Source organism: Bradyrhizobium sp. CCGUVB1N3 (assembly GCF_024199925.1).
Classification (GTDB): domain Bacteria; phylum Pseudomonadota; class Alphaproteobacteria; order Rhizobiales; family Xanthobacteraceae; genus Bradyrhizobium.
Genome location: NZ_JANADR010000001.1, coordinates 6697374 through 6810273 on the forward strand (window position 1 = coordinate 6697374; position 112900 = coordinate 6810273).

The window sequence follows — 112900 nt, forward strand, 5'->3', positions numbered from 1 at the left end:
CGCTTGGCGGCTTCCTTGGAATAGCCGAGAAAATAGACGATGCGGCCGATGATCCAGACCGCGCCGATTGCGGCCGCGATGGCGTCACTGATGTAGATCGCGAACAGCCAGAGCGACGGCAGGAAGATCGGCATCCATTCCAGCGTGTTCATCTGGATGCGGAAGGCGCGCTCGAAGTCGGGATGGCCCGACATCGCCGGCACCTTGACGCCGGTCTTCGCGCGTGACTTCGCGACGTTGATGCCTGTGAAGAAGCAGAACGCTACGGCCAGCAGCGTGACGAGCGCGGTGAGATGATACATCGCTGGGGTCCCCTTGAAGTCGACGGACGCTCAATAGCCCGTCAGCTCGAGATAGCCAACGCCGTCATGGCTGCCGGAGAAGCTGATCGGGCCTTCCCAATAGGAAAAGCCGGTGCCCATCCAGGCAGCGGGGTTCAGCGGCTTGCAGGTGATCGCCAGCGAACGCGAGGGGATCGCGATCTGCCATTCCACCGGCAGCTTGCGCCCCGCGACCACGGCCCATCCCTTCGGCATCATCTGGATGTCGGCGGCAAAGATCTGCTGCGTGCGGCCGTCGGGCGAGATCCAGTTGCCGAACGGATCATCCTTGCCGTCCTTCTGCCGCAGCCGGTACAGCATCAGCTTGTCGCCCGATGAGAGATGCAGCGACAGCCAGTCCCAGCCGGTCTGGTCGGGGCTGAGCGGCTGGCTGCTCCATTCACGGTCCATCCACGCCTGGCCCGACACGTCGATCGGCTTGTCGTCGATGATGAGGCTGCCGCGCGCGCGAAAAAACGGCTGGCTGTAATAATACGACGCCTGGCCGCGCTCGGACTTGCGGCTGAAGCCGTCGTCGCCTTGCAGCACCACCGGACGATCGGCCTGAAGCGTCAGCGCATAACTGAAATCGGGGCCCGACGCCTTCAGCGTCAGCGGCGACAGCATGCGATCATCGGTGCCCTCAACGCTCTTCATCTCCCAGTCGTTGATCCAGGCCGCGAACGGCTTTGCGTCCACGCCTGCCTGCCCGACGCCGCCGCGGGCGAACATCTCGTTGAAGCGGTGGGTGTCAGCGCGGGTCACCGCGGCATGTCCCATCCAGAGCTGCTGATTGGCCCAGCCCTCGCGCTGCGGGCCGGCCTCAGCGGCTTGGCGAAACAGCGTCCATTGCAGGCCGCAAGCCGCGCCGCTGGCATCGATCAGATTGGCCGTGAGGTACCACCACTCGATGCGGAAGTCCGGATGCGGGCCGTGGTCGGCGGGGAACGAAAACACTTTTCCGGGCGCAACCGGCGCAAAGCCGTCCGCGGTCTCACCGAGGCCCGCGTAACCTTGCGCCGCCGCGCGGCGCGACAGCGTCAGCGCGGCAAGGCCAGCGGCAAATGCGCGGCGCGATAGTCTGTCAGCGCTCATTGGCGAACACCTTCACCAAAGTCGCCGGCTGCATCCGCGCGAGCCGCGCCATCGGCAGCAATGCCGCCAGCAGCGAGGCGAGCAGCGCCACCGCCACGAGTTCCACCAATTGCAGCGGAAATACGTGGAACGGCAAGCGCCAGCCGAACGCCTTCACGTTGACGATCGCGACCAGGCACCAGGCCACGGTGAGTCCCAGCGGCAACGCGAGCAGCGCCGTGAATAGCGCAACCGCCAGCGTCTTGGTCAGTTCGATCGCCGCAAGGCGGGACCGTGTGAGGCCGATCGCCCAGAGCGGCGCGAGCTGAGGCAGACGGGAATTCGCGAGCGTCAGCAGGCTGGTCAGCAGCGCGATCCCGGCGACGCCGAGAGTGAAGGCGTTCAGCGCGCCGGTCACCGCAAAGGTGCGGTTGAAGATGCGGATCGATTCGGCCTTCACCGTTGCCTGGTCGGCGACACTGCGGTCGTCGAGGGCAAATTGCTTCTGCAACGCCGTGATCAGGCCGGGAATCTTGTCTCGGGAAACGATGAGTCCGATTCGCGTCTGCGGCGTCTGCGGAAAGCGCCGGATCAGCGCCGCAACGTTCACGGCGAGCTGTCCCTTGGGATTGCCGTAATCGGCATAGATGCCGGCGATGTCGAGCACCCAGCTGCCACCCGGCGCGGGGATCTCGATGACGTCGCCGACGCGCAGGTTCAACCGCCGGCTCAATTGCTCGCTGACGAAGGCGGCATTTCCAGGCACGAGCTGCGCCCAGGCGCGCGGCGCGGCTTCCAGAAGCGGCCAGCGCTCGCGATAGAGCGCGTGATCGGGCAGGCCGAACAGCTCCACCGGCTGTCCTTCGAGTTGCGTCTCCGCGCGCCCGCCGCTCAGGATCGCCTGCACCTCGCCGCGCTCGCGCAGCCAGGTCCGGATCGCAACCGCCTTCGCATTGTCGGGTGCGCTGATATAGACGTCGGCGGCGAGCCGTCCGTTCAGCCAGCCGACGAATGTGCGGCTGAAGGTTTCCACCATGGTGGAGACGCCGACATTGACGGCGAGTGCGAGCAGCAGCGCCATCAGCGCCAGCGAGAGCCCGGAGAGCTGCTGCCGGCTGTCGGCCCAGAACCACAGCGCGAGCGGCCCGCGCGCCCGGCGCTGGCCCATCAGGAGGATGACCTCGAGCAGCGCTGGGAGGATCAGCGCCGCGCCCAGCATCAGCGCGGCGAGCACGCCAAAACCTGCGATCAGCGAATCGCCATAGCGCAACAGCAGCAGCGCGACCGCGAACACGGCGAGCGCCGCCGCGCCTTGCAGGATCAGCCAGCGCCGCTGCGCTTGTTGCCAGGCCTGCGGCTGCGCGGTGGCCAGCAGTGGCAGCCGCATCGCCTTGACCAGACTGGTCGCGGCCGCGATCAGCGCGCCGATGATGCTGATGCCGATGCCGGCGAGCCACCATTCGCCGCGCAGCGTAAGCTGCCCCGGAATCTGCGCGCCATAGAGCCCGCGCAGCGAGGCCGCGACATCCGGCAGCAGCGCCGCCGCGATGACATAGCCGCAGACGAGCCCGACGAGCCCCGCGGCGAGCGCCAGCACCACCAGCTCGATCACCAGCACGCTGTTGAGCATCCGCGCCGAGGCGCCGCAGGCCCGCAGCGTGCGCAGCATCGGCAGCCGCTGCTCGAAGGCAAGGCCGACGGCCGAATTGACGATGAAGAGCCCGACGAAGAACGACAGCAGGCCAAAGGCGGTGAGGTTGAGATGAAAGCTGTCGGTGAGGCGTTCGAGCTCGGTCTCCGCGCTCGGCTCTATCAGCTGCAAGCGGTCGCCGACGACGCTCGCCAGCGGCGCAGGTTTGCCCTTGGCCTTGCCGATCAGGAGCCGCGAGAGCTGGCCCTGCTTGCCAAGCAGCCGCTGCGCGACGCCGATATCGACCACCAGCACGTCGGGCACGAGCTGCGGCTGCGCATGCAGCGGCGGCAGCTTTGCGCCGCTGCTGATCAGCGGTGCCGCGCCCTCCGTCGCGTCGAGATCGGCGAGCGTCTCCGGCGCGACCAGCGTCTGGCCGGGTGGAGCGACGAAGGCGCGCAAGTCCGACGCACCGAGCCGCGGCGCGTTGCCGACCTCGGCCGGCAGCGTCACCGGCTCGATGCCGAGCAGGCGGAACGAGCGCCCGTTGATCTGGACGCGGCCCTCCACGACGGGCGAGACCGGCCAGCCGGCGCGGCTGAGCGCGACGAACAGGTCCTGCGAGAACGTCGCGGCATCGGGCGCAACCAGCATCGCCGTGCGCACGCCGCCGAACGTCGCCGCTGCGCGGTCATAGGCGTTGCGCGCCTGCTGGTTGATCGCCTGCACGCCGCTCCACAGCGCCGTCGCCGCGATCAGGCCGATCAGGAGCGTCGCGAGCTGCATCGGATGCCGCCGCCAATGGCTGAGCAGCACGGCCAGGATCCACAGCGCGCGCCTCATGTGATCCGCCCTGCATGCAGCGTGACGTGGCGGTCGAGCGTGCCGGCCAGATGCAGGCTGTGCGTCACCATCAGAAAGCCGCAGCCGGTGCGCGCCACGAGATCGCGCGTCAGGGCCAGCACGTCGTCGGCGGTCGCCTCGTCGAGATTGCCGGTCGGCTCGTCCGCGAGCAGAAGTGACGGCTTGATCGCGAGCGCCCGGCCAATCGCGACCCGCTGCTGCTGGCCGCCCGAGAGTTGCTCGGGGTAACGCCTCAACAGCTTGCCGAGCCCGAGGCGCTCGACCAGCTCGGCATGCCAGGCGGCATCGTGCCGGCCGGCGATCCGCGCCTGAAACGAAAGGTTGTCCTCGACCGACAGGCTCGGGATCAGGTTGAACTGCTGGAAGACCAGCCCCAGCCGGTCGCGCCGCAGCGCCGCCCGTCCTGCATCCGGCAGCGCCGTCACATCGGTGCTTTCGAGCATGATCGTGCCGCCGTCGGCGCCATCCAGCCCTGCGATCAGGTGCAGCAGTGTGCTCTTGCCGCTGCCGGATTCGCCGGTCAGCGCGACGCGCTCGCCGGGGCGCACGTCGAGATCGACGCCGCGCAACACATGGACCGGCTCGCCGGCCGAGAAGAAGCTTTTGGAGAGGTTTTTGATGTTCAGCACGATGAATGGCGCCGCACGGAATTAACTGGGATGTTGCGTAGCACAGTTGATGCGGAAATGCCGGGGTTGCGTTGCCGTTCAAGCCGTTGTTAGCTCGTAAGATGGCCGATTCAAAAGTGCCGAAAAGCGACAAGGCGGGGAGAGATATGAGCGCTCAGGGAACGCCCAAAGCGGCGGGCAAGACGACAGCTACGGAAACGCCGAAGGGCGCCTGGACCGTCACCTTTCTCCTGTTTCTCTTCATGGTGGTGAACTTCGCCGACAAGATCGTCGTGGGTCTCGCCGGCGTGCCGATCATGACCGACCTGAAGCTCGAGCCGGAGCAGTTCGGCCTGCTCGGCTCATCCTTCTTCTTCCTGTTCTCGATCTCGGCCATCGTGGTCGGCTTCATCGTCAACAAGGTGGCGACGCGCTGGGTGCTGCTGACGCTCGGTGTGATCTGGGCGCTGGCGCAGTTTCCGATGGTCGGCACCGTCAGCTTCACCACGCTCCTGATCTGCCGCATCGTGCTCGGCGCGGGCGAAGGACCTGCGGCTTCGGTGGCGATGCACTCCCTCTACAAATGGTTCCCTGACGCGAAGCGCACGCTGCCGACCGCGGTCCTGACGCAGGGGTCGGCCTTCGGGGTGATCCTCGCAGTGCCGGCGCTGAATTGGGTGATCGTCAATCATTCCTGGCACTACGCCTTCGGCGCGCTCGGCGTCGTCGGCCTGATCTGGGTCGCGGCCTGGCTCGCGCTCGGCAAGGAGGGACCGCTGGAGGACACGCAGCTCCTGGCCGCCACCGAGCCGAAGATACCCTATCTCCGGCTTCTCACCTCACGCACCTTCATCGGCTGCGTCACCGCGACCTTCGGCGCCTATTGGGCGCTGTCGCTCGGGCTCACCTGGTTCACGTCCTTCATCATCAAGGGGCTTGGCTTCTCGCAAACAGATGCGGGCTTCATTTCGATCTTGCCCTGGGTGTTCGGCGCCACCATCGTGATTCTCACCGGCTGGATCTCGCAGGTGATGATGGCGCGCGGCGCGACCACGCGCGTCGCGCGCGGTGTTCTCGGCTCGGTGCCGCTGGTGCTCGGCGGTCTGATCCTGGCAGCGATGTCGCATGTGCAGGGTGCGGGCTTGCAGATCGCGCTGCTGGTGGTCGGCTCGGGCCTGTGCGGGGCGATCTACGTCGTCTGCCCGCCGATGCTCAGCGAGTTCACTCCTGCTTCGCAGCGCGGTGCCGTCATCGCGATCTACGGCGCGCTCTACACGCTCGCCGGCATCATCGCCCCGGCCGTGATGGGCAGCGTGATCCAGCGCGCCGGCTCAATGGTCGACGGCTACTTGACCGGCTTCACCATCAACGCGGTGATCATGGTCGGCTCCGGCGTGCTCGGCCTGCTGCTGCTCTGGCCGAACACGGAAAAGGCGCGGTTGACGCGTGGCGCCGCCGCGAAGGCTGGCGCGCTCAAGGGCGTGGTGTCGCCGACATAGTTGGTCGAAGCCAAGATCTAAGCTGTCGTCCCGGCGAAGGCCGGGACCCATAACCCCGAATGTGAGTTGTTGAGGCGCGCTGGGACTACCAGCGTGCCCATTGGTTTGTCTTATGGTTATGGGTCCTGGCTTTCGCCAGGACGACGTTGAGGATGTAGGAGCAGTTACTTGCTGCTTTCTGGCCGCCGCTCCGTCAGCAGCGACAAGAACACCGTAGCCACCATGAACACGACGGAGGCGCCGAACACCCAGTGCGGCGCGTTCTGGTCCATGATCCAGCCGAACAGCAGCGGGCTGATGATGCCACCGATATTGAAGCCGGTGGAGACGATGCCGAAGGCGCGCCCTGCAGCGCCCGCAGGTGCCGCATTGCGCACCAGCATGTCGCGTGAAGGTGCGATGACGCCGGAGAGGAAGCCCGCAACGGTCATCGCAACCGTCAGCAGCAAGCCGGGCAGTGCGACGAGCGCAATCAGCAGCACGATCGCGGCGTTCGCGGCAAAGCAGGCGGCGGCGAGCTGACCGTGGCGTTCGGTGCGGTCCGCGAGGAAGCCGCCCGCGAGCACGCCGACGGCGCCTGCCCCCAAAAATGCCGTCAGCGCGACATTGGCGGTGGAGTAGGAGGCGGCATAGCCGCTCATCAGCGCGACCACGCCGAAATTGTTGATGCCGGCAACCGACAGGTTGAGCAGCATGAACAGCACGGTCAGCATGATCAGCGCCGGCGTGATGACCGCCTGCTTTGGCGCGGCTTCGTTTCCCGGCTTCTTCCTGTGCGCGCCGGCGTCCGGAATGTTCATCACGACCAGCAGCAGCGCGCAGAGCACGCCGATCGCGCCTGATGCGATCAGCGCGCCGAAACCGCCCGAGACCGTGACGAGCGCGGCAACGATCGCCGGTGCCACTGCCCCGCCGAAATAGCCGGCAAAGGTGTGGACCGAGAAGGCGCGGCCCATCCGCGCCTCGTCCATGTGTTCGGCGAGGATCGCATAGTTGGCCGGGTGATAGACGCTGTTGGCAAGCCCGAGCAGCACCGCGCAAGTAATCAGCGCGGCGTAGCTCAAGTGCAGGCCGAGCAGCACCAGCGACAGCCCGCCGATCACGAGTCCGATCAGCAGAATCTTTCGCGCCCCAAAATGATCGACGAGATAGCCGGTCGGCGCCTGGGTCAGGCCGGACACGACCGCAGACACGGTCAGCGCAAAGCCGAGCTCGACATAGCCGACGCCGAGCTGGCTTTTGAGGAACGGAAACAGCATCGGCAGGACCAGCAGATGGAAATGGCTGACCCAATGCGCGATCGAGATCCCCGTCAGCGTACGCAGCGCGCTGTCGGTCTTTCCCTGTTGCGGTGCGGCGAGAACGTCGGCCATCGCAGTTCCGTTTCACTCCCTCAGTGGGAGCGCAAACTATCGGCGTGAGCGGTTATTTGTCCATGAATGCCGGCGCATGGCAGGTAGTGCGGGCACAATGCATCCCACAGTCGTCCTGGCGAAGGCCAGTGCCCATTACCACAGGGCGTAGTTTGATGGGGATCGTTGCTCGGTACTGCGACCAATCACAATTGAGGGATCACGCGGTATGGGTCCTGGCTTTCGCCAGGACGACATTGGCGAGCGTTGCGCTAGCGTGCCGTCAAACGCGAGCAGCCCACCGCCTCCTCACAGTGGCTCGTCATCCGTGCCGTCGCGGTCGCGTTTGGGGGTGGCGATGTCGCCGTCTTCGTCATCGTCGTCGGTGTCGCGCGGTGGCTGCGGCTTTTTTGGGGTGTCCTCCGCCTTCTTCGGCGGCGGGGTCTTGTTGCCGGCCTTGGCCATGACCTTCTCCGAATAGTGATGCGCCATACATGTTAGCCGGATCGGGACCGATTTTCTTGACCTCTCTCAAACGCGAGGCGCAAGCATCACGGCCCGAATGCGGTCACACCCGTACCACCGGCCCACCCGCCTTCTTCCAGGCGTCGATGCCGCCGGCGATATGCGCGGTGTTGGCGAGCCCGGCCTGTTTCGCGGCGGCAACCGCCATCGCCGAGCGCTCGCCGAAGGCGCAGAAGAACAGCACGCGGCGGCCGGTGGCAGCGGCCACCTCGCGCAACATGCCGCCGGGCTTCAGGCTCTCCTCGATCGACGGATAGGGCGCATGCAGCGCGCCCTCGAGCATGCCGTGCTTGGCGCGCTCATTGCTCTCGCGCAGATCGACCAGGAGGATATCGGGCCGGCCGAGCGCGCGGATCGCGTCGACAGCGCTCAGCGCGCGGCCTTCCTTCTCTAGTTCCTCCTGATGCAGGCCGACATGCATGTTGGCCGGCACCGCCACATCCATCATCTTCGGATTGGGCAGCTTCAGGTTGGCCATCAGCTCGATATATTCGTCGACCGAGCGCACCTGAAGGCGGGGATTGTAGCGCTTCTCCTCGCCGATGGTGGAGACGGTGTCGCCCTTGTAGTCATGCGCGGGGAACACCAGCGTCTCCTCCGGCAGCTTGAGCAGGCGATTGAAGATCGAGTCGTATTGGGCGCGCGAAGAGCCGTTCTGGAAGTCGGTGCGGCCGGTGCCGCGGATCAGCAGCGTGTCGCCGGTGAAGACGCGGTCGCCCATGAGATAAGAGTAGGAATCGTCGGTGTGGCCAGGCGTGTACATCACGTCGAGCGACATGCCCTCGATCGTCACCTTGTCGCCGTCGGAGACCCGCATTGCCACGACGTCGGCTTTGCTCTGGTCGCCCATGATGGTCATGCAGTGGGTGCGGTCGCGCAGCTCGCCGAGCCCGGTGACGTGGTCGGCATGCAGGTGAGTGTCGACCGCCTTGACCAGCTTGAGGTCGAGCTCGCGCAGCAATTGACAGTAGCGGTCGACCTTCTCCAGCACGGGATCGAGGATCAGCGCCTCGCCGCCGGCGCGGCTGGCCAACAGGTAGCTGTAGGTCCCGGAAACGCTGTCGAACAATTGGCGAAAGATCATGGCAGACCCCGGCGTAGCTGATTTCAAATCATACTACGTCGGCGCCACAAAAGAGAAGTAATTCACTGCGTTGTGAGGTAAATTTAGAAGATTATTGCTGCGACTGATGTGGTGAAGGCGACGGATCTCTCTGCTGTCATTCCGGGCTCGGCCCGGCGGACCGCCCCGGAGTGACGAGAGCGCCGTTACGGCCGCACCAGCGTGTAGCCATTCTCGGTCAGGAACAGGATCTGCCCGACCCCGACCTGCACGGGCGTTGCGGAAGGGATGAAATCCGGCCGCCGGCCGCTCTCCCGCTCGATCGTGTCGACGGTGTTGAGGCAGATATCGAAGCGAACGCCCTGTGCGATCAGGCTCTCGACCTGCTTACGATGGTCGTTGGCGCTGAGCAGGAGGTCGATGCCCGGACCGAACGCCACCACCTCGATCGCGACCTTGTCGGGGTCATAGGCTTTCAGGAGATTGTTGGCGACGCTGAGCACCAGCGCCTGCTTCTTGGTATCGCCGTCGGAGAGCTGGAGCACGATCTTGTGCTCGGCAAACGGCTTGTCCTGCAGGGGCACCTGCTGCGCAAAGGCGGGCAGCACCAAAGCCCAAGCGACCAGCGCCAACAGCATCGCGCGAAGATTTGGCGAACCCGTCATCCCTGTCCTGCAATTCCCGGATTGTCCTCGACGCCCCTGAGCGCGACGCTGGAGCTTTTGTTCTCCGGCATCCGGCCCGAGCGCAGGTATTTGGCGACCACGTCCCAGACAGGCGCGCCTTGCTGTGGGTTGACCGACGCCCAGCCCGCGACCTTGTAACGCCTGTCAGCCTCAACCGGCTTGCCGCTGTCGAGCGTGAGCGCGGAGATGCGGCTGCCGATCGCGGCTGTCGGCGTGCAGGTGTAATTGAGCCCGCCGGCGCGTACCATATCGCCGCCCTGCTGGTGGTAGGGATCGGCGTTGAAGAGGTTGTCGCAGATGTCCTCCAGCACGTCCCTGATCTGGGCCCCCAGCATCTCCTGCACATAGGTCTCGGGATAGGAGATCGCGGTCTCCGCCAGCACATCCTCGAGCGTGAGCGGCTGGCCGGCGAGCGCAGTGACGCCCCAGCGGAAGCCCGGCGACAGCGCGATCTCGGCATCGAGCTCGTGGCGCAGCGCCGCGCAGATGAGCTCATCCATGGGGCCGGAAAAATTGCCGCGGCGATAGAGCAGGCGATCGGGCGTTGCGATCTTCTCCGACCAGTCGGCCACGTGCGGCGCGCGCACCTTGCCGATCAGCTCGGCCATCGCGGGATCCGGCTTCAACAGCTCGGAATAGACCGGCAGCAGATGGTAGCGGACATCGCTCACCTTGCCCTTCGCGAGCTGGAGATCGAGCACGGCGAGAAATTTTCCGTTCGAGCCGGCATTGCTGACGAGCGTCGTGCCGCTTGCATTCTTCACGGCGATCGGTTGCGGGACGGCGTCATGGGTGTGGCCGCCGAGGATGACGTCGATGCCGGTGACGCGGCTCGCAAGCTTCAGATCGACGTCCATGCCGTTGTGCGACAGCAGGATCACCGCATCGACCTTGTCGTTGCCGCGCAAGCCGTCGACGAGCTTCTGCAGCTCCTCCTCGCGGATGCCAAAGGTCCAATCCGGCGTGAAACGCTTGGGATGCGCGATCGGCACATAGGGAAAGGCCTGGCCGATGATCGCGATGCGATGGCCGCCGAGCTCCCTGATGGTCGATGGCTTGAACACGCGCCCCGTCGCCTTGTCGAAGGCGCGCGCGTCGTTGAACGCGGCCTCCTCGGTCAGGAAGACATTCTGCGCCAGAAACTCGCCCTTGAAGCGCTCGAGATTGTCGCGCAGCGCCTGCTCGCCATAGGTGAATTCCCAATGGCCGGTCATGGCCTCGATGCCGAGCAGGTTCGCCACCTCGACCATGTCGCGGCCCTGCATGGTGTTGGCAAGCCCCGTGCCCTGCCAGAGGTCGCCGCCGTCGAGCAGCAGCGAATGCTGCTCGCCGACGTCGTTGCGTAAGCGCTCAATCAGCGTCTTCAGATGCGCAAAGCCGCCGAGCCTGCCGAAGCGGGCCGCGGACTTCTCGAACTCGAAGCAGGTGAAGGCATAGGCGTCCGCGCTGTCGGGCCGGATGCCGAAACGCTCGAGGAAGGCGCGGCCGACCAGATGCGGCGGCCGTCCCGCCATTTCCCCGATGCCAATATTGACGCTGGGCTCGCGGAAATAGACCGGGTTGAGCTGCGCATGCGTATCGGTGATGTGCAGGATGCGCGCATTGCCGAAGCGTTCGAGGTCGTAGATGCTGGTGGTGTCGGCGCCGCGCGCAAGCCGCGGCAGCCCGGCCGTGACGGCGGCAGCGCCTGCGGCTCTCAGGAAATCGCGGCGGCGGATGGTCATCCCAAATTCTCCGCCCCTTAAAGAAGAAGATCGTCCAACAGTTCCACGAGAGCCAGTCTAGCGGATTTCCATCGCCTTCCAGGCTTCTTTTTCCGACGTCGCCTGGAAGATCGAGGCCTTCGCCAGCGCTTCGGCCTCCTTGGCGGCGGCGACCGCACGGTCGAAATCGCCGCCATCGCCGGCCTTCTTCGCCGCGGCGAGAGTCGACACGGTCGGGGTCCACTGGTTGCGCAAGCCGGCCGCTTCCTTGCTGGCAGCTTCCGCCGCAGCATAGGCCGCCTTGTAATCGGCTTCGCTCGCCGCGCGCGCCGGCACTGCCGCAACCGTCAGCAGCAACACGAGTGCCAGTGATCGCATTCCGATCATCGTCGTGCTCATCGTCATGCTCATGGCCGCGCTCCCGGGCCGGAAATCGGCAAGCCGTTGGCGACGTAGGACAGGAAATATTCGACGTCGCGGTACTCGTCGGACTGCGGTTCCAGTGGAACCGCGCGGGTCTGGCTGTTGCAGGTGATGAAGCGGCGGCTGGTCGTGCCCATGCCGCTCCATTCCGAGCGGTAGATCGGCATCGCGTTCAGAATGCCGAGCGCCGGCGCCAGCACTTCCGCGCGGATGCGCTCGCCCGGGCTCTGCACATGGCAGCTCGCGCAGGAGAAGTTCATCTGCCCGCGCCGCGTGTAGAAATAGCGCTTGCCGTTCTCGTAAGCCTCGAGCGCGCGCGGATCGTCGGGGATCTTGATGTCCATCAGCTTGCCGCGCGAGGTAAACGCCATGTAGGCGGTCAGCGAGGCCATCTCGTCCTTGACGTAGGAGTAGGGCGCTTCCCCATTGGCCTCGCGGCAGCGGTTGAGCGCGAGCTCGAGCGTGACGACCTTGCCTTCCTTCTCGTCGAAATAAGGATAGTTCTGGCGGATGCCGACGCCGCCGTTCGGGAAGCAGTCGGCGTAAGTCCTGCCGTTCTTGAACGGGGTCGCAAACATCTCCTTGCCGGCGTCAAGCGCGAACTCGTAAGGTGGAAACTCCTCCTTCTCCTGCCACTGCCGCTTCATGTCCTCGTTCATGGAATAAGGACCGTTGACGAAATCCTCGTGCTTCACGTTCGGGAATTTCTGGAAGAAGAAGTTCTGGAACGCCTTGGCCTCAGCCGCGGGATCGATCTTGTCGGCAGCGATCACGCGCTGCGCGGTGAAGCCGAGCGCCGCAAGCGCGACGAGCGCAGAGCCGAGCCAGATTGCGGAGCGCGCCTTCATCACGAGATCTTCGCGGTGGTCGTGTCCGACGCACCTTTGTTGTCGGTCCATGAGATCTTGAGGTCGTCGCCCTTCTTGGCCCCCTTGAAGCTGAACTTGACGTACGGGTCTTTCGAGACCGCGGGGCCCCAATCGGCGACGAAAACGTCCTTGCCGTTACATTCGAACTTCAGCTCCTGGATGAAATGCGCCGGAATCAATTCGCCCTTGGCGTCCTTGACGAAACCGGAATCCATCGGGTGCTGGATCAGCGCCTGCACCTCGGTGATGTCTCCGTTGGAGGTTGCGCGCACGCGAATGCTTGATGCCATCGGACTTTTCTCCTAGCCGCCGCAACCGCCGACGGTGACCTTGACCTCTTTGGTCGCGCTGAAGAGCTTGCCGTCGGACTCCACGATCGCAACCACGTTGGTGGTCTTTGCCATCTTCAAACGGTTGGCGACGCTCGGGACCGTGCCGTCCGGAATCTTGTAGCTTGCGGCGAGCGCGTTCGGGTTCTCGGCGACGAAGAACGAGATCGAGGTCACCTTGTCGAGCGTCGTCGTCACCGAGATCGGCACCACGCCGCCGTTCTCGGCGATCTCGGGCGCGTCCAGCTTGATCTTGTCCGACGGCTCGGCGGTCTTGCCATAGAGCGCCTTGATCGCGTCGGCTTCGCTCTTCTGCTTGAATGCCTCTTCCGGATATTTGTCGTTGGCCGCGGCGTGCGCGGGCGCGCTCGCGAACGGCAGATTGCCGAGGCCGATCAGCGCAACGGAGGCCGCGCCTTGCAGGATCAGGCGCCGCGTCGTGAGAAGGCCGGTCGTTGCACTCATCGTGGTCTCCTGGTCGATCGCCTCAGCGATCCCTTAAGGTATCGGCGCCGTTACAGGGTCTGGAGGAAATCAACGATCGCGTTGATCTCCTGTTCGGTCAGCAACCGGTTGCGTCCGAACGGCGGCATCATGGTCTGCGGGTTGCGCTTGGTCTCGTCGAAGAGGATCGCGACAAGCTCGTTGCGGTCGGGGTATTTCGCCTTGATGTCCTTCAGCTCGGGCCCGATCGTGCCGGGCAGGTCGCCGCCCCTGATGACGTGGCAGGTCAGGCAATTGCCCTTGCCGCGGTCGAAGGCGAGCTTCTGCCCTTCGGCTGCGGATTGGGCGCGCGCCGGCGCAGCAGCCATCGCGGCGAGAGCGGCCAGGATGAAGAGCAGGGCGGGCTTCCGGGGAAAGGCGGTCAAGGCGTCGGTCCGAGGCGTTATGTCGATGTTTGCATTCGCGAAATATAGTGCTCAAAGCACAAAGGGCACCGCCTGACAATCGCGACTATGCTGGTCGCAAATCGGAGTTAAGATCTTCCGCGTTGCAACCAAAGAGACTATTTGTTCGGCAGTTTCGGCCCTGACGGGCCAGTGATTTTGGGGCCAGTGGCGTTTTTATCTCGTTCTCGTTTTCCCGGGAGCCTCAATTGGCTGAATATGTCGTCGAATTTGGCAGGGACGGCGGGCGGGTCGAGCCCGATGGGCGGCTCGATGCACCGGCGTTCCATCGCAATCACGAGGCGATCTGGGCAGCGCTGGAGAAGCACCTGGCCGGCCGCCTCGGCGATGTGGTCGAGGTCGGCAGTGGAACCGGCCAGCATGTGGTCCACTTCGCCCGCCATACGCCTGATCTCGTCTGGTGGCCGAGCGACCTCAACCAGCGGCATCTGAAGAGCATCGAGGCCTGGCGCGTCCATTCCGGTCTGCCAAACGTCCGCCCGCCGCTGCGGGTCGATCTGTCCAATCCCGACTGGTGCCCGGAGATGAAGAGCGGCGAGGGGCCGCAAGATCTCGCGGCGGTGTTTTGCGCCAACGTCATCCACATCGCACCGTGGAACGTCGCCGAGGGGCTGTTCGCCGGCGCCGGCCGTTATTTGCGGCCCGGCGGAACGCTGTTCCTCTACGGTCCCTTCAAGCGCGAGGGCAAGCACACCGCGCTCAGCAACGCCGTATTCGACACCACCTTGCGCGAAGGCAACGCGGAATGGGGCGTGCGCGATCTCGCCGACGTCGAGAAGCTCGCACAATATGCGGGCCTGCGCCTCATCGATCTCATCGACATGCCCGCGAACAATCTGACGCTGGTGTTTGCGAAGGCCTGAGGCGCTGCGTCGCTACCCCTCGCCGTCGTGCCAGCCGATCCTGCTTTTCAGGAATTCAAAGCCCAGCACCTGGAAGCCGGCGCGCTCCTTGTTGTCCTTGCCGTAGCCATGGCCACCCGCGGCCGGCTCGTAGAAATAAGCCTCATAGCCCATGGCCTGAAGCTTTGCGGCCATCTTGCGCGCGTGTCCGGGATGGACGCGATCGTCCCGCCGCGTCGTCGCGATCAGGATCGGCGGATAGGGCTGGCCGGGCTTTGCGGCGTGATAGGCCGAATAGGTCTTCAGCCACTCCCACTCCTCAGGCTCGTCGGGGTCGCCATATTCCGCGATCCAGCTCGCGCCCGCGAGCAGCTTTGTGTAGCGGCGCATGTCGATCAGCGGGATCGTGCAGAACAGCGCGCCGAATCGTTCGGGGTAGCGCGTCAGCATGTTGGTGATGAGGATGCCCCCGTTCGATCCACCTTGCGCGGCGATGCGCTTCGCCTGCGTCACGCCACGCCGCACGAGATCGGCGGCGACCGCCGCGAAATCATCATGCGACAGCCGCTTGCCGGCGTACCGGCCGGCATCGTGCCAGCGCGTGCCGAACTCGCCGCCGCCGCGCAAATTCGCCTGCACGGTGGTGCCGCCGCGCTCCAGCCACAGCTTGCCGAGCGACGGATTGTAGTAAGGCTTCACCGCATGGCCGAAGCCGCCATAGGCGCTCATATAGACCGGCGCATCGCCGGTCGCGCGCGCCGGCCCGGTCTGCACATAGGGAATGCGCTCGCCGTCGATCGAGATCGCCTCGTGCTGAGTCACGACGAGCCCGTCCGCGGTGAAGGTTTTGGGCGCCTGCTTGAGCACGGTCGGACTGGCGACGCCAGACTCGATCAGCATCAGCGATGGCGGCGTGAGCGGATCCTGGACATTGGCGAGCAGGTCGCCATTGCTTTCAGATTCATGATGATCGAAGCGCCAGACGTCGACCACGCCGATGTCGGGCAGCCCGCGCAGCGTCTCACGGCTCCAGCCCGCGGCTGATGGCGTGCAGATTTCGAAGACCGGCCGCAGCTCGTCGAGGATGCTGAGGAGGAGCTTGCCGGCGGCCCATGAAAATCCCTGCAATGCGCGGCGCGGGCTAGGCGCGAACACGACGGTGAAATTGCGATCGCCGGCGAGGAAGGCCGATAGCGAAATGCCGAGCACGGTGTCCGGAGCCTGGGTTACTCCGCCGACTGTCCAGGCCGTGCGCAGCTTGATCGCGAACCAGTCCTGATGGATTTGTAGCCAGATGTCGGAGGGAAGATCGAGCTTCACGGTCGCACCACGCTCGGTGCCGAGCCAGATGTCGAAGTTGAAGAAGTCCAGCCGGTCGATGAACCAGACGCGCGGCGTCTCGCCGGTCCGGTCGACGTCGCAATAGGCGCTCATCCGATCGGGTGTGGTCTCGAACACCACGGCCGCCTGCTCAACAGGCTCGCCACGCCGCCACAGCCGTACCGTCCTCGCATAGCCCGAGCTTGTCGCCATACTCTCGCCGAGTGCACTGGATAGCAGCACCGTATCGGCATCGACCCACGCGGCGCCGCCCTTGGCTTCCGGCAGCGCGAAGCCGCCTGCGACAAAGCTCTTCGTGCTCAGATCGAATTCGCGCAAGGTTACGGCATCGCTGCCGCCGCGCGACAGACTCAGGATCGTCTGCGGGGCATCGCCGGGCAGCGAGCTCGACCAGTTCAGCAGCCAGTCCTCGCCTTCATCAGCCGCGAGCGCGTCGATGTCGAGCAGGGTCTCCCAGGATGGATCGGGCTTGCGAAACTCATCCATCGTGGTCCGCCGCCACAGGCCGCGCGGATGGTTCACGTCCTTCCAGAGATTGTAGAGGAGGCCGTCGCTGCGCCCGACATAGGGAATGTTATCCGGCCGGTCGTAGATCGCCGCGAGCGTATCGCTGTCGCGCGCGAATGCCGGGCCGCCGAAAGTCTCCAGCGTCAGGCGATTCTGCCGCTCGACGAAATCGAGCGCGCGCTCGCCTTCGACGTCTTCCAGCCAGAGATACGGATCGTCGTCGGGAGCGGTCAGCGTGGGCCTGTCGTCAACGGGCATGAATCCGAACTCCAGAGCGAACTTGCAAGGTGAACTTGCAGGTCTGACTTGATCGAGCGCAAGGCTTTGATAGCGCGGCCTGCTAGTTGCTGTCCAATTGCGCCCTCGGCATGGCTTGCGCTCGTTTGCGCCGGTTGTCCGCCCCGGCGCACCCCTCCATAGTGCCGCAGAATCAACAAGCGCCGCCGGGCGGACATGCCGATGATCGATGTGACTTTAGCCGATGAGACAGCCGACGACGCTCGCGTGCGTGCCAATGTGGTGCGTCTTGCGGCGGCGCAGGCGCTGACCGGCGCCAATTCGGCCGTGATCTTCGCCACCGGCTCGATCGTCGGCGCGACGCTCGCGCCCGACATGTCGCTCGCGACCGTGCCGCTGTCGATGTATGTGCTCGGCCTTGCCGCCGGCACGCTGCCGACCGGTGCGATTTCGCGCCGCTTCGGTCGCCGCATGGCCTTCATCGTCGGCACCGCCTGCGGCACGCTCACGGGCCTCGTCGGCTCGCTCGCGATCCTCAACGGCTCGTTCGCGCTGTTTTGCGTCGCGACCTTCCTCGGCGGTCTCTATGGCTCCGTTGCGCAATCCTATCGCTTCGCGGCCGCCGACGGCGCCAGCGCGGCGTTCCGGCCCAAGGCGGTGTCCTGGGTGATGGCGGGCGGCGTGTTCGCCGGCGTGCTCGGTCCGCAGCTCGTGCAATGGACCATGGACGTCTGGCCGCCCTATCTGTTCGCCTTCAGCTTCGTGGTGCAGGCGGCGGTGGCGCTGATCGCGATGGGCATCGTTGCCGGCGTCGACATGCCGAAGCCGGCGGCTGCCGATCTACACGGCGGACGGCCGCTGCTGCGCATCGTGCGGCAGCCGCGCTTCATTGCAGCGGCACTGTGCGGCGTCATCGCCTATCCCATGATGAACCTGGTGATGACCTCGGCGCCGCTTGCCATGAAGCTCTGCGGCCTCAGTGTCAGCGATTCCAATTTCGGCATTCAATGGCACATCGTCGCCATGTACGGCCCGAGCTTCTTCACGGGCGCCTTGATCGCGCGCTTCGGCGCGCCGAAAATCGTCGCCACCGGCCTTTTGCTGGAGGCGGGCGCCGCAGCGATCGGCCTCTCCGGCATCACCGCGATGCATTTCTGGGCGACGCTGATCGTGCTTGGCGTGGGCTGGAATTTCTCCTTCATCGGCGCCTCTGCGCTGGTGCTGGAGACGCACCGCCCGAACGAACGCAACAAGGTGCAGGCGTTCAACGATTTCCTGGTGTTCGGCATGATGGCGATCGGCTCGTTCTCATCGGGCCAGTTGCTCGCGAATTACGGCTGGTCGGCGGTGAACATGGTGGTGTTCCCGCCGGTGCTGCTGGGCCTCGCCGTCCTCTCGTTCGCCTCCTGGGCGCGCCGCCGCAAGGCGCGGCTGGAAGCCGCAATGGGCGAGTTTCCCGACGCGATTTGACGGAGCGCTGCTGAGTTCTTCCCGCAGGGGCAGAATCGTAGGGTGGGCAAAGGCGCAGAGCGCCGTGCCCACCATCTCTCAACCATTCCGACAGAAGTGGTGGGCACGCTTCGCTTTGCCCACGCTACGAAATCACGCCTCGCGCTGCTTCAGCAAGTCCTCGAGATCCAGCCGCCGCGTAAACATCGCAAGCTTGCCGTCCGGCGTGAGCGGCCATTGCTCTTTCGGCCGGTCCCAATAGAGTTCGACGCCGTTCTCGTCGGGATCGCGCAGATAGAGCGCCTCGGACACGCCGTGGTCGCTCGCACCGTCCAGCGCGATGCCGGCCGAGAGCACGCGATACAGCGCATCGGCCAGTGCCGGCCGCGTCGGATAGAGGATCGCGGTGTGATAGAGCCCAGTCGTGCCCTGCGGCGGCGGCGAGCCGCCTTTGCTCTCCCAGGTATTGAGGCCGATGTGATGGTGATAGCCTCCGGCGGAGATGAAGGCCGCGCCAGAGCCCATGCGCTGCATCAGCTCAAAGCCGAGCACACCGCAATAGAAGCCGAGCGCACGGTCGAGATCGGCGACCTTGAGGTGAACGTGGCCGATGCGGGTGCCGGGATTGACGGCTGGATTTGGCGACATGCTGCTGCTCCGTTTCTCCGCCCCACATAGGGACTGCTGCGAGACAGTGGAACTGGCCTATCCCGAAACTCAGCGTTTCCGGATCGGCAATTAGCTCAGCTCCGACACCTCGCCCTCCGGCAGGCCGAACTCAAAGCTGTTCAGGGTCATCGACACCAGCGTGTAGTAGCCGCACAGGCCGATCACCTCGACGAGCCCGCGCTCGCCGAGCAGCGCGACGGCCTCGTCGTAGAGGCCCTTCGCCAGCCCATGGGCCTCATGCAGCGATTTTGCGACGTCGTAGATCATCTTGCCCCTGGGATCGTCGAACTCCGGCGTGCGGCGGTCGCGGATCGCGTCGATAATCTCTGGCTTCATGCCGCCCTGAAGGGCCAGGCGCTTATGCGCGTACCATTCGTAATGCGAGGTCCAGTGCCGCGCCGTCACGAGAATTGCGATCTCCGAGAGCTTTGCGGGAAATACGGTGTTGAAGCGCATGACCTCGCCGAGCCGCGTCGCGTGGCGCGCCATCTCCGGGCTGTTGAGCCAGGCCATCATCGGCGCCGGCGGCTTGCCGCGTTTTCCGGCAATCGCCTCGTCATAGGTCTGCCGCTGGTCGTCGCTCATTTCGCCAGGCGAAAGTAGTTTTAGGCGCATCGTCGTTTCCTCTGTCTTTTCAAGCTTCGCCGTGACGGCAAGTATGCCCGATGACGAACAGTGTGAGTAGCCGGAGCGTGCGGAATAGGTTGAATTCCGCGGTGCGATGGCCCAGAGTCATCAGCAACAAGCTGACCTTGATGGACGGAAGCGACTTATGACTGACTCCAAAGCGCCGGATTTTGAATCAACCGAGCTCGAAACATTCCGCAACGAGACCCGTGCCTGGCTGGAAGCCAACTGCCCGCCGGAGATGCGCAAGCCCGCGGCCTCCGATGCCGACGTGTTCTGGGGTGGGCGTAACACGAAATTCTCGTCCGAACCGCAGCGGGTCTGGTTCGAGCGCATGCGCGACAAGGGCTGGACCGTGCCGGACTGGCCGAAGGAATATGGCGGTGGCGGCCTAAGCGCCGCCGAGCACAAGGTGCTGCGTAGCGAGATGGCAAAGATCGGCGCGCGGCCGCCACTGTCGAGCTTTGGCATCTGGATGCTCGGGCCCGCACTGCTGAAATACGGCAACGAGGCGCAGAAGAAGGAGCACCTGCCGAAGATCGCGGCGGGCCTGATCCGCTGGTGCCAGGGTTATTCCGAGCCCAATGCCGGGTCCGATCTCGCTTCGCTCCAGACCCGCGCGGAGAGCGACGGCGACGATTTCGTCATCACCGGCCAGAAGATCTGGACGTCTTACGCCAACTATGCCGACTGGATCTTCTGCCTGGTGCGCACCGATCCCGCGGCGAAGAAGCACGATGGCATCAGCTTCATTCTGTTCGACATGACCTCGAAGGGGGTCTCGACCAAGCCGATTTTGCTGATCTCCGGCTACTCGCCGTTCTGCGAGACCTTCTTCGACAATGTCCGCGTGCCGAAATCGCACGTCGTCGGCACGGTCAACCGCGGCTGGGACGTCGCAAAATATCTGTTGCAGCACGAGCGCGCGATGATCTCGGGCATGGGCGAGCGCGGCGTCGGCCGTCCGCTCGGCCAGATCGCCGCTGATGCGGTCGGCACCGATGCGCAGGGCAAGCTCGACGATGCGATGCTGCGCGGCCAGATCGCGAGCTTCGATGTCGACGAAGCGGCGCTTGCAGCCTGCGCCGAGCGCGCGGTCGATCTCGCCAAGGCCGGGCAGGCGCATCCGGCGTTCTCCTCCGCGATGAAATATTACGGCACCGAGCTCAACAAGCGCCGCTACGAGATCCTGATGTCGGCCGGCGGCGTCGACGCGCTGGAATGGGAGAGCGAGCGTTCCAAACAAGGCGCCCGCCCGCGCGCCTGGCTGCGCACCAAGGCCAACTCGATCGAGGGCGGTACCACCGAAGTGATGCTCGGCATCGTCGCCAAGCGCATCCTCGATCTGCCGGGGGCTTAAGAGAAGTCCTCGTCCTGAGGAGCGGCCGCAAGGCCGCGTCTCGAAGGACGGCCTCATGGTTCGAGACGGCGCTGACGCGCCTCCTCACCATGAGGGTCATCACCGAATCCAGTCGAACAGCACTTTGTTGGAGCCCACCATGGCCCTCGTCCTCACCGAAGAACAATCGATGCTCCGCGACTCCGCGCGCGGGCTGATCAGCGACAAGGCGCCGGTGTCGCATCTGCGGCATTTGCGCGACGCCAAGGATCCGACCGGCTTCTCCAAGGAGCTCTGGCAATCCTTCGCCGAGATGGGCTTTGCCGGCCTCTTGGTGCCGGAAGAGTTCGGCGGCAGCGGTCTCGGCTGCATCGAAGCCGGAATCGTCATGGAGGAGATCGGCCGCACGCTGATGCCGTCGCCGTTCCTGGCGACCAGCGTGGTCGCAGCGTCCGCGCTCACGCGGGGCGGCAATGCGGCGCAGAAGGCGGAATTCTTGCCGAAAGTATCCAACGGCTCGCTGCTCGCGACGCTTGCGGTCGATGAGGGCGCCAAGCACCGGCCGCTCCAGACCAATCTGCAAGCCGTCCGCGCCGGCAACGGCTTCAAGCTCTCCGGCGCCAAGGCGCTGGTCGTCGACGGCCATGTCGCCGACTTGTTCATCGTCGCGGCGCGCACGGCAGGCTCCGCCGGCGAGCGCGAGGGGCTGACGCTGTTCCTGGTCAATCCTGCGGCCAAGGGCGTTGCCGTCGAGCGCACCATCATGGTCGACGCGCATAATGCGGCGCGCATCGAGTTCAACAATGTCGAGGTCAATGCCGACAGCGTGCTCGGCGAGGTCGATCAGGGCGCAGGCCTGCTCGACGGCGTGCTCGATATCGGCCGCGGCGCGGTCGCCTCCGAAATGGTGGGCCTGAGCGAAGAGGTGTTCGGCCGCACCGTCGAGTATCTGAAGCAGCGCAAGCAGTTCGGCAAGCTGATCGGCGAATTCCAGGCGCTGCAGCACCGCGCAGCCGAGCTCTATGTTGACATCGAGATCACCCGCGCCGCGGTCATGAAGGCGATGCAGGCGCTCGATGCCGACGTCGCCAAGGCCGCATCAGCGGTCGCGGTCGCCAAGGCGCGCGCCGGCACCACCGCGACGCGCGCTGTGCAGGAAGGCGTGCAGATGCATGGCGGCATGGGCATGACCGACCAGTTCGACATCGGCTTCTTCATGAAGCGCGCCCGGGTCTGCCAGGAATTGTTCGGCGACGCGAACTACCATGCCGAGCAGCTCGCGCGGGCGAGGGGGTATTGAGCTCCATCCCCTCATGGTGAGGAGGCGCGAAGCGCCGTCTCGAACCATGAAGGCCCGGCTCTCGCATCTCGGCCTCCATCCTTCGAGACGCGCGTTCCGCGCTCCTCAGGATGAGGGGAGGGAGCGGCACTTGTGTGTGAGGGGTCACGCCCTCAACCCCGTCATTCCGGGGCGACGCGAAGCGTCGAACCCGGAATCCGGAGATTGTTGAGCGAGATTCCGGGTTCGCGCTCGCGCGCGCCCCGGAATGACGTCGCTACCGCATCGGCGGCGCGTATTGCACGCCACCCGCGTTCCAGAGCTGGTTCATGCCGCGCGGGATCTTCAGCTTGGATTTCTCGCCGATATTGCGCTCATACATCTCGCCGTAATTGCCGACGTGGCGGATGATGCGCACGGCCCAGTCCTTGGTCAGCCCAAGCTGCTCGCCGTAATTGCCCTCGGTGCCGACCAGGCGCATTACTTCGGGCTTCTTCGATTTCAAGGCTTCGTCGATGTTCTCCGAGGTGATGCCGAGCTCCTCGGCGTTGATCATGGCGTAGAGCGTCCACTTCACGATCATCATCCAGTCGTCGTCGCGCTGGCGCACGACGGGCGCGAGCGGCTCCTTGGAGATCATGTCCGGCAGGATCATGTGGTCGCCGGGCTTGGAAAGGTTGAGCCGCAGCGCGTAGAGCTGGGAGACGTCCGCGGTCAGCGTGTCGCACTTGCCGCTGTCATAGGCTTTGACGACGTCCTCGAGCTTGTCGAACTTCACCTCTTCATACTTCATGTTGTTGGCGCGGAAGTAGTCGGTGAGGTTGAGCAGCGTCGTGGTGCCGGACTGCACGCAGACCTTGCTGCCGTTCAGGTCCAGCGCGGTCTCCTTGTTGCGCGAGCGGGGCAGCATGAACCCTTCGCCGTCGTAATAGGCGACCGCCGGGAAATAGAGGTCATAGTCGAGCTCGCGCGCCATGCTCCAGGTCGAGTTGCGCGAGAGGATGTCGACCTTCCGGCTCTGCAATTCCTTGAAGCGCTCGCTGGCGTCGAGCGGAATGAACTTGGCCTTGCTCGGATCGTTGAAGATGGCCGCCGCCACCGCGCGGCAGAAATCGACGTCGAATCCGGTCCAGTTGCCCTTGTCGTCGGGGATCGAGAAGCCCGGCAGGCCCTTGTTGACGCCGCAGAAGACCTCGCCGCGCCGGACCGTGCGCTTCAGCGTGCGGGTGTCGTACATCTCATAGACAACGGCCAAGGCGCCGACCAGGACGGCGACTGCGAGCCCGATCAGCAGGCCGCCTCGAAAAGTGCGCATGATTTGTCTCTCTCGAAATAATCGGGACGAAAAGGAAGTGTCGCGAAGGCGGGAAGCATGATCCGGACCCGGAGGGCCGCGCTAGCGCAAAGTGCGAAGCGGTTTTCCGAGAAGATCATGCTCAAACGATAGACTCTAGAGTTCGGGCTTCTGCCGGATGACCACCTTGGTGCCGACCGGGACGCGATCGTAGAGATCGGCGACGTCATTGTTGACGAGGCGGAAGCAACCCGACGACACCTTGGTGCCGATCGTGTCGGGACGGTTGGTGCCATGGATGCGGTAGACGGTGGTGCCGAGATACATGGCGCGGGCGCCGAGCGGATTGCCGGGGCCGCCGGCCATGAAGCGCGGCAGATAGGGTTGGCGCTGGATCATCTCAGGCGGCGGCGTCCAGTCCGGCCACTCCTTCTTGTTGGTGATGTTCACGAGCCCCTGCCACTGGAAACCGTCGCGGCCGACGCCGATGCCGTAGCGGATCGCGCGCCCGCCGGGCTGCACCAGATAAAGGTGCCGCTCGTTGGTCGAGATGATGATGGTGCCCGGCGCTTCGGTCGTGCGGTAGTAGACGACCTGCTTCTGCCATTCCGGATCGAGCTGGTAGGAATCGTCCGCGATCAGGCCCGGCTCGTCGCCGCGGTCGGGCTGCTGGGCGGAGGCGTAGGAGGTGGAGACGATCAGGCCGAGCGTGGCGATCAACATCCCGGTCAGGCGACGAAAATCCGTCATTTCAAGCTCTCCCCGCTGCCACAGCGCAAATCATTCCGAACCATCAAAACTCAGGGGCAGCTTCATGGCAAGTTAATGGCACGCCCGGCTGGTATGTCACTAGGATGCTTCGGTTTTTTGACATGCCTCAACGCCACGAACAGGGGGCATGGCGCGAAAAGCCCAGATTGCCGCCGCGGCGGCGGTCCGCTCCCTCTCCCGCTTGCGGGAGAGGGGTGGGGAGAGGGTGTCTCCGCAATGGGACACCCCCGATGTGGCGAGAGCCCTCACCCGCGCCTTCGGCGCGACCTCTCCCGCAAGCGGGAGAGGTTAAGCGAGCCCGCGGCCAAATCACCCGACCCAACAGGCATCGAGTCAGATCCGGTTGTTCTCAGGCCCTATTCCGAGCCGCCGGACGATCTCAGTGCCCACGGCGCGCGCCTCTTGCCGCGAGCCGATGCGGGGGCTGCGAAACTTCTGTCCGGATCGCAATCTGATCGCGACGATGCAGTGCTCGTCCTCGGATCGACCGCGGCGCTCGACCGTGATCGCCTCGACGTCGCGGCCCTCGATATGGTCGGCGCGCAAGCTGCCGTCGCCCGACAGGCGTTCAACGCGCACGTCGCCTTGCCGGATGATCCAGAAGGCGCCGGTCACGAGATTGGCATATCTGTGGACGGCGAACGCGGCGATCGCGCCAAGCGGCAGCAGCATGATGTCGACCAGGCCGGGCGACAGACCTCGCCAGAGCTTGTAGGCGTAGGGAACAGCGGACAGTCCGGCGACGATCAATGCGACGATCCTGATGTCCCGGCTGGAGAACGGCTCGACGGGCTCGCCGAGATGCATCTCGGGATTGGCGGCATCGAGCGGATTGACCGGGGCCTCGACGTTGGGAACGCCGAACTGCGCGGCGATCCGCGCAACGGTGTCGCGGACATGCGTGACGTCGGAGATGGGCGGGGACGTCAGGCGCTCCCCCGACACAAGCGTGAAGGCGAGCTGAAAGCGCGTCGCGGACGCCTTGCGTCCTTGAACCTGTCCCTGGACCTGAAGTTGCGAGATGTCATCTTTCGCGACGATCCGGGTGCGGAGCCGGCCGAACGGGCGCTGCCTGCCGATCAGGATTTCATTCGGCGTGATGATCCACACCACCGCCGGTGCGAGCATGATTCCGCCGATGAACGCCGCTCCGAGGAGCAGCGCGACCACGGAGATGATCACTTCCAGGGTATCGTGCGTGAACAGGCCCGGCGTGAAGCAGAGGGCTACAGCGGCCGCGAAGCCGGCGATCACCAGCCGCTGCGCAATCGAGGAGCCTTCACGAAGGCGGATGTCGTTATTGGTGGTCGCGTCGTCCATTTCGGGCGGTCGATTCCGTCGGCACGAAACTCCACGGACGCATCCGTGGAGTCAAGCAACAACGGCGGCATTCCAAAACCAGCCTCGTAATGTCCGCGCGGGATCAGCTACTGGCATTGAGCAGGCGAGCGACCGTGCGGTCGATCTCGTCATAGCGGCCCTCGCCGGCATGCTCGAACACGATGCGGCCGGACTGGTCGATGATGTATTGCGCCGGCCAATACTGGTTGCGGTAGGCATTCCAGGTCCGGGAGTCGTTGTCCTGCGCCACCGGATAAGTGATGCCGTGACGCTTCAGCGCGGCCTGGACGTTGGCGGCCGAGCGCTCGAACGGAAATTCCGGCGTGTGGACGCCGACCACGACCAGGCCCTTGTCCCTGTACTTGGCGTAGAGCTCGGTGACATGCGGCAGCGTGTTGACGCAGTTGACGCAGCCATAGGTCCAGAAATCCACCAGCACGACCTTGCCACGGAGATCGGCGAGGCTCAGCGGCTTCGAGTTGAACCAGTTGCTGATGCCGGTGAAGTCCGGCGCGGTCTCCTGGCTTGCGGCGGCAGTGACCATCGGCACGGGGCGCGTAGCCTCATCGCAGATGCCGGGGATGACGGCGCCGGTCAGGACGAAGCCGATCAGCGCGGCGGATACGGCGAGCAGTCTTGGGGTCATGAGCTTCCTCCGATGGGACGCAGGCAATTACAGGCCGATCTGCCCGGTGGGATAGAATCCGGTGAGCCACGCCACGATCAGCGTGTCGTATTGGAAGTAGGCGGCCAGCGCGAAAGCGATCACGACGATGCCAAAGGCCTGCTGCAGGCGCGGCGAGATGCGCGCGATGCTGGTTACGCGCGTGGTCACGGCCTGTCCGCCATAGGCAATCGCGAGCATCGGCAGCGCCGCGCCGATCGCGTAGGCGATCAGCAGCGTGCCGGCCCAGGCGAGGTTCTTCGAGGTCGCAACGAGGGTGAGGATCGAGCCGAGCACGGGCCCAGCACAAGGCGTCCAGACCAGGCCAAGCGTGGTGCCGAGCACCAGCCCGCCAAGCGCGCCCTCGCGCTGCGCGTGTTGCGAACCGCCCAAATCAAGCCAGCCATGAAGCCGGATCGACAGCCACTCGAACGGCGTCGGCCATAGCATCAAGAGGCCGAAGCCGAGCAGGAGAACGGCGGCCGCCGAACGCAGCACGTTCGGGTCGAAATCAAATAACCGCGTGATCGCGCCGAGCAGTAGCGCGGTTGCGGAAAACGAGATGACGAAACCCAGCGCGATCATCGCGGGCCGCAAGCGCCCGGGGCGGCCGATCGATGCGCCGAGCAGGATCGGCAACACCGGCAGCGTACAGGGCGCGGCGATGGTGAGGACGCCGGCAAGGACAGCAAAGATCAGGTCGAGCATCGCGGCACTCGTGAATGGGGGTCTCACGAGGCAGTTCGGGTCGGATGCTTCGATCGTTACGCAGCGTCACGCGTTCGTGACGGAGCGGTGCTGGCCGGGACGACGGTGCGCTCCCTCTCCCGCTTGCGGGGGAGGGCTGGGGTGGGGGTGTGTCTCCGCGGTGGATCCTCCCAAGAGGAATCGGCACTCCCCCAAGAGGAGAGAGCCCTCACCCGCCGCGCTCTGCGAGCGCGTCGGCCTCTCCCGCAAGCGGGAGAGGCGGAAGCGCGGCGAGAGCCCATCCTCCCAAATAAAAAACGACCCGGAGGCGGGCACACCGTCCGGGTCGTTGGAGGTCCTTGGGAGGTTTAAGCAAACCGTATGGAGCTTTATAGGGAGGAAGTTTTTCCGCCTGATGTTGTGGTTCGTTTCAATTGTTTCGTCGGCGGTAACGCTTTCGTGTCCCGGGAAAGGGCCATTTTACCGGTCCTATCCCTTTGAAATCACAAATCTTTAGGCGGCGAAGCGGTCGACGCCGGCACCCTTAAGCAAATCGGCGAGTTGCTTGCGGGCGTAGAACATCCGGGTCTTCACCGTGCTCTGGGGGATGCCGATGATCTGGCCGACCTCCTCCACCGATTTCTCGTGGTAGTAGACGAGGTTGATGATCTCGCGGTGCGCCGGCGACAGCTTTGCCACGCAGGCGCGCAGGATCGCGCTGGTGTCGTTGCGGTCGAGCGCGGTTTCCGGCGTGTCGTGCTCGTCCGGGATCTGGCGCACGTCTTCCTGGTCGATGTCCTCGAAGCGGCGCTGGCGCATCGCGGTCAGCGCCTTGAAGCGGGCGATCGAGAGCAGCCAGGTCGAGACCTGCGAGCGGCCCTGGAATTGGCTGGCGGTCCGCCACACGTCCAGGAAGACCTGGCTCACGAGGTCTTCGGCCGTGGTGGCGTCGCGCACGATGCGCAGGATGAAGCGGTACACCCGCACATTGTGACGGCAGTACAGCATGTGCATGGCCGTCCGGTTGCCGTCGGCAATGCTCTCCAGAAGCATTTCGTCCGATGTCGCCTGAGCGGCAATGATGCCCTGGCTGCCTTGGGCGTTGATGGCGACGACGTTCTGCATGACTGGCTCCCCGTAGCGCCGCAACCGAGCGGCGTTTCCTTGGATCAAAGTGTTAAAGAGCCAGCGTTTCGGGACGTCTGCGCGACAAGCGGAAAATGGTTTCGTGCGCCGCCAAATTGTTTCGTCGCGAGGCCAGCGACGAAACATTCGGAGCAAAAAAGCCAATTATTTCAACATACGGGATTTACGGGCGTGCGGACTTTGCGGGGATAGGAACGAATCTTTGGCTTCCGCGTTCGCCACCGCTCTAATCTCAATGTCGTCCTGGCGAAAGCCAGGACCCATCACCACAGGATTGGGTTTGGCGAAGACTCGGGATTACTCAGCCTCGCGCCGCAACTTCTCCCTGGGGTAATGGGTCCCGGCCCTTCGCCGGGACATCATAGCGATCTTTGATTGAAGCCTACGCCTTCTCGCCCGACGGCGAGAACAAATAGCCGCCGCCCCTGATGGTGCGGATCACGGCGGGCTTGGTCGGGTCGGGCTCGATCTTGCGGCGGATGCGCATGATGCGCAGATCGACCGCACGGTCGAACGCCTCGGCGTCGCGCGCATTGGCGAGCTCCAGGAGACGCTCGCGCGACAGCACGCGCTTCGGATTGGCCGCGAATACTTTCAGCAGCCCGAACTCGGATGCGGTCAGCGGATGCTCGTTGCCTTCGTCGTCGCGCAGCGCCTGCGCTTCGAGGTCGAGCCATTTGGTGCCGAAGCGCACGAGCTGATCCTTGTCGGATTTCGCCGCCGCCGTTTCCGCCGCCACCGCCTTCACCGGCGTGCTCCGCCGCAGCACCGATCGGATGCGCGCCATCAATTCCCTGAGCTCGCAGGGTTTGGCGACATAATCGTCGGCGCCGAGCTCGAGGCCCACGACACGGTCGATCGGGCTCGCGGTCGCCGTGAGCATGATCACCGGCACGTTGATGCGGCTCTTGAGGTCGCGGATGATCGACAGGCCGTCTTCCTCGGGCATGTTGAGATCGAGCACGACGAGATCGGGCATGCTGCCCTGGATCGCGGTGCGCAAGGACTTGCCGCCGTCGCACAGCGTCACGGTGAAGCCGTGCATCTTGAGGTAATCGCCGACCATTTCCCGGGCCGGGGCCTCGTCGTCGACGATCATGATGTGCTGGCTCTGGGTCATGTCATTCAGATCCTGGCACTCAAACTATGGCGTTTCGGTCGCGGGTAGCGTGATGGTGAAGGTCGCGCCCTTGCCGGGGCCGTCGCTCGCGGCGGTCACCTCGCCGCCATGCATGTCGATAATACGCTTGACGATGGAAAGCCCAAGTCCCGTCGAGCTTTCCCCGGCGGTCGGCTTGGCGGAAAGGCGCTGGAACCGGCCGAACAGGCGGCCCAAATCCTCCGGCGACAGGCCCGCGCCCTCGTCGTTGACGCGAATGACGGTGTCGTGGCCCTCATGCGTGACGGTCACGCTGATCTTGCCGCCGATCGGACTGTATTTGATGGCATTGCTGATCAAATTGTCGATCGCCTCGCGAATGCGGTCGGTGTCGCACATGGTGACGATGTTGGTCGGCGCATTGACGCTGATCGTCTGCTGCTTGTTGACGGCGAGCGGCTGGTTGGCCTCGGCGACCTCCTGCACCAGGGAAGCGACGTCGACCGGCTCGCGGCGGATCGTGATGTCGAAAGCGTCTGCCATCGCGTCCGAGATCAGGTGATCGACCATCGTGGTCAGGCGCTTGGTGGCGTCGCGGATGTGATCGACCTGGGCGATGACGCCGCCGCTCGAGGCACCCGTCGTGATCAGCTCCTTCAGCATCTCGGTGCGGCCGAGGATGACGCCGAGTGGATTCTTCAAATCGTGCGCGACGGTGCCGAGAATCTCGTTCTTGAAGCCGTTGGCGCGCTGGAGCCGCAGCCACTGCGCGGAAAGCCTTCGGTTGGCCTGCATCAGCGCGCGGGTGCGCTGGGCGACGCGGTCCTCGAGCTGGGTATTGGCGTCCTGGAGCTGCTGGTAGAGGATGACGTTGTCGAAGGCGATCGAGAGCCGGCTGGAGAAGATCTCGACCAGCGAGCGGTCGGTTTCCGAGAGGTCGCGCTCGGCCTGCAAGAGCACCACGACCTCGCGGCCGCTGCCGGTGCGCAAATAGATCACGCTGCGATGGTCGGCAAACTCGTTCTTGCGGCGCTGGAAGGCCGCTTCCACGAGCGTGCGCAGATCGGGGTCGAGCGCTTTCGAGGTGGTGGTGCCGATGAAGCGGCTGTAGCAGCCACTTCCCGCCAGCACCGACAGCTCCGCGCCCGCCGCTCCGCCATTGTCGCGCAGCACCAGTATACCGGCGCAGTCGACGTTGAGCAGCGAGGCGAGCTGGGTCAGCACGCCCTCGGCGAGCCGCTGCATCGACTTGAAGTCGTAGAGGGTGGAGGCGGCGTCGATGATGATCTCGAGCCCGCGCCTGGTCTGCAACATGCGCTCGAGCTGCTGATAGGAGCGCAGCGCCGCGGTCAGCGAGGTGAACAGCTTGTCGGCGGTGAGCTCGGTCTTCGCCTTGTAGTCGTTGATGTCGTACTGGACGATGACGCGCCGCTCCGGCGCCTGGCCCGGCTGGCCCGTGCGCAGGATGATGCGGACGGTCTCGTTCCGGACCTCGTTGCGGATGAATTCGACGAGCTCCAGCCCGGCGACATCCGTCTCCATGATGACATCGAGCAGCACGGCGGCGATGTCGTTGTGCTCGCGCATCAGCTTGCGGCCCTCGGCCGCCGAATAGGCCGAGAGGATCTCGAGGCCCTGGCCGTTCAGGCTGTAGTCCGAGAGCGCAAAGCGCGTGCCGTCATGCACGGCCGGGTCGTCGTCGATGACGGCGATCTTCCATTTCCGCGCAGTCGTATCCTCCGCCGTGGTGGCGGTGTCGTCGATCAGGTGGAGGACATCGTCCTGTTCGGCCATTGAGAAGTCCCGTCAGTCTCTGTGCTTTGCGCGCCGCCCTTGGCGACCCGGGGCATGATAATGCGAAAAGTGGTGCCTTGTCCCAGCTTGGATTCCAGCATCATCCGGCCGCCGAGCTGTTGGGTGACCAGGTTATAGACGATATGGAGGCCAAGACCCGTGCCGCCTTCATTGCGCCGGGTGGTAAAGAAAGGGTCAAAGGCCTGCCGCTGCACGTCCGGGCTCATGCCGGCGCCATCATCGGCAAAGCTGATCTCGATGTCATCAGACCCGCGCGGCCGTGCCGAGATCGAGATGGTGCCGGCGCGGCCGCCGGCGAAGGCGTGGTTGGCCGCGTTGAGGAACAGGTTGGTCAGGATCTGGCCATAGGAGCCGGGATAACCGTCGAGCAGCAGCCCTTCGGGCACGTCGACGTTGAGCGTGATCGGCGCGCGCTTCAGCACCGGGCGCAGGCTCGCGATGATCTGGTCGGTGGCCTCGCTGAGCGAAAACTGCCGCCGCTCGGCATGGGAGCGGTCGACCGCGACCTGCTTGAACGACTGGATCAATTCGCCGGCGCGCGTGAGGTTGGCGACGAGCTGCTGCGAGGCATCGCGCGAGGACTGCACGAATTCTTCCAGTTGCGAGCGGCGCAGGCCGCCATCGCCCTTCAGCTGCGCCTCGAAGATCTCGCTGCGTCGAGCGAAACTGGAAGCCACCGTGAGGCTGATGCCGATGGGGTTGTTGACCTCGTGGGCGACGCCGGCGACGAGGCCGCCGAGCGCGGCAAGCCGCTCGGCGTCGATCAGGTTCTGCTGCGCGGTATTGAGCTCGAGCAGCGCGCTCTCGGCCTTCTCCTTCGATGCCCGCAACTCGTCCTCGGTCTGGCGCTTGGCGATCGCGTTCTCGCGGAATACCTCCACCGCGCGGGCCATGGCGCCGACCTCGTCGCGCGCCTTGATGCCCTGCACCTCGCGGTCGAGATCGCCGATCGTGATCGCGCGCATCGCGGTCATGATCTGCTGCAGGGGCAGCCGGATCGACAGCGCGATCAGCACGCCGACGGTGAGGATGATGCCGAGGAAGATCACCGCGATCGACAGCACCCGGCGTGAGATGTCCGACAGCGTGCGGTCAAAGGTCTCCTGCGCCCGCTGTTCGCGCTGGCGCATCTTGGTCGAGAGGTCGTCGATGGCGCCGATCGCCTCGGCCTGGCTGGCGTCGATGGTGTTGCGCAAGAGCTCGGTGCGGCTCGTGAGCTGTTCGGAGAGGTTTGCAAAGCCCTCGCGCAGCGCGGCAGTGCGGGTGGCGAGCCGCTCCAGCGCCATGCGCTGGAGATCGTTGTCGGCGAGGTCCCTCATGACGGGGATGGTCTTCTCGATCGTCTCGGTGTTGCGGCGGGCGTCCTCGGCGGAGGCCGACGCGAGCGAGAGATAGTAGGAATTGGCCGCGACCAGCATGGCGGTGAAGGCTTCGCGGGACTTGCCGAGCGAGGGCCAGATCAGCGCGTCGCGATGGCCGGTGGCGCCTTCGATGATGGAATAGAGCCCGGCCATGTCCTTGGCGGGTCCCAGCACCTGGTCCTCATAGGTCTTGGCGATGGTCGCCTGCACGCTGCGCAATTCGCCAAAGCCGTTGAGGAAACGCTCGGTGGTGCGTTCGAGCTCCTCGACCGAGCCCGACAGCATCGGGTCCTTGGCGGCGCGGTTGGTCAGCGTGCCCAGCACGGCCTCGCGGAGCAGCAGGATCTCGGCGAACAGGTCCGGGCTCGGCTGGTTGATGTAGCGGTGGATGAGGTTTTGCAGGCGCCCGGTCTCGCTTTCGAGCAGCGCCAGAATCTTGTCGGACTCGCGCACCTGGCGGACGTCGTCCCAGGCGGAGGCCAGCACCTGCGCACCGTTCCAGATCATCGCCACCAGCACCACGACCACGGCGGAGTTCAGCGCCGCGATCGACAGGATGCGCCAGCGGATCGGGACGGCGCGCAGCACGCCGACGAGGCGGGCGCGCAAGCGTCCGACCGGGCCGGGCGGCCTTTCCTTGTCGCTGTGTCCAAGCGCTGCCAAGCGGCCTCACTCCACCTTGCGAATACGTTCGATCAGCGCGGCCGTGGCAGGGTCCTGCGCGGCCTTGGCGTAGATGCCCGCCATCGCGTCCTCGAACGGCTTGCGGTCGATATCCCTGACGATGGTGACGCCGGCGGCTTGCGCCTTGCGCTGCGACTGCTCCTCCAGATCGCGCCACTTCTCGCGCATGAAGTGGCTGGAGCGCAGCGCGGCTTCGCGAAAGATCTGCTGGTCCTCTGCCGACAGGCTGCGCCATGCCTTGAGAGAGATCACCAGTACCTCCGGGCTCATCGTGTGTTCGGTCAGCGTGTAGTAGCCGGCATATTTGTAATGGTCCGTGGTCACGAAGGATGGCCAGTTGTTTTCCGCGCCGTCGATCAGATGGGTCGCGAGCCCCGTCAGCACCTGCCCATAGGGCAATTCGACCGGCTCGGCGCCAAGCGAGCGGATCATCGCGGACATCAACTCGGACTGCTGCACGCGGATCCGCAAGCCCCTGAGGTCGGCCACGCTCTTCACCGGCCGGACGCCGTTGTAGATCGACCGCGCGCCGGAATCGTAGAAGGCAAGGCCCACGAAGCCGAAAGGCTCGAAGCTGCCGAGGATCTCGTTGCCGATCGGCCCATCCAGCACTTTCTGCATATGTTCGATGGAGCGGAACAGAAACGGCATGGCCAGCACATTCATCGCCGGGACGAAGTTGCCGATCAGCGCCACGTTGGTCCGGTTGAGGTCGATCGCGCCAGCCCGGGTCTGCTCGATCGTCTCCTTCTCCTCGCCGAGCTGGCGGGAGTGGAACACCTTGACCTCATGCCGGCCGCCGGTGCGTTCCGCGATCAGTGCGCCCATGTAATGCAGCGCCTGGACGGTCGGGTAATCCTCGGTCTGGGTGTCGGCGGCGCGAAATTCGCGCGCAAACGCCCCTGTCGCGCACATCGCGAACAAGAGCACGACGATAACCACCCCGGTCCGCGAGAGTTCGGCACGGCTCAACACTGGCACACTCAACCCCTCAGTGATGGAGTCTATGGCGGGAAGAAAAGGTTCAATGCAATCTAGCAGAAGGTCAAGGGAACGCTATCCTGCTGCGAGCCGCGGAGCGGGCCGATTGTGCAGCGCGGCCGATTCTTATTCTTGATTGAAACCAGCCATGCCGCGCCTTAAGCAGGTGCGGGGCAAAAGTCGTCGCTTTTTGTTCGCGCGAGTCGGGATGAACGATGGTGGTTAGAGCCTTGCGTTTTTTCTTGCGTCTTTTGCAGACCGTCGCCGTCGCTGCGGCCTTCGCCTTGGTGCCGAGTGTCCTGGCCTCGCCGGCCCGTGCCGCCACCGACATCCAGCTCTGGCACGCGATGTCCGGCGAGCTCGGCCGGCAGCTGGAGAAGCTCGTCTCCGACTTCAACGCCTCGCAATCCGACTACCGGATCGTGCCGAGCTACAAGGGCAGCTACACCGAGACGGTGACGGCGGCGATCTTCGCCTTCCGCTCGCGCGGCCAGCCGGCGATCGTCCAGGTCAACGAGGTGGCGACCGCCACCATGACCGCGGCCAAGGGCGCGATCTATCCCGTGTTCAGCCTGATGCAGGATCAGAACGAGCCGTTCTCGCCCGGCGCCTATCTTCCGACCGTGTCCGGCTATTACACCGACGCAGCCGGCAATCTCTTGTCATTCCCGTTCAATGCCTCGACGCCGATCCTCTACTACAACAAGGCCATGTTCCGTGACGCGGGGCTTGATCCGGAGACGCCGCCAAAAACCTGGCCGGAGCTCGGGGCTGCCGCAAAGCGCCTGCGCGAGCGCGGGGCCGCCTGCGGCTTCACCACGTCCTGGCCGTCCTGGATTCATGTCGAGAATCTCTCGGCGTTTCACGATCTGCCGCTGGCGACCAGGGCGAACGGCTTTGCCGGGCTCGATGCCGAATTGAGGATCAACAATCCGGTCGTCGTGCACCATGTCGCAGAGCTCGCCGAGTGGCAGAAGGACAAGGTGTTCGACTATAGCGGCCGCGGCCAGGCGGCCGAGCCGCGCTTCCAGAACGGCGAATGCGGCATCTTCATCGGCTCCTCCGGCACGCGCGCCGACATCAAGGCCAATTCGAAGTTCGAGGTCGGCTACGGCATGATGCCATATTGGCCGGACGTGAAGGGCGCGCCGCAGAACTCGATCATCGGCGGCGCCACGCTGTGGGTGCTGCGCGACCGTCCACGCAACGAGTACAAGGGCGTGGCGCGGTTCTTCGCTTACCTGTCGCAGCCGGGCGTGCAGGCGGCCTGGCACCAGAACACCGGCTACCTGCCGATCACCCGCGCCGCCTTTGAGCTGACCCGCGCGCAGGGCTTTTACGAGCGCAACGCGGGCAGCGCGATCTCCTTCGAGGAGATCACGCTGCATCCGCCGACGGAGAATTCGAAGGGCATCCGGCTCGGCTCCTTCGTGCTGATCCGTGGCGTCATCGAGGATGAGCTGGAGCAGGCCTTTGCCGGCAAGAAGGGTGCCCAGGCTGCACTGGATTCGGCAGTCGAGCGCGGCAACAAGCTGCTCCGCCAGTTCGAGCGCGCGAGCCCCGACCGGTAGGGCGGCGCCCAATCTGAATGCGCTCACGAAGCCAGCCTATTCAGTAAGCAAAATAGGCTCTTTGTATGCAATAAGCGCGCGAATATTCGTCCTCGCGGCTTGCGATATTTTGGCATTTATTTCGCTATATCAGTGACTTAGTCGCGCCTTAGCATCTCATTAAGCTTTGGCACGAACCTTGCGAATCCCGTTCCAACCAAAAACCTTTTTGCGTTGGAGCAGTGTCATGAAGCGCCGCGATTTCCTGAAATCCGTCTCTGGATTGGCTGCAGGCACGGTGCTCCCGGCTGCCCCTCACGTGATCTCCCAGGCAAAAGCAGATGCGCGCTCGGAGACGCTGCTGATCGTCTCCGAGGGCGGCCCCAACAATCTCGACATCCACGGCGTCGGCACCAACGTGCCCGGCTATGAGGTGTCCTGGAATTGCTACGACCGCCTGATCAGCCACGAGATGAAGAGCGGTCCGGGCGGGGTGCCTTATTACGACCGCGACAAGTTCAAAGGCGAGCTCGCCGACGACATGAAGATCGACGACATGTCGGTCACCTTCAAGCTCAAGAAGAACGCCAAATTCCACGACGGCACACAGGTCACCGCGAAGGACGTGAAGTGGTCGCTCGACCGCGCCGTCAGCGTCGGCGGCTTCCCGACCTTCCAGATGAGCGCGGGCTCGCTGACCAAGCCCGAGCAGTTCGTCGTGGTCGATGATTACACGGTGCGCGTCGACTTTCTGAAAAAGGATCGCCTGACGATTCCCGATCTCGCCGTCATCGTGCCCTGCGTCGTCAATTCGGAGCTCGTGAAGAAGAACGCAAGCGAGAAAGATCCGTGGGGTCTCGAATACACCAAGCAGCAGACCGCGGGCTCCGGCGCCTACAAGGTGACGAAGTGGACCGCCGGCACCGAAGTGGTGATGGAGCGCAACGACGATTGGGTCGGCGGTCCCTTGCCGAAAATCAAGCGCGTGATCTGGCGCATGGTGCCGCAGGCCGGCAACCGCCGGGCGCTGCTGGAGCGTGGTGACGCCGACATCTCCTACGAGCTGCCGTTCAAGGACTTTCAGGAGATGAAGGCGAACGGCAAGCTCAACGTGGTGTCGCTGCCGTTCTCCAACGGTATCCAGTACATCGGCATGAATGTGACCAGGCCGCCCTTCGACAATGCGAAGGTCCGGCAGGCGATCGCCTATGCGATGCCGTACCAGAAGATCATGGACGCGGTGCTGTTCGGGCTCGGCAATCCCATGTTCGGCGCGGCAAAGGACAAGGCAACCGAAGTGGCCTGGCCGCAGCCGACCCAATATTTCACCGACATGGAGAAGGCAAAGGCGTTGCTCGCAGAAGCCGGCTACGCCAACGGATTCGAGACGACGATTTCGTTCGACCTCAATTTCGCCGGGGTCAACGAGCCGCTCTGCGTGCTGGTGCAGGAGAGCCTCGCGCAGCTCGGCATCAAGACCACCATCAACAAGGTGCCCGGCGCCAACTGGCGCACCGAGCTGAACAAGAAGGAGATGCCGCTCTTCACCAACGTGTTCTCGGGCTGGCTCGATTACCCCGAATACTTCTTCTACTGGTGCTATCACGGCAACAATTCCGTCTTCAACACCATGAGCTACAAGTCGCCCGAGATGGACAAGCTCATCGACGGCGCGCGCACCGCGGCCGCAGCCGGCGACAAGTCAGCCTACGATGCCGACGTGAAGGGTTTTGTCGACCTCGCCTTCGCCGAGGTCCCGCGCATCCCGCTCTACCAGCCCTTCGTCAACGTCGCGATGCAGAAGAACATCTCCGGCTACCAATACTGGTTCCACCGCAGGCTCGATTACCGCGCGATGGCGAAGGGGTGAGATGCCATGCTGATGGTCCGCGACGCATCGGCATCTGTTGACCTCTTCAGCGCGCGTGAGGTGAGCTCCGCTCTCTCGTTCCCTCTCCCCTTGTGGGAGAGGGGCAGGGTGAGGGGTAGCCACGAACTCCGACCTCGCCTGGGGTTACCCCTCACCCCAACCCTCTCCCATCGCAAGTCGGGCCTGCCCGACTTGCGCAGATCAAGAATGCGCAACCGGGGTAAACCCCGGTTGCGTGGGAGAGGGGGCGCAGCGGAGTCCGCGGTTAGAGCGAGCTCATACGCGATCGATGCGAGGAACACCCCATGCTGACCATGATCGGCAAGCGCCTGATGTTCGCGATTCCCTCGTTGATCGGCGTCGTCATTGTCACCTTCCTGCTGACGCGCGCGCTGCCCGGTGATCCGGCTGCGTATTTCGCCGGCCCCGCCGCAACGAAAGAAGCCGTCGAGCAGATCCGCAAGAAGCTCGGCTTCGACAAGCCGTTGATCGAGCAGTTCTTCCGCTACGCCAATGATCTCGCGCATGGCGATTTCGGCACCTCGCTGACGACCGGCCAGCCGGTCGCGACCGAGATCCGCAACCGCCTGCCGGCCTCCGCTGAGCTGACGTTGCTCGGCCTCATCGTCTCCGTCGCCATCGCCATTCCGCTCGGCGTGCTGGCTGCAACACGGCCGGGCTCCTGGATCGATCATCTCTGTCGGGTGACGACGACGGCCGGCGTGTCGCTGCCGGTGTTCTTCACCGGCCTCGTGCTGGTCTATGCCTTCTATTTCCAGCTCGGCTGGTCGCCGGCGCCGCTCGGTCGCTTGGATGTGTTCTACAGCGCGCCGCCCACGATCACCGGCTTCTATCTGATCGACACGCTGATCGCGCGCGACTTCGAGGCCTTCCGCTCCGCGTTCAGCCAGCTCATCCTGCCCGCAACGACGCTTGCGATCTTCTCGCTGGCGCCGATCGCGCGCATGACGCGCGCCTCGATGCTGGCGGTGCTCGCGTCCGAATTCGTCCGCACCGCGCGCGCCAGCGGCCTGTCGCCGGCAACGGTGATCGTCACCTACGCCTTCCGCAATGCGATGCTGCCGGTCATCACAACGCTCAGCATGGTGTTCTCCTTCCTGCTAGGGGCCAACGTGCTGGTGGAAAAAGTCTTCGCCTGGCCCGGCATCGGCTCCTACGCGGTGGAGGCGCTGATCTCGTCGGACTTCGCGCCCGTGCAGGGTTTCGTGCTGACCATGGCGGTCATGTACGTGCTGCTCAATCTCCTGATCGACATCCTCTATGGCGTGATCGATCCGCGTGTACGGCTGGAAGGGTAGGGGGCATTCATGAGTTCTGTGGCGCCTGCTGTTGAGCCCGTCGGGCCCGCCCGCACTTCGGGATTGGTCGCGATCCTCGAACAAACCCGCTACGTTCTCGGCGAGAACAAGGTCACGGGCTTTGCCTTCGCGCTCCTGATCCTGATCCTCCTTGCCGCGATCCTCGGTCCCTGTGTGGTGCCGTACGATCCGTTGGCCTCCGACACCGCCGCGTCGCTCAAGCCGCCTTCGGCCGCGCACTGGTTCGGCACCGATCAACTCGGCCGCGACATTTTTAGCCGTGTCATCGTGGCAACCCGGCTCGATACGTTCATCGCGATCGCCTCCGTCGTGCTGGTATTTCTGATGGGCGGACTCGCCGGCATCGCGGCCGGCTATTTTGGCGGCTGGACCGATCGCATCGTCGGCCGCATCGCCGACACCATCATGGCCTTCCCGCTGTTCGTGCTGGCGATGGGCATCGTCGCCGCGCTCGGCAACACCGTGCAGAACATCATCCTGGCGACCGCCATCGTCAACTTCCCGCTCTACGCCCGCGTCGCGCGCGCCGAAGCGAACGTTCGCCGCAACGCCGGCTTCGTGCAGGCGGCGCGGCTGTCGGGCAACGGCGAATTCCGCATCCTCCTGGTGCACATCCTGCCGAACATCATGCCGATCATGATCGTGCAGATGTCGTTGACCATGGGCTATGCCATCCTCAATGCCGCCGGCCTCTCCTTCATCGGCCTCGGTGTCCGTCCGCCGACCGCGGAGTGGGGCATCATGGTCGCCGAGGGCGCCGGTTTCATGGTGTCGGGCGAATGGTGGATCGCACTGTTCCCGGGCCTTGCGCTGATGCTCGCCGTGTTCTGCTTCAACCTGCTCGGCGACGGCCTGCGCGACATCGTCGACCCGCAGCGGAGGACGTGAGTGATGGTTGGCTTCGAGCGCGGGGAGAGGAACGTGAAGCTCACATGTGAGGTGGGCACAACTCTCTCTTTCCCTCCCCCCTTGTGGGGGAGGGGCAGGGAGGGGGGTAGCCACGAACTCCGACCTCGCTTGGGGCTACCCCCCTCCCCAACCCTCCCCCACAAGGGGGGAGGGAGCGGGAGAGTTGTGCTCGCCTCACGTACAAGTTTCCGGCAAAAATTGTTCAATGAATTCAATCTCATTCTACTTTGCATGGGGTTGTTTTCGAGCTTTTTGGTTGAAGCCCCCGCGGGGAGGCCGTCATGACCGCCCAGCCGCTGCTCGACGTTCAGGACCTCACCGTCGAATTCACCACCCGCCGCGGCATCGTGAAGGCGGTGCAGCACGTCAACATCTCCGTCGCCAAGGGCGAGACACTCGCCATCGTCGGCGAGTCCGGCTCCGGCAAGTCGGTGACCTCTTATGCCGTGATGCGCATCCTCGACCGCGCCGGGCGGATCGCCGAGGGCTCGGTGATGTTCTCCGGCATCGACGTGAAGGCCGCGTCCGAAGACCAGATGCGCGACCTGCGCGGCCGGGAGGTCTCGATGATCTTCCAGAACCCGCGCGCCGCGCTCAACCCGATCCGCAAAGTCGGCGATCAGATCGAGGACGTGCTGCGCACCCATGTGCAGCAGGCGCAGGTCACCGGTCACGGCGAGAAGGCGATCGAGGCGCTGGAGCAGGTCAAGATCGCCCGTCCGCGCGAGCGCTACCACGCCTATCCCTTCGAGCTCTCCGGCGGCATGTGCCAGCGCGTCGTCATCGCGCTCGCGCTCGCCTGCAACCCGCAGCTCCTGATCGCGGACGAGCCGACCACCGGCCTCGACGTCACCACCCAGAAGGCGGTGATGGACCTCATCGTCGAGCTGACCAGGCGGCGTGCGATGTCGACCATCCTGATCACGCATGATCTCGGGCTAGCCGCCGCCTATTGCGACCGCGTCGTGGTGATGGAGAAGGGCAGGGTGGTGGAGACCGCAAAGGCCGCCGACATCTTCGCGAACCCGCAGCACCCCTACACCCGAAAACTGATGCGCGCGACGCCGCGGATCGGCGTCTCGCTCAGGGATCTGTTGCCCGAGGACGAGGCGGCGAGCGCGCCGGCCGCCGCGAGCGCCGAGCGTGTTGAGACGACTCCCGCTCCCGCAAGTGTCGATACAACCAAGCCCCTCCTCCTGATCGAAAAGCTCGTCAAGGAATACCCGCGCCAGGGCGCGACAGCGTTGATCGGAAAACTGTTCGGCCGCAAGCCGCCCGTCGAGCCCGAGATGTTCCGCGCGGTCGACGGCATCAGCTTTTCCATCGGCCATGGCGAGAGCGTCGGCCTCGTCGGCGAATCCGGCTGCGGCAAATCGACGACGTCGATGATGGTGATGCGGCTCTTGGACCAGACCTCCGGCCGCATCCAGTTCGACGGCGAGGAGATCGGCAGCATGATGCCGAGCGCCTTTGCGCGCCTGCCGCTGCGCAGCCGCATCCAGATGGTGTTCCAGGACCCGACCGACAGCCTCAATCCGCGCTTCACCGCCGCGCGTGCTATCGCCGATCCGATCATGCAACTCGGCGACATCCGGGGACGCGATGCCTTGCGGGCGCGCTGCGAGGAACTCGCGACCATGGTCGGCCTGCCGCACAATCTGCTCGACCGCTTTCCGCATCAATTGTCCGGCGGACAGAAGGCGCGCGTCGGCATCGCCCGGGCGATCGCGCTGCATCCCAAGCTCGTCATCCTGGACGAGCCGACCGCGGCGCTCGACGTCTCGGTGCAGGCGGTGGTGCTGAATCTGCTCCAGGACCTCAAGGCATCGCTAGGTATGAGCTACCTGTTCGTCTCGCATGATTTGAATGTAGTGCGCTTGCTGTGCGATCGTGTCATTGTGATGCGGGCGGGTCGAATCGTCGAAGCGGGGACTTCCGAAAGAGTCCTCAGCGATCCGCAGGACGACTACACCAAGGAGCTGTTGACGGCGATCCCGCATCCGCCGTTACCGGCGCACTGAGAGCCTGTTTGGGAGCGTGATGGCCGCCGAACCGCTGGACGACTATATCGACGCCGTGGCGCAAGCGCTGGTGTTGCCGATCGAGGAGGCCTGGAGGCCGGCCATTCGCGCCAACCTCGATGTCTCGCTGCGGCTCGCCCGCCTCGTCGACGAATTCGCGCTGCCGGACGAGATCGAGCCGGCGCCCGTGTTCACGGCCTGATGCCGCCATGACGACAGCTCCCGAAGTGACGGCAGCGGACATCGCCAAGGCGGTGGCGGGCGGCAAGCTGTCCGCGCTCGATGCGACCGAAGCTGCGCTCGCCCGCATCAAGCAGCACGACACGATTCTCAATTCCTTCACCGACGTCACTGCCGAGCGCGCTCGCGCCAAAGCGCGCGCAATCGATGCCGACATCGCCGCAGGCAAGAAGGTCGGCCCGCTCGCAGGCGTCCCGTTCGCGGTGAAGAACCTGTTCGACGTTGCGGGCCTGCCGACGCGCGCCGGCTCGAAGATCAATCGCGACCGCGCACCGGCCACGCGCGATGCGACGCTGATCGAGCGTATGGAAGCGGCCGGCGCCGTGCTGGTCGGCGCGCTCAACATGGGCGAATACGCCTACGACTTCACCGGCGAGAACGTCCATGACGGCCCCTCGCGCAATCCGCATGATACGACGCGGATGAGCGGCGGCTCCTCTGGCGGCTCGGGCAGCGCCGTCGGCGGCGCGCTGGTGCCGATTGCCTTGGGTTCGGACACCAACGGCTCAATTCGCGTGCCATCCTCGTTCTGCGGCATCTTTGGCCTGAAGCCGACCTATGGCCGGCTGTCGCGCGCACGTTCGTTCCCCTTCGTCGCGAGCCTCGATCATCTCGGCCCGTTCGCGCGCTCTGTGACCGACCTCGCGCTGGCCTATGACGCGATGCAGGGCCCGGATGCCGACGATGCCGCCTGCACCACGCGTGGTGTCGAGCCGGTCGCGCCGCTTCTCGCGGAATCGATCTCCGGCTTGCGCGTCGCAATCGCTGGCGGCTACTTCCAGAAGAACGTGTTCCCCGAAGCCGTCGAAGCCGTTGGTCGCGTCGCCAAGGCCCTCGGCGCGACGCAAATGATCGACATTCCCGAGGCCGCGCGCGCCCGCGCGGCCGCCTATGTCATCACCACCACCGAAGGTGCCTCGCTGCATCTCGATCGCCTGCGCAAGCGGCCGAACGATTTCGATCCCGCGGTGCGCGACCGGCTGATCGCAGGCGCCATGGTGCCGGCGGCGCTGGTCGACCGCGCGCAAAAATTCCGCCGCTGGTACCGCGCGCAACTCGCTGAGATCTTCAGGTCCGTCGACGTGCTGCTCGCGCCCGCGACGCCCTGCACGGCGCCAAAGCTCGGGCAGGTGACGTTCAAGCTCGACGGCGTCGAGTTGCCGGTGCGCGCCAATATCGGCATCCACACCCAGCCGATCTCCTTCATCGGCCTGCCCGTGGTTGCGGTGCCGGTGCCGCTCGAGCCGATGCCGATCGGCGTGCAGATCATTGCCGCGCCCTGGCGCGAGGATGTCGCGCTGCGCGTCGCGCACGCGTTGGAACGGATGGGCGTGGTATCAGCGCCGTCGCCGAGAGGGTTTTGAGATGGAGATCGATCTCCCCGACGTGATCGCGGAAGTCAAAGCCGCGTTCGAGCGTTACGAGACCGCGTTGGTCAGCAACGACGTCGCCGTGCTCGGCGAGCTCTTTCGCAACGATTCCCGCACCCTGCGCTATGGCATCGGCGAGAACCTCTACGGCTATGAGGCGATCTCCGGCTTTCGCGCCGCGCGCTCGCCGGTCGGGTTGAACCGGCGCACCGCGAAAACCGTTATCACCAGCTACGGCCGCGACACCGCGGTCGCCTCCACGCTGTTCTATCGCGACACCATGCCGGGCCGGGTCGGCCGGCAGATGCAGACCTGGGTCCGCTTCCCCGAGGGCTGGCGCGTCGTCGCCGCCCATGTCAGCATCATCGACGAGCCGAAAGAGACCTGATCGCATGACGCTTGACGATCTTCCGCCTGGAGCTCTGCCGGCCGAGCCGGTGGTGCCGCGCGTCGACCGGGCGCTGCCTTCGGTGCAGAAGGTCACGCGTGCCGAGGAACTGCGGCTTCAGCTCGCGGACGAGATCGTGCGCGGAACCTTGCCGCCCGGTGCGCCGCTGGATGAGACCGATATCGCGCGGCGCTTCAACGTCTCGCGCACGCCGGTGCGCGAAGCGCTGCGGCAGCTGGTGGCGAGCGGCCTCGTCGAGGCGCGCGCCCATCGCGGCGCGGTGGTGGCGCAGCCCTCGATCGAGCGGCTGACGAGCATGTTCGAGGCGATGGCGGAGCTGGAGGCCATGTGCGCCGGCCTTGCCGCCGAGCGGATGTCGGTGGCCGAGCGCCATGGTCTGGAAGCCATTCACGAGGAACTGCGGGTCTTGAGCTACACCGGCAATCCGGAGCGGTTCCACGAGGTCAATGAGCGTTTCCACAACGCGATCTATGCCGGCTCGCAGAACGGCTATATCGCCGAGATCACGCTCGCCACCCGTGTCCGCGTGCAGCCGTTCCGTCGCGCCCAGTTCCGCAATCTCGGCCGGCTCGCCAAGTCGCAAGCCGAGCACGACCGCGTCGTCGTTGCCATCATGCGCGGCGACAAGCAAGGCGCCGCCGCCGCCATGCGCGCGCATATCGAACTGGTGCGCGGGGAATACGAGATCTACGCGGTGTCGGTTTAAGTTGTAGATGTCGTAGGGTGGGCAAAGGCGCGTAGCGCCGTGCCCACCACTTTTCTCGCCGCACCAATGGTGGGCACGCTTCCGCCTTCGCTCTTCGAGCTACGGCGGACAAGTCGCTTTGCCCACCCTACGATAGGCGATTACGCCGTCGCAGTTTCCGCCATATACGCGCGCCAGCCGCCGAACGCGGTGATGTCGCGCGCAGCGCCCAGCGCTTCCGGCTCGACGATGAAGCCTTTCACGCTGCGGCCGTCGGCGAGCTTGATTGTCCCGATTGAGAGCGGCGCTGGAATCGCGTTGACGAACTTGCCGAAGGCGGATGCGGTCAGCGCCCATATTTCCAGCGCGATCGCAGATCCCTTGCCCGCCTCGACGCGCAGCATGCCGGGCTTTGGCGGCGTCGTATCGAGCGCATAGAGCTTGTAATCCGGCGCCGTTTTCGTTGCTTCGATCAGGCGTGCGTTCAGCGCCTTCAACTCGCCGTTCAGCGCCATGCCGGACAGATGCGCGCCGACCACCGCGATCGGAATCTCGTCGGCGCTGCTGGCCGGCAGCGGAGCGAGCGGTGCTTGCGCAACACCCTTTGCGCCGACGCTGAGCTTCGTGTCGGCGTGGAATACCCGGCCGATGCTGGCGAGAAATCCATCGCGGCCGGCGGGCGCGAGCAGCGTGATGCCGAAGGGCACGCCGTCGGGTCGCATCGATGCCGGCAGCGCCAGGCCGCAGAGATCGAGCAGGTTGACGAAGTTGGTGTAGGTGCCGAGCCGGCTGTTTAGCTCGATTGGGTTGGCGAGCACCTGCGCGGTCGAATAGACCGTGGGCGCCGTCGGCAGCACCACCGCATCCAGCTGCGCGAAGGCGCGCTCGGCGATCTTGCGCAGGCCTTGCAGACGATAGAGCGCGGAGAAGGTCTCGGCCGCGGTGAGCCGCGCGCCGGCAACGGTGATCTCCCGCGTCACGGGGTGGATCGCATCCGGCGCGGAGGCGAGGAGATTGCGGATCACGAGATAGCGCTCGGCGACCCACGGTCCCTCGTAGAGCAGCCGCGCGGTCTCGTAGAACGGCTCGAGGTCGAACTCGACCAGCGTTGCGCCGAGCCCGGTCCAACGCTTCAAGGCCTCGCCATAGGCGGCCTCCGATTTCTTGTCGCCGAAGAAGATCAGTTGCCCGTTGCGCGGCACGCCCAAACGAATGTTGGCCGGGAACGGCGTCATTGCACCAAGCGGCCGGTCGCGCGAGAACGGATCGGCCTGGTCCGGCCCCGCCATCACGGAAAGCGCGAGCGCGGCATCGTCCACCGTAAGAGCGAACACCGAGATGCAATCGAGCGTGCGGCACGCGGGCACGAGCCCTGCCGTCGAGATCATGCCGAGGCTCGGCTTCAGCCCGACGATGTTGTTGAGCATCGCCGGCACCCGGCCGCTTCCCGCAGTGTCGGTGCCGAGCGACAGCGGCACGAGGCCGGCGCCGACGGCCGTTGCCGAGCCCGAGCTCGACCCGCCGGGAATGAGATCCTCGCGGATCGGATTTTTGGGAATGCCGTAAGGCGAGCGCACGCCGACGAGGCCGGTTGCGAACTGGTCGAGATTGGTCTTCCCGATGATGATGGCGCCGGCCGCACGCAGGCGCTCGACGGCCGTGGAGTCATGTGTCGGCGTGTAGGAGAAGGCCGGGCAGGCCGCCGTGGTCGGAAAGCCCAGCGCGTCGATATTGTCCTTCACCGCGACAGGCACACCATAGAGCGGCAGGTTTGCTGCATCTTTCCGCGCCGCGAGCTTCTCGGCTTCCGCGATCGCGTCCTTCTCGTCGCGCAGGCTGATGAAGACGGCATCATCGCCATAGTCGCGGATGCGCTGATAGCTGCGTGCGATCGTCTGCGCCGGCGTCATCGCACCTGCGCGATGCGCGGCGACGATCGCGGCTACCGTCTCTGGCTGGTCAGCCCCCATGGCAACAAAAACTCCGGCAACGAACTCTAGCAGCCATGAAGCAAGCGATGTGCCATTGTGTACAGATTCCGGGCAGGCCGTCTGTTCCGGATATTATCGAAAGATCATGCGGTTACGAGAATAATCGCCGGCCGGCAGCGGTGCCCGGGTAACGCCCGGATGGGGGCATCTGCTCAATTTTTGAGCAGTAACGATTCAGGTGAAGCCGGCAAGGATCTGCAGCAGCCGCTCCCGGTTCGCCTTGCCGATCTTCTGCTCGACATGACGCTCGTGCTCGGCGGCGAGCTGCTTGAACTTGAGCAGCGATAGCTCGCCCTGTGCGGTGAGATGCAGCGCGTGGGAGCGGCGGTCGGTCTTCGACTTGATTCGCTTGACGAGCTTGCGCCGCTCGAGGCTGTCGAGGAGATGCACCAGCCGCGCCCGCTCGATGCCGAGGCGCTTTGCGACCGCCATCTGGGAGAGGCCCGGATTGGCGCCGATCACGGTCATCACCGAATATTGCGTCGGCCGGATGTCGACGGCAGCGAGCGTGCGGACGAAGTCCTGGAAGATCCAGATCTGGAAGCGCCGCACCGCATAGCCGGCGTGGCCGACCAGCGCATCGAGACCGACCTCGTCCGCGTCATCAGGCCGCGCCGCGCCGTTGCCGGTCCGCTTGCGGGACGCGGCGGCTGGCAGTTCATTCCGGCCTGTACTGGCTGTCACGTTCTTTTTCTCCAGCGTCGCGCAAGTCTAGCGCCTCGCCGGGCTTTGGCAAAGATTGTTGTTGACGACAACAATTGCACTGCCCAACATTATTGCCAAAGCTGCCCGCACGAGGCCGCTGCCCGGAGGACGACCCATGACCATGGCCACCGCGCGCGGTGAGGCTTCCAGCCTGTTCGCAACGCCCAAGACCGTTGCCGAGCATCGTGCCGACGGCAGCATCGTGCTGCGCTGCTCCGAGCCCTTGCGTGACAGCGCGCGCTGCATCGGCGACTGGTTGGAGCAATGGGCGCGGCAGGCGCCGGACAGGATCTTCCTCGCGGAGCGCGGCAAGCTTGATGTGCCCTGGACCACCGTCACCTATGCGCAGGCCCTGCGGCAGGTGCGTTCGCTGGCCTCGTGGATTCTTGCTGAGGGCCTGAGCGCCGACCGTCCGCTCGTCATCCTCTCCGACAACAGCGTCGATCACGCGCTGCTCGCGCTCGCCGCCCAGCATGTTGGCGTACCCTCGGCGGCGATCTCGCCGGCCTATTCGCTGATGTCCAGGGATTTCGACAAGCTCAAGAGCATGATCAGCCTGCTTCAGCCCGGCGCGATCTATGTCAGTGACACAAAACCGTTTGCCGCGGCGCTCGCGGCGATTAGGCCGCTGCATCAGGCGGAAATCGTGAGCGGCAATGCCGACGACGCTGAGGCGTTGTCCTTCAGCGCATTGGCGGCGACGCCGGAATCTGCCGACGTCGCCAAAGCTTTCGCTGCAGTGTCAGCGGACACGATCGCAAAATTCCTGTTTACCTCGGGCTCGACCGGCACGCCGAAGGCCGTGATCAACACTCAGCGCATGCTGACATCGAGCCAGCAAGCCAAGGCGCAGACCTGGACCTTTCTCGCGCAAGGCGGCGATCTCGTGATCCTGGACTGGCTGCCCTGGAGTCACACGTTCGGTGCGAACCACAATTTCAATCTTGTGCTGCGCAATGGCGGATCGCTCTATATCGACGGCGGCAAGCCGGCGCCGGGGCTTTTTGCGACGTCGCTTGCGAACCTGAAGAGCGTGATGCCGACGGTCTATTTCAACGTGCCGCGCGGCTTCGACATGCTGATCGCGGCGCTGCGCAGCGACGAGGAATTGCGGCGTCGCTTCTTCGACGAAGTCAAGTTCGCCTTCTATGCCGGCGCGGCGCTGCCGCAGAATCTCTGGGATGCGCTCGAGGAGCTCTCGATCAAGACCGTCGGTCACGCGCTGCCGATGGTGTCGGCCTGGGGCTCGACCGAGACCTCGCCGCTCGCGACCGATTGCCACTTCCTCGCCGAGCGCTCCGGCAATATCGGCGTGCCGATCCCCGGAACTGAACTGAAGCTCGTTGCCTCCGGCGACAAGTTGGAGGTGCGCGTGCGCGGGCCGAACGTGACGCCCGGTTACTGGAAGGCGCCGGAATTGACGAAGCAGGCCTTCGACGAGGAGGGCTTTTACCTCGTCGGCGATGCCGTGACATTCGCCGACAGCGCGCGCCCCGAGCGCGGCCTGTTCTTCGACGGCCGTGTCGCCGAGGACTTCAAGCTGAATTCCGGCACCTGGGTCAGTGTCGGCACGCTGCGCGTCGCCGGCATTGCAGCGCTCGCGCCGCTTGCGCAGGACATCGTCGTCAGCGGTCACGGCGGCGATGAGGTGCGCTTCCTGGTATTCCCCAACATCGCCGGCTGTCGCGCGCATGCGGGGCTGCCGGACACGGCCGCTGTGAGCGAGGTGCTCCGCGACGACAAGGTGAGGAGCGCGATCGCGCAGGGGCTCGCAAAGCTGAAAGCGCAAAGCACAAATTCCTCCGGTCATGCCACGCGCGCGCTGCTGCTGGCCGAGCCGCCGTCGGTGGATGGCGGTGAGATCACCGACAAGGGCTACATCAACCAGCGCGCCGTGCTGACGCGCCGCGCCGACGCTGTGGCGCGACTGAACGACGATGCGCCGGCCGAATGGATCGGCTGTAGCTGAGCGTCTGTGCCGCCGCTTCTTCACCTCGCCCCGCTTGCTGGGAGAGGGAGTGACGCAGGGCCCCTTGTCAAAATGCAGGTGTTGAGTAATAATTATAAAATATAATCAAAATAGGGAGGCCGCCGTGAGGTCTGGCTTGATATCGGCAGTCGCGCTGGCTGCCCTTCTTGGATCCACCGCGCTCGTCCGTGCCGAGGGTGAGGTCTGTTCGCCCGTTACCACGGCGTCGCTGTCCATCGCCGGTGTCGAGATCGTGGCTTCCAAGCTTCAGGAGGCCGGCAACGGTCTGCCCAAGCATTGCATTCTGACCGGCCTTGCCAACCAGCGCACCGGTGCAGATGGAAAGTCCTATGCCATCCAGTTCGAGTTGCGGCTGCCGGCCGAGTGGAACGGCCGCTTCCTGCACCAGGTGAACGGCGGCAACGACGGTGTCGTCGTTCCCGCGCTTGGCGACAAGCCGGACGGCTGGGCATCGGGCGGCACGGTGCCACTGGCCCGCGGCTTTGCGGTGCTGTCGTCGGACAGCGGACATTCGGGCTCCGATCCCGCGAACAAGCCGCTTGGGCTCGCCGCCGGTGCGGCCTTCGGGCTCGATCCGCAGGCACGGCGCGATTACGGCTATGCCGCGGACATGACGCTCTCGCCGGTTGCGAAGAAGATCATCGCGCTGCATTACGGTCGCCAGCCGGATCGTTCCTACATGGCCGGCTGCTCGAACGGCGGACGTCATGCGATGGTGGCAGCCTCGCGCATGCCGGAGAATTACGATGGCTTCCTCGTCGGCAATCCCGGCTTCGATCTGCCGCGCGCCGCGGTCCAGCACGCCTGGGACGTGCAGGCCTTCCTGAAGGCCGATCCGGATCTTCGCAAGTCGATCACCAAGGAGGATGCGCAACTCGTAGCTTCGCGTATCACCGAGGCCTGCGATGCGCTTGACGGCGCCAAGGATGGCCTCACGTCCAATCTCACCGCCTGCCAGAAGGCGTTCGATCTCAAGACTCTTGCTTGCGCGCCGGGTCAGACCAATGCCTGCCTCCCGGAAGCCAAGGTCGACGCGCTGAAGGCCAGTCTTGCCGGGCCAAAAAATTCCAAGGGCGAAGCGCTCTATTCGGACTGGCCGCTCGATGGCGGCATCGGCACCGGCAACTGGCGCGCCTGGAAGGTCGAGAGCCCCGTCGCGCCCTGGAACAATTTCCCGATCATCGCGACCATGGGCGCGGCGTCGCTGAACTATATCTTCTCGACTCCGCCCGTTGCGGTGGAAGGGAGCAGCGACAAGCTCATCGACGCGCTGAAGGCCTACGATTTCGACAAGGACGCGCCCAAGATCTTCGCCAAGGACGGCACGTTCACGGAGTCGGCGATGGACTTCATGACGCCGCCCGACGTCGACGATCCCAAGCTCGCCGGCCTGCAAAAGGCAGGCCGCAAGATGCTGATCTATCACGGCCAGGCCGATCCGGTGTTCTCCGTCAACGACACCATCCGCTGGTACGACCAGCTGAACAAGAACGTGCAGGGCAACGCCAGCAATTTTGCGCGCCTCTTCACCATGCCCGGCGGCACGCATTGCGGCGGCGGCGTCACGCTTGACAAGTTCGATGCGCTGACCGCGCTGACCGACTGGGTCGAGCAGGGCAAGGCGCCCGAGCGGATCGTTGCCTCGATCAATCCGGCGAACAAGGAAGTTCCGGCGACGTGGAGCGCGAACCGCACCCGGCCACTCTGCCCGTATCCGTCGTATTCGGCTTACTCCGGCACAGGTGACGTCGAGGACGCCGCAAACTTCGTCTGCAAGGCGCCGTAGACGCGGCGAAATCGCAATCTCGTGCCCCGGACGCGGCGCAGCACGAAGTGATGCGCTGCAGGGCCGGGGCCCAAGTGGCTGGGTCCCGGCTATGCGTCGCGTCATACGGGGCGATGCTTCGCATCGCCCGGCATGCCGCGCCGCGTCCGGGACACGACAGCGCGGGCTTTTTTATTAGGCCAACGCTTCTGTCTCAAAACGCATCATAAAACTTTTTGTTGCCTAAGCAACTAATTTATGCGAGTCCTTCGCAGGCAAGGATGACGGCGGGAAAACCGCTGCGCCTCAACGGGAGGATTCATGTTCGGCAGGAATGGTGCCGCCGGCAATCGCTGGCGTTTGCCAGATGAACGCGATTTGACGCGCGCTCCACGCGTGGCCTTACGCGTCGCCGCCGGTGACCGCGCCGAGATTTTCGTGCAGCCGGCGCAACAGATCGATCAGCACCTCCTGCTCGTCCTTGGACAGGCACGACAGCAGCCGCCGCTCGCGCGCGAAAGCGGCGACGATCACCTTGTCATGGGTGGTGCGGCCCTTTGCGGTCAGCGAGATCGAGTGCGTGCGTCCGTCGTTCGGGTCGCTGCGGATCGCCACCAACCCGCGCTTGTCCAGGCCTGCCAATGTCCGGCTCACCGGCCCCTTGTCGAAGCCGATGACGTGGCAGATGCGCGAGGCCGGGATACCAGGCTCGATCGCGAGCAGCGACATAATCCGCCATTCCGTGACGTTGACGCCGAACTCGCGCTGATAGAACGCGGTCGCGCTGTTCGAGAGCTTGTTGGCAATGAAGGTGATGAAGGCCGGAACGTAACGCTCGAGGTCGAGCGTCGGCCCCGCTTCCGCGGGCGTCTTGTGGCTTCTGGTCGAGGGCGCGGTCATCTGATCGGGGCTCGCTTCATGCGCGACAGAAATAAGGACATGCGCGCGCGCTCCACAAGCGCAAAGTTGGGAGGATGTGAATGAGTGCAGCCAGCTCCGCTTCGACCGGCGGCCCGCCCGCCATCCCGCATCTCGATGTCGATCCCTTCGCGGTCGCGTTCTTCGCCGATCCTTTCCCAACCCATGACGTGCTGCGGGACGCCGGTGCCGTGGTCTATCTCGACAGATGGAACGTCTATGGCGTTGCGCGCTATGCCGAGGTCCATGCTGTGCTGAACGATCCCGAGACCTTCTGCTCCAGTCGCGGCGTAGGTCTCAGCGACTTCAAGAAGGAGAAGCCGTGGCGGCCGCCGAGCCTGATCCTGGAAGCCGATCCACCTGCACACACGCGCACCCGCGCCGTGCTTTCGCGCGTGCTGTCGCCGACGGTGATGAAGCAGGTGCGCGACCGTTTTGCCGCAGCGGCAGAGGAGAGGGTCGACGTACTGCTCGGGAAGCGCAGCTTCGATGCCATCGCCGATCTTGCAGAAGCCTATCCGCTCTCGATTTTCCCGGATGCGCTGGGCTTGAGGCCGGAAGGCCGCGAGCATCTCATCCCCTATGCGAGCCTGGTGTTCAACGCCTTCGGCCCGCCGAACCAGTTGCGCCAGGAGGCGATCGAGCGCTCGGCGCCGCATCAGGCCTATATCGCCGAGCAATGCCAGCGCGAGAACCTCGCGCCCGGCGGTTTTGGCGCCTGCATCCACGCGCGCGTCGACGAAGGCGAGATCACCGCGACGGAGGCGCCGCTTCTGGTGCGCTCGCTTCTGTCGGCGGGGCTCGATACCACCGTCAACGGCATCGGCGCCGCGGTCTACTGCCTCGCGCGTTTTCCCGATCAATGGCAGCGGCTGCGCGATGATCCGACGCTGGCGCGCAATGCCTTCGAAGAAGCCGTCCGCTTCGAAAGCCCGGTGCAAACCTTCTTCCGCACCACGACGCGCGAGGTCGAGATCGGCGGCGCCAGGATCGGCGAGGGCGAAAAGGTTCTGATGTTCCTCGGCGCTGCCAATCGCGATCCGCGGCGCTGGGACAAGCCCGATACCTATGACATCACCCGCCGCACGTCCGGCCATGTCGGCTTCGGCTCGGGCATTCACATGTGCGTCGGCCAGCTCGTCGCACGCCTCGAGGGTGAGGTGATGCTGTCCGCGCTCGTGCGACGCATCGCGAAGATAGAGATCACGGGCGAACCGAAGCGCCGCTTCAACAACACACTGCGCGGGCTCGACAGCCTGCCGGTCACCATCACTCCGGCCTGAGGATCTTCGATGCCTGCGATCATCTTCATCCATTCCGGCGGCAAGACTTCCGGCGGCAAGACCGATCGCATCGACGTCAGCGACGGCGAGAGCGCCATGCAGGCCGCGACCCGCCACGGCCTCGACGGCATTTTGGCCGAGTGCGGCGGCAATGCGATGTGCGCGACCTGCCATGTCTATGTCGACGATGGCTGGCTTGCGCGCTTGCCCGCGATGGCCGATGACGAGGACGCGCTGCTCGACGGCGCCGCCGCCGAGCGCACGGCCAACAGCCGGCTGTCCTGCCAGATCAAGATCACGCCCGAGCTCGACGGGCTCGTGCTGCGCCTGCCGGAGCGGCAAGTCTGAAGCGATAGGTCTGAAGCGGCAGGTCTGAAGCGGTAGGTCTGACGTCCTGATCGCCATCGGCAACGACCGGTGGCACGGCCGAAAATCCAACAGGAGAGGGAACGATGAAGCACTTGAAGTGGACGCTTGCGCTTGCGGCAAGCCTGATTGGCGGCGCAGCCAGCGCCGAAATAACCGACAACGTCGTGCGCATCGGCGTGCTCAACGACATTTCCGGCATTTTTCAGGACACCAACGGCATGGGCTCTGTCGAAGCCGCGCGCATGGCGGCTGAAGATTTCAACGGTGGGGGCAAGAACATCAAGGTCGAGATCGTCTATGCCGATCACCAGAACAAGGCCGACGTCGGCGCGGCGATCGCGCGCAAATGGCTCGATGTCGAGGGCGTCGATGCGATCGTCGACGTGCCGAATTCGGCGGTCGGCCTCTCCATCAACACGCTGCTGCGCGATAGCCGCATGACGTTCCTGGCATCGTCTACGGCAAGCGCCGACCTCACCGGCAAGGCGTGCTCGCCCAACACCATCCAATGGGTCAACGACACCTGGGCGACCGGCAACACCACGGCGGCTGCGATGGTCTCGCGCGGCGGCAAGGAGTGGTACTTCCTCACGGTCGATTTCGCGCTCGGCAAGGGTATCGAGGCAGAGGCACAGAAATACATCGAGGCGCATGGCGGCAAGGTGATCGGCTCCTCGAAACATCCGCTCGGCACGTCCGATTTCGCCTCGTTCCTGCTGCAGGCGCAGGGCTCGAAGGCGCAGGTGATTGGCCTCGCCAATGCCGGCGGCGACACCATCAACGCAGTGAAGCAGGCCGCCGAGTTCGGCATCCAGCAGGGCGGGCAGAAGCTCGTCGCCTTCCTGCTCTTCATCAACGACGTGCATGGCATGGGGTTGAAGGTCGCGCAGGGTCTCCAGCTCATGGAAGCCTTCTACTGGGACATGAATGACGACACCCGCGCCTCTGCAAAACGCTTCGCGGCGCGCCCCGGCATGAACGGCAAGATGCCGAGCGGCAACCAGGCCGGCGTCTATGCCTCCACGCTCGCCTATCTCAACGCGGTCGCCGCCACCGGCAGCGATAATGCGAAGGACGTCGTCCCCGAGATGAAGAAGTTCAGCGGCAAGGACAAGCTGTTCGGCGACACCGGGATCCGCCAGGACGGTCGCGTCGTGCACCCGATGTATCTGTTCGAGGTGAAGAAGCCGGAGGAGTCGAAATATCCCTACGACTATTACAAGCTGATCTCGACGATATCAGCAGACCAAGCGTTCCGGCCGCTGGCGGAAGGTGGGTGTTCGCTGGTGAAGTAGCTGCAGCCGCGAACGTCGCTACACCCTCTCCCCCTGTGGGAGAGGGTGGCTTCGCGGAACGCGAAGCCGGGTGAGGGGTTTCTCTCCGCGAGTGAAGCTTTGCATTTGAGTTCGCGGACACAACCCCTCATCCGGCGCTTCGCGCCACCTTCTCCCACAGGGGGAGAAGGGAAGACAGTCCGCGAACGCGTTCTTGCTCAGGGCACCCTGCGGACCACCTGGTTACGTAGCTTGCCGATCCTCTCGACCTCGAGTTCGACTGTATCGCCGTGGTTCAACCAGCGATCGAGCTCGAGGCCGCAGCCGCCTCCGACCGTGCCCGAGCCCATGAATTCGCCTGCTCGCAGCGTCTCGTTGCGCGAGACATAGGCGATCATGTCCTCGAACGAGTGCAGCATGCCGCGGCTCGTGCTGTCGGTCCAGATCTCACCATTGACGCGTGCGCGCATGGAAAGATTGTAGGCGTCTGGAATTTCGTCCGCGGTCACGATCCAGGGGCCGATCACGTTGCCGGCATCGAAGCTCTTGCCTTTGGCGGGGCCGAGCATGCCCCGCATTTCCTCAAACTGCGTGTCGCGCGCGGAGAAGTCATTGTAGATCGTGTAGCCGAAGATGTGCTCACGCGCCTTCGCGAGCGGGATGTCGCATCCTCCCTTCGACAGGAAAATCCCGAACTCGAGCTCGAAATCCATCAGCTCGCTATACGCGGGCCACGACACCGTCGCGTCCGGGCCGGACACGCTGAAGCGGTTGGTGATGTAGTAGATCGGCCGATCCCGGTAGACTTGGGGCACGTCCTGGAGCGGTCGTGTCGGCGCATCGCTTGCGACCCCCTTCCGTTGCGCGATGCGGGCCATGCCCGCCGGAGCTTCGCGGATGTGCCCGGGAAAGACCGAAAAATCACGCATCTGCGGCGGCTCGGGGATCGGAGCCAGGAGCCTGATGCGGTCGAGCGGGGAGGAGATGTCCTCGTCCGCCGCACAGGCTTCCACCACCCGACGCGTGGACTCGAGGGCTGCTTCTCCCGCCTCGATCAATTGCAGCAGGCTCGCGCCAACGGCATCCGCGCGGCCCGTTCGTGTCGCAGCGGCCACAAGGTCGAGCACCCGCCGGCCGCCAGCAGTGTCGATGATCGCACCGGGTCGGGCCGACCCGCCGGGCGGAACGAAAGTCGCAAGCTTCATTGACAACTCCCTTGAAAAATATATTTTCTTCTATAAAATATACAAAATTGTCAATCCCGTCGGGCGCCCGCGAACCCGGGACGACCATCAGCGAAGGCAAGGTCCATGGATCAGGATAGCGCGACCCTTACCGAGCGCGCCGAAGCGGCGTTGGAAGTCGCCATCGTCAAGGGCGAGCTGCGGCCGGGCGCGAAGCTCAAGATCGCTGATATCGCGGCTGACTACGGCGTCAGCCAGACGCCGACCCGCGAGGCGCTGTCGCGGTTGGCCTCAAAGGGGCTGGTGATCGCGGTCGGGCAGCGTGGATTCCGAGTGGCGCCGATGAGCGATACGGATCTCGCCGACATCACATCGACGCGAATTGCGCTCGAAGCGGCGGCGCTGCGCCAGTCGATCCGACATGGCGATGCGAAATGGGAGGGAGACATCGTCTCCTGCCTGCACCAGCTCAAGCGTGTCGTCGGTCGATCGAGGATTCTGAAGAATACGCCCGAGCTCGACCGGGTTCACAAATCCTTTCATGCCAGCCTGATCGCGGCTTGCAGCGCATCCAGAACCGTCGGGCTGGCAAGCCAGCTCTACGATCAGGCTTCCCGCTACCGCAACCTGATGCTCTCGAACGCAGTCGTCGCGGAGGAGTTCGTCGCCGAGCATGAAGGGCTCGCAAACGTCGTCCTGTCGCGTTCGGCCAGTGCAGCTGTGACGAAGCTCACCGACCATCTCGAGCGCACCTACTGCGACATCTACGGGGCAATGCCCGACTAGAGCCGAGCCAGCATCTGCGCGCCAGAAGAACCCAAAGAAGAGCGCAGAGAGAATTCAGTACGAGGGAGGGAATTGTGAGTTCTGTCGATCATGTAGTCCAGCTACAGAAGGACGAGATCAGCCGCGGTTGGCTGATCTTGGTCATGGCGCTCATCGGGATTGGCGTTGGCGCGGCATCTCTGCTGTTTTACAGCATTGGGGTCTTTTTCGAGCCTCTCCAGCAGGAGTTTGGCTGGAATCGCGGGCAGATTTCGGGAGCCCTGATCTATCTCACCGCGGGATTCGTGGTGTCAGGACCGATCGTCGGATCGCTCATTGATCGCTTCGGCGCGCGCATCGTTGCGCTGGTGTCCATCCCATTGCTGATTGTGAGCATCGTCGGCCTCGGCGGAATGAATGGCTCGATCGTCGTGTTCTACGTCCTGTTCTTCGCGGCGGGGTGTCTGGGTGCGGGAACGACACCGGTGGTCTACACGCGGATCGTGAATGGAAACTTCAAGGTATCGCGCGGCCTGGCGCTTGGTATCGTGCTGGCTGGGACCGGGATCGCGGCTCTTGCGTTGCCTCCCTTGCTGGCCTCGCAAATCGCGTCGCTGGGGTGGCGTTCAGGATTCATCGTCATGGCGATGCTTGCAGCGATCGCCTGGCCGATGGTCTATTTCGGCTTCAGGGATCTGGAAGGCGCGGCACGGCCAGCGGCCAAGGCAGCGGAAGGTATTGACCGTTCCGAGGCACTGAGATCCAGGATCTTTTGGACGATTGCGATCGGATTCCTGGCGGTTGCGGCTGCGATATCCGGGATGGTGGTACACATGATTCCGTTGTTGCGAGACGCGGGTCTCCCGGTACCGAGAGCTGCCGCGATCGCTTCGCTGATTGGCGTTGGTGTCATCATTGGTCGTGTCCTGATTGGATGGACCATCGACCGCCTGTTTGCGCCCCGCGTAGCAGGTGCGGTGTTCCTGATCACTGCAGGAGGATGCGTGCTCTTGAATGTCGGGGGCGCACAGACCGCTCCGATCGCAGCTTTCCTGATCGGCTTTGCCCTCGGCGCGGAAATCGATCTCATCGCCTATCTAACCGCCCGCTATTTCGGAATGCGCAACTACGGCTTTCTCTATGGTCTGGCATATTCGATCTTTAGCGTGGGCGCAGCGCTCGGGCCTGCCGTCACGGGAAATCTGTTCGACATCAACAAGAACTACAGTGCCGCCCTTTGGCTGATGGCGGCCTGTCTCGTCTTCGGTGCGCTGGCGATGAGCACGTTGCCGCGCTTCCAGAAGAACCCGCAGCAATAGCGAGCACGGCGCATCCGCGTGTGCGGACCGCGCAACGAATGGATCAGAGCACATGACGAGACGATTGATCGACATTTCGGTGCCGTTGCAGAACGACGTGCCTGCCGATCCGCCGGGCAACCGGCCGAGCATTCAGTACATCGACCATCAACAGGGGCTGCCGGGCATGTTGCAGTTCTTTGCCGGCCTGAAGGCGGAGGATTTGCCGGACGGCCAGGGCTGGGCGGTCGAGCATGTGGCACTCTCCACTCACAATGGCACGCATCTGGATGCGCCCTGGCACTTTCACCCGACGATGAATCGCGGCGAACGCTCGTGGACCATCGACGAGGTGCCGCTGGAATGGTGTCTGCAGCCAGCCGTGAAACTCGATTTCCGGCATCTGCCGGATGGTTATGTGGCGACTGCGAAGGACGTCGAAGATGAGCTCACACGGATCGGCCATACGCTGAACCCTCTCGAGATCGTCATCGTCAATACCAGTGCCGGAGCCAAGTTTGGCCGGCCCGACTACGTCAACTCCGGTTGCGGGCTGGGTCATGAGGCGACGATGTACCTGTTGGAGCGCGGCGTGCGGTTGACCGGAACGGATGCCTGGAGTTGGGACGCGCCCTTTGTCCTCACTGCGCAGAAATATGCCGAGACCCGCGACGCTTCGTTGATCTGGGAAGGCCATAAGGCCGGCCGGCACATCGGCTACTGCCACCTTGAAAAGCTGCACAATCTCGATCTGCTGCCTTCGACCGGCTTCAGCGTATCGTGCTTCCCGGTCAAGATCGCGCATGCATCGGCTGGCTGGACCCGCGCGGTTGCGATTCTCGACGGTTGAGGTGTCGGAGATGCTTTCAACGAAGTAGCCAGCGCCGTCACCCCACCTTGCTGCTGCCTTGCGTGATCAGGCGTGCGGCGCGCTGGTCGCGAACGTAGATCCAGAGCCAGGTGAGCGCGACGGTGAGGCGATGGCGCAGGCCGATCAGGAAGTAGATGTGGGCGATGCCCCAGATCCACCACGCGATCGCGCCGCGCAGTTTCACCCGGCCGAAATCGATCACCGCGAGCCGCTTGCCGATCTGCGCGAGGCTGCCGGCGTGCTTGTAGCGGAACGGGCCGAGCTTCTCGCCCCGCAGCCGTGCCTTGATGAGGTTCGCGACATAGCGTCCCTGCTGCTTGGCCGCCGGCGCGATGCCGGGCACCGGCTTGCCGTCCCACGCGGAAATCGTGACGGTGTCGCCGATGGCGAAGACATCCGGATGGCCGGGCACGGTCAGATCATCGGCGACCTCGACGCGGCCGGCGCGGTCGGCCGGTGCATTCAACCATTCGGCGGCGGGCGAGGCGCGCACACCGGCCGCCCAGATCCGGGTCTTCGCATTCAGCTGCTGCCCGCCATAGACCACGCCGTCGCGGTCAACCTCGGTGACGGGCTGGCCCAGCACGACCTCGACGCCGATCTTTTCCAGCGAAGCCTGCGCATAGGCCGAGAGATCGTCGGCAAAGCCCGCGAGCACGCGGGGGCCGGCCTCGATCAGCACGACGCGCGCCTTGCGCGTGTCGATGTTGCGAAAATCGCCAGGCAGCGTGTGATGCGCCATCTCGGCGATAGTGCCGGCAAGCTCGACGCCGGTCGGACCGGCGCCGATGATGACGAAGGTGAGGCGCGCGGCACGGCGCTCCGGATCGGTCTCGCGTTCGGCGCGCTCGAACGCGAGCAGGATGTGACGCCGCAGCGTGGTCGCATCCTCCAGCGTCTTCAAGCCGGGTGCCCACTGCTCCCATTCGTCGTGGCCGAAATAGGCGTGGCGGACACCGGTCGCGAGCACCAGCGTGTCGTAGGGAACTTCGCTGCCGTCATCGAGCAGCACGGCGCGCCGCTCGGCATCGACCCCGCTCACGGTCGCAAACAGCGTCGTCACTTCGCGCCGCGCCCGCATGAGGTGGCGGACCGGCCAGGCGATATCGCTGGTTGCAAGCGAAGCGGTCGCGACCTGGTAGAGCAGCGGCTGAAACAGATGATGGTTGCGGCGGTCGATCAGCGTGATCTCGACCGGGCTGCCTGCGAGCCGATAGGTCGTCTCAAGCCCGCCAAAGCCGGCTCCGACGATGACGACGCGGTGGGGTTTCGCAGTCATGAAAGCGGCCCTCGATTCGCTGGATGTGCGCCACCCATTAAAGAGCGAAGACGGGGTCTCGGTCCAATAGCCGTCATCAATTGAGGAATAGAGCCGGGGTATCGAAGGGGGCGCGAACATGCGCCGCAGTCCTCGCCAAAGTGAGTAGAACTATATTTCTTGCCATCCGGGATGGGGGCGAATTATGGTGCAGGGGCGGGCGCTGAGCCATTGACGGCTCTCACGATTTTGCGTCCTAAACAGAACGATCCGGAAGCGGGCCATCCGCCATTTCGGGGCAATGAAAGCGAGGAGGGGAGTGGTTATGAGGACGGCATTCTGGCTGGCGGGTGCGGCTGCGCTCGCGCTGGCAAGCCCGGCATCGGCCGGCGACACCATCAAGATCGGCTTCGTCTCGACCTTCAGCGGCCCGACCGCGGTGATCGGCAACGACATGCGCAACTCCTTCGAGCTCGCGCTCGACCATCTCGGCCGCAAGATGGACGGCAAGCCGGTCGAGGTGGTCTACGAGGATGACCAGCAGAAGCCCGATGTCGGCAAGCAGAAGACCGAAAAGCTCGTGCAGTCCGACAAGGTCGATTTCATCGTCGGCTACATCTGGTCCAACGTGCTGCTCGCCTCGCTCAAGACCGCGGTGGACTCGAAGACCTTCCTGATCTCGGCCAATGCCGGCCCGTCGCAGCTCGCCGGCGAGCTGTGCTCTCCCTATGTCTTCTCGACCTCCTGGCAGAACGACCAGACGCCGCAGGCGATGGGCCAGTACATGAACCAGAAGGGCGTCAAGAGCGTCTTCCTGATCGGGCCGAACTACGCCGCGGGCAAGGACATGCTTGCGGGCGTGAAGAGCACTTTCAAGGGCGAGATCAAGGGCGAGGAATATACGGTGTGGCCGAGCCAGCTCGATTTCTCCGCCGAGCTCTCCAAGGCCCGCGCCTCGGGCGCCGAGTCGATCTTCGTGTTCTATCCCGGTGCGGCCGGCGTACAGTTCCTCAATCAGTATGTACAGGCGGGCCTGAAGACCCAGATTCCGCTCTACACGGTGTTCACCGTCGACGAGCTGTCGCTGCCGCTCCAGAAGGAGAATGCGCTGGGTATCCCTGGCGCGCAGGAATGGGTCAACGATCTCCCGAACGAGGAGAACAAGCGCTTCGTCGCCGACTACCGCAAGAAGTACACCAACCTGCGCCCGACCTACTACGGAGCGCAAGCCTACGACGCGGCCCAGCTCATCAACAGCGCGGTCGTGGCGGTGAAGGGCGACACCAGCAAGAAGGACGCGATGAAGGCCGAGATGGAAAAGGCCAACATCAAGTCGCTGCGCGGTTCGTTCAAGTACGGCAACAACCACATCCCGATCCAGAACTTCTATCTCCAGGACGTGGTGAAGGACGCCGACGGCCAGCTCGCGCTGAAGACGGTCGCCACCATCGTCAAGGACGACCAGGACCGCTTCCACGACAAGTGCCCGATGAAGTGAGGCCTGGCCTCTCCCTCTCTCCGCTCTTCGCGGGGAGGGGGTGGGGTGAGGGGTTGTTTCCGCAATCACGCTGACAGTTCGACGCGCGGTGAGTTCCCGTCACCCGCAATTCCTGCTGCGTGAATTGCGGCTTCTCGCCGCAGGCGGGGCGAGGCGAAGACCTACACCTGCGGTCTGCTCGCGGAGACGGCCTTCACACCCATCGCGTCGTCGATACGACCTCTCGGAAAAGCTGTCCGCTGCCAAACGGGTGTAGACGATCTGAGGTCCTCCATTCGAATCGCTGCACTCGAATTGACGACTCGGCTTTTGACCTGCCCAGGCTGACACTCCTTGACGTCGGGGAGAGGGCCCGTCCGGTTGCGACGAGGGAGGCGACATGAATTTCCGGTACCCGTCGGACGCGATCGTACCGCTTCACCGCGACCACCATCACGTGGACGATGGTGGCTATGACAGGTTCGCTTCCACATCGAGGGACTCTGCGCCTTCCTCCATGCCGACATTCGGAGACGATGGAGCTGGCGCCCATGGCCGGCTCTGGTTTGCGAGCCACGAGGCGCACTCTCCCACCGGAATCATGAGCCGGCACGACGCCGTGTCTTCCGAGCCCGATAGCCACCACGCCGCTCCATCAGCTGGAGCCGGATCTGGATCGGGCAATCCGGGCCTCGGTTCGGTCCAAAGCCTCGCTTCGGTCCAAAGCGGAGACACCGCGGCCGGTAATGGCGGAGATGGCTATTCCTATGGAGGCATCGTGCACGCCTCCATTCTGATCTATGAACCGATCAACATATCGGTGTCCGTCGGATACGGCTCCGTTGCCCTGGCCGAGCAAACCAACGACGTGAATGTCGATCAATCCGCCTTTCAGATGGCGGGCGTCGGGGGAGATGGCGGCAACGGCAATATCGCGTCAGGAGGCGGCGTCGGCGTCGCCTCCACCGGCTCCGCCGTGATCGCGACTGGCGGCAGCGGCGCTGGCAACGGGGGCGACGGCTATTTCTCCGGCGCGCTGGTTGACGCTCCCGTCGTGATCTACCATCCGGTCAATATTGCGGTGGCTGGCCCAGGCGGCACAGCCTACGCAAGCCAGTCGAATGCGGTCGATATCAATCAGTCGGTCGTCCAGATCGCAGGTGTTGGTGGGAGCGGCGGAAACGGCAACGTCGCCGGCGGCGGCAGCGTCATCACGCTCGATCCCGCCTGGGGATCAAGCAACGGCGGAAACGCCTGGCACTTGGTCGAGACGGGTGGCAGCCAGGCCGGCAATGGCGGAGATGGTTCCTTCCATGGAGGGCTCGTTCATACGTCCTTCGTGCTGTATGACCCGATCAACATTGCGGTCGCGGGTTACAACTCCAGCGCTTACGCGATCCAGACCAATAGCGTGTATGTGGATCAGTCCGCCCTTCAGATAGCCGGTATCGGCGGGCAAGGGGGCAACGGAAACGTTGCGATGGGCGGCAGCCTTGTCTCTCACAGCTTGTGGGGCGGCTCCGATGCGATTGCGACCGGAGCCAACGGCGCCGGCAATGGCGGGAGCGGCCATTCCTCGGGGAGCCTGATCGACGTCAGCGTCGCGATCTATGCTCCCATCAATATTGCGATCGCCGGCCCGCATTCGACGGCGGTGGCCGATCAGACCAACGACGTGCACATCGACCAGAGCGCGGTACAGATCGCCGGAGTGGGCGGCGACGGCGGCCACGGCAATCTCGCGCTGGGCGGCGATCTTGCCACACATCTTCTGTCGGATCTCCACCTGACGGCGTAGCGAGACTTGCGCCGACGTGCGACGCGGCCGGCCTTGTCGAGACGCCACGCACGCAAGCACTCGGACGCGCCCTGACGTCCGCGGCGTCAAGGTGGCATCACAAGGGGCATACTTTCGTGCGTAGGCCTACCAAACCGGATGGTGTCCGATTTGACATCTATCGCCGCCCTACGTGCGCGGACCAAAGTTGCTGAGCGTATCCGTCTGATCGGGACGGATGATGCTTGCAAGTCAACAAACGCAGGGAGTCTCCAAATGATGCCCAAGGCGATCAACATTTCAGATTCAATCGGATTCAAATCGATCGACACCGGCGGTCAAAGTGTCGGAAACGGCGGTGACGGTACTTCCAAGGGAGCCATTATCAACAAGCCGACGCTCACCTTCGACCCAACCAACAAGGCGGAAGGTGCCGACGTGCACGTCAACACTGGCGATCACGTCAAGCAAACGGCGGACTGGGAGGCGGGCGGCGCGAACGCGACCGCCTCATGGTTCGCAAAGGCCCATGGCGGAACCGCTACGTCGAACGGAAGCCAGAGTTCGGACAGCGGCCACGACACCTCCAAGGTCTACGCCAATACGGACGCCACTCAGATCAACAAGCTCTGGGTAGACCAGCACCAGGATGTGGTGGCCGGTATCGGCGGTAACGGTGGAAGCGGCAACGCCGCGCTAGGTGGAGAGGTGGACTTCCACTTCGACGCGCTCTGACCAGCTGCTCGTCGCGTGGCGGGGACCGGCGGCGCGTGCCGCCGGTCCCGGAATTTCAGCCAATGGTTCGTCGTCGCGTCCGATCGACGGGCGGCGTGAGGCCAAACCCAATCTCCGGCGGTGACAAAAAATGCTGATGCCGCCCCTCCGAACACCGCTTCTGCCACCAGCCCGGACTTCGCTGGAAGCTGCACTTTGGACCTGCGTGGCCCCGCTTGGTCTCGTGTTCGCGTATAGCTGCAGCTACAATCTGCTGCTATTTGCGCCGTCAATATACCTGCTTCAGATCTACGATCGGGTCTTGTCGAGCCGGAGCGGCGACACGCTTCTGATGCTCACCCTCATCGTTGCGCTGACGGTCGTCGTCGGTGGAGTGCTCGATGCCTTGCGCCGCGTCCTGTTGGGCCGCCTCGGCGCATGGGTTGAAGACCGACTTCGTCCTTCCGTGCTTTCCGCGTGCCTCGAATCCGCCTTTCGCGGCGATTGGGCCCAGTCGCCGGACGCATATCGGGATCTCACGGCTCTGCGCCAGTTCGTCGAATCCAGCGCGTGCCCGCTGCTGTTCGATGCGCTCTGGACACCCTTCTTTCTCTGCGTCCTTTTTCTCGTCCATCCGTTGCTTGGGGTCGTGGGAGCCTGCAGCGTGGTTCTGCTGTTCGGCCTCACGCTTGCAGCCGACCTGCTCACGGACGATGCTACGGTCAAGTCCGGCGCCGCGTTGTCCAAGAGCTACGGCCGGCTCGTAGCGGCGATCGGCAATATTCACTTGATCCGCGCAATGGGAATGATGGATGGCACAGCGCGCCTGATCTACAACGACGCACAGGAAGCGCGCAGAGAGCACGACGTTGCGCTCTCGCGATGCGCGCTCGTGATGCTCGCAACCAAGCCGTTACGCGCGCTGTCGCAGGTCGCGATCATGGGAGCGGCAGCGTGGCTGGTGATCGACTACGGCAAGAGCCCGGCAATCATTTTTGTGGCGACATTGATGTTTGGCCGTGCCGTCGCTCCGGTCGAAGGTGCGATCGCAAGCTGGAAATCACTCGCGACGGCCATGAAGGCCTATCGGCGACTCGACGCCGTGCTCGCGGCAATCCCGGCCGCGGGAGTGAATACAGAATTCTCATCCCAGCGGCCGCCGAGCGGCCTGGTCGTCGATAAGGTCAGCCTGAAGCCGCCCAGCTCCAACAACTTTCTGTTGAAGGGCGTCTCGTTCAGCCTCGCGCCCGGCGAATGCCTTGGCATCATCGGTCCATCCGGTTCGGGCAAGTCGCTGCTTGGCCAAGTCATCGCCGGACTTACGATGCCGACGCACGGTCGCGTCTTGCTCGACAGTGCCGACGTATCGCTGCTCCGCGAGGGACGAGGCGGTCGCCACCTGGGATACCTGCCTCAAGACATCAATCTCCTCGGCGAAACGATAAACGAGATCATCGCGCGGCTTGACGATGCCGATCCACGGGAGATCGTCGAGACCGCCAAGCTCGTCGGCATCCACGATGCGATCATGCGGCTGCCGCAAGCCTACCACACCGTGGTTCCCAGCGGGGGCGCGGCCTTTTCTCGCGGATATCGCCAGCGCCTCGGCCTTGCTCGGGCCTTCTTCCGCAACCCGCGCCTCGTCGTTCTCGACGAGCCGAACGCCAGCCTCGACTATGCAGGGGAGCGGATGCTGCTAGACGCCATCGAGCAGTTGAAGATCGCCAATGTCATGGTGGTCGTGGTCACCCACCGGATGGGTATCCTCGGAGCCACGGACAAGATCGCCATCATGGAAGGCGGCGCGGTCATCGCGTTCGGCGAAAGCGAGGAAATCTTCGAGCGGCATCTGAGCAGGCCCCAGGTGATATCGCAAGTCGCGCCAGCCGAGAGCGCGCTGGCTACCGCCAAGGTGCCGGGACAGCCGGTTCGCCCATGATCCGGAAACCGAAAGCGCGCGTGCCCCTGCGCACCCCACCCGCGGGGCGAAGGTTTGGAGTCGTGATTACCGCAATCGACGATTACGAGCCCCTTGAGTTTCCATGGTGCACGGCCCCGACACCGATCTCACCACGCACGAGGCTCCGCAGCGTGACGCTCGCAGGCAACCTGCTTGTGGTCTGCTTCATGCTGGGGCTGGGTGTGTGGTCCAGCCTGGCTCCGCTGGAGAGCGCGGCGATCGCTTCCGGTGTCGTGGAATCGGAATCGAGCCGCAAGACCATCCAGCATCTTGAGGGCGGCATCATCGGGAAGATTCTGGTTTCAGATGGCGACGTCGTGCGCAGCGGTCAGGCATTGATCGCGCTCGACGACACCAGAGCTCGTGCCGAGGTACAAAGCCTTCAAGGCCAGCTGTGGGATGCAATGGCACGTGTAGCCCGGCTTGAAGCCGAGCAGCGCGGATATGAGAAGCTTTCGTTTTCGGACACGCTGGAGCGGGCTGCCAGCGCGAACCTGGCCGCGGCCACCATTCTGTCGGCGCAGCAGACCGTCTTTCTGGCTCGGCGGAAGGTGTTTCAGTCGCAGGTGACGGTCCTTCGAGAAAGAAGAGGCCAGGTCGAGAAGGAGATCGAGGGCCTCAAGGCCCAGGAGACCGCGGTCGCGCAGCGCATCGATATCGCCAGGGAGGAGCTCGACATGGTCGCCACCCTCGTCAGCAAGGGCCTCGAGCGGCGACCGCGCCTTTTGAATCTTCAGCGGGAACTGGCGGACATTGAAGGGCGTCGGGGCGAGATCGCCGCGCAGATTTCACGTGCGGGGCTAGTGATCAGTGAATCGCAGGCAAACCTGATCAAGCTCGAGAGCGACAGGCAGAACGAGATCGTACAAGCGTTGCGTGAGGCACAGAACCAGATATTCCAGCTGCGCGAGCGCTTGCCGACGGCCCAGGACCAGTTGTCGCGAACGGAGATCAAGGCGCCCGAGGACGGCGTGGTGACCGACCTCCGGGTTCATACGCCGGGAGGCGTGATCGGAGCGGGGGCTCCACTCATGGATCTGGTGCCCCGGCAGGATCGCCTGATCGTCACCGCCCGTCTGAGGCCCGAGGACATCGATGTGGTTCATCCCGGCCTGAATGCCGAGGTGCACCTCGTGCCGTACAATCAGCGTCGTGTGCCGCGGCTGAAAGGAATCGTGACGCATGTGTCGGCCGACCGGCTTCTCGACAAGCGGACCGACCAGCCATACTACGCGACGAAAATTCGCGTCGACGACGCACAGATCGCCGCAAACGACATTCAGATCATTCCGGGGATGCCGGTTCAGGTTTTCATCACGACAGGGCGCGGCACCGTCGCGCTCTACGCGCTAAGGCCCTTGCTCGACAGTTTCCATGGCGCGTTCCGCGAGGATTGAGCATCGCGGCGCGGCACCTATGCCTCGGGAATCGAAGACGCGTTCGTCTCGGTGTCGCGGCCATGTGCTGACAATCGACCGCTCCAGCGGAGAACCGCTTCGGTGCGGTTGCGGGCAGCGCATTTTCGCATGATGTGCTGAATGTGCATTTTGACGGTGTTTTCGGAAAGGTTCAGCTTGGCGGCAATCAATTTGTTGGGCAGACCAAGCTCCAGCTCCGTCAGCACTTGCTGCTCGCGAGGTGTGAAATCGGTCGTATTCCTGTCGGTCGTGCTTTTCTCACCATTTAAGTACGCTGATCCAAGCGCGCGAGGATATGCCTGGTCGAGCCCGGGTGCCTTGCTCAACTCGATGACCGGCAGTGGTCTGTAGACCCCGCCGGCCAGAACAAGGCGCAGACCGGCAACAGCGACTTCGATGGGAAGTGACGTGGAAAAGAAACCGCGTACACCCCGCTGCATTGCGGCCAGTGCGGTGGCCTCGTCATCACGATTGGAGATGAGGGCGATGGAAGCGTTTGGGCAACACTCCGCGACCAGCGCAAGATCGTCCTCGACGGTGCGATCGTCCGGCGGCTTGTCCCAGATGCTCAGCGCGACCAGACGAACGTCCTGTCCAGGCAGGCAATCCAGTCCCTGGGTGGTCGCCATGTCGACGATCTCGAGCGACGCCAGTTCGCGCCTGAGAATACTCAGAATGCTGGTGCGCGTGAGCGTAAGCGGCTCGATGAGCACCAGGACGGGCAATTGCAGGGATTCGTTGAGCCGTTCAGCGGAATGAACCTGATCGTGCATAATGTCCTCGAATGTAAAGAACTCTGTAAGCTCACCTCACCAATTCCGCGACCGCAACGCGCTGCGCATCGGCGAGCCAATGCTTCAATTTCATCTTGCGGTCCTGCCTGCGCACCCTTGGACCGGGGCGCAGCCGTCAGTTCAGTTGCCAGGAAGTTCTTTCCACGCAATTCTTTCCACGTAATTCATCGCACGGTCGCGCGCCTCGCGATCGCACTCCGCTCTTCGATCGAGCGCAAACCTCCGCGACGTTCGGTTCGCTTGCACCTCACGCTCTAGTTACAGATGTTGCGATAAGCGATCGCCGCCGCCGAATTTGCTGGCCCGTCGACGACGTAGGCATCGTTCTCCTTCACGAGATAGAGAAAGGGCCTTTCTCCAGTCTCCTCGCCTGACGCATTTTTCCCTTTGACGCGCCCGCAAATGGTGTCCACGGAGCGCCCCAGTGTGTTCTTCCTAACGGCCCGCTTCATATCGCTGAATTCGGCAGAGTCCGGATCTTCCATCTTTGCTGCGATCGAAACCTTTGCCTTGTTCAGCACGGAATCAGAAGCTCCCTCGGCTGAGTTGGATGGCGAGACGCGGTTCCATGTCACCGGAGGTGCTGCTCTGGCCACATTGTTGTTGCCGCGCTTCTTCTCCAACGGTGTTTTGTCCGATCTTGCCGCGGCCGCTGGACTCGCTCTTGCAATCAACGGATCCGGCCCGAGTGCAGCAGGCTTCACAGCCGCAGGGTGAGCCATTGCGACTCTGTCAAAACAGGGTTGCGGGCCGCAGCCCAGGAAGTAACCCTGGGAGGGCGCAAAGAAGCCAAAGCCGATCAAGATTCCGGCCAGCACGCCAATGAAAAGCAGTCCCATCCGATTCGACTCCTCGGGGACGGAGTTCGGTTCGCACTTATGACTAAGACGTACTTTCGCGCTGGTGACCCATTAGTTGCGCAAAAGCATTAAGCGCTCATTAAACGTTTTTTAGATCAGAGGTTGCGCGCCACCCAATGTATCGCGCGAAGATTGATTCAAGCGGCGCGCCACGAGACCTTGCGCTGGTCCGATTTCAGACTCAAATCCGCCGGCGACTCAGTGAATTCCTTCGAATACGGCTCGGGGCGTGTTCTGGGGATTTGCCATGACTAGCGAGTATTTGCAGCGCCGCGAGAAACAGGAAGTCATTTCAACTGCGGACGATGTCGCGTCCAATGATGCGTTCGGGCGCTTGTCACCACAGCTTCTCGAAGAGTTTGACGACGATGAATCGCCGTCAGATGAAGTTCTGCGGCTCCTTGAGGAGAATGCACGGCTTCGTGCGCTTGCGGTCGAGCTATCGAACCTCGTCGGAAACCTGTCCAATCGAGAGTGGAATGCCGCGCTGACGCCTGCTGAAGATCGTGAAAAGGCCGGCGGGTAGTCGGAGCTCGATTGCTGTCGCCATCAGGTGCAGCGCCAAACGCGCTGCATCCACTCAGATCCGCGGCATGCTCGAGGGGCGCACCTCGCGTGCTTGCGCGGCGAGCCTGATCGCGGCGTTCGCTGCGCCAAAGCCCTGATAGTTGCGCCGCTCGACGATCTCGAAGAAGAAGCGCTCGTCGAAAATGTGAGTGTATACCTGGAAGAACTCGCCGTCGCCCTCGCGATCGTAGAGGATCTGGTTCTCGCGAAGCTGCGCCATCACCTCGGGCGCGAGATCGTATTTGGCTTCGATGTCGTCGTAATAATTGTCGGGGATTTCCAGAAACTCTGCGCCGCGTTTGCGCATGGCGGCTACCGTCGCAAAGATATCCTGGCAGGAGAAGGCGATATGCTGCACGCCTGAGCCAAAAAACTCCGAGATGAAGCGCGCCGGCAGCGTGCGGTTGGCCGAGGAGCCGTTGAGCACGAAGCGCAGGCTCTCGTCGCCATTGATGATCGCCTGGCTCTGCACGAGGCCGCGGGGGTCCGCGATCTCCATCTGTGGCAGCCGGGTCAGATCGAGGATGCCGGTGTAGAACAAGAGCCAGGACAGCATTTCGTCATAGGGCATCGACTGCGCGATGTGGTCGACCGCGAGCAGCTGATCGGTGCCGGCGTTGCTTGCGACCGGTTCGAAATCGGTGTCCCAGTTCTTGCCGGCCTGGTCGAGGAAATAGAGCAGGCTGCCGCCGACGCCGTGGATCGCAGGGATTTCCAACTCGCCCGGACCGACCGGAGAATAGAAGGTGCGCGCTTTCAGGGCTTCCGCGCGCGCCATGGCGCGGCCGGAATCGTCGACGTCGAGCGCAATGGCGCAGACGCCGGGACCATGCGTGACGTAGTGCGAATGCGCAAAGCCGTCGGTCTCGCAGTTGATCACGAGCTCCACCTTGCCCTGCGTCCAGCGTTCCACCGCCTTGCTGCGGTGCTTGCCGGTCTTGCGGAAGCCGAGCTGCGAGAACAGGCCGGCGAGCTCGGCAGCCTTGGTCTCGTTGACAGCGAACTCGACGAAGCCGGTGCCGCGGGTCTTCGCATTTGGCGCGAGTTGCTTGTCGGCGAGCTTCGGCCATTTTGCCGCGAGCTGGTCCTGCAACAGGATCAGCGAGCGCAGGCCGTCGGTCGCCGTCTGCGCAGCGGAGCCGGCGCGGAACTGGTCGTTGAAGATTTCCAGCGACAGCGGCCCGGCATAGCCGGTCGCCGCGATCGCCTCCATGAATTCGCCGACCGGCAGGTCGCCCTGGCCGGGGAAGGAGCGGAAATGCCGGCTCCAGGAGAGGATGTCGAGCTCGAGCTTCGGCGCATCGGCAAGCTGCACCAGAAAGATCTTGTCGCCGGGGATCGAGGCCATCGCGCGTGTCGGGAAGCTCGGCGCCAGTGCGTGAAAGCTGTCGAGAATGACGCCGATCGCGGGATGGTCGGCACGGCGCACGATCTCCCAGGCATCGCGGTAGTCGTTGACGTGACGTCCCCAGGCCAGCGCCTCGTAGCCGACGCGGAGAGAACGTTTTGCTGCGCGATCGCCGAGCTCGCGGAAATCGTCCGCGGCGCGGTCAATGCCGCCGAGCGAAGCCGGCGAGACGTTGCTGCAGATCAGGAGGAGGTCGGTGCCGAGCTCCTGCATCAAATCGAACTTGCGCTCGGCGCGGGCAAAGTTGCGCGAGCGCTGCGGCTCCGGCATGCCCTCGAAGTCGCGGAACGGCTGGAAGGCGCAGATCTCGAGATTGAGGTCCTTGCAGAGGCGCGCCACCTCGCGCGGGCTCGCGCCGAACGACAACAAGTCGTTCTCGAAAATCTCGACGGCGTCGAAGCCGGCCGACGCGATGGCGCGGAGCTTTTCGTCCAGCGTGCCTGAGAGGGAGACCGTTGCGATCGAGCGTTTATTCATTCTGCCTGCTCCATGATCCGGCCCGGCGATATCATTTGTCTGGTGCGCGCGGCTTCGCTGACGGCCTCGCTCATGCCGAGCTCTCCTCCATCGCGCCGCCGAGGAAGAGTTGGCCGATGCGGGGGTCATTCAGGATGCGCTCGGCCTTGTCGACCATGCGGGTCTGGCCGAGCTCGAGCACGATGCCGAAATCGGAGATCTCCAGCGCCGAGCGCGCGTTCTGCTCGATCATCAAGATCGTCACGCCGCGGTCGCGCAAGGATTTGAGGATATCGAAGGTTTGCTGCACCATCAGCGGCGACAGGCCGATCGAGGGCTCGTCGATCAGCACGAGCTTTGGTTCGAGCAGGAGCGAGCGCGCGATCTCGAGCTGTTTCTGCTCGCCACCCGACAGCGTGGAAGCCTGCTGCGCCGACTTGCGCCGCAGCGCCGGGAACAGGTCGAGCGCAGCCTCGATGCGCGCCTGTAGATCGATGTCTTTCGCCGCCGCGACGCCGCCGAGCTCGATATTGTGGCGCACCGACAGCTCCGGAAAAATGTTGCGGCCCTGTGGAACGTAGCAGATGCCGGCATTGAGCAGCGCACGCTGGCTCAAGTTCGTGACATCGCGATCGGCGAATGTGATCTTGCCTTCGCGCAGCTTCAACAGGCCGAAGATCGCCTTGAACACGGTCGACTTGCCGGCGCCATTCGGGCCGATGATGGTGGTGATGGTGGCCTGCGGCACGGCGAATGTCGTGCCGTTCAGGATGGTCATCTTGCCGTAGCCGCCGACGAGATTGTGAACCGAGAGGATCGTGTCGCTCATGGCCGGCTCCTCAATGTCCGAGATAGGCTTCGATCACGGCGGGGTTCTTACGCACCTCGTCCGGTCGCCCCATCGCGAGCACCTTGCCTTCCGCCATCACCATCACGCGCGAGCACAGCGACATCACGAATTCCATGTTGTGCTCGATCACCACGAAGGTCGCGTTCTTCTCGCGGTTGATCGCGACCAGGCGCTCCTTCAGGTCCGACAGCATCGTCGGGTTGACGCCGCCCGCGGGCTCGTCGAGCAGCACCAGTCGCGGTCCGCCCATGAAGGCCATCGCGGCATCGAGCAGCTTCTGTTGGCCGTAGGAGAGGCCGCCGGCAGGTTCAGCGGCGAGATGGTCGAGCTTGAAGAAGCCGATCATCTGGTTGGCGGCGTCCGTCAGCCCGGCGTCGGAGCGGCCGACGAGGCGTGAGGCCATGTTGCCCTGGTGCTCCTGCCCGGCAAGGATCAGGTTCTCGCGCACCGAGAGTTTTGGAAACACCTGCAGGAGCTGGAAGGTGCGGCTGACCCCGAGCTTGTTGAGCTCTGAGGGGCGCAGGCCCGTGACGCTCCTGCCGTCGAGCTTGACCTCGCCGCTGCTCGGCGTGAGCTGGCCGAGGATGCAGTTGAACAGCGTCGACTTGCCGCAGCCGTTCGGGCCGATCAGGCCGAGGATCTCGCCTTCGCGGACGTCAAAGCTGACGCCGTCGACCGCAGAGATGCCGCCAAAGTTCTTCTTGATATTGGTGACTTCGAGCACCGCACTCATTGCGCCGTCTCCAGTCGGGATTTTGCGACGGCCCTGAGCGCAGACGCCGCCTTGGTGCGCCGCGCGGCCATGTAGCGATCGAGGATCCCCAGGATACCGGTCGGCGACCAGATCAGCAGCAGCATGACTGCGATCGCGTAGAGCATCAGGTAATAGCCCTCGGTGAAGCGCAGCCATTCCGGCAGCAGCACTGCGATCATCGCGCCGAGGAAGGGGCCGAGATAGAAGCCGGCGCCGCCGACGATCACCATCATCAACAGGTCGAGCGAGAGCGACAGGTTGAACGGCACCGGATCGATATATTGCGTCAGCGGCGCATAGAGCGCGCCGGCGATGCCGCCGAGCGCCGAGCCGATCGCGAACGCCATCAGCGTGTAGCGGCGGGTGTCGACGCCAAGCGACTGCGCGCGCTGCGGGTTCTCGCGCAGCGCAATGAAGGCGCGGCCCCAGGGCGAGCGGATCAGCCACCATACCGCCAGCGACACGATGGCGAGCGAGCCAAGGCAGACATAGTAGAACGGCAGCGGCTTGTTGGTCGCGATGCCGAAAATATGCGGCCGCGGAATATTGGAGATGCCGTAGATGCCGCCGGTGAGCCAGCTCTCGTTGCGGAACACCAGGAAGGCGAGGGTGGAGAAGGCGAGCGTAACGAAGGCGAGGTAGTGGTGCTGCACGCGCAGCGCCGGATAGCCGAGGACCCAGCCGACCGCGAAGCTCAGCACAATCGCGACGACGATCGCGGCCGGCAGCGGCCAGCCATGGGTCGTCATGATCGCCGCGGCGTAAGCGCCGATGCCGACGAAGGCGCCCTGGGCCAGCGAGACCTGGCCGGCATAGCCGAGCGTGAGATTGAGGCCCATCGCGGCGATCGTCATCACGGCCCACTGGCTGAGGATGAACAGGCCGTAGCGATTGAAGTTCATGGGAACGACGATCAGGGCGGCGATGACGGCGAGGCCAAGCGCGATCTTCAGGGGTTTGGCAAATCCGGTCATACCGTGCGCTCCTCGGCGCGGCCGAGTAGGCCTTGGGGACGGAACAGGATGACGATGATCAGCACGAGCATCGGCACTGCCGAGCGATATTGCGTCGAGACGTAGGAGGCCGCGAGATTGTCGAGCACCCCGATCAGGAGGCCGCCGGCAATCGCGCCGCGCACCTGGTTGAAGCCGCCGACGATCGCGGCGATGAAGGCGGCCTGGCCCAGCACCTCGCCGGAGGAGAATTTCGCCAGATAGATCGGCGTGATCAGGAGCGAAGCCAGCGCGACCAGGAAGGCGTTGATCAGGAAGGTCAGGAGGATCATCCGCTCGACCGGAACGCCGATGATGCGCGCCACCGTCGGGTTCTGCGCCGCCGCCTGCATCTGGTGGCCGAGCGAGGTGCGGTTCAGAAGCGCTGTCAGCCCGACCACGGCGAGAATCGCGACGACGAGCACGCCGATGCTTTGCAACGAGACCGCATGTCCAAAGACGGAGATGTCACCGGTCGGAACGATCGAGGGGAAGGGCGAGGCCTCGGCGCTGAAGAACTGCTTCACGGCTTCCTTGATGCCGATTGCGAGGGCCATGGTGGCGATCGCCAGCGGCAGCACGCCATGGCGCATCATCGGATCGACCAGCAGCATCTTGAAGGCGAGGCCAAGCAGGATCATCGAGAGCAGGATGCCGAGGATGATGGCGAGCCAGAACGGTGCCCCGACATGCATCGCGGCCAGCATCAGAAACGCCGGCAGCATCACGAACTCGCCCTGCGCGAAATTGATGGTCTGCGAGGTCTGCCAGAGTAGCGTGAAGCCGACCGCCACCAGCGCATAGATGGCGCCCGTTGCCAGTCCTGCGACCAGAAGATCGAACAGATTGGACATTTTTCCCCTCTCGTGTCCTCTCGCCCCGCTCTTTCGTCTCCCTCTCCCCGTTCTTACGGGGAGAGGGTGGGGTGAGGGGCTCTTTCCGCGAAATCCGTGACAATTAGACTCGCGGAAGCGGCCCCTCACCCCAACCCTCTCCCCGCGAAAGAGCGGGGAGAGGGAGAAGAGCGGTCGGCCTCTCCCCGCGGGCGGGGAGAGGGAGAAGCGCTCACTTCAGCTTCGGCAGCACCTGCTTCACGACCTGCTTGCCTTCCACGACCTCGACCAGGAAACTCTGGCGATCGATGTCGCCGGTATCGCTAAAGGTGACGTCCATCAGGATGCCCGGCTCGTCCGCGGCCTTGATGGTCAGGCCGTGCAGCGTGTCGGCGAACGCCTTGGAGTCGACCTTGCCCATCTTCTCGGTGGTGGCCTTCACCATGTAGACGGCGAGATAGCCCTTCAGGCCGTTATGGTCGGGCACGTAGTTGTACTTTTTGGAGAACCGATCGCGGAAGCCCTTGATCAGGTCGACCGGTGCGTCGGTGGTGAGGCCGACATGGCCGCGCGCGCCGTTGGCGGCGTCGCCCGCGAACTCGATCACCTTCTGGCCGATCAGCGTGGTCTCGCCCATCAGCGGTGCGGTGACGCCCTGGCGCTTCAGCTCCTTGAGGATACGTGCGCTCTCTTCCTCGTTGAGGTAGACGAACACCGCGTCCGGATTGGCGGCCTTGATCTTGCCGACGTCGGCGGCGAAATCGGCCTGCCCTGCTTCGGTCGAGAGATCGGCGACCACCTTGGAGCCGAGGCGCTCGAGCTCCTTGACGACGACGTCGCGTCCGCCGCGGCCGAAATCATTGTTGACCCAGACCACCGCGACCGACTTCGCCTTCATGTCGTCGTGGATGTACTTGGCGACCTTCGGCATCGAGGATTGCTGGCCGAAGGAGGTGCGGAACAGGAACTTGTTGCCGGCCTGGGTCAGCTCGGCGGCTTCGCCGCCCATGATCTGCGCGATGCCGGCTTCGGCCGCGAGCGGCGCGGTGACCTTCACCGAACCGGAATAGCCGGGCCCGAGCAGCACGTAGGGCTCGGCGTCGAGCGCCTTCTGAACCTGTGCGCGCGCCACGCCCGGGTTGGACTGCGAGTCGGCATGGGTGACCTCGAGCTTGCGGCCGAGCACGCCGCCCTTGGCGTTGATCTCCTCGATCGCGAGATCGATGCCGTTCTTCCAGTTGGTGCCGACGGTGGCGCCGCCGCCGGACAGCTCGGCGACGTCGGCCAGCTTGATCGGCTGCGCAAAGGCGCTCGTTGCCATGGCAACCGCAAGCAGGGCGCCCAGTAGTGTCGATTTCATCTCACTCCTCCCGTTTCTCTTCAGTTTTGCAAGCGGCCTTGTTTCCGGCCGCTTTCGGTCAAGCTGCCTGATAGGCGGCGCTGCGCGCCGCCATCACGGCGTCAAAAGCCTCGCCCATGACCTCGGTCGATGGAGCAAGGCCGGTGAACAGTTCGAACGCGTCCGCGGCCTGGTAGATCGCAAGCTCGCGCCCGGTCATGATCGGCGCGCCCTTGGCCTGCGCGGCCGCCAGCAGCGGGGTGATCAGCGGCGAATAGACGGCATCGGCGACCCAGAGGTCTGCACGCAGCAGCGCCGTCGGCACCGGCGTGTCCCGGTTCGGCAGCATGCCGACCGGCGTGCCGTTGATCAGGCCGGTTGCGCCCCTGAGCGCATCCTCGATGCTCGATGCGACCTTTGCGCCGTTCGCGATCAGGAGCGAGGCAAGCCTCTCGGCCCGCGCCGGCTCGCTGTCGACGATGCGGATGTCGGAGACCTTCTGGCTCGCCAGTGCAAAGGCGATCGCCTTGCCGACGCCGCCGGCGCCGATCACGGCAACCGCATTGCCCGCGGGCGCCAGCAACGGCGCCACCGCGCGGGCAAATCCCGTGGTGTCGGTGTTGTGGCCGATCAGCCGGCCATCCCGCACGACGACGGTGTTGACTGCGCCCATGGCGGCTGCGCCCGGCGCAAGCTCGTCGAGCAGCGGTACCACCGCTTCCTTGTAGGGATAGGTGACGTTGACGCCGGCAAAGCCGAGGCGCCGCACCCCCTCGAGCATCATGCTGAGCCCGGTCGCATCCGCGCCGGCGACCTCGATGAGCTGATAGTGGCCGCGCAGTCCCAGCGCCTCGGCGGCGCGCTCGTGCATGGCGGGGGAGGCGGAATGCTTAATCGGCGCGCCGATCAGGCCGGTGAGGAGTTTCTGAGATGCGACAGGTCGGCGCGTTGACATGATCCGAATTGGTCTTGGTGTGTTTCGCCACGCGGTGTTGCGCGGAAATTGGCAAAGCTCAAGCCCGACGATAGCCGGTCCTTGGCCTAACACAATTACCCATTTATCCTACAAACCTAACATAATGTTACTTCTTGCGTCCGCGCGTCGCGGCGCCCTTCTGGCCGCTGCGCGACGGCTCGACCGCGCGCATCTCGGCGCGAAGCTGCTCGATGAAATATTCGACGTGGAGAGAGAGCGGCGCGCCGCGCTTCACCGCGATATAGGTGTCGAACCGCGTCGGCTCGGTGATCTTCAACAGCTCGATGCCGGGATAGCCGCCATGGGCGACCGTGAACTGGTCGATGATCGCGATCCCGAGGCCCGCCTTCACCAGCGCGCACACCGTGGTGCCGAAGCGGGCGCGGATGGTGATGTTGTAGTCGAGCCGGTGACGGGCAAAGATCTCGGCCATGATCCGCCCGTAAGGATCGTTCGGATCGATGCCGATCAGCGGATAGCGCGTGATTTCGGCCGCCGAGACCTGCTTGCGGCCGGCGAGCTCATGGCCGGGCGGCACGATGCAATAGAGCTCGCCGGAAGCGAGCGGCATGAAGTCGAGGCCGGAATGTTCGAGGCGGTAGCTCATCGCGACGCACTCGCCGCGGCCGAGCATGAGGTAGTCGATCGCTTCCTCGAGCTTCAGGATGTTGATGTCGATGCCGATATCCGGATAGCGCCGCCGGACGCGCTCGATCGCGCGCGGCACCATCACCTGCGAGATGCTCGGCACCGAGCCGATGCGCAGCTCCGACAATCCGCCGCGGCCGATCTTGGAGATGATCTCGGAGAGGTCGTCGACCTTCTTGTAGACGCCGTTGATCTGCTCGAAGATGTTCTCGGCCTCGGGCGTCGGGAAGTAGCGTCCGTTCTGCCGCTGGAAGAAGCGAATACCGAGCGAGCGTTCGGTGTATTTGACGAGACGGCTGATGCCGGGCGCCGAGACGTTCAACAGCTTCGCCGCGCCGCCAATGGTCCCCGTCACCATCACGGCACGGATCACTTCAACCTGGCGCAGCGTCATCATGCTCTAGCGCAATCCCGATGGACGATCGTGAGTGACGATCATCTCACGACATGCGTCATGTCATCCAGCCGCAAATGCCTGTCAACGTGAATAGAGGGCGGCGCGATTGCTTGGCCTCCTCGCAAGGAAGGGGGGATACCGATTTCGCGGTCAGGTTGTTTCGACTAGAATCAGTACGTTCGAATTGAAAAGCGGGGCGCAGATTGCACGAACCGTTTCATTCGCGCGGTTGCTGCTACTGCGTTCTAGCGTGCCGGCCCGTCGGGCGAAGCGCTATCGGGCAGCCCGGCGCGTTCACTCTCCAGCACCTTGCGCGCAAGCTCGATGATCTTCTGCTTGTTCGCGGTCTCGCGGACAGCGAAGAACACGCGGTTGAGTTCCAGGCCGAGCACGCTGTTGAGGGCGATGTTCTCGTCTTCCATCGTGGCTTTCCCGCTCCAGACTATGCACGTGTATCTTGACCCCCCTTCTGCCACAAGTAGATAAAATCTCCAGAGTGTGTGCGTTCCGTGAAACTACGGGGGCGACGCATTGAGGCGCGGCACGAGTCAGGCTACAAAGCAACCTACGAAGGCAGGCAGGGGGCAGGAACGAACCGATGTCCGCCGTGGACTATGGCCGGGAAGCGCTCGACTTCATCGAAGGACTGGAAGCCTACAGCAAGGTTCCGGATGCGATGGACGCGCTTGAGGCGGCATTCGGCCGCTTCGGCTTCGAGCACATCATCGTCACTGGACTGCCGAATCCGGAGCAGCACTTCGAGCAGATGGTGCTTGCCAAGCGCTGGCCGGCTGAATGGTTCAGGATGTACACCGAGAGGAACTACGTCCGCTTCGATCCGGTGATCCGGATGTGCCGGCAGTCGGTGAACCCCTTCGAATGGTCGGAAGCACCTTACGATGCCGAGCGGGAGCTCGGTGCGGTGGAGGTGATGAACCGCGCCACCGATTTCCGCATGTCGCGCGGCTTCGTCGTGCCGATCCACGGGCTGACCGGTTATGAAGCCGGTGTTTCGCTCGGCGGCGTGCATCTCGATCTCAACGCGCGAAGCAAGCCGGCGCTGCACCTGATGGCGATGTACGGCTTCGACCGCATCCGCCGCCTGCTCGATCCGCGTCCGACGCCGCCGGCGCTGCTTACGCCGCGTGAGCGCGAGGTGATCGCCTGGGCCTCGCAAGGCAAGTCCGCCTGGGAGATCGGCGAGATCCTGCACATCACGCAGCGGACCGCGGAAGAGCATCTTGCAACCGCTGCGCGCAAACTCGGTGCCGTCAACCGTACGCATGCAGTCGCGATCGCGATCAGGCACAAAATCATCAATCCATAAGCTCTCACTGGGAAATTTCCCAATATCGAGTCCGCCTCTTTTGAACGAGGCTTCCCCCGTTTTGAAAAACGGGGGATTTCATGATCCATGCAATTTCATCGGCGAACCGTCATCTGTATGAGGACGTCGTCGAGCAACACTTCCGCTTGCGGCACGAGGTCTTCGTCGACGAGCGCAAGTGGGAGGCGCTGCGCAAGCCCGACGGCCGCGAGATCGACGTCTACGACGACGAGGACGCGATCTACATGCTCGCGCTGGAGAGCCGCCGTGTGATCGGCGGCTACCGGCTCTATCCGACCACCAAGCCGACGATGATGAGCGAGATCTTTCCGCATCTCGCCGCGGTGCGCGGCTGTCCGGCGGACGCGCTGGTCTGGGAGTGGTCGCGCTTCTTCGTCGCGCGCGACCGCCGCGACGGAACCGTCAACCTGCAACTGATGGCGTCGGCGCAGGAGTTCTGTCTCGACCAGGGCATCGAGCGTCTCTGCCTGGTCATGGAGACCTGGTGGTTGCCGCGCTTCCACGACATCGGATTTGTCGTCACGCCTCTGGGATTGCCCGCGCTGGTCGACGGCTCCTGGACCATGGCCGCCACGATCGACGTTCGCCGGGAGTCGCTCGATATCGTGCGCGAGCGGATCGGCATGGCGAGCGTCGTGCGCCAGGACGGTCCGCGCCTTAACGCCATCGCCCGTGCCAACACCTGCGGCCTCACCGCCGCGCAACGAAAGACCGCCTGAGATGTCGAACATGATTCGAGACAGCCGAACCCTTGCGAAGCTCAAGATGAAAATGAAGGAAGAAAATCTCGGCTACATGTCCGACATGGCGCTCGAGCTGGCGCAGATGGCGGACGATTGCGGCCACGCCACGCTCGCCTATCTGTTCCGGATGGCAGCGCTGGAAGCCTCCACCGCCGATGGCGTCGCAACCGACCGGGACGACTTTCCTCACTCGATGACGTCGCACTGAGTGCGGCGATGATCCTCCTCCCTCTCCCCGTTCCTGCGGGGAGAGGGGCGTGGGCCTCTCTCCAAGAGGACGGTGAGAGCTGGACTCGTGGAAGCTCTCCCCCCAATCCGAATTCAAGCTGCGCCTGAATTCGACCTCTCGCCGCAAGCGGGGCGAGGTGAAGAGCGCCGTAACACGCCGTCTCAGAGCGAACGCGCATCCGTGACTGCGCGATGGATCGTCGGCGAGCCCCTCGAACAACCTCACCGTTCAACGTCAGCCCGTCGTGTCGTCCGAATTGACGGCAGGTGCGGCAGGTTGACCCATGCTCTGCGGCAACCTTCTTGCTTGGTGCGCTCGTCGCCTGTTCGATGAGATGCAACAAAGTGCATGTTGGGCGCAGAATCGCTCTTGCGTCGGAACGATACTGCCGTTACCGATTTTGGCCTTGAAGAGGCAGGGGGAGCTCTTTCACTGATGGCGGCCGTGTTCGAACATCGGCGCAACGTGATGCGTGGCTGAAAGAGCGTCGATGCTGCTCGTCGTCGAACAATTCCTCAACGGATTGCAGTTCGGGCTGCTTCTCTTCCTGCTGGCCGCCGGCCTGACGCTGGTGTTCGGGATCATGGATCTCGTCAACCTCGCGCACGGCTCGCTCTACATGATGGGCGCCTATTTCGCCGCGACCTTCGTCGCATGGACCGGCAATTTCCTGCTGGGCGCGCTACTCGCGCTCGGCGCGACGCTCGTGCTCGGCATCGTGCTCGAAGTGGTGGCGCTCAGGCATCTCTATGGCCGCGACCATCTCGACCACGTGCTCGCGACCTTCGGCCTGATCCTGTTCTTCAATGAAGCGGTGCGGCTGATCTGGGGGCCGGCGGGCCTGGCGCTGCCGCTGCCGCCCTGGCTCACCGTGCCGGTGCCGATCCTTCCCGGCATCCATTATCCGGCCTATCGGCTTGCGATCATCGTGGTCGCCCTTCTGGTCGCGCTGCTGCTCTATCTCGGCGTGATGCGCACGCGCATCGGCATGCTGATCCGGGCCGGCGCCTCCAACCGCGAGATGATCGGTGCGCTCGGCATCAACATCAAGCTGCTCTACACGCTGGTGTTCGGCCTAGGTGCCGCGCTCGCCGGCCTTGCCGGCCTGATGCAGGCGCCGATCCTCACCGTGCAGATCGGCATGGGCGAGAACATCTTGATCCTTGCCTTCGTCATCATCGTCATTGGCGGTATCGGCTCGATCCGCGGCGCGTTCCTCGCCGCGATCTTCGTCGGCATGATCGACACGCTCGGCCGTGCCTTCCTGCCGAACCTGCTGCGCCAGATCCTGAGTTCAACCGCGGCATCCACCGCCGCGCCCGCGCTGTCCTCGATGCTCATCTATCTCTTGATGGCGATCGTGCTGGTGGTGCGGCCGGAGGGGCTGTTTCCGGCCAATCGTCGATGAAGGCCTTGAGCGTGAGCAAGGCCGTCACGGCCCTGATGCTGGCGGGCCTCGTGCTGCTGCCGCTCTATTCGCAGCTGTCGGGCAACATCTTCATCCTGACGCTGTTCACCCGCATCGTCATCCTGGCGCTCGCGGCCGCGAGCCTCAACCTCATCATGGGCTATGGCGGCATGATGAGCTTCGGCCACGCCGCCTATCTCGGCATCGGCGGCTACGCAGTCGGCATCCTGGCGCAGGAAGGCGTCGGAAGCGGCTTCATCCAGTTCCCGGTCGCGCTGGCGGCCTCCGCGCTCTATGCGCTCGTGATCGGCGCGCTGTCCTTGCGGACCCGCGGCGTCTACTTCATCATGATCACGCTCGCCTTCGCGCAGATGGCCTACTACGTCGCCTCGGGGCTCGCTCGCTATGGCGGCGACGACGGTCTCACCGTGTACAAGCGCAGCGATTTTTCCGGGCTGATCGATCTCTCCAGCCGTGTGCAGTTCTACTATCTCTGCCTCGCCTGCCTGATCGGCGTCATTGTCCTGATCTGGCGCATCGTCAATTCGCGCTTCGGTCTCGTCGTGCAGGGGCTGCGCTCCAACGAGCAGCGCATGCAGGCGATCGGCTTTCCGGCAAAGCGCTACCAGCTCGTCTGCTTCGTCATCTCGGGCACCATGTGCGGGCTCGCCGGCGCGCTGCTCGCCAACAACACCGATTTCGTCAGCCCGGCCGTGATGTACTGGACCCGCTCCGGCGACCTCATGGTGATGGTGATCCTCGGCGGCATGGGTACGCTGTTCGGCCCGGTCATGGGTGCGGTGGTATATCTGCTGCTGGAAGAATTCTTGTCGCAGATCACCGAATATTGGGCGCTGATCATGGGCCCGCTCTTGCTGCTGATCGTGCTGTTCGGGCGCGGCGGCATCTTGGGCATGCTCGGGAGGGCTGGTCGTGGCTGAACCGCTGCTCCGCGTCGAAAAGCTGGTGCGGCGCTTCGGCGGCATCACCGCGACCGATCACGTCTCGCTCGATGTTGCGGCCGGCGAGCTGCACGCCATCATCGGCCCGAACGGCGCCGGCAAGACCACGCTGATCAGCCAGCTCACCGGGCACCTCTCGCCGCATGCGGGCAGCGTCTTGCTCGGCGGGCGCGACATCACCTATCTGCCGGCCTATCGCCGTTGCGCGCTGGGCCTGGCCCGTTCGTTCCAGATCACCTCGCTGCTGCTCGACTTCACCGCCGCCGACAATGTCGCGCTGGCGGCGCAGGCGCACGCCGGCACGTCGTTCCGTTTCTTTGCCAATGCGCGGAAGGAGCGATCCTTGCGCGATGCTGCCCACGCCGCGCTCGATCGCGTCGGCCTGTCGCATCGCGCCGATGTCGTGGTGTCGCGGCTCAGCCATGGCGAGCGGCGCGAGCTCGAGCTCGCCGTGGCGCTGGCGAGCAAGCCAAAAATCCTGCTGCTGGACGAGCCGATGGCCGGCCTCGGCGTCATCGAATCCCAGCGCATGGTGAAGCTGCTTCAGGATCTGCGCAAAGAGGTCTCGATCGTGCTGGTCGAGCATGACATGCCGGCGGTGTTCGCGCTCGCCGATCGCATCTCGGTGCTGGTCTATGGCCGCGTCATCGCCTCCGGCGATCCGGCCGCGATCCGCGGCAACGACGAGGTCAAGCGCGCCTATCTCGGCGATCAGCACGTGGTGACGCGCCATGACTGACCGGATGGCTGACACCCTGCTCGACGTCGACGGTATCGAGACCTGCTACGGGCTGTCCCAGGTGCTGTTCGGCCTGTCGCTGTCCATCAAGGCAGGCGAGATGGTTTCCTTGATGGGCCGCAACGGCATGGGCAAGACCACGACCATCCGCTCCATCATGGGCCTGACGCCGGCGCGCGCAGGCGCGATCCGCTTTGCAGGCTCGGAGGTGCGGCAGCTTCCATCCTACCGGATCGCGAAGCTCGGCGTGGGTCTCGTGCCTGAGGGACGCCAGATCTTTCCGAACCTCACCGTGCGCGAAAATCTCGTCGCGGCCGCCGCCGACCGCTTCGGCAGCGACAATCCCTGGACGCTCGCTGCGATCTACGTCCTGTTCCCGCGGCTGGCCGAGCGCGCATCCAACATGGGCAACCAGCTCTCCGGCGGCGAGCAGCAGATGCTTGCGATCGGCCGCGCGCTGATGACCAATCCAAAGCTGTTGATCCTCGATGAAGCGACCGAAGGCCTTGCGCCCTTAATCCGTGAGGAAATCTGGAATTGTTTGTCGCTGCTCAAGAAGCGCGGGCAGTCGATCCTGGTGGTCGACAAGAACGTCGATCACCTCGCCCGCATCTGCGACCGCCACTACATCATCGAGCGCGGCAAGACGGTGTGGAGCGGCACCTCGGGCGAGCTGACGGCCGAGCCGGAGCTGCAGCACCGGTATCTGGGGATTTGAGGAAACCCGCTACTTGGTCAATCCGCCTTACCTAACGGAACGGTCGCGCTTAGCGCGCCAGGCGATGCACGCCGATCTCGATCAGGGTGGTGCGGCAGGACAGGCGGTAAATCAGGCTGAATAATTGACCCCACATGACCGAACTCCATTGTCTGATCACATGCTGCCAGCCTAGCGCTGCAATCTTTCCGGCGGTTTTCGAGGGGTGCGGAAAATGGCTTCGTCCGGCAGCGACGTGATGTCGTCGGAACAGGTGGGACGAAGTCGCCTCACAGCGGCGTGAGGCGTGAGCGCCGTCATTCCGGGGCGATGCCGACGCATCGCCCCGGAATGACGTCCCAAAACTAGAACATCTCGAAATATTCGCGATGCTCCCAGTCGGTCACCTCGGACAGGAAGCGGTCGATCTCGGCATTCTTGATGTGGGTGTAGTAGTCGACGAATTCCGTCCCCAGCTTCTCGCGGAAGAACGGATCGTCCTTCAGCGCGCCGACGGCATCGCGCAAGGATTTTGGCAACAGCGGCGCCTTGGTCTCATAGGGCGCGTCCGCCGACGGGCCGGGATCGAGCTTGCGGTCGACACCATCAAGCCCAGAGAGGATTTGCGAAGCCATGTAGAGATAGGGGTTGGCGGCGGGCTCGCCGATGCGGTTCTCCAGGCGCGTCGCCGGATCGTTTGCACCGCCGAGCACGCGGATCATCACGCCGCGATTGTCGCTGCCCCAGATCGCGCGGTCCGGCGCAAGCGAGTAGGAGCGGTAGCGCTTGTAGCCGTTGATTGTCGGTGTCGTGAACACGGCAGAGGCGCGGGCGTGATCGAGCAGACCCGCGAGCCAGGCGCGGCCGAATTCGCTGAGCGGCTGGCCGGTCTCTCTCGCCATGAACAGATTCTCAGCCGTCGCGCGCGAGACGATCGACTGGTGCAGGTGCCAGCCGCTCGCGAACACGTTCGGCAGTTTTGGCCGGCACATGAAGGTGGCGTGATAGCCGTGACGGCGCGCGATCTGCTTCACGGCCGAGCGGAACAGCACCATGTTGTCGGCGGACTCGATGCCCTTGCGCGGTTGGAAAGTAAATTCACACTGGCTCGGCCCGAACTCGACCTCGACGGAGCGCAAGGGAAGCCCGAGCGCGACGATGTCGCGACGCAGGATCTCCAGCACCGGCTCCATCTGATCGAAGCGCTGCTCGGTGAGGTATTGATAGCCGTGGCTGAGCAGGCTCACCGATGGCGGCGTGCCGGGCTGGCCGGCGTCTTCGGCGCGCATATGCGCGTCGTCGAGCTTGAAGATGTGGAATTCGACCTCGAGGCCGGCGACGAAATCATGGCCGCGCGCGCCGAGCTCGTCGAGCACGCGCCGGTAAAGGTTGCGCGTCGCGAACGGCACAGGCCGTCCGTCATTGAAGTAGAGATCGCAAAGCAGCCAGCCCGTGCTAGGTGCCCAGGGTAGCACGCGGAAGGTGGTGGGATCGGCGACCATCAGCACGTCGGCCGCACCCTCCATCTCCTTCATCCCGAACCCGCCGCCTGATGTGAACACCGGAAACACCGTGCGGTGCGAGGTGTCCTTGGCGAGCATGGTCGTGGTGATGGAGCAGCCGCTCTCCAGTGACGCCATCGCCTCCGATGCGATAATGGTCTTGCCGCGCAAAATGCCGTGCTGGTCGGGGAAGGCGAGGCGGATGACTTCGAGGTTCTTCTCCTCGACCATCCGCCGCACGCGCAACGCCGCATCCTTCTGCTCGGCCGACCAAAGCCCGTGACGCGCGACGAAACTCACTTCATCACTCCTTCAACTGCCGTAGGGTGGGCAAAGCGAAGCGTGCCCACCACGTCTGTCGCAGGTGCTGTGACATGGTGGGCACGGCGCTTCGCGCCTTTGCCCACCCTACAGGCTTCCCACACAAGCCTCACTCCGCCGCCGTCAGCCGGTGCACGTTATCGGCAATGTCCTTCGGCACTGGCGCCATCCACGGCGCGCCTCGCCTCCGCTTGACGTCGACTTCCATCCAGTAGGTCTCCCAGCCCTGGGTCGGGCCGATGCCGTCCATGGTCGCCGGCCCCTGGATGCTGCGTGCGTTGCTCTCATCCAGATGCAGCATCGGCTTCTCGCCGCCCACGACCTTCTCGATCTCCTGCCGCAACAGGCGACGGTACTGCACGATCGCCTTGTCGCTTTGTCCGAGATGCTCCTTGGTGCGATCCTGGATCGCGCCCATCGATTCCACCGCCCACTGGTCGTGGACGTTGATGTCGGTGCCCATGCCGGTATAGGTCGCGGTCTGCTGCTCGTGCGGATCAAAGCCGTAATCGTTGGCCTTGTTCTTGCGCGAGATGTAATCGGGCAGCTCATAGAGCTCGAGCCGCTGGTCGCGCATCTTTGTCTTGTCGACCGGGTTCGTGTAGCTGGTGAAGATCGCGTACCAGTAGCAGTTCTCGTCGTCGACCGGCACGTGCCACTGCGTGATCGTCATCTCCGTGCTCATGGGGATGACGAAGCCGTGCGGGAAAAGCTGGTTGGTGACGCGCACATGGGTGCGCTCGTCGTCGATCTCGCGCAGCGCAATCAGGCGCAGGCCGTATTCGGTGTGTTCGACATTGATGATCGGGCGGTCGTATTCGCGCAGGATCCTGGTCATCGGCAGGTCGGAGCCGGCGGAGGCGCCGCGGAACTGCTTGCCGTAGGCGGCCGAGGTGTCCTCGTCCTCGAAGAAGCGGTGCAGATAGGAGGCGTGCGCGGGGTCGATGCCGACCTCCAGTGCCTGGAGCCAGTTGCAGGCCATGTGGCCCTTGAACGCAAAAGTATGCGTGCCGGGTGCGACGAAGCAGTCGATCTCCGGAAATGCGGGCGGGGCACCCTCGCCGAGATAAGCCCAGAGGATGCCGCTCTTCTCCACCACGGGATAGGAGCGCTGGCGGATGTTCTGGCAGAGCTTTGAATCCTTCGGCTCGGCCGGCGTCTCGATGCACTGCCCCGTCGCGTCGAACAGCCAGCCATGGAAGGCGCAGCGCAGTCCGCCATTCTCAAGCCGTCCGAAGGCGAGGTCGGCGCCGCGATGCGCGCAGTGGCGGTCGATCAAGCCGTAGCGGCCGCCCTCGTCGCGGAACAGCACGAGGTTTTCGCCAAGCAGTTTGACGGGCCGCACCGGGCGTGCGCCCTCCAGCTCATCCACCAGCGCCGCCGGTTGCCAGTAGCTCCGCATCAGTCTGCCGCAGGGGTCTTTCGGCCCGGTGCGGGTGATCAGGTCGTTCTGCTCCTGGCTCATCATGGCGGTCGCGTCCCTTTTGCGCGGAGTGGCGTTGTTCGCCTATTGAACGAATGGGCGAATTATGACATGCCTTGATTTGGCGGCAAGCAATATTTTGCAGGCGCGGAGCGGATGCCCAAGCTGAAGCGGAACGAGACGGAGGAGCGCGCGACGGATTTCGTCGAGAGCCTCGATCGCGGCCTGCGGCTGTTGCAGATGTTCGGCTCGACCGCCGGACCGATGACGCTGAGCGATCTTGCCCGTGCCGCCGAGCTGCCGCGCGCCACTGCCAGGCGCATCCTGTTCACGCTCCAGCATGGCGGTTTCGTCGCGAGCGACGGCAAGCTGTTCTCGCTGACGCCGCACGTGCTGACGCTAGCCGCGTCGTATCTGCGCTCCAACCAGCTCGTCGCCGTGCTGCAACCGGTGCTCGACCGCGTCGCGACTGCGGCGCAGGAGATCTCCTCCCTCGCCGTGCTCGACGGCGATGACGTCGTGTTCATCGCGCGCGGCAGCCCGATGCGGGTGTTCTCCGGCGGGCTCGAGATCGGCTACCGGCTGCCGGCCTTTTGCACGTCGGTCGGCCGCGCCATGCTCGGCCAGTTCGACGATGCCGCGCTCGCCGCCCGCCTGAAGACGATGAAGCGGGCGGCGCTGACGCCGCAGTCCGTGACCGATCCGAAGTTGCTCCTTGCGAAGATCGCTGCCGATCGCGCGCAGGGTTTCTCGCTGGTCGACCGCGAAGCCGAGCCGCATTTCCGCTCGATCTCCGTTCCTGTCCGCCGCTACGACGACACCATCGTTGCCGCCATCAACATGGGCGCCCATGTCGACCGCGTGCCGACGCAGGAGCTGATCGACCGCTTCCTGCCGCTGCTGCGCGAGGGCGCGGTGTCGGTGCGCTCGCAACTTCTGTAGCTGCGCCTCGCCTGTGCTATAATGCACGCGACGCAAGAACCCAGGGAGCACGCCATGCACACCATGGTTCCCAGTGATCGCGTGGAGCATGTCGCCGTCTTCGGGCGCGACGGCACGAAGCTCGGCACAATCGAGCGCCTGATGCTCGACAAGTTGAGCGGAACGGTCGCCTATGCCGTGATCAAGACGGGCGGGATGCTCGGCACGCATCACCATTATCCCCTCCAGTGGAGCGCGTTGAAGTACGATCCGCACCGCCAGGCCTTCCAGGTCGAGGTGACGCTGGACGAGCTGAGCGCCGGCCCGTGCGAGTTCGACGGCGAGGAGTTCGACTGGGGCGACCGCTCGCGAAGCTACCAGCATCCGAACTACTGGTCGGTGTAGCAAAGCCCGGTAGGGTGGGTTGGCCGAAGGCGTAACCCTCCTCTTTGCTTTCCGCGCCGCGAGAGAAGTGGTGGGTTACGCTTCGCTAACCCACCCTACAATCTGCGGCGCGAATGCGCCGACCATGCTTGCTTGCAGTTTGCTGTTGCCGATCCGGCTAGGCTAGTTTCGTGTCTCGACGCACAGCAAGGCGAGAGACACAATGACATTCTCCGGACTAGGCCTCCATCTCGGCAACCTCTCGCGCCTGTCGAACGCGCAGTCGCGCTCGATCAGCCCGGAAAATTTCACCGGCGAGAAAGGCAAGGGCGGCATGGCCGTCGATGGCCCGGCGGCACCTCAGGCGCGTGACCTCGGACGGGGCTGGAAGATCTCGCCTTACGTCGTCGTCGAGCCCGGCGCGACCTTTACGCTTGCCGACATCGAAGGCGCGGGCGCGCTCCAGCAGATCTGGATGACGATTTCGCGCGGCCGTCTGCGCCGTTCCATCCTGCGCATCTATTGGGATGACCAAACGCTGCCCAGCGTCGAATGTCCGATCGGCGATTTCTTCGCCTGCGGCTGGGAGGAGTTTGCGCAGGTGTCCTCGCTCGCGGTCTGCGTCAATCCGGGCCGCGGCTTCAATTGCTATTGGGAAATGCCGTTCCGCAAGCGCGCGCGGGTCACGCTGGAGAACCGCAACGAGGAGGCGCAGACCATCTACTACCAGATCAACTACACGCTGACGGACGTGCCGGAAGATTGCGCCTATTTTCATGCGCAGTTCAGGCGAACCAATCCGGTGCCGTACAAGGAGGTCCATACGCTGCTCGATGGCGTCACCGGACATGGCCACTATGTCGGCACCTACATGGCCTGGGGCTCGAACAGCAATGGCTGGTGGGGCGAGGGCGAGATCAAATTCTTCATCGACGGCGACGGTGAGTTTCCGACCATCTGCGGCACTGGCACCGAGGATTATTTTGGCGGCGCGTACAATTTCGATCCGCGCGTGCCGTGGCAGCTCGCCAATCCCGGGGCAAGCGGCGGGCCGTCGTCGCGCTATCTCGAATTCACCACGCCCTATGCCGGCCTGCCGCAGGTGATCCGCCCCGACGGTGTCTACAAGTCGCAGCAGCGCTTTGGCATGTATCGCTGGCACATCCCCGATCCCGTGCGCTTCCAGAGTGATCTGCGCGTAACGATGCAGGCGCTCGGCTGGCGCTCCGGCGTGAAGGAGCCGAAATATCTGCCCTTGCAGGACGACGTTGCGTCGGTCGCCTTCTGGTACCAGGCGCTGCCCACGGCGCGGTTTCCGGACTTGCCGGGCGCGGAATATCTCGAGGTGGACTGACTAAAGCGCCACGCTGCGCAGCCCAAACGACCGTGCTTCGTTTTGCAGCACGGGGCGCACGGCGTCGATCAGCCTCGCCGCAGCAGCGTCCACGCTGAGTCCTGCCGTATCCACCACCGCGGTTGCACGCGAATACAGCGGCTCGCGGCTGAGCAAAATGTTGCGCAGCTCCGTCATCGCGGAGCGATCGTCGGCCATCGGGCGCAGGTCGCCCTGGCGGCGCACGCGGGCCATGTGCTCTTCGGGCTCGGCCTTCAGCCAGATCGTGTAGAACGAGGACAGGATCTGGTCGAAGGTCAAAGGCTCCGAGACGATGCCGCCGCCGGTTGCGAGCACCATCAGCTCGTGGCGTGCGAGGAGCTGTTGCAGTGCCGCCTGCTCCATGCGGCGAAAGCCTTCCTGGCCGTACAGCGCGATGATCTCGGCGATTGACAGCCCGTTCTGCTCCTCGATCGCCTTGTTGAGTTCGACGAAGCTCCAGCCGATTTTTTTCGCCAAGATCTTGCCGAGCGTGGATTTGCCGGCGCCGCGCAGGCCGATCAGCGCGATACCGCAGAACGGCGCGCGCCGCGGCGCGGACGCGCTGCCGCCGGCGAGCAGATCCTTGGCCTGCGCGATCTGGCCGGGCGTCGCCTTGCGCAGGAGGTCGCGGAACATCTGCCAATCCGGCGCAGGCTCGATCGTCGGCAGCAGGTCTTCCAGATGCGCGCCCATCGCGTTCGACACGCGCCTGAGCAGCACGATCGAGACATTGCCTTTGCCGCTTTCGAGCTGGGCGATGTAGCGTTCGGAAATGCCGGACACCTTGGCGAGCACCTTGCGCGACATGCCGCGCAGTGCGCGCATGGTGCGCACGCGCTGGCCAAGCTGTTCGAGGAATTGGGATTCGGCGTCGGGACTTTCGGTCATTTGCCTTCTTTAGCGGATGTCCGGCGGCGCATTTGTCGGAAACATAATGCCTGATGGCATTGACAGCAAGCCGACAGAGTGTCTTTCTATGAATTATAATTCAAAATTCGGGGGAGAAGTCCGTGAGCGAGGCATCCTACAATGCGGTGACCTGGCTGCTCGACCGTAACATCGCGGAGGGCAGGGGCAGCAAGCTCGTCTTCGACGACACCGTCTCCCGCCTGACCTATGGCGAGCTTCAGCAACAGACGAATCGCGCGGCCAACATGTTGCGCCGTCTCGGCGTCCGCCGCGAGGAGCGAGTCGCGATGATCATGCTCGATACGGTCGATTTTCCGATCGTGTTTTTGGGCGCGATCCGTGCCGGCATCGTGCCGGTGCCGCTGAACACGCTACTGACTGCGGAGCAATACGCCTACATCCTCGCCGACTGCCGCGCGCGCGTGCTGTTCGTCTCCGAGGCGCTCTATCCCGTCATCAAGGACGTGGTCGGCCGCATGCCGGATCTCGAGCATGTCATCGTCGCCGGCAAGAAGCAGAACGGCCACAAGCAGCTCGCCGAAGAACTCGCGCAGGAGCGCGATGATTTCGCGACCGCCGCCACGCATCCGGACGAGCCGGCGTTCTGGCTCTATTCGTCCGGCTCGACCGGCATGCCCAAGGGCGTGCGCCATCTGCACGCGAACTTGCAGGCGACCGCCGACACCTATGCCAAGCAGGTGCTCGGCATTCGCGAGGACGATGTTTGTCTTTCCGCAGCAAAGCTGTTCTTCGCCTATGGCCTCGGTAATGCGCTGACCTTCCCGATGTCGGTCGGCGCCACCACGGTGCTGAACACCGAGCGGCCGACGCCGGCTCGCATGTTCGAATTGATGAGCAGATACAATCCGACCATTTTCTACGGCGTGCCGACGCTGTTCGCCTCAATGCTCAACGATGAAGCCGGCAAGCAGGAGCGCGGCGGCAACAAGCTTCGCATCTGCACTTCCGCCGGCGAGGCACTACCTGAATCGGTGGGCAATGCCTGGAAGGCGCGCTTCGGCGTCGACATCCTCGACGGTGTCGGCTCGACCGAGCTGTTGCACATCTTCCTGTCGAACGCGCCCGGCGACATTAAATACGGCTCATCCGGCAAGCCGGTGCCGGGCTATGCGGTGCGGCTGGTGAACGAGGCCGGCCAGGACGTGCCTGACGGCGAGGTCGGCGAGCTCTTGGTCGATGCGCCCTCGGCCGGTGAAGGCTACTGGAACCAGCGCCACAAGAGCCGCCGCACGTTTGAGGGGCCGTGGACACGCACCGGCGACAAATATGTCCGCGACGCCGAGGGCCGCTACACCTTCTGCGGACGCTCCGACGACATGTTCAAGGTCTCCGGCATCTGGGTCTCGCCCTTCGAGGTCGAGAGCGCCTTGATCACGCACCCGGCCGTGCTGGAAGCAGCCGTCGTGCCCGAGGCTGATCCGGAAGGCCTGTTGAAGCCAAAGGCCTTCGTCGTGCTGCGTCCCGGCGCCAAGACCAGCGATCTGCAGGAGACGCTGAAAGAGCACGTCAAGCAGAAGATCGGCCCGTGGAAATATCCGCGCTGGATCGACGTGGTGGAGTCATTGCCGAAGACGGCAACCGGCAAGATCCAGCGCTTCAAGCTGCGCGAAGGCGCTAACTGACGAGTTCGTCATTCCGGGGCGATGCGAAGCATCGAACCCGGAATCTCGAGCGGCAAACGACAATCTCGAGATTCCGGATCAGCTCGTGTTGCGAGCTGTCCGGAATGACGGAATGAACGGGAACGACAGCATGACCAACCTCACCCCCACAGGCTTCCTCACTATCGGCGGCGCGAGCCTCGAATATAGATGGCTTGCGCCGAAATCGGCGGACGCGCCCACCATCGTCATGTTGCATGAGGGGCTCGGTTCGGCCGGCTTGTGGGGCGACTTTCCGGAAAAGCTGCAAGCGGCGACCGGCGCCGGCATCTTCCTCTATTCGCGGGCGGGCTATGGCCAGTCGAGCCCCGTGACGCTGCCGCGGCCGCTCGACTACATGCATCGCGAGGCGCTGGACGTGCTGCCGACGCTGCTGGACGCGATCGGCTTCAAGCGCGGCCTGTTGCTCGGCCATTCCGACGGCGCCTCGATCGCGACGATTTACGCCGGTTCACATCAGGATCACCGCCTGCAAGGCATCGCGTTGATCGCGCCGCATTTCATCGTCGAGGACATCTCGGTGAAGTCGATCGCCGAGATCAAGACGACTTACGAGACTACGGACCTCAAGGCGAAACTGGCGCGCTGGCACAAGGATGTCGATAACGCCTTCCAAGGCTGGAACGGCGCCTGGCTCGACCCAAAATTCCGCAACTGGGATATTTCCGAGTACCTCGCCTATATCCGCGTGCCCGTCCTGGTCGTTCAAGGTGTGGATGACCAATACGGGACCATGCGTCAGGTCGAGATTGCGCAGGAAGAGTGCTATTGTCCGGTAGATTTGAAAGTCATTTCAGACGCGGGGCACTCCCCGCATCGTGAAGCGCCTGGGGCGACGCTTGACGCTATTGCAGAATTTGCCCTGGCGGCCTTGCGCGCCGACCAGGGTCTTGAGGGATATGCCGCATGAATCATCGGAGGTTCTGCTCCGATGATTGCGCGACCATCCGTGACCGGCTCCTTGCCATGGCCGCAATGGGCCTATGTGCCCGGCGAAACCGACCTCGACGCCGATTGCGAGACGCTCGACATGGCCAAGGCGCTGGTGCCGCCGGCCTTCCGCGGCCATGTACCGGCACGGCATCCGGCGCTGCGTTATGGGCTCGCGCTCAACGATCGCGGTTACTTCTGGGAATCGCAGGAGATCCTAGAAGCGGTGTGGGCGGCTGCTCCCCAGCGCGGCCGCGAGCGCATCCTGCTGCGCGCCTGCATCTATGTCGCCAACGCGAACCTGCGGCTGCGCATCGTCAGGCCGCATTCGGCCTCGCGCCTGTTCGGGGAGGCGCTGGAGGAATTGCGGGAGCTCAAGACACGCAAGGCATCCGCAGGCGGTGACGGCTTCGTCGACCGTTTTCCAACGGAGGCGCTGGTCGCTCTTCTCCAGGCCAAGCTCGGCCGTCCGCTGCTGTCCAAGGCCGATTGGGTCCCGCTCGGGACGCTTCCGCGCCCCTGAGTGATCATGAAACAAAATGCATGTACGTCCCTCGAAGGACTAGACGCTTACTGAAAGATGCACTATTGTGCATGTAACTTAAAACCAGACGCGCATAATCAAGCTCAAGGGTGGCCCATGGCCGGGGAAGATCGTCGCCTCGCAGGCGGTGCGAAATTCATCGATTTCCAGACCGATCCGTCGCGCTACCGGCACTGGAAGCTCGGGGTCGATGGCGACGTCGCGACGCTGACCATGGACGTCGACGAGAATGGCGGCCTGTTCGAGGGCTACCTGCTCAAGCTCAATTCCTACGACCTCGGCGTCGACATCGAGCTTGCCGATGCGATCCAGCGGCTGCGCTTCGAGCATCCCGAGGTGAAGGTCGTGCTGATGCGCTCGGCCAAGAACCGCGTGTTTTGCGCCGGCGCCAACATCCGCATGCTCGCCGGCTCGACCCACGCCCACAAGGTCAACTTCTGCAAGTTCACCAACGAGACCCGCAACGGCATGGAGGACTCTTCGGAGAATTCCGGCCAGCGCTTCATCACTGTCGTGAACGGCTCGGCCGCCGGCGGCGGCTATGAGCTGGCGCTCGCAACCGACCACATCATCCTTGCCGATGACGGCTCGTCCGCCGTGGCGCTGCCCGAAGTGCCGCTGCTTGCGGTGCTGCCAGGCACCGGCGGGCTCACGCGCGTCGTCGACAAGCGCAAGGTGCGCCGCGACCACGCCGACTTCTTCTGCACCATCGAGGAAGGCGTAAAGGGCAAGCGCGCGGTCGCCTGGCGGCTGGTCGACGAGATCGTGCCGAACTCCAAGCTCGAGGCGAAGATCACCGAGCGCGCCAAGGAATTTGCAGCGTCATCCAAGCGCAAGGGTAGCGGCAAGGGCATTGCGCTCACCCCGCTCAAGCGCATCATCGACGAGACCAGCATCCGCTACGGCTTCGTCAGCGTCGATATCGATCGCGCCGCGCGCATCGCCACCATCTCGATCAAGGCGCCGGAGGCTGCGCCTCCCGCCGATATCGACGGCATGCTGGCGCAGGGTGCATCCTTCTGGCCGCTCCAGGTCGCCCGCGAGCTCGATGATGCGATCCTGCACCTGCGCATCAACGAGCTCGAGATCGCGATGCTCGTGTTCAAGAGTCATGGCGAGCGCGCCCATGTACTCGCCTGCGACGCGTTCCTCGAGGCCAACAAGGCGCATTGGCTCGTCAACGAAATCCGCCACTACTGGAAGCGCGTGCTCAAGCGCGTCGACGTCACCTCGCGCACGCTGGTGACGCTGGTGGAGCCCGGCTCCTGCTTTGCCGGCACGCTCGCCGAGCTCGTGTTCGCCGCCGACCGCTCGTACATGCTGATCGGCACGCGCCAGGGCGACAACCGGCCGCCGCCCTCGATCGAGCTCTCCGCGATGAACTTCGGGCCCTATCCGATGAGCCATGGGTTGACCCGCCTGCAATCGCGTTTCCAGGCCGACCCGTCCGATGTGGAGCGCGCGGAAGCCACCGTCGGCACCAGTCTCGATGCCGAGGAGGCCGAGGAACTCGGCCTCGTCACCTTCGCACTCGATGACATCGACTGGGACGACGAGGTCCGCGTCTTCCTCGAGGAGCGTGCCAGCTTCTCGCCCGACAGCCTCACGGGCATGGAAGCCAGCCTGCGCTTCGTCGGTCCGGAGACGATGGAGTCAAAAATCTTTGCGCGTCTGACCGCGTGGCAGAACTGGATCTTCCAGCGTCCGAACGCGGTCGGCGAGGAGGGCGCGCTGCGCCGCTACGGCAGCGGCCAGAAGCCGAAATTCGATATGACGCGGGTGTAACTCTCATGTCCCGGGCGCGCTGCGGCACGAAGTGACGCTGCGCAGAACCGGGACCCACGTGAACCAGACAATGGGTCCCGGCTCAGCGGCGCAACGCTTCGCGCTGCACCGCGTCCGGGACAAGAGATCGCAAGGAGCACGGCCATGAACATGAACATCATGAACGTCGACTACTCGACCAAGATTCCGAACAACGTGAATCTCGCCGAAGACCGCCAGGTGCTCAAAGCCCTGGAAGGCTGGCATCCCGGCTACATGGACTGGTGGAGCGACATGGGCCCGGACGGCTTCCAGGAATCGCTCGTTTACTTACGCACCGCCTATTCGGTCGATCCGCGCGGCTGGGCCAAGTTCGACTATGTGCGCATGCCCGACTATCGCTGGGGCATTCTGCTTGCACCGCAGGAGGAAAACCGCGTCGTGCCATTCGGCGAGCGCTATGGCGAGCCGGCCTGGCAGGAGGTCCCGGGCGAGCATCGCGCGATGCTGCGCCGCCTGATCGTGATTCAGGGCGACACCGAGCCGGCTTCCGTTGAACAGCAGCGTCATCTCGGAAAGACCGCGCCCTCACTCTACGACATGCGCAACCTGTTCCAGGTCAATGTCGAGGAAGGTCGTCACCTCTGGGCGATGGTGTATCTGCTGCAGAAATATTTCGGCCGCGACGGCCGCGAGGAGGCGGACGAATTGTTGCGCCGCCGCTCGGGTGACGCGGATGCGCCGCGCATGCTGGGTGCCTTCAACGAGGCCACGCCCGACTGGCTGTCCTTCTTCATGTTCACCTATTTCACCGACCGCGACGGCAAGATGCAGCTCCACTCGCTGGCGCAGTCGGGTTTCGATCCATTGTCGCGCACCTGCCGCTTCATGCTGACCGAAGAAGCGCATCACATGTTCGTCGGCGAGACCGGCATCACCCGCGTGGTGCAGCGGACCTGCGAGGCGATGAGCGAGGCGGGCATCTCCGATCCGACCGATATTGCCAAGGTGCGCGCGCTCGGCGTCATCGACCTGCCGACCATCCAGAAGAAGCTGAACCTGCACTATTCGCTGTCGCTCGATCTGTTCGGCTCGGAAGTGTCGACCAACGCTGCGAACGCGTTCAACGCCGGCATCAAGGGCCGCTACAAGGAAACCTCGATCGAGGACGATCACCAGCTCAAGAGTGCGACCTACCCCGTCATGAAGTTCGTCGACGGCCAGATCAAGATGGTCGACGAGCCGGCGCTGACCGCGCTCAACATGCGGCTGCGGGACGACTACACCCAGGACTGCGTCAAGGGCATGCTGCGCTGGAACAAGGTGATCTCGACGGCCGGCTATGATTTCAAGCTGTCGGTGCCGCACGTCACCTTCCACCGCCATATCGGCGAGTTCAAGGACGTGCACGCCACGCCCGAGGGCATCCTGATCGACGACGCCACCTGGGCCAAGCGCAGGGACGACTGGCTGCCGTCAACGAACGACGGCGATTTCATCGCCTCCCTGATGAAGCCCGTCACCGAGATCGGCCAGTTCGCCTCCTGGATCTCGCCGCCGAAAGTCGGCATCGACAACAAGCCCGGCGATTTCGAGTATGTGAAGATCGAGTCGTAAGGCGTCAGGGCCTGACGCTGTTGCAACGTTGAATGCTGTCATCACCCGCGAAAACGGGTGATCCGGTATTCCAGAGACGGCGGAGATTCAATGGAGAAGCCGCGGCGTACTGGATGCCCTGGTCAAGCCGGGGCATGACAGCGAGTATGGGGTGAGCGCGCCGCCCGAGCTGCAACCAGCTCGGTAGAAAACCGCTCCTCAGCTATCCAACCCGTCGCCTTTGATCCCCGCATTCGCGTAGACGATGCCGCCATCGACTGCGATGGTCGCGCCGACAACATAATCGCCGGCGCGCGAGGCGAGATAGATCGCTGCGCCCGCCATGTCCTCGTCGGTGCCGATGCGGCCCGCGGGCACGAGTGTTGCGACCTCATCGCCGTGGTCGCGCGCAGCGCGGTTCATATCGGATTTGAACGGGCCGGGCGCGATCGCGGTGACCACGATGTGATCGGGGATCAGCTTGACCGCCATCCGCCGCGTCAGATGGATCAGCCCGGCCTTGCTCGCGGCATAGGAATAGGTCTCCGCCGGATTGACGAAGATGCCGTCGATCGAGGCGATGTTGATCACTTTCGCCGGCCGCTGCGCGGACGCTGCCGCACGCAAGGGGCCGGCAAGCGCCTTGGTCAGGAAGAACGGCGACTTGACGTTCAGGTTCATCACCTTGTCCCAGCCGCTCTCCGGAAATTCGTCGAACTCCGCGCCCCAGGCCGCGCCTGCATTGTTGACGAGGATGTCGAGCCTCTGTTCGCGCTTCTTGATTTCGCCTGCCAGCATCTCGATGCCGGCAAGGCTGGAGATGTCGATCGGCAGCGCGATGCATTCGCCGTCATATTGCGCAGACAGCTCGTTCGCAGTCGCTTCGCAAGCCGCTGCCTTGCGCGCCGTGATGTAGACCTTCGCCGCGCCCTGGCTGAGGAAGCCCGCCGCGATCATCCTGCCGATGCCACGCGACCCGCCGGTGACGAGCGCAACGCGGCCCTTGAGTGAGAAAAGATCTGTGAACATGACGCCTCCCTTGGTTGCCGCTCGTTGTGGGCATGGCGAGGAGGGGAGTCAAGGAAGGCGCCCGAGGAAGTGGGGTGCGACAGCCATCCAACTTACTCAGTGTCGTCCCGGCGAAGGCCGGCAACTGTTATGTCGGCGCGGTCTGCAGGTAGGGCTTCCTGTCGCGCATCATGGCGTTGAGGACGGTTAGGAGCTTCCTGGCGACGGCAATGAGAGCGAGCTTGGCTGGTTTGCCGGCCTGTCGCAGTCGTGCGTAGAAGGCCTTGAACGGATCGGCCCGGCGAACCGCGTTGAGGGCAGCCATGTAGAGGGCGTCACGAACGCGCTTTCGACCGCCGGCGATCTTGCGTTTGCCACGGAAGGCGCCGCTGTCGACGTTGAAGGGGGCAAGGCCCGCGAGTGCCGCGATCTGTTTTGCACCAACACGTCCGAGTTCCGGCATCTTCGCGATGAGCTGCATGCAAGCCACGGGACCCACACCCGGCAGCGAGCGCATCAACTTTGCATCGTCCGCGATCTCCGGCTCGGCCTTGGTCAGCGCCTTGATGTCGGCTTCGATCTCGGCAACCTCGTCGTCGAGAACCTCGATAAGGCGGCTGATCCGTTCGGCCATGGCGCGGTCGTCAGCCTCGCTGCGCCGGTTCTTCTCCTGTGCGCGCATGAGAACCAGCTGATCCCGCCGTTTTGCAAGCCTCGACAAGGCGTTGCGGGCGGGATTGGCGGCCTGCTCAGTTGCCGGCTGCATGACCCGGCCAAAGGCCGCCAGCATCCGTGCATCGATCGGGTCGGTTTTGGCAAGTTGGCCGCTGGCCCGCGCAAAATCGCGAGCTCGAGCCGGATTGATCCGGGCGAAGCGGACACCGGCCTGATCCAGGGCCTCGCGAAGCGCGAGGTCATAGGTACCCGTGGCCTCGAAGACGATCAGCGCATCGCATCGCCAACGCGTCACCTGCTGTGTGATGGCCTGTGCCGCGTTGGCGATGCGCCTGGGCACACCGTCAGCTTCATCAAAGATATCGAGATGTTTTTTGGAGACGTCGATTCCGACGTAACGAAGGGGTATGATCACGGTGCCTGTCCCTGTGATGCGAGGTCTGTTGCCGCAGCCTCGTGCAACTGTTCAGGTTGGTAATGGAACGGGCGGGAGGCCGAGCCGGCTCACGGCGTCAAGCGCCAAGGACCCAACGGCTTCCCGCCCAACCCATCCTGACAGACTTCAAAGACACAGGGACCCATAGCCACAGGAAGTAGTTTGGCGAAGACTCGTCGTCCGGTACTGCTGCCAATTCTTGCGGACAGATCACGCGGTATGGGTCCCGGCCTTCGCCGGGACGACGGATGCAATTGAAACCTAAGCCGCAGCAAACCGACGAAAGCCGTTCCACATTGCTGTGGCTGCGCCCGAGGTGAGCACGGGCAGGATGCGGGCGTCCTGGTAGTTGCCGTTGAGCGAGACGCGCGGCAGCGCGGTCGGGTGGCCGGCATTCTCGGCGAACAGCATGCCCGGGCGCGTGGTCACGGCGGTCTTGAAGCCGCTCGCCGCGGCGAGCGCGAATTCGCGCTCGCCCGCGGCATGGCGGTCGCCATAGGGGTAGGCGAAGTGCTGCACGGGGCGGCCGAGCGCGTGCTCGATCCGCACGCGGCTCACCGCCATCTCCTGCGCGGCGATCTCCTCGTTCTGCTTGGCGAGGTTGCAATGGCTGATGGTGTGGGCGCCGATCGCGACCAGCGGATCGGCAGCCAGCGCCTTCAGCTCGTCCCAGGACAGGCAGAGGCCGCGGCACAGCGCGGCCATGTCGACATCATGCTTCGCGCAGAGCGCCACGATCTCGCGCTCAAGGTCGTGCTCGCCCGGCAATGCGCGCAGCCAGCCATGCAGGCGGTCGAACGCCAAGCACTTCGCGGCCAGGGTCGTGGTGTCGAGCCGGAGCGCGGCATTGCCGATCTGGACCTCGACGTGGCTCGCCTTGGCGATGACGGTCTCGAGCGCGATCCACCACAGCCGCCCGGTGCCTTCGGCGAAATCGCTCGCGACATAGATGGTCGAAGGTGCGTCGAATTCGCGCAGCACAGGGAGCGCAAAATCCCGGTTGTCGCGGTAGCCGTCGTCCAGCGTGAAGGCGGCGAAGCGCCGGGTAAAGCGGCCCTGCACCAGCCGCTCATGCAACCCGTCCATCGAGACGATGTCGATGTCGAGCGAGCGCAAATGGCACAGCGTGGCGCGCAGGAAATCCGGCGTGACCTCGAGGTGCCGGTTGGGCTGGAAGGCATCGTCGCGGGGCGGGCGCACATGGTGCAGCATGAAAATGGCGCCGACGCCGGCGAGCAGCGGCCGCAGCAGGTGGTGCGCCCCGCTGAAATAGAGTGCTTCCAGCCCGACGCGGATGACGTTGTTGCGCAGTTGTTTCATCGAAGGCTGGTTGACCCCGGCAGTCCACAGTCAACCTAGGGGGGAACCCTTGAAGAAAAAGTTAGTCCGGTTGCCCACCCGGAGCCTTCACAAGGCCGCCATTTCCGGTTTGACAGCCCGCCAAGGGTTTGTTTTGTCTCCGGTTCCAGAGTTCGGGTCGTCGAATGCAGAAGCTTTTCAGGTGGGCCAGCAAATGGTGGCCGGGGTTGATCCCTTTGGCCGTCATGTGGGGAATTGCGGCCTGGAATAACACCTTGCCCCTGGAAGCCGACCTGTCCGCGCGCTCCGCCGCCGCGCTCAAGAATACCGTTCTGGACAAGACCCGGATCGCGGTGGCCGGCCGAGACGTCAGCTTTGCCGCCGAAGCGTTCTCGGAGGAGGGCCGCCGGGACGCAGTCATGGCGGTCGAAACAGTGCCGGGCGTACGCCTGGTCGACGACCAGACCCGGCTGGTTCCCGAGGCCAAGCCTTTCGTCTGGAACGCGGAACGGGACGTCGTTCGGGTCACCCTGTCCGGCAGCGCGCCGCTGCCGGGGGTCAAGGGCCGGCTGGTGGAAGTCGCCCGCAAGGACCTCGGCGGCATCGAGGTCGCCGATCAGATGGGGTTGGCGCGCGGCGCGCCGCCGCGCTTCGAGAACGCCGCGATGCTCCTGCTCGACCAGGTCGGCAAGCTCAAGGACGGCAAGATCGCGATCTCCGACACCAATGTCAGCCTCTCCGGCATGGCGCGCGAGCTGGGCGGCCGCGAAGCCATCGCGGCGGCGCTGAAGAACCTGCCCGAGGGTTTTTCGGTCGCGACCAACGACATCAAGGCGCCGCCTTACATCTTTCAGGCCTACAAGGATCCGGTCGCCGCAACTGTGACACTGACCGGCTACGTCCCCGACAACACGATCCACGCGGCCATCGCCACGGCGGCGGGGCGAAAATTCTTCGGCGAGAAGGTCGTCGACAATCTCAAGGCCAGCATCGGCGCGCCTGCTTCGTTCGGCAATTCGGTGGTTGCCGCGCTTGGGGCTCTGTCACGGCTCTCGACCGGCACGCTGGTGGTGACGGATCGCGAGGTGAAGCTGTCGGGCGATGCGCTCTATGAGGGCGCGGCAGCCGATATCCGCGCAGGCCTCGGCAAGGATTTTCCCAAGACCTGGCAGTACAAGCCGGAAATCACCGTGAAGCCCGCCGCAGGTCCGGTCGATGGCACGGTCTGCCAGCAGCTGTTCTCCGAGCTCCTGACCAAGGGCAAGATCCGCTTTGAGCCGAAGCGCGCCACGATCGACCCGGATTCCGCAGGCCTGCTCGATCACCTCATCGAAACGGCGCTGCGCTGCCCGAACGCCACGATCGAGGTCGCCGGCCACACCGATGCCGACGGCGAGGACGCCTTCAACCAGGCGCTGTCGGAGAAGCGCGCCCAGGCCGTGATCGATTATCTCGTCAAGGCGGGGCTTCCGGCCGATCGCTTCACGGCGGTCGGCTATGGCAGCACGCAGCCGGTCGCCGGCAACGATACCGACGAAGGCAAGGCACAAAACCGCCGCATCGAATTTCTGGTGAGATGACATGTCCTTTTTGTTGTCGTTCCATTGGGGTTGGCTGGTCGGGTCGCTGCTGCTCGGGCTGGCGATGGGTTGGATCTCGGTGGTCCAGCGCGGCGACGGCACCTCGAAGGTGCTGGCGCGCTGGCTCGCGGTCCTCGTGGCTGCCCTCGTCGCAGCCTCGCTTGCCCGCGTGGTCCCCGGCCGTTTCGGCTACTGGCTCGACCTCGGCCTTGTCATGTTCGGCTGCTATCTCGTCGGCTGCACCATCGGCGCATGCCTGCGCGACTGGGTGGTCTCGCGCAGCACGCCCGCGGCCTGAGCTTTGTGCTTGCACCCTGCCTATGCACAAGGCGCACTGACTGCCCTGGTGACTGCGCTTTGGGCGCTGCACAGGGCCGCGGCGCTTCGGCGCATGCCAAACCGGGCTCCGCGCCTGCCTATCCACCGCCAATCGCGGGCCCAAAGATTGACGCCGGCTTAAGCCGCGGTGGAACATTGCTCGGGTGAAATCATCAAAACTTCATGGCCCGTACGCAGGATCGCGATACAGATTCGGCAAAGGCCGTCGGGGAAAAGAGCCAAACGGTGCAAGGCAAACGCGGATACCCGCCTAAAATATTGATGAAACGCGTTTTTGTGCTTATTGGCGAATTCCACTCCGGCCCAAAACGCGCTACTGGAGGGTCGGGGGGCATGCGCGAAGCTGGAGCCGGCGCCGAGGGGTTGCCGACTACCTGCACGTCCGCCAGTTCGCCGGCCGCCACGGCCGCGGAAGCGTAGTTCGAGGTCTAGATGCTGGAAGCCATACGCAGGGCAATGTCGTTTCTGCGCCAGAAGCAAATCCTGCATAAGCTTGGCGTCGTGATCAGCGTGACGGTCATCGGCATCGCCTGCTACGTGCTCTACCACATGCTGCGCGGCATCGACTTCAACGAGGTGGTCGAGGCGATCAAGAGCACCGAGCCGAGCCAGATCGCGATGGCGGCGCTGTTCGTGGCCGCTGGCTATTTCACCCTCACCTTCTACGATCTGTTCGCGACGCGCGCGATCGGCCACGCCCATGTGCCCTACCGCATCAATGCGCTTGCGGCCTTCACCAGCTACTCGATCGGCCACAATGTCGGCGCCAGCGTCTTCACCGGCGGCGCGGTGCGCTATCGCATCTACTCGGCCTGGGGCCTTAACGCGATCGACGTCGCCAAGATCTGCTTCCTCGCCGGCCTGACCTTCTGGCTCGGCAACGCCGCGGTGCTTGGCCTCGGGATCAGCTATCATCCCGAAGCTGCGGCCTCGATCGACCAGCTCCCGCCCTGGCTCAACCGGCTGGTCGCCATGGCGATCATCGTCGCGCTGGTCGCCTATGTCGTCTGGGTCTGGACCCAGCCGCGCGTGGTCGGTCGTGGTCCCTGGACGGTGGTGCTGCCGGGCGGGCCGCTGACGTTGCTCCAGATCGCGATCGGCATCGTCGATCTCGGCTTCTGTGCGCTCGCGATGTACGTGCTGGTCCCGGACGAGCCCAATCTCGGCTTCGTCGTGGTCGCTGTGATTTTCGTCTCCGCCACGCTGCTCGGCTTCGCCAGCCACTCCCCCGGCGGGCTCGGCGTATTCGACGCAGCCATGCTGGTCGGGCTGTGGCAGATGGACCGCGAGGAGCTCCTCGGCGGGATGCTGCTGTTCCGCGTCCTCTATTATCTTTCGCCCTTTGTCATATCTGTAATCTTGCTGACGTTTCGAGAGGTCATTATCGGCGCCCGATCGAAACGCCTGCAGCAGGCGGCCCTCAAGCTCGATCCCGGCCCTGCGCGCGAAGCCGCTTATGTGAGAGAGCGCAGCGACAAGAGCGCCTGACCGGCCGACAATTCCTAAGGAGAAGCCTGCCCCGATGGCGATCGACGCCCACCCTTCTCCCTCGGTCCAGCCCTGGTCCGACCGGCTGCGGCATTCTGCGATCATTCTGATCGCGGCGGCGCTGGCGCTGTCGGTGGTGGTCTCGCTCGGGGAATTGTCGGTAACGCGAGCCGTGGCGGTCTTCCTCTGCATCGCGGCGGCGGCGCTGATCCCCTGGCGGCTGCACGATACCGCAGCCTCGCGCGACGACGTCCGCCGCATCCATCCGGTCGATAGCGCGGCGGTGGCCGCGGTGGTCTCGGGCATGCCGGACCCGGCCGTGCTGCTCGACCGCGCCGGTCGCGTCATCCATCTCAATGCCGCCGCAGCTCAGCTTGCGCCGGCGCTGCGCAAGAACGAACTTGCCCAGTTCGCGCTGCGCTCGCCCGAAATCATCATTGCGCTGCGCGAGGCGATCGCGACCAGCGAGCCGCGTCGCGCCGACTATCTCGATCACGTGCCGGTCGATCGCTGGATGGAGTTGATCATCACGCCGGTTCCGGTGCCGACCACGTTCGGCGGCGCCGACAAATGCATGCTGATGACCTTCCACGACCAGACGCCGCTACGCCGGGTCGAGGAGATGCGCGCCGATTTCGTCGCCAATGCCAGCCACGAGCTGCGCACGCCGCTGGCCGCGCTCTCCGGCTTCATCGACACGCTCCAGGGCCAGGCCAAGGATGATCCGAGGGCGCGCGAGCGCTTCCTCGGCATCATGCACACCCAGGCGACCCGCATGGCGCGGCTGATCGACGATCTGTTGTCGCTGTCGCGGGTGGAGTTGTCGGCACATGTGCGGCCTGACACTCTCGTCGATGTCGTGCCGATCATCCGCCAGGTCGCCGACGGGCTCGAACCGCTGGCGCGCGAGCGGCAGGTGGACGTCGAGATCGATCTGCCGGAGACGGCGGTGATGATTGCGGGCGACCGCGAGGAGCTGTTGCGGCTGTTCGAGAACCTGATCGAGAACGCGCTGAAATACGGCGCCTCGGGCGGGCGGGTGATCGTCTCGCTCACCACAGTCACGGCGGCTGACGGCTCGCCGGAAATCCGCGTCATGGTGCGCGACTTCGGGCCTGGAATTGCGCCGGAACACCTGCCACGGCTGACCGAGCGCTTCTACCGGGTCGACGTCGGCGACAGCCGCTCGCAGGGCGGGACGGGCCTCGGATTATCGCTGGTGAAACATATCGTTAACCGGCATCGCGGCCGGCTTTTGATCGAAAGCGTGCCCAAGCAGGGCGCCACTTTCACCGCTTGTTTTCCCCAGGCCAGGCCCCCGGCTTCGAGCTGAAATCAAAGCTATTTCAGTCGCTTAAGCCTGTCATCCGACTGTCACGAAACCTTCGTAAAAGCACTACCGACCGCTCCTAAAGGGGCGGCGCGGGAGCGCGATCGGGCGCGCATGGCGCTTCGCTCCCCCTATGGAGACCAGCATGAATTTCATCAAAACTATCGTCGCTGCTGGCTTGGTGGCCGCATCGACGTCGGCCTTCGCTGCCGACATCACCGGCGCCGGCGCGACCTTCCCGTTCCCGATCTATTCGAAGTGGGCTGACGCCTACAAGAAGGAGACCGGTAACGGTCTGAACTATCAGTCGATCGGCTCCGGCGGCGGCATCAAGCAGATCCAGGCCAAGACCGTGACCTTCGGCGCCAGCGATGCGCCGCTCAAAGCCGAGCAGCTCGAGAAGGACGGCCTCGCTCAGTGGCCGATGGTCATGGGTGCCATCGTTCCCGTGGTCAATATCGAGGGCGTGAAGCCCGGCGAGCTGGTGTTCGACGGCGAGACGCTCGCCAGCATCTATCTCGGCAAGATCACCAAGTGGGATGACGCTGCGATCAAGAAGCTCAATCCGAACGTGAAGCTGCCCTCGGACGCGATCACCGTCGTCCGCCGCTCCGACGGTTCGGGCACCACCTTCAACTTCACCAACTACCTCTCCAAGGCCAGCGCGGACTGGAAGAGCAAGGTCGGCGAGGGCACGGCCGTCGAATGGCCGGTCGGCGTCGGCGCCAAGGGCAACGAGGGCGTGTCGGGCAACATCAGCCAGACCAAGAACTCGATCGGTTATGTCGAGTACGCCTATGCCAAGCAGAACAAGCTGACCTACACCGGTCTCGTCAACAAGGCCGGCAAGCCGGTGCAGCCGACCGTCGAGGCCTTCCAGGCGGCCGCCTCCAACGCCGACTGGGCCAAGGCTCCGGGGTACTACGTCATCCTGACCGACCAGCCCGGCGAGAAGTCCTGGCCGATCACGGCGGCGACCTTCATCCTCATGCACAAGGATGCCACCGACAAGGCGGCCTCGCAGGAAGCCATCAAGTTCTTCCGCTGGGCCTTCAAGAACGGCGGCAAGGCGGCCGAGGAGCTCGACTACATCCCGATGCCCGACAGCGTCGTCCAGCTGATCGAGAAGACCTGGGCTGCCGAGATCAAGAGCTGATCGCAGCGTAACGAAACTCGCGCTCCGGCCCTTTCGGGGCGCGGGTCAAAGATCGACCCCGGAATCCCCTGGGATTCCGGGTCTGGTCCGTCGGACCATCCCCGAATGACGCGGGACAAGGCGTCGACAAGACCGCCTTCATCGGCGGCGTGCAGATGACGTAAAGATACAATAGGGGATCGGCGTGGCAGAGATGGCCGTTCAGAGCGATATTGTCGACGACGCCGGACCATATGATCGCGCCAAGGCCTTGAGCGCGTTCAAGCTCGGCGACATGACCTTCTATTGGATCACGCGGCTCAGCGCGATCTCGGTGCTCCTGATCTTGGGGGGCATCATCCTGTCGCTGATCGTCGGCGCCTTCCCGGCGATGAAAGAATACGGCCTGTCGTTCCTGTGGACGCAGCGGTGGGCGCCCTCGGCCGATCCGCCTGTGCTCGGCGCGCTCGGGCCGATGTACGGCACGCTCGTCACCTCCTTCATCGCGATGCTGATCGCCATTCCCGTCGGGCTCGGCATTGCGATCTTCCTCACCGAGCTCTGCCCGCAATGGCTGCGCCGTCCGATCGGCATGGCGGTCGAGCTGCTCGCCGGCATTCCCTCGATCATCTACGGCATGTGGGGCTTCTTCGTGCTGGGTCCGTTCCTGGCCAACACCTTCCAGCCCTTCATGATCAAGCTGTTCGACGGCGTTCCCGTGCTGGGTGCGATCTTCGCCGGCCCGCCGTCCTATCTCAGCCTGTTCAACGCTGCGCTGATCCTGGCGATCATGGTGCTGCCCTTCATCACCTCGATCTCGGTCGACGTGTTCAAGACCGTGCCGCCGGTCCTGAAGGAAGCCGCCTACGGCGTCGGCTGCACCACCTGGGAAGTCGTCCGCAGCGTGGTGATCCCCTATACGCGCGTCGGCATCATCGGCGGCGTCATGCTGGCGCTGGGCCGCGCGCTCGGCGAGACCATGGCGGTGACCTTCATCATCGGCAACTCCTTCCGGATCTCGTCCTCGATCTTCGCGCCGGGCACCACGATCTCGGCGGCGATCGCGAGCGAGTTCGCCGAAAGCGACGGCCTGCACCAGTCCGGCCTGATCCTGCTCGGCCTCCTGCTGTTCGTGCTGACGTTCTTCGTGCTCGCGGGCGCACGGCTGATGCTGCTCCGTCTGGAAAAGAAGGCGGGGAAATAACATGAACCCGATTTACGCACGCCGCCGCCGCAAGGACATCGTCGTCCGCGGTCTCTGCATCGCCGCCGCGGCCTTCGGCGTCACCTGGCTGGCGCTGATCCTGATGACGCTGCTCTACAACGGCGTGGCCGGTCTGAATCTGGAGCTCTTCGCCGCGGACACGCCCCCTCCGGGCTCGACCGAAGGCGGCCTGCGCAACGCGATCATCGGTTCGATCATCATGACGGTGATCGGCGTCGGCATCGGCGCGCCGCTCGGCCTGTTCGCCGGCACCTATCTCGCCGAGTACGGCCGCAACGACAAGCTGACCTCGGTGATCCGCTTCATCAACGACATCCTCTTGTCGGCACCCTCGATCATCATCGGCCTGTTCATCTATGGCGCGGTGGTGGTGCCGATGCGCGGCTTCTCGGCGATCGCAGGCTCTCTCGCACTCGCCGTCATCGTGATCCCGGTGGTGCTGCGCACGACTGAGGACATGCTTCTGCTGGTGCCGAACGCGCTGCGCGAGGCGGCTTCCGCGCTGGGCCTGCCGCGCTCGCTGGTGATCAAGCGGATCGCCTACCGCGCGGCGCGCTCCGGCCTCATCACCGGTGTGCTGCTGGCGACCGCTCGCGTCGCCGGCGAGACCGCGCCGCTGCTGTTCACCGCGCTGTCGAACCAGTTCTTCAGCCTCAGCCTGAACAAGACGATGGCGAACCTGCCGGTCACCATCAACAATTTCGTGCAGAGCCCCTACGCCTACTGGAAGCAACTGGCCTGGAGCGGGGCGCTTCTGATCACCCTGACCGTGCTTGCCCTGAACATTGGCGCGCGCATTCTTGGCGCCGAGAGGACTGCAAAATGAGCGATCTGTCCGTTTCCGTAAGTTCCACCGGGCGTCAGGCGTCGCCGACACTGCCCGAGGCTCCGGCCAAGGTGACGGTGCGCAACCTCAACTTCTATTACGGCGAGCACCACGCGCTGAAGAACATCAACCTGACGCTCGGCACCAACCGTGTCACGGCGTTCATCGGCCCGTCCGGCTGCGGCAAGTCGACCCTGCTGCGCATCTTCAACCGGATGTACGACCTCTATCCGGGCCAGCGCGCCACCGGTCAGCTCATGCTCGACCAGACCAACATCCTCGACCCCAGGCTCGACCTCAACCTGCTGCGGGCCCGGGTCGGGATGGTGTTCCAGAAGCCGACGCCGTTCCCGATGACGATCTACGAGAACATCGCCTTCGGCATCCGCCTCTATGAGAAGATCTCGAAGTCCGAGATGGACGACCGGGTCGAGAAGGCGCTGCGCGGCGGCGCGCTGTGGAACGAGGTCAAGGACAAGCTCAACGCGTCGGGCCTGTCGCTTTCCGGCGGCCAGCAGCAGCGCCTCTGCATCGCCCGCACCGTGGCGGTGCGTCCCGAGGTGATCCTGTTCGACGAGCCCTGCTCGGCGCTCGATCCGATCTCGACCGCCAAGGTCGAGGAGCTGATCCAGGAGCTCGCCGAGGACTACACGATCGCGATCGTCACCCATAACATGCAGCAGGCGGCGCGCGTCTCCGACAAGACCGCCTTCATGTATCTCGGCGAGCTGATCGAGTTCGACGAGACCAGCAAGATCTTCACGTCGCCCAGCGACCGGCGCACACAGGACTACATCACCGGCCGCTTCGGCTGAGGAGACAGGAAATGGCTTCTGAACATACCGCAAAGGCCTTCGACACCGACCTCCAGGAGCTCACGCGGCTCGTCGCGGAGATGGGCGGCCTTGCCGAGCGCATGATCGTCGATTCCGTCGATGCGCTGATCCGCCGTGACGTCGCGCTCGGCCAGCGCGTGGTGGCAACCGACGCCGAAATCGACGCGCTCCAGAAAAAGATCGAGGAGCGCGCCGTGCTCACGATCGCACGTCGCCAGCCGATGGCGGTCGACCTGCGCGAAATCGTCGGCGCCATGCGCGTTGCGACCGATCTGGAGCGGATCGGCGACCTCGCCAAGAACATGGGCAAGCGCGTTGCCGCGCTCGAGACCGATTTCCATCCGCTCAAGCTGTTCCGCGGCCTGGAGCACATGACCGACCTCGTGCAGCAGCAGGTCAAGTCGGTGCTGGACGCCTATGCCGCGCATGACCTGCCGGCGGCGATGATGGTCTGGAAAGGCGACGAGGAGGTCGACGCGATCTGTACCTCGCTGTTCCGCGAGCTCCTCACCTACATGATGGAGGATCCGCGCAACATCTCGTTCTGCATCCATTTGATGTTCTGCGCCAAGAACATCGAGCGGATCGGCGATCATGCGACCAATATCGCCGAGACCGTCTTCTACATGATCGAAGGTCAGGCCATCGCGGACAAGCGTCCGAAGGGCGACATGACGACCTTCGCCACGACCGTGCCGAACACTTAAGGAGCGACGACGCCATGGGCGCACGCATTTTGGTTGTTGAGGACGAGGAAGCGCTGACCGAGCTGTTGCGCTACAACCTCGAAGGCGACGGCTACGATGTCGAGACGGTGATGCGCGGCGACGACGCCGACACCCGCCTCAAGGAGCACATCCCCGACCTGATCGTGCTCGACTGGATGCTGCCGGGCCTGTCCGGCATCGAGCTGTGCCGCAGGCTTCGCGCAAGGCCCGAGACCAAGGGGTTGCCGATCATCATGCTCACGGCGCGCGGTGAGGAGAGCGAGCGGGTGCGCGGGCTTGCCACCGGCGCCGACGACTACATCGTCAAGCCGTTCTCGGTGCCCGAGTTGCTCGCGCGCGTGAAAGGCCTGCTCAGGCGTGCGAGCCCCGAGCGGCTTGCGACCATACTTGCCTACGGCGACATCGAGCTGGATCGTGAAAAACGCCGCGTCGCGCGCTCCGGACGGCCGATCGACCTTGGCCCGACCGAATATCGCCTCTTGGAGTTCTTCCTGGAGCATCCGGGCCGCGTGTTCTCGCGCGAGCAGCTGCTCGACAGCGTCTGGGGCCGCGACATCTATATCGACGAGCGCACCGTCGATGTCCACATCGGCCGCCTGCGCAAGCTGCTCAATCTCGGCCGCGAGCAGGATCCGATCCGCACCGTCCGCGGCGCCGGCTACGCGCTGGATGATCGGTTTGCGAAGGCGGAGCAGACGTAAAAAAGCGCGCCGGATGGCGCGCTGACGTCTCTCGATCAAACGTCCCGGCCTTGCGCCGGGACGTTGTCGTTTGTGGCCGAACTCAGCGCGTGCCGGGCTTGGCCGGAGCGCGGCGGCGGTCGGCGGCCGGTTGGTAGGCGACGCGCGAATGCTGCGCGCAGTAGGGCAGGCCCGAGAGCGACTTGCCGCCGCAGAAGAAGAAATCCGGGCTCGAGGGATCGCCGACCGGCCAATGGCAGGTCGCTTCGTTGAGCTCGAGCAGCGACAGGCGCTGGCTCATCGGAACGACGTTGTCATAGGTGATCGGATCGGGCTCGACCTCGACCTCGAAGGCCTGGGCGAGGGCGGTGTTGCCGCGCGAGATCGGGCGGCTCACCCGCATCATGTGCTGCGCCGGGCGCGCCTTGCGCGGCCGCGGAGCCGCCGAGGACGGGGTCTTGGCGCGGCCGGACAGGCCCAGCCGGTGCACCTTGCCGATTACGGCGTTGCGCGTCACATTTCCGAGCTCGGCAGCGATCTGGCTGGCCGAAAGCCCGGCTTCCCAGAGCTTTTTCAATTGCTCGACGCGATCGTCGGACCAGGTCAAAACCGTCATTGCACCCTTCCCCTCGCCGCGCGCCTGCCAATCCTTGGGGCCGCGTGGCGATGTCTAAGCCTCGAAAAACCCGTGCTGCCAGAATCCCTTAAGGCTCGCCGGGCGCGAAAACGCACCTGAACGTTACGCCGGTACATGAGGACTAAGAGGATCAGAACTGCTGCACGAGATGTCGTATCTGACGGGGGAAACGCTACAATATGGCGTGACTCCCGCGCAAGAGTCTGCGGCCCAGCGTCCACATGTTCCGTCGCTAAAAGAACTCAAAATTGCCACCGCAAGACTACGGGCCGCGCGGCTTGCAGGGGCCTTCTGGCGGCATTGACAGCGGTTTTTCCAGGCATAAAATAGTGACACGTGCCGCCCTTAAAAGGCGGCACGTTTCGTTTTCCGGGCAGGTCAATGATGCGCTGCGCAACGCAGCCTCAGCCGGCCCCAACATCCAAGTGACCGCCATGACCAAGAGCGCCGCGACGCATCTGCTTCCCGTTTTCGCCAGGGCCGAGCTCGGCTTCGAGCGCGGCGAAGGCTGCTGGCTGGTCTCAACCAATGGCGAGCGCTATCTCGATTTCACCTCGGGCGTCGCCGTGAATGCGCTCGGTCACGCACATCCGCATCTGGTCAAGGCTCTGCAGGAGCAGGCGACGAAGCTCTGGCACATGTCGAACCTGTTCCAGAGCCCGGATGGCGAGAAGCTCGCAGTCAGGCTCTGCAACGAGAGCTTTGCGGACTTCGTGTTCTTCTGCAATTCCGGCGCCGAGGCGATGGAATGCGTGATCAAGGTGGTGCGCCGCTATCACGCCTCCAAGGGCCATCCCGAGCGCTACCGCATGATCACCTTCGAGGGCGCTTTCCACGGCCGCACGCTTGCAACGCTCGCGGCGACCGGCTCGGCGAAATATCTCGAAGGTTTCGGCCCGCCGCTCGACGGCTTTGACCAGGTGCCGCATG

General features: G+C 64.3%; 104 protein-coding genes (2 of these 104 only partly in view). 54 read left to right on the forward strand and 50 right to left on the reverse strand.

What is annotated here, in order from left to right; genetic code table 11:
* The 4 genes in view from NLM33_RS31885 to NLM33_RS31900 are tightly spaced (at most 30 nt apart) and all read right to left on the reverse strand, a layout consistent with a single transcriptional unit that may run on beyond the window.
* Nucleotides 1-302 carry the 5' portion of an MAPEG family protein gene (locus NLM33_RS31885; RefSeq protein WP_254102153.1) on the reverse strand. It extends 88 nt beyond the left edge of the window, so only the first 302 of its 390 coding nucleotides appear in the window; it begins with the start codon at nt 300-302; its stop codon lies beyond the left edge, outside the window.
* A gap of 30 nt (nt 303-332) precedes the next feature.
* Nucleotides 333-1415, reverse strand: coding sequence for a lipocalin-like domain-containing protein (locus NLM33_RS31890; RefSeq protein ID WP_254102154.1), 1083 nt, complete (start codon nt 1413-1415; stop codon nt 333-335).
* Nucleotides 1405-3867: an ABC transporter permease gene (locus NLM33_RS31895; RefSeq protein ID WP_254102155.1), complete on the reverse strand. Its 2463-nt coding sequence runs from the start codon at nt 3865-3867 to the stop codon at nt 1405-1407. Before NLM33_RS31895 ends, NLM33_RS31890 begins: the two co-directional genes overlap by 11 nt.
* Nucleotides 3864-4517 (reverse strand): ABC transporter ATP-binding protein, encoded by a 654-nt coding sequence (locus NLM33_RS31900; RefSeq protein WP_254102157.1) that lies wholly within the window; start codon nt 4515-4517, stop codon nt 3864-3866. The genes NLM33_RS31895 and NLM33_RS31900 overlap by 4 nt, the downstream gene beginning before the upstream one ends.
* 146 nt (nt 4518-4663) lie before the next feature.
* Between NLM33_RS31900 and NLM33_RS31905 the strand changes: the two genes are divergently transcribed.
* A complete protein-coding gene (locus NLM33_RS31905) occupies nt 4664-5995 on the forward strand; it encodes an MFS transporter (RefSeq protein ID WP_254102158.1) in 1332 nt (443 codons plus the stop codon).
* A 164-nt stretch (nt 5996-6159) separates the two neighbouring features.
* Here NLM33_RS31905 and NLM33_RS31910 read toward each other — a convergent pair whose 3' ends face one another.
* The 10 genes from NLM33_RS31910 to soxX all read right to left on the reverse strand — a co-directional run bounded on the left by NLM33_RS31910 (nt 6160) and on the right by soxX (nt 13757).
* Complete coding sequence (locus NLM33_RS31910; RefSeq protein ID WP_254102159.1) at nt 6160-7368, reverse strand: MFS transporter; 1209 nt, start codon at nt 7366-7368, stop codon at nt 6160-6162.
* Between the two features lie 288 nt (nt 7369-7656).
* On the reverse strand, nt 7657-7812 hold the full coding sequence (locus tag NLM33_RS31915; RefSeq protein ID WP_254102160.1) for a hypothetical protein: 156 nt from the start codon (nt 7810-7812) through the stop codon (nt 7657-7659).
* A 103-nt stretch (nt 7813-7915) separates the two neighbouring features.
* Nucleotides 7916-8956, reverse strand: a complete 1041-nt coding sequence (locus tag NLM33_RS31920; protein ID WP_254102161.1) for an MBL fold metallo-hydrolase — start codon at nt 8954-8956, stop codon at nt 7916-7918.
* Nucleotides 8957-9141: 185 nt separating this feature from the next.
* On the reverse strand, nt 9142-9600 hold the full coding sequence (locus NLM33_RS31925) for a hypothetical protein (protein ID WP_254102162.1): 459 nt from the start codon (nt 9598-9600) through the stop codon (nt 9142-9144).
* Nucleotides 9597-11345 carry a thiosulfohydrolase SoxB gene (gene soxB, locus NLM33_RS31930; protein WP_254102163.1) on the reverse strand — a complete coding sequence of 583 codons (1749 nt, stop codon included), beginning with the start codon at nt 11343-11345 and terminating at the stop codon, nt 9597-9599. The genes NLM33_RS31925 and soxB overlap by 4 nt, the downstream gene beginning before the upstream one ends.
* Before the next feature lie 57 nt (nt 11346-11402).
* Nucleotides 11403-11702 (reverse strand): hypothetical protein, encoded by a 300-nt coding sequence (locus tag NLM33_RS31935; protein WP_254106006.1) that lies wholly within the window; start codon nt 11700-11702, stop codon nt 11403-11405.
* A 29-nt stretch (nt 11703-11731) separates the two neighbouring features.
* Nucleotides 11732-12595: a sulfur oxidation c-type cytochrome SoxA gene (gene soxA / locus NLM33_RS31940; protein WP_254102165.1), complete on the reverse strand. Its 864-nt coding sequence runs from the start codon at nt 12593-12595 to the stop codon at nt 11732-11734.
* Entirely contained in the window at nt 12595-12906 is a 312-nt protein-coding gene (soxZ, locus tag NLM33_RS31945; RefSeq protein ID WP_254102167.1) for a thiosulfate oxidation carrier complex protein SoxZ, read from the reverse strand. Before soxZ ends, soxA begins: the two co-directional genes overlap by 1 nt.
* 12 nt (nt 12907-12918) lie before the next feature.
* The gene (gene soxY / locus NLM33_RS31950; protein ID WP_254102169.1) at nt 12919-13410 is read right to left on the reverse strand and encodes a thiosulfate oxidation carrier protein SoxY; all 492 of its coding nucleotides are present in this window, start codon (nt 13408-13410) and stop codon (nt 12919-12921) included.
* Between the two features lie 50 nt (nt 13411-13460).
* Nucleotides 13461-13757 (reverse strand): sulfur oxidation c-type cytochrome SoxX, encoded by a 297-nt coding sequence (soxX, locus tag NLM33_RS31955; protein WP_371930145.1) that lies wholly within the window; start codon nt 13755-13757, stop codon nt 13461-13463.
* A 284-nt stretch (nt 13758-14041) separates the two neighbouring features.
* Here soxX and NLM33_RS31960 point away from each other — a divergent pair, with 284 nt between their 5' ends.
* Nucleotides 14042-14716: a DUF938 domain-containing protein gene (locus NLM33_RS31960; RefSeq protein ID WP_254102173.1), complete on the forward strand. Its 675-nt coding sequence runs from the start codon at nt 14042-14044 to the stop codon at nt 14714-14716.
* Between the two features lie 12 nt (nt 14717-14728).
* Here the strand turns inward: NLM33_RS31960 and NLM33_RS31965 are convergent, their stop codons facing one another.
* The gene (locus tag NLM33_RS31965) at nt 14729-16801 is read right to left on the reverse strand and encodes a prolyl oligopeptidase family protein (RefSeq protein ID WP_254102175.1); all 2073 of its coding nucleotides are present in this window, start codon (nt 16799-16801) and stop codon (nt 14729-14731) included.
* Nucleotides 16802-17002: 201 nt separating this feature from the next.
* Between NLM33_RS31965 and NLM33_RS31970 the strand changes: the two genes are divergently transcribed.
* Nucleotides 17003-18250 carry an MFS transporter gene (locus NLM33_RS31970; protein WP_254102177.1) on the forward strand — a complete coding sequence of 416 codons (1248 nt, stop codon included), beginning with the start codon at nt 17003-17005 and terminating at the stop codon, nt 18248-18250.
* Nucleotides 18251-18382: 132 nt separating this feature from the next.
* Here NLM33_RS31970 and NLM33_RS31975 read toward each other — a convergent pair whose 3' ends face one another.
* Complete coding sequence (locus NLM33_RS31975) at nt 18383-18877, reverse strand: VOC family protein (RefSeq protein WP_254102179.1); 495 nt, start codon at nt 18875-18877, stop codon at nt 18383-18385.
* Nucleotides 18878-18967: 90 nt separating this feature from the next.
* Nucleotides 18968-19513 (reverse strand): carboxymuconolactone decarboxylase family protein, encoded by a 546-nt coding sequence (locus tag NLM33_RS31980; protein ID WP_254102181.1) that lies wholly within the window; start codon nt 19511-19513, stop codon nt 18968-18970.
* 157 nt (nt 19514-19670) lie between these two features.
* Between NLM33_RS31980 and NLM33_RS31985 the strand changes: the two genes are divergently transcribed.
* Complete coding sequence (locus NLM33_RS31985; RefSeq protein ID WP_254102183.1) at nt 19671-20885, forward strand: acyl-CoA dehydrogenase family protein; 1215 nt, start codon at nt 19671-19673, stop codon at nt 20883-20885.
* A 139-nt stretch (nt 20886-21024) separates the two neighbouring features.
* Nucleotides 21025-22164 (forward strand): acyl-CoA dehydrogenase family protein, encoded by a 1140-nt coding sequence (locus NLM33_RS31990; protein ID WP_254102185.1) that lies wholly within the window; start codon nt 21025-21027, stop codon nt 22162-22164.
* Between the two features lie 256 nt (nt 22165-22420).
* Here NLM33_RS31990 and NLM33_RS31995 read toward each other — a convergent pair whose 3' ends face one another.
* From NLM33_RS31995 to NLM33_RS32040, 10 genes are all read right to left on the reverse strand, one after another.
* Nucleotides 22421-23458, reverse strand: a complete 1038-nt coding sequence (locus tag NLM33_RS31995; protein WP_254102187.1) for an amino acid ABC transporter substrate-binding protein — start codon at nt 23456-23458, stop codon at nt 22421-22423.
* A gap of 135 nt (nt 23459-23593) precedes the next feature.
* On the reverse strand, nt 23594-24187 hold the full coding sequence (locus NLM33_RS32000) for a L,D-transpeptidase (RefSeq protein ID WP_254102189.1): 594 nt from the start codon (nt 24185-24187) through the stop codon (nt 23594-23596).
* 354 nt (nt 24188-24541) lie between these two features.
* A complete protein-coding gene (locus NLM33_RS32005) occupies nt 24542-25528 on the reverse strand; it encodes a hypothetical protein (protein ID WP_254102191.1) in 987 nt (328 codons plus the stop codon).
* A 103-nt stretch (nt 25529-25631) separates the two neighbouring features.
* Complete coding sequence (locus tag NLM33_RS32010; RefSeq protein WP_254102193.1) at nt 25632-26195, reverse strand: thioredoxin family protein; 564 nt, start codon at nt 26193-26195, stop codon at nt 25632-25634.
* Nucleotides 26196-26222: 27 nt separating this feature from the next.
* Nucleotides 26223-26921, reverse strand: coding sequence for a cytochrome c biogenesis CcdA family protein (locus tag NLM33_RS32015; RefSeq protein ID WP_254102195.1), 699 nt, complete (start codon nt 26919-26921; stop codon nt 26223-26225).
* 492 nt (nt 26922-27413) lie between these two features.
* Nucleotides 27414-28025 (reverse strand): sigma-70 family RNA polymerase sigma factor, encoded by a 612-nt coding sequence (locus tag NLM33_RS32020; RefSeq protein ID WP_254102197.1) that lies wholly within the window; start codon nt 28023-28025, stop codon nt 27414-27416.
* A 403-nt stretch (nt 28026-28428) separates the two neighbouring features.
* Nucleotides 28429-29166, reverse strand: a complete 738-nt coding sequence (locus NLM33_RS32025) for a response regulator (protein WP_254102199.1) — start codon at nt 29164-29166, stop codon at nt 28429-28431.
* A 24-nt stretch (nt 29167-29190) separates the two neighbouring features.
* The gene (locus NLM33_RS32030; RefSeq protein ID WP_254102201.1) at nt 29191-30939 is read right to left on the reverse strand and encodes a DUF3369 domain-containing protein; all 1749 of its coding nucleotides are present in this window, start codon (nt 30937-30939) and stop codon (nt 29191-29193) included.
* Entirely contained in the window at nt 30909-32984 is a 2076-nt protein-coding gene (locus NLM33_RS32035) for an ATP-binding protein (RefSeq protein WP_254102203.1), read from the reverse strand. Before NLM33_RS32035 ends, NLM33_RS32030 begins: the two co-directional genes overlap by 31 nt.
* Before the next feature lie 6 nt (nt 32985-32990).
* On the reverse strand, nt 32991-33986 hold the full coding sequence (locus NLM33_RS32040) for a TRAP transporter substrate-binding protein (RefSeq protein WP_254102205.1): 996 nt from the start codon (nt 33984-33986) through the stop codon (nt 32991-32993).
* A 215-nt stretch (nt 33987-34201) separates the two neighbouring features.
* Between NLM33_RS32040 and ugpB the strand changes: the two genes are divergently transcribed.
* From ugpB to NLM33_RS32085, 9 genes are all read left to right on the forward strand, one after another.
* On the forward strand, nt 34202-35557 hold the full coding sequence (gene ugpB, locus NLM33_RS32045; protein ID WP_254102207.1) for a sn-glycerol-3-phosphate ABC transporter substrate-binding protein UgpB: 1356 nt from the start codon (nt 34202-34204) through the stop codon (nt 35555-35557).
* A 226-nt stretch (nt 35558-35783) separates the two neighbouring features.
* Nucleotides 35784-37406 carry an ABC transporter substrate-binding protein gene (locus NLM33_RS32050; protein ID WP_254102209.1) on the forward strand — a complete coding sequence of 541 codons (1623 nt, stop codon included), beginning with the start codon at nt 35784-35786 and terminating at the stop codon, nt 37404-37406.
* Between the two features lie 305 nt (nt 37407-37711).
* Entirely contained in the window at nt 37712-38725 is a 1014-nt protein-coding gene (locus tag NLM33_RS32055) for an ABC transporter permease (RefSeq protein WP_254102211.1), read from the forward strand.
* A gap of 9 nt (nt 38726-38734) precedes the next feature.
* Nucleotides 38735-39634 carry an ABC transporter permease gene (locus NLM33_RS32060; RefSeq protein WP_254102213.1) on the forward strand — a complete coding sequence of 300 codons (900 nt, stop codon included), beginning with the start codon at nt 38735-38737 and terminating at the stop codon, nt 39632-39634.
* A 302-nt stretch (nt 39635-39936) separates the two neighbouring features.
* Nucleotides 39937-41676 (forward strand): ABC transporter ATP-binding protein, encoded by a 1740-nt coding sequence (locus NLM33_RS32065; protein WP_254102215.1) that lies wholly within the window; start codon nt 39937-39939, stop codon nt 41674-41676.
* Between the two features lie 19 nt (nt 41677-41695).
* On the forward strand, nt 41696-41878 hold the full coding sequence (locus NLM33_RS32070) for a DUF4089 domain-containing protein (RefSeq protein WP_254102217.1): 183 nt from the start codon (nt 41696-41698) through the stop codon (nt 41876-41878).
* A 7-nt stretch (nt 41879-41885) separates the two neighbouring features.
* On the forward strand, nt 41886-43280 hold the full coding sequence (locus NLM33_RS32075) for an AtzE family amidohydrolase (protein WP_254102219.1): 1395 nt from the start codon (nt 41886-41888) through the stop codon (nt 43278-43280).
* 1 nt (nt 43281) lies between these two features.
* The gene (hpxZ, locus tag NLM33_RS32080; RefSeq protein ID WP_254102221.1) at nt 43282-43674 is read left to right on the forward strand and encodes an oxalurate catabolism protein HpxZ; all 393 of its coding nucleotides are present in this window, start codon (nt 43282-43284) and stop codon (nt 43672-43674) included.
* Between the two features lie 4 nt (nt 43675-43678).
* Nucleotides 43679-44401 carry a GntR family transcriptional regulator gene (locus tag NLM33_RS32085; RefSeq protein ID WP_254102223.1) on the forward strand — a complete coding sequence of 241 codons (723 nt, stop codon included), beginning with the start codon at nt 43679-43681 and terminating at the stop codon, nt 44399-44401.
* Between the two features lie 140 nt (nt 44402-44541).
* Here the strand turns inward: NLM33_RS32085 and atzF are convergent, their stop codons facing one another.
* Together atzF and NLM33_RS32095 are read right to left on the reverse strand one after the other, a co-directional pair.
* A complete protein-coding gene (atzF, locus tag NLM33_RS32090; protein WP_254102224.1) occupies nt 44542-46350 on the reverse strand; it encodes an allophanate hydrolase in 1809 nt (602 codons plus the stop codon).
* Between the two features lie 195 nt (nt 46351-46545).
* Nucleotides 46546-47055, reverse strand: coding sequence for a MarR family winged helix-turn-helix transcriptional regulator (locus tag NLM33_RS32095; RefSeq protein ID WP_254102225.1), 510 nt, complete (start codon nt 47053-47055; stop codon nt 46546-46548).
* 136 nt (nt 47056-47191) lie between these two features.
* Here NLM33_RS32095 and NLM33_RS32100 point away from each other — a divergent pair, with 136 nt between their 5' ends.
* Together NLM33_RS32100 and NLM33_RS32105 are read left to right on the forward strand one after the other, a co-directional pair.
* Nucleotides 47192-49045, forward strand: a complete 1854-nt coding sequence (locus tag NLM33_RS32100) for a feruloyl-CoA synthase (protein ID WP_254102226.1) — start codon at nt 47192-47194, stop codon at nt 49043-49045.
* A gap of 124 nt (nt 49046-49169) precedes the next feature.
* On the forward strand, nt 49170-50852 hold the full coding sequence (locus NLM33_RS32105; protein WP_254102227.1) for a tannase/feruloyl esterase family alpha/beta hydrolase: 1683 nt from the start codon (nt 49170-49172) through the stop codon (nt 50850-50852).
* 381 nt (nt 50853-51233) lie between these two features.
* On the opposite strand, the gene NLM33_RS32110 is transcribed toward NLM33_RS32105, so the two are convergent.
* Nucleotides 51234-51731, reverse strand: coding sequence for a MarR family winged helix-turn-helix transcriptional regulator (locus tag NLM33_RS32110; protein ID WP_254102228.1), 498 nt, complete (start codon nt 51729-51731; stop codon nt 51234-51236).
* Nucleotides 51732-51811: 80 nt separating this feature from the next.
* On the opposite strand from NLM33_RS32110, the gene NLM33_RS32115 reads away from it, so the two are divergent.
* The 3 genes from NLM33_RS32115 to NLM33_RS32125 all read left to right on the forward strand — a co-directional run bounded on the left by NLM33_RS32115 (nt 51812) and on the right by NLM33_RS32125 (nt 54696).
* Nucleotides 51812-53032: a cytochrome P450 gene (locus tag NLM33_RS32115; RefSeq protein ID WP_254102230.1), complete on the forward strand. Its 1221-nt coding sequence runs from the start codon at nt 51812-51814 to the stop codon at nt 53030-53032.
* A 9-nt stretch (nt 53033-53041) separates the two neighbouring features.
* A complete protein-coding gene (locus NLM33_RS32120) occupies nt 53042-53380 on the forward strand; it encodes a 2Fe-2S iron-sulfur cluster-binding protein (RefSeq protein WP_254102232.1) in 339 nt (112 codons plus the stop codon).
* 104 nt (nt 53381-53484) lie between these two features.
* The gene (locus NLM33_RS32125) at nt 53485-54696 is read left to right on the forward strand and encodes an ABC transporter substrate-binding protein (RefSeq protein ID WP_254102233.1); all 1212 of its coding nucleotides are present in this window, start codon (nt 53485-53487) and stop codon (nt 54694-54696) included.
* 197 nt (nt 54697-54893) lie between these two features.
* Here NLM33_RS32125 and NLM33_RS32130 read toward each other — a convergent pair whose 3' ends face one another.
* Complete coding sequence (locus NLM33_RS32130; protein ID WP_254102234.1) at nt 54894-55880, reverse strand: fumarylacetoacetate hydrolase family protein; 987 nt, start codon at nt 55878-55880, stop codon at nt 54894-54896.
* A gap of 105 nt (nt 55881-55985) precedes the next feature.
* On the opposite strand from NLM33_RS32130, the gene NLM33_RS32135 reads away from it, so the two are divergent.
* From NLM33_RS32135 to NLM33_RS32145, 3 genes are all read left to right on the forward strand, one after another.
* Complete coding sequence (locus NLM33_RS32135) at nt 55986-56645, forward strand: GntR family transcriptional regulator (protein WP_254102235.1); 660 nt, start codon at nt 55986-55988, stop codon at nt 56643-56645.
* Nucleotides 56646-56788: 143 nt separating this feature from the next.
* On the forward strand, nt 56789-57943 hold the full coding sequence (locus tag NLM33_RS32140; RefSeq protein ID WP_254102236.1) for an MFS transporter: 1155 nt from the start codon (nt 56789-56791) through the stop codon (nt 57941-57943).
* Between the two features lie 52 nt (nt 57944-57995).
* Nucleotides 57996-58772, forward strand: coding sequence for a cyclase family protein (locus NLM33_RS32145; RefSeq protein WP_254102237.1), 777 nt, complete (start codon nt 57996-57998; stop codon nt 58770-58772).
* A gap of 37 nt (nt 58773-58809) precedes the next feature.
* Here NLM33_RS32145 and NLM33_RS32150 read toward each other — a convergent pair whose 3' ends face one another.
* Nucleotides 58810-60072: an NAD(P)/FAD-dependent oxidoreductase gene (locus NLM33_RS32150; RefSeq protein WP_254102239.1), complete on the reverse strand. Its 1263-nt coding sequence runs from the start codon at nt 60070-60072 to the stop codon at nt 58810-58812.
* A 304-nt stretch (nt 60073-60376) separates the two neighbouring features.
* Here NLM33_RS32150 and NLM33_RS32155 point away from each other — a divergent pair, with 304 nt between their 5' ends.
* From NLM33_RS32155 to NLM33_RS32175, 5 genes are all read left to right on the forward strand, one after another.
* Entirely contained in the window at nt 60377-61549 is a 1173-nt protein-coding gene (locus NLM33_RS32155) for an ABC transporter substrate-binding protein (protein ID WP_254102241.1), read from the forward strand.
* Nucleotides 61550-62306: 757 nt separating this feature from the next.
* Complete coding sequence (locus NLM33_RS32160; RefSeq protein ID WP_254102243.1) at nt 62307-63326, forward strand: hypothetical protein; 1020 nt, start codon at nt 62307-62309, stop codon at nt 63324-63326.
* Between the two features lie 255 nt (nt 63327-63581).
* Nucleotides 63582-64040, forward strand: coding sequence for a hypothetical protein (locus NLM33_RS32165; protein ID WP_254102245.1), 459 nt, complete (start codon nt 63582-63584; stop codon nt 64038-64040).
* Nucleotides 64041-64170: 130 nt separating this feature from the next.
* On the forward strand, nt 64171-65958 hold the full coding sequence (locus tag NLM33_RS32170) for a type I secretion system permease/ATPase (RefSeq protein WP_254102247.1): 1788 nt from the start codon (nt 64171-64173) through the stop codon (nt 65956-65958).
* Nucleotides 65955-67376: an HlyD family type I secretion periplasmic adaptor subunit gene (locus NLM33_RS32175; protein ID WP_371930006.1), complete on the forward strand. Its 1422-nt coding sequence runs from the start codon at nt 65955-65957 to the stop codon at nt 67374-67376. The genes NLM33_RS32170 and NLM33_RS32175 overlap by 4 nt, the downstream gene beginning before the upstream one ends.
* A 17-nt stretch (nt 67377-67393) precedes the next feature.
* Here the strand turns inward: NLM33_RS32175 and NLM33_RS32180 are convergent, their stop codons facing one another.
* Together NLM33_RS32180 and NLM33_RS32185 are read right to left on the reverse strand one after the other, a co-directional pair.
* The gene (locus NLM33_RS32180; protein ID WP_254102251.1) at nt 67394-68170 is read right to left on the reverse strand and encodes a response regulator transcription factor; all 777 of its coding nucleotides are present in this window, start codon (nt 68168-68170) and stop codon (nt 67394-67396) included.
* Between the two features lie 275 nt (nt 68171-68445).
* On the reverse strand, nt 68446-69030 hold the full coding sequence (locus NLM33_RS32185) for a hypothetical protein (protein WP_254102253.1): 585 nt from the start codon (nt 69028-69030) through the stop codon (nt 68446-68448).
* Between the two features lie 268 nt (nt 69031-69298).
* On the opposite strand from NLM33_RS32185, the gene NLM33_RS32190 reads away from it, so the two are divergent.
* Nucleotides 69299-69577, forward strand: coding sequence for a hypothetical protein (locus tag NLM33_RS32190; RefSeq protein ID WP_254102255.1), 279 nt, complete (start codon nt 69299-69301; stop codon nt 69575-69577).
* A gap of 54 nt (nt 69578-69631) precedes the next feature.
* On the opposite strand, the gene NLM33_RS32195 is transcribed toward NLM33_RS32190, so the two are convergent.
* The 9 genes from NLM33_RS32195 to NLM33_RS32235 form a co-directional block, all read right to left on the reverse strand.
* Nucleotides 69632-71503: a bifunctional sugar phosphate isomerase/epimerase/4-hydroxyphenylpyruvate dioxygenase family protein gene (locus NLM33_RS32195; RefSeq protein WP_254102257.1), complete on the reverse strand. Its 1872-nt coding sequence runs from the start codon at nt 71501-71503 to the stop codon at nt 69632-69634.
* A 70-nt stretch (nt 71504-71573) separates the two neighbouring features.
* Nucleotides 71574-72311 (reverse strand): ABC transporter ATP-binding protein, encoded by a 738-nt coding sequence (locus NLM33_RS32200; RefSeq protein ID WP_254102259.1) that lies wholly within the window; start codon nt 72309-72311, stop codon nt 71574-71576.
* Nucleotides 72312-72321: 10 nt separating this feature from the next.
* The gene (locus NLM33_RS32205; protein ID WP_254102262.1) at nt 72322-73065 is read right to left on the reverse strand and encodes an ABC transporter ATP-binding protein; all 744 of its coding nucleotides are present in this window, start codon (nt 73063-73065) and stop codon (nt 72322-72324) included.
* A complete protein-coding gene (locus NLM33_RS32210) occupies nt 73062-74060 on the reverse strand; it encodes a branched-chain amino acid ABC transporter permease (RefSeq protein WP_254102264.1) in 999 nt (332 codons plus the stop codon). Before NLM33_RS32210 ends, NLM33_RS32205 begins: the two co-directional genes overlap by 4 nt.
* A complete protein-coding gene (locus NLM33_RS32215; protein WP_254102266.1) occupies nt 74057-74932 on the reverse strand; it encodes a branched-chain amino acid ABC transporter permease in 876 nt (291 codons plus the stop codon). Before NLM33_RS32215 ends, NLM33_RS32210 begins: the two co-directional genes overlap by 4 nt.
* A gap of 211 nt (nt 74933-75143) precedes the next feature.
* Nucleotides 75144-76271 carry an ABC transporter substrate-binding protein gene (locus tag NLM33_RS32220; protein ID WP_254102268.1) on the reverse strand — a complete coding sequence of 376 codons (1128 nt, stop codon included), beginning with the start codon at nt 76269-76271 and terminating at the stop codon, nt 75144-75146.
* Between the two features lie 58 nt (nt 76272-76329).
* Nucleotides 76330-77205 carry a shikimate dehydrogenase gene (locus NLM33_RS32225; protein ID WP_254102270.1) on the reverse strand — a complete coding sequence of 292 codons (876 nt, stop codon included), beginning with the start codon at nt 77203-77205 and terminating at the stop codon, nt 76330-76332.
* Between the two features lie 127 nt (nt 77206-77332).
* Nucleotides 77333-78271 carry a LysR family transcriptional regulator gene (locus NLM33_RS32230; RefSeq protein ID WP_254102272.1) on the reverse strand — a complete coding sequence of 313 codons (939 nt, stop codon included), beginning with the start codon at nt 78269-78271 and terminating at the stop codon, nt 77333-77335.
* A 245-nt stretch (nt 78272-78516) separates the two neighbouring features.
* On the reverse strand, nt 78517-78693 hold the full coding sequence (locus NLM33_RS32235) for a hypothetical protein (RefSeq protein ID WP_254102274.1): 177 nt from the start codon (nt 78691-78693) through the stop codon (nt 78517-78519).
* Nucleotides 78694-78869: 176 nt separating this feature from the next.
* On the opposite strand from NLM33_RS32235, the gene NLM33_RS32240 reads away from it, so the two are divergent.
* The 7 genes from NLM33_RS32240 to NLM33_RS32270 all read left to right on the forward strand — a co-directional run bounded on the left by NLM33_RS32240 (nt 78870) and on the right by NLM33_RS32270 (nt 84418).
* A complete protein-coding gene (locus tag NLM33_RS32240) occupies nt 78870-79598 on the forward strand; it encodes a LuxR family transcriptional regulator (RefSeq protein WP_254102276.1) in 729 nt (242 codons plus the stop codon).
* An 80-nt stretch (nt 79599-79678) separates the two neighbouring features.
* Nucleotides 79679-80338: an acyl-homoserine-lactone synthase gene (locus NLM33_RS32245; protein ID WP_254102278.1), complete on the forward strand. Its 660-nt coding sequence runs from the start codon at nt 79679-79681 to the stop codon at nt 80336-80338.
* Nucleotides 80339-80384: 46 nt separating this feature from the next.
* Nucleotides 80385-80570, forward strand: a complete 186-nt coding sequence (locus tag NLM33_RS32250; protein ID WP_254102280.1) for a hypothetical protein — start codon at nt 80385-80387, stop codon at nt 80568-80570.
* A gap of 511 nt (nt 80571-81081) precedes the next feature.
* The gene (locus tag NLM33_RS32255; RefSeq protein ID WP_254102282.1) at nt 81082-81999 is read left to right on the forward strand and encodes a branched-chain amino acid ABC transporter permease; all 918 of its coding nucleotides are present in this window, start codon (nt 81082-81084) and stop codon (nt 81997-81999) included.
* A complete protein-coding gene (locus NLM33_RS32260) occupies nt 81996-82940 on the forward strand; it encodes a branched-chain amino acid ABC transporter permease (RefSeq protein ID WP_254102284.1) in 945 nt (314 codons plus the stop codon). Before NLM33_RS32255 ends, NLM33_RS32260 begins: the two co-directional genes overlap by 4 nt.
* Nucleotides 82933-83700 carry an ABC transporter ATP-binding protein gene (locus NLM33_RS32265; protein ID WP_254102285.1) on the forward strand — a complete coding sequence of 256 codons (768 nt, stop codon included), beginning with the start codon at nt 82933-82935 and terminating at the stop codon, nt 83698-83700. The genes NLM33_RS32260 and NLM33_RS32265 overlap by 8 nt, the downstream gene beginning before the upstream one ends.
* Nucleotides 83701-83704: 4 nt before the next feature.
* Nucleotides 83705-84418, forward strand: a complete 714-nt coding sequence (locus tag NLM33_RS32270) for an ABC transporter ATP-binding protein (protein WP_371930146.1) — start codon at nt 83705-83707, stop codon at nt 84416-84418.
* 344 nt (nt 84419-84762) lie between these two features.
* On the opposite strand, the gene NLM33_RS32275 is transcribed toward NLM33_RS32270, so the two are convergent.
* Both NLM33_RS32275 and NLM33_RS32280 read right to left on the reverse strand, forming a co-directional pair.
* Nucleotides 84763-86199: a glutamine synthetase family protein gene (locus NLM33_RS32275; RefSeq protein ID WP_254102289.1), complete on the reverse strand. Its 1437-nt coding sequence runs from the start codon at nt 86197-86199 to the stop codon at nt 84763-84765.
* A gap of 130 nt (nt 86200-86329) precedes the next feature.
* A complete protein-coding gene (locus tag NLM33_RS32280) occupies nt 86330-87688 on the reverse strand; it encodes an aromatic ring-hydroxylating dioxygenase subunit alpha (RefSeq protein WP_254102291.1) in 1359 nt (452 codons plus the stop codon).
* A gap of 111 nt (nt 87689-87799) precedes the next feature.
* Here NLM33_RS32280 and NLM33_RS32285 point away from each other — a divergent pair, with 111 nt between their 5' ends.
* The 3 genes from NLM33_RS32285 (at nt 87800) to NLM33_RS32295 (ending at nt 90302) form a co-directional block, all read left to right on the forward strand.
* The gene (locus NLM33_RS32285; protein ID WP_254102293.1) at nt 87800-88585 is read left to right on the forward strand and encodes an IclR family transcriptional regulator C-terminal domain-containing protein; all 786 of its coding nucleotides are present in this window, start codon (nt 87800-87802) and stop codon (nt 88583-88585) included.
* Between the two features lie 54 nt (nt 88586-88639).
* On the forward strand, nt 88640-88969 hold the full coding sequence (locus NLM33_RS32290) for a PRC-barrel domain-containing protein (protein WP_254102295.1): 330 nt from the start codon (nt 88640-88642) through the stop codon (nt 88967-88969).
* A gap of 202 nt (nt 88970-89171) precedes the next feature.
* Nucleotides 89172-90302 carry a glycoside hydrolase family 172 protein gene (locus NLM33_RS32295; protein ID WP_254102297.1) on the forward strand — a complete coding sequence of 377 codons (1131 nt, stop codon included), beginning with the start codon at nt 89172-89174 and terminating at the stop codon, nt 90300-90302.
* Here NLM33_RS32295 and NLM33_RS32300 read toward each other — a convergent pair whose 3' ends face one another.
* A complete protein-coding gene (locus NLM33_RS32300; protein ID WP_254102299.1) occupies nt 90303-91211 on the reverse strand; it encodes a helix-turn-helix transcriptional regulator in 909 nt (302 codons plus the stop codon).
* Between the two features lie 122 nt (nt 91212-91333).
* On the opposite strand from NLM33_RS32300, the gene NLM33_RS32305 reads away from it, so the two are divergent.
* From NLM33_RS32305 to boxB, 5 genes are all read left to right on the forward strand, one after another.
* A complete protein-coding gene (locus tag NLM33_RS32305; protein WP_254102301.1) occupies nt 91334-92875 on the forward strand; it encodes a benzoate-CoA ligase family protein in 1542 nt (513 codons plus the stop codon).
* A gap of 130 nt (nt 92876-93005) precedes the next feature.
* Nucleotides 93006-93824 carry an alpha/beta fold hydrolase gene (locus tag NLM33_RS32310; RefSeq protein ID WP_254102303.1) on the forward strand — a complete coding sequence of 273 codons (819 nt, stop codon included), beginning with the start codon at nt 93006-93008 and terminating at the stop codon, nt 93822-93824.
* 21 nt (nt 93825-93845) lie between these two features.
* Nucleotides 93846-94367 carry a DUF309 domain-containing protein gene (locus tag NLM33_RS32315; protein WP_254102305.1) on the forward strand — a complete coding sequence of 174 codons (522 nt, stop codon included), beginning with the start codon at nt 93846-93848 and terminating at the stop codon, nt 94365-94367.
* A gap of 117 nt (nt 94368-94484) precedes the next feature.
* Nucleotides 94485-96173 carry a 2,3-epoxybenzoyl-CoA dihydrolase gene (gene boxC, locus NLM33_RS32320; RefSeq protein WP_254102307.1) on the forward strand — a complete coding sequence of 563 codons (1689 nt, stop codon included), beginning with the start codon at nt 94485-94487 and terminating at the stop codon, nt 96171-96173.
* Nucleotides 96174-96317: 144 nt separating this feature from the next.
* Complete coding sequence (gene boxB, locus NLM33_RS32325; RefSeq protein ID WP_254102309.1) at nt 96318-97769, forward strand: benzoyl-CoA 2,3-epoxidase subunit BoxB; 1452 nt, start codon at nt 96318-96320, stop codon at nt 97767-97769.
* 198 nt (nt 97770-97967) lie between these two features.
* Here boxB and NLM33_RS32330 read toward each other — a convergent pair whose 3' ends face one another.
* From NLM33_RS32330 to NLM33_RS32340, 3 genes are all read right to left on the reverse strand, one after another.
* Nucleotides 97968-98777, reverse strand: a complete 810-nt coding sequence (locus tag NLM33_RS32330; RefSeq protein ID WP_254102311.1) for an SDR family oxidoreductase — start codon at nt 98775-98777, stop codon at nt 97968-97970.
* A gap of 127 nt (nt 98778-98904) precedes the next feature.
* Nucleotides 98905-99846 (reverse strand): transposase, encoded by a 942-nt coding sequence (locus tag NLM33_RS32335; RefSeq protein WP_254098909.1) that lies wholly within the window; start codon nt 99844-99846, stop codon nt 98905-98907.
* Nucleotides 99847-100128: 282 nt separating this feature from the next.
* A complete protein-coding gene (locus NLM33_RS32340) occupies nt 100129-101187 on the reverse strand; it encodes a polysaccharide deacetylase family protein (RefSeq protein WP_254102313.1) in 1059 nt (352 codons plus the stop codon).
* Between the two features lie 164 nt (nt 101188-101351).
* Here NLM33_RS32340 and NLM33_RS32345 point away from each other — a divergent pair, with 164 nt between their 5' ends.
* From NLM33_RS32345 to phoB, 10 genes are all read left to right on the forward strand, one after another.
* The gene (locus NLM33_RS32345) at nt 101352-102746 is read left to right on the forward strand and encodes an OmpA family protein (protein WP_254102315.1); all 1395 of its coding nucleotides are present in this window, start codon (nt 101352-101354) and stop codon (nt 102744-102746) included.
* A 1-nt stretch (nt 102747) separates the two neighbouring features.
* Nucleotides 102748-103044 carry a hypothetical protein gene (locus tag NLM33_RS32350; RefSeq protein ID WP_254102317.1) on the forward strand — a complete coding sequence of 99 codons (297 nt, stop codon included), beginning with the start codon at nt 102748-102750 and terminating at the stop codon, nt 103042-103044.
* A 473-nt stretch (nt 103045-103517) separates the two neighbouring features.
* Complete coding sequence (locus NLM33_RS32355; RefSeq protein ID WP_254102319.1) at nt 103518-104573, forward strand: lysylphosphatidylglycerol synthase domain-containing protein; 1056 nt, start codon at nt 103518-103520, stop codon at nt 104571-104573.
* Between the two features lie 34 nt (nt 104574-104607).
* On the forward strand, nt 104608-105906 hold the full coding sequence (locus tag NLM33_RS32360; protein WP_254102321.1) for an ATP-binding protein: 1299 nt from the start codon (nt 104608-104610) through the stop codon (nt 105904-105906).
* Between the two features lie 142 nt (nt 105907-106048).
* A complete protein-coding gene (pstS, locus tag NLM33_RS32365) occupies nt 106049-107059 on the forward strand; it encodes a phosphate ABC transporter substrate-binding protein PstS (protein ID WP_254102323.1) in 1011 nt (336 codons plus the stop codon).
* 193 nt (nt 107060-107252) lie between these two features.
* The gene (pstC, locus tag NLM33_RS32370) at nt 107253-108242 is read left to right on the forward strand and encodes a phosphate ABC transporter permease subunit PstC (RefSeq protein WP_254106009.1); all 990 of its coding nucleotides are present in this window, start codon (nt 107253-107255) and stop codon (nt 108240-108242) included.
* Nucleotide 108243: 1 nt separating this feature from the next.
* Nucleotides 108244-109089, forward strand: coding sequence for a phosphate ABC transporter permease PstA (gene pstA, locus NLM33_RS32375; protein ID WP_254102325.1), 846 nt, complete (start codon nt 108244-108246; stop codon nt 109087-109089).
* Nucleotides 109086-109904 (forward strand): phosphate ABC transporter ATP-binding protein PstB, encoded by an 819-nt coding sequence (gene pstB / locus NLM33_RS32380; RefSeq protein WP_254102327.1) that lies wholly within the window; start codon nt 109086-109088, stop codon nt 109902-109904. Before pstA ends, pstB begins: the two co-directional genes overlap by 4 nt.
* An 11-nt stretch (nt 109905-109915) precedes the next feature.
* A complete protein-coding gene (phoU, locus tag NLM33_RS32385) occupies nt 109916-110632 on the forward strand; it encodes a phosphate signaling complex protein PhoU (RefSeq protein ID WP_027521516.1) in 717 nt (238 codons plus the stop codon).
* Between the two features lie 14 nt (nt 110633-110646).
* Nucleotides 110647-111354, forward strand: a complete 708-nt coding sequence (gene phoB / locus NLM33_RS32390) for a phosphate regulon transcriptional regulator PhoB (protein WP_254102329.1) — start codon at nt 110647-110649, stop codon at nt 111352-111354.
* 82 nt (nt 111355-111436) lie between these two features.
* On the opposite strand, the gene NLM33_RS32395 is transcribed toward phoB, so the two are convergent.
* Complete coding sequence (locus NLM33_RS32395) at nt 111437-111949, reverse strand: GcrA family cell cycle regulator (protein WP_254102331.1); 513 nt, start codon at nt 111947-111949, stop codon at nt 111437-111439.
* Nucleotides 111950-112404: 455 nt separating this feature from the next.
* On the opposite strand from NLM33_RS32395, the gene NLM33_RS32400 reads away from it, so the two are divergent.
* On the forward strand, nt 112405-112900 hold the start of the coding sequence (locus NLM33_RS32400) for an aspartate aminotransferase family protein (RefSeq protein WP_254102333.1). It continues 713 nt past the right edge of the window; 496 of the gene's 1209 nt are visible here — the first part of the coding sequence; it begins with the start codon at nt 112405-112407; the stop codon falls past the right edge of the window.

What these genes read in the sequence shown, in the direction of transcription:
- NLM33_RS32165 (WP_254102245.1), top strand. Translation starts at nt 63,582, where the DNA reads ATGATGCCCAAGGCGATCAACATTTCAGATTCAATCGGATTCAAATCG.
- NLM33_RS32180 (WP_254102251.1), bottom strand. Translation starts at nt 68,170, where the DNA reads ATGCACGATCAGGTTCATTCCGCTGAACGGCTCAACGAATCCCTGCAA.
- NLM33_RS32110 (WP_254102228.1), bottom strand. Translation starts at nt 51,731, where the DNA reads ATGACCGCGCCCTCGACCAGAAGCCACAAGACGCCCGCGGAAGCGGGG.
- pstC (WP_254106009.1), top strand. Translation starts at nt 107,253, where the DNA reads ATGGCCGTTCAGAGCGATATTGTCGACGACGCCGGACCATATGATCGC.
- soxX (WP_371930145.1), bottom strand. Translation starts at nt 13,757, where the DNA reads ATGGCTGCTGCGCCGGCGCGCGCCCAATCCGCAGCCGAAGGGCAGAAG.
- NLM33_RS32065 (WP_254102215.1), top strand. Translation starts at nt 39,937, where the DNA reads ATGACCGCCCAGCCGCTGCTCGACGTTCAGGACCTCACCGTCGAATTC.
- NLM33_RS31910 (WP_254102159.1), bottom strand. Translation starts at nt 7,368, where the DNA reads ATGGCCGACGTTCTCGCCGCACCGCAACAGGGAAAGACCGACAGCGCG.
- NLM33_RS31990 (WP_254102185.1), top strand. Translation starts at nt 21,025, where the DNA reads ATGGCCCTCGTCCTCACCGAAGAACAATCGATGCTCCGCGACTCCGCG.
- NLM33_RS32200 (WP_254102259.1), bottom strand. Translation starts at nt 72,311, where the DNA reads ATGAGCGACACGATCCTCTCGGTTCACAATCTCGTCGGCGGCTACGGC.
- NLM33_RS32300 (WP_254102299.1), bottom strand. Translation starts at nt 91,211, where the DNA reads ATGACCGAAAGTCCCGACGCCGAATCCCAATTCCTCGAACAGCTTGGC.
- NLM33_RS32150 (WP_254102239.1), bottom strand. Translation starts at nt 60,072, where the DNA reads ATGACTGCGAAACCCCACCGCGTCGTCATCGTCGGAGCCGGCTTTGGC.
- NLM33_RS32085 (WP_254102223.1), top strand. Translation starts at nt 43,679, where the DNA reads ATGACGCTTGACGATCTTCCGCCTGGAGCTCTGCCGGCCGAGCCGGTG.
- atzF (WP_254102224.1), bottom strand. Translation starts at nt 46,350, where the DNA reads ATGGGGGCTGACCAGCCAGAGACGGTAGCCGCGATCGTCGCCGCGCAT.
- NLM33_RS32395 (WP_254102331.1), bottom strand. Translation starts at nt 111,949, where the DNA reads ATGACGGTTTTGACCTGGTCCGACGATCGCGTCGAGCAATTGAAAAAG.
- NLM33_RS32310 (WP_254102303.1), top strand. Translation starts at nt 93,006, where the DNA reads ATGACCAACCTCACCCCCACAGGCTTCCTCACTATCGGCGGCGCGAGC.
- soxZ (WP_254102167.1), bottom strand. Translation starts at nt 12,906, where the DNA reads ATGGCATCAAGCATTCGCGTGCGCGCAACCTCCAACGGAGACATCACC.
- NLM33_RS32140 (WP_254102236.1), top strand. Translation starts at nt 56,789, where the DNA reads ATGGCGCTCATCGGGATTGGCGTTGGCGCGGCATCTCTGCTGTTTTAC.
- NLM33_RS31895 (WP_254102155.1), bottom strand. Translation starts at nt 3,867, where the DNA reads ATGAGGCGCGCGCTGTGGATCCTGGCCGTGCTGCTCAGCCATTGGCGG.
- NLM33_RS31970 (WP_254102177.1), top strand. Translation starts at nt 17,003, where the DNA reads ATGATCGATGTGACTTTAGCCGATGAGACAGCCGACGACGCTCGCGTG.
- soxY (WP_254102169.1), bottom strand. Translation starts at nt 13,410, where the DNA reads ATGAGTGCAACGACCGGCCTTCTCACGACGCGGCGCCTGATCCTGCAA.
- NLM33_RS32340 (WP_254102313.1), bottom strand. Translation starts at nt 101,187, where the DNA reads ATGAAACAACTGCGCAACAACGTCATCCGCGTCGGGCTGGAAGCACTC.
- NLM33_RS32155 (WP_254102241.1), top strand. Translation starts at nt 60,377, where the DNA reads ATGAGGACGGCATTCTGGCTGGCGGGTGCGGCTGCGCTCGCGCTGGCA.
- NLM33_RS32195 (WP_254102257.1), bottom strand. Translation starts at nt 71,503, where the DNA reads ATGAATAAACGCTCGATCGCAACGGTCTCCCTCTCAGGCACGCTGGAC.
- NLM33_RS32025 (WP_254102199.1), bottom strand. Translation starts at nt 29,166, where the DNA reads ATGACCCAGAGCCAGCACATCATGATCGTCGACGACGAGGCCCCGGCC.
- soxB (WP_254102163.1), bottom strand. Translation starts at nt 11,345, where the DNA reads ATGACCATCCGCCGCCGCGATTTCCTGAGAGCCGCAGGCGCTGCCGCC.
- NLM33_RS32330 (WP_254102311.1), bottom strand. Translation starts at nt 98,777, where the DNA reads ATGTTCACAGATCTTTTCTCACTCAAGGGCCGCGTTGCGCTCGTCACC.
- NLM33_RS31915 (WP_254102160.1), bottom strand. Translation starts at nt 7,812, where the DNA reads ATGGCCAAGGCCGGCAACAAGACCCCGCCGCCGAAGAAGGCGGAGGAC.
- NLM33_RS32170 (WP_254102247.1), top strand. Translation starts at nt 64,171, where the DNA reads ATGCTGATGCCGCCCCTCCGAACACCGCTTCTGCCACCAGCCCGGACT.
- boxB (WP_254102309.1), top strand. Translation starts at nt 96,318, where the DNA reads ATGAACATGAACATCATGAACGTCGACTACTCGACCAAGATTCCGAAC.
- NLM33_RS32235 (WP_254102274.1), bottom strand. Translation starts at nt 78,693, where the DNA reads ATGGAAGACGAGAACATCGCCCTCAACAGCGTGCTCGGCCTGGAACTC.
- NLM33_RS32210 (WP_254102264.1), bottom strand. Translation starts at nt 74,060, where the DNA reads ATGACCGGATTTGCCAAACCCCTGAAGATCGCGCTTGGCCTCGCCGTC.
- NLM33_RS32010 (WP_254102193.1), bottom strand. Translation starts at nt 26,195, where the DNA reads ATGACCCCAAGACTGCTCGCCGTATCCGCCGCGCTGATCGGCTTCGTC.
- NLM33_RS32125 (WP_254102233.1), top strand. Translation starts at nt 53,485, where the DNA reads ATGAAGCACTTGAAGTGGACGCTTGCGCTTGCGGCAAGCCTGATTGGC.
- NLM33_RS31975 (WP_254102179.1), bottom strand. Translation starts at nt 18,877, where the DNA reads ATGTCGCCAAATCCAGCCGTCAATCCCGGCACCCGCATCGGCCACGTT.
- NLM33_RS32075 (WP_254102219.1), top strand. Translation starts at nt 41,886, where the DNA reads ATGACGACAGCTCCCGAAGTGACGGCAGCGGACATCGCCAAGGCGGTG.
- NLM33_RS32135 (WP_254102235.1), top strand. Translation starts at nt 55,986, where the DNA reads ATGGATCAGGATAGCGCGACCCTTACCGAGCGCGCCGAAGCGGCGTTG.
- NLM33_RS32230 (WP_254102272.1), bottom strand. Translation starts at nt 78,271, where the DNA reads ATGATGACGCTGCGCCAGGTTGAAGTGATCCGTGCCGTGATGGTGACG.
- ugpB (WP_254102207.1), top strand. Translation starts at nt 34,202, where the DNA reads ATGGTGGTTAGAGCCTTGCGTTTTTTCTTGCGTCTTTTGCAGACCGTC.
- NLM33_RS31985 (WP_254102183.1), top strand. Translation starts at nt 19,671, where the DNA reads ATGACTGACTCCAAAGCGCCGGATTTTGAATCAACCGAGCTCGAAACA.
- NLM33_RS31920 (WP_254102161.1), bottom strand. Translation starts at nt 8,956, where the DNA reads ATGATCTTTCGCCAATTGTTCGACAGCGTTTCCGGGACCTACAGCTAC.
- NLM33_RS32270 (WP_371930146.1), top strand. Translation starts at nt 83,705, where the DNA reads ATGGCTGACACCCTGCTCGACGTCGACGGTATCGAGACCTGCTACGGG.
- NLM33_RS31925 (WP_254102162.1), bottom strand. Translation starts at nt 9,600, where the DNA reads ATGACGGGTTCGCCAAATCTTCGCGCGATGCTGTTGGCGCTGGTCGCT.
- NLM33_RS32290 (WP_254102295.1), top strand. Translation starts at nt 88,640, where the DNA reads ATGCACACCATGGTTCCCAGTGATCGCGTGGAGCATGTCGCCGTCTTC.
- NLM33_RS32205 (WP_254102262.1), bottom strand. Translation starts at nt 73,065, where the DNA reads ATGAGTGCGGTGCTCGAAGTCACCAATATCAAGAAGAACTTTGGCGGC.
- NLM33_RS32285 (WP_254102293.1), top strand. Translation starts at nt 87,800, where the DNA reads ATGCCCAAGCTGAAGCGGAACGAGACGGAGGAGCGCGCGACGGATTTC.
- NLM33_RS32100 (WP_254102226.1), top strand. Translation starts at nt 47,192, where the DNA reads ATGACCATGGCCACCGCGCGCGGTGAGGCTTCCAGCCTGTTCGCAACG.
- NLM33_RS32130 (WP_254102234.1), bottom strand. Translation starts at nt 55,880, where the DNA reads ATGAAGCTTGCGACTTTCGTTCCGCCCGGCGGGTCGGCCCGACCCGGT.
- NLM33_RS32005 (WP_254102191.1), bottom strand. Translation starts at nt 25,528, where the DNA reads ATGGACGACGCGACCACCAATAACGACATCCGCCTTCGTGAAGGCTCC.
- hpxZ (WP_254102221.1), top strand. Translation starts at nt 43,282, where the DNA reads ATGGAGATCGATCTCCCCGACGTGATCGCGGAAGTCAAAGCCGCGTTC.
- pstB (WP_254102327.1), top strand. Translation starts at nt 109,086, where the DNA reads ATGAGCGATCTGTCCGTTTCCGTAAGTTCCACCGGGCGTCAGGCGTCG.
- NLM33_RS32015 (WP_254102195.1), bottom strand. Translation starts at nt 26,921, where the DNA reads ATGCTCGACCTGATCTTTGCTGTCCTTGCCGGCGTCCTCACCATCGCC.
- NLM33_RS31980 (WP_254102181.1), bottom strand. Translation starts at nt 19,513, where the DNA reads ATGCGCCTAAAACTACTTTCGCCTGGCGAAATGAGCGACGACCAGCGG.
- NLM33_RS31935 (WP_254106006.1), bottom strand. Translation starts at nt 11,702, where the DNA reads ATGCGATCACTGGCACTCGTGTTGCTGCTGACGGTTGCGGCAGTGCCG.
- NLM33_RS32220 (WP_254102268.1), bottom strand. Translation starts at nt 76,271, where the DNA reads ATGAAATCGACACTACTGGGCGCCCTGCTTGCGGTTGCCATGGCAACG.
- NLM33_RS32020 (WP_254102197.1), bottom strand. Translation starts at nt 28,025, where the DNA reads ATGCAGAACGTCGTCGCCATCAACGCCCAAGGCAGCCAGGGCATCATT.
- NLM33_RS32190 (WP_254102255.1), top strand. Translation starts at nt 69,299, where the DNA reads ATGACTAGCGAGTATTTGCAGCGCCGCGAGAAACAGGAAGTCATTTCA.
- NLM33_RS32060 (WP_254102213.1), top strand. Translation starts at nt 38,735, where the DNA reads ATGAGTTCTGTGGCGCCTGCTGTTGAGCCCGTCGGGCCCGCCCGCACT.
- NLM33_RS31995 (WP_254102187.1), bottom strand. Translation starts at nt 23,458, where the DNA reads ATGCGCACTTTTCGAGGCGGCCTGCTGATCGGGCTCGCAGTCGCCGTC.
- NLM33_RS32175 (WP_371930006.1), top strand. Translation starts at nt 65,955, where the DNA reads ATGATCCGGAAACCGAAAGCGCGCGTGCCCCTGCGCACCCCACCCGCG.
- NLM33_RS32120 (WP_254102232.1), top strand. Translation starts at nt 53,042, where the DNA reads ATGCCTGCGATCATCTTCATCCATTCCGGCGGCAAGACTTCCGGCGGC.
- boxC (WP_254102307.1), top strand. Translation starts at nt 94,485, where the DNA reads ATGGCCGGGGAAGATCGTCGCCTCGCAGGCGGTGCGAAATTCATCGAT.
- pstA (WP_254102325.1), top strand. Translation starts at nt 108,244, where the DNA reads ATGAACCCGATTTACGCACGCCGCCGCCGCAAGGACATCGTCGTCCGC.
- NLM33_RS32245 (WP_254102278.1), top strand. Translation starts at nt 79,679, where the DNA reads ATGATCCATGCAATTTCATCGGCGAACCGTCATCTGTATGAGGACGTC.
- pstS (WP_254102323.1), top strand. Translation starts at nt 106,049, where the DNA reads ATGAATTTCATCAAAACTATCGTCGCTGCTGGCTTGGTGGCCGCATCG.
- NLM33_RS32115 (WP_254102230.1), top strand. Translation starts at nt 51,812, where the DNA reads ATGAGTGCAGCCAGCTCCGCTTCGACCGGCGGCCCGCCCGCCATCCCG.
- NLM33_RS32315 (WP_254102305.1), top strand. Translation starts at nt 93,846, where the DNA reads ATGATTGCGCGACCATCCGTGACCGGCTCCTTGCCATGGCCGCAATGG.
- NLM33_RS32355 (WP_254102319.1), top strand. Translation starts at nt 103,518, where the DNA reads ATGCTGGAAGCCATACGCAGGGCAATGTCGTTTCTGCGCCAGAAGCAA.
- NLM33_RS32070 (WP_254102217.1), top strand. Translation starts at nt 41,696, where the DNA reads ATGGCCGCCGAACCGCTGGACGACTATATCGACGCCGTGGCGCAAGCG.
- phoB (WP_254102329.1), top strand. Translation starts at nt 110,647, where the DNA reads ATGGGCGCACGCATTTTGGTTGTTGAGGACGAGGAAGCGCTGACCGAG.
- NLM33_RS31890 (WP_254102154.1), bottom strand. Translation starts at nt 1,415, where the DNA reads ATGAGCGCTGACAGACTATCGCGCCGCGCATTTGCCGCTGGCCTTGCC.
- NLM33_RS32360 (WP_254102321.1), top strand. Translation starts at nt 104,608, where the DNA reads ATGGCGATCGACGCCCACCCTTCTCCCTCGGTCCAGCCCTGGTCCGAC.
- NLM33_RS32250 (WP_254102280.1), top strand. Translation starts at nt 80,385, where the DNA reads ATGAAAATGAAGGAAGAAAATCTCGGCTACATGTCCGACATGGCGCTC.
- NLM33_RS31905 (WP_254102158.1), top strand. Translation starts at nt 4,664, where the DNA reads ATGAGCGCTCAGGGAACGCCCAAAGCGGCGGGCAAGACGACAGCTACG.
- NLM33_RS32350 (WP_254102317.1), top strand. Translation starts at nt 102,748, where the DNA reads ATGTCCTTTTTGTTGTCGTTCCATTGGGGTTGGCTGGTCGGGTCGCTG.
- NLM33_RS32215 (WP_254102266.1), bottom strand. Translation starts at nt 74,932, where the DNA reads ATGTCCAATCTGTTCGATCTTCTGGTCGCAGGACTGGCAACGGGCGCC.
- NLM33_RS32260 (WP_254102284.1), top strand. Translation starts at nt 81,996, where the DNA reads ATGAAGGCCTTGAGCGTGAGCAAGGCCGTCACGGCCCTGATGCTGGCG.
- NLM33_RS32240 (WP_254102276.1), top strand. Translation starts at nt 78,870, where the DNA reads ATGTCCGCCGTGGACTATGGCCGGGAAGCGCTCGACTTCATCGAAGGA.
- NLM33_RS32255 (WP_254102282.1), top strand. Translation starts at nt 81,082, where the DNA reads ATGCTGCTCGTCGTCGAACAATTCCTCAACGGATTGCAGTTCGGGCTG.
- phoU (WP_027521516.1), top strand. Translation starts at nt 109,916, where the DNA reads ATGGCTTCTGAACATACCGCAAAGGCCTTCGACACCGACCTCCAGGAG.
- NLM33_RS32050 (WP_254102209.1), top strand. Translation starts at nt 35,784, where the DNA reads ATGAAGCGCCGCGATTTCCTGAAATCCGTCTCTGGATTGGCTGCAGGC.
- NLM33_RS32145 (WP_254102237.1), top strand. Translation starts at nt 57,996, where the DNA reads ATGACGAGACGATTGATCGACATTTCGGTGCCGTTGCAGAACGACGTG.
- NLM33_RS32225 (WP_254102270.1), bottom strand. Translation starts at nt 77,205, where the DNA reads ATGTCAACGCGCCGACCTGTCGCATCTCAGAAACTCCTCACCGGCCTG.
- NLM33_RS32185 (WP_254102253.1), bottom strand. Translation starts at nt 69,030, where the DNA reads ATGGGACTGCTTTTCATTGGCGTGCTGGCCGGAATCTTGATCGGCTTT.
- soxA (WP_254102165.1), bottom strand. Translation starts at nt 12,595, where the DNA reads ATGAAGGCGCGCTCCGCAATCTGGCTCGGCTCTGCGCTCGTCGCGCTT.
- NLM33_RS32055 (WP_254102211.1), top strand. Translation starts at nt 37,712, where the DNA reads ATGCTGACCATGATCGGCAAGCGCCTGATGTTCGCGATTCCCTCGTTG.
- NLM33_RS32000 (WP_254102189.1), bottom strand. Translation starts at nt 24,187, where the DNA reads ATGACGGATTTTCGTCGCCTGACCGGGATGTTGATCGCCACGCTCGGC.
- NLM33_RS31965 (WP_254102175.1), bottom strand. Translation starts at nt 16,801, where the DNA reads ATGCCCGTTGACGACAGGCCCACGCTGACCGCTCCCGACGACGATCCG.
- NLM33_RS32280 (WP_254102291.1), bottom strand. Translation starts at nt 87,688, where the DNA reads ATGATGAGCCAGGAGCAGAACGACCTGATCACCCGCACCGGGCCGAAA.
- NLM33_RS32295 (WP_254102297.1), top strand. Translation starts at nt 89,172, where the DNA reads ATGACATTCTCCGGACTAGGCCTCCATCTCGGCAACCTCTCGCGCCTG.
- NLM33_RS32030 (WP_254102201.1), bottom strand. Translation starts at nt 30,939, where the DNA reads ATGGCCGAACAGGACGATGTCCTCCACCTGATCGACGACACCGCCACC.
- NLM33_RS32345 (WP_254102315.1), top strand. Translation starts at nt 101,352, where the DNA reads ATGCAGAAGCTTTTCAGGTGGGCCAGCAAATGGTGGCCGGGGTTGATC.